Annotated in this window: 111 protein-coding genes, 1 tRNA gene and 2 pseudogenes (1 of these 114 only partly in view); 72 read left to right on the plus strand and 42 right to left on the minus strand. The window is 63.8% G+C overall.

Annotated elements, in window-relative coordinates; all coding sequences use genetic code 11:
- The first annotated feature begins 258 nt into the window (after nt 1–258).
- The 4 genes from J1M87_RS22485 to J1M87_RS22500 all read left to right on the plus strand — a co-directional run bounded on the left by J1M87_RS22485 (nt 259) and on the right by J1M87_RS22500 (nt 3429).
- Complete coding sequence (locus J1M87_RS22485; RefSeq protein WP_206492029.1) at nt 259–747, plus strand: histidine kinase; 489 nt, start codon at nt 259–261, stop codon at nt 745–747.
- A 78-nt stretch (nt 748–825) separates the two neighbouring features.
- Nucleotides 826–1677 carry a DUF4097 family beta strand repeat-containing protein gene (locus J1M87_RS22490; protein WP_206492030.1) on the plus strand — a complete coding sequence of 284 codons (852 nt, stop codon included), beginning with the start codon at nt 826–828 and terminating at the stop codon, nt 1675–1677.
- Between the two features lie 16 nt (nt 1678–1693).
- On the plus strand, nt 1694–2632 hold the full coding sequence (locus J1M87_RS22495) for an ATP-binding cassette domain-containing protein (protein WP_206492031.1): 939 nt from the start codon (nt 1694–1696) through the stop codon (nt 2630–2632).
- Nucleotides 2629–3429, plus strand: a complete 801-nt coding sequence (locus tag J1M87_RS22500) for an ABC transporter permease (protein ID WP_206492032.1) — start codon at nt 2629–2631, stop codon at nt 3427–3429. The genes J1M87_RS22495 and J1M87_RS22500 overlap by 4 nt, the downstream gene beginning before the upstream one ends.
- 331 nt (nt 3430–3760) lie before the next feature.
- On the opposite strand, the gene J1M87_RS22505 is transcribed toward J1M87_RS22500, so the two are convergent.
- Nucleotides 3761–5224 carry a PLP-dependent aminotransferase family protein gene (locus J1M87_RS22505; protein WP_206492033.1) on the minus strand — a complete coding sequence of 488 codons (1464 nt, stop codon included), beginning with the start codon at nt 5222–5224 and terminating at the stop codon, nt 3761–3763.
- 62 nt (nt 5225–5286) lie between these two features.
- Between J1M87_RS22505 and J1M87_RS29105 the strand changes: the two genes are divergently transcribed.
- From J1M87_RS29105 to J1M87_RS22525, 5 genes are all read left to right on the plus strand, one after another.
- A complete protein-coding gene (locus J1M87_RS29105) occupies nt 5287–5412 on the plus strand; it encodes a hypothetical protein (RefSeq protein WP_274611052.1) in 126 nt (41 codons plus the stop codon).
- 73 nt (nt 5413–5485) lie between these two features.
- The gene (locus J1M87_RS22510) at nt 5486–6472 is read left to right on the plus strand and encodes a helix-turn-helix domain-containing protein (RefSeq protein ID WP_206492034.1); all 987 of its coding nucleotides are present in this window, start codon (nt 5486–5488) and stop codon (nt 6470–6472) included.
- A 131-nt stretch (nt 6473–6603) separates the two neighbouring features.
- On the plus strand, nt 6604–8391 hold the full coding sequence (locus J1M87_RS22515; protein ID WP_206492035.1) for an FAD-dependent monooxygenase: 1788 nt from the start codon (nt 6604–6606) through the stop codon (nt 8389–8391).
- Nucleotides 8388–9464: a maleylacetate reductase gene (locus tag J1M87_RS22520; RefSeq protein ID WP_206492036.1), complete on the plus strand. Its 1077-nt coding sequence runs from the start codon at nt 8388–8390 to the stop codon at nt 9462–9464. The genes J1M87_RS22515 and J1M87_RS22520 overlap by 4 nt, the downstream gene beginning before the upstream one ends.
- Before the next feature lie 8 nt (nt 9465–9472).
- A complete protein-coding gene (locus tag J1M87_RS22525; protein WP_206492037.1) occupies nt 9473–10366 on the plus strand; it encodes a dioxygenase in 894 nt (297 codons plus the stop codon).
- A gap of 75 nt (nt 10367–10441) precedes the next feature.
- Here J1M87_RS22525 and J1M87_RS22530 read toward each other — a convergent pair whose 3' ends face one another.
- From J1M87_RS22530 to J1M87_RS22550, 5 genes are read right to left on the minus strand one after another with little or no spacing between them, the layout of a single operon-like run.
- Nucleotides 10442–11065 (minus strand): TetR/AcrR family transcriptional regulator, encoded by a 624-nt coding sequence (locus J1M87_RS22530; protein ID WP_206492038.1) that lies wholly within the window; start codon nt 11063–11065, stop codon nt 10442–10444.
- A gap of 10 nt (nt 11066–11075) precedes the next feature.
- The gene (locus J1M87_RS22535; RefSeq protein WP_206492039.1) at nt 11076–12290 is read right to left on the minus strand and encodes an NAD(P)/FAD-dependent oxidoreductase; all 1215 of its coding nucleotides are present in this window, start codon (nt 12288–12290) and stop codon (nt 11076–11078) included.
- Nucleotides 12287–12460 (minus strand): rubredoxin, encoded by a 174-nt coding sequence (locus tag J1M87_RS22540; protein ID WP_206492040.1) that lies wholly within the window; start codon nt 12458–12460, stop codon nt 12287–12289. The genes J1M87_RS22535 and J1M87_RS22540 overlap by 4 nt, the downstream gene beginning before the upstream one ends.
- The gene (locus J1M87_RS22545; protein ID WP_206492041.1) at nt 12457–12621 is read right to left on the minus strand and encodes a rubredoxin; all 165 of its coding nucleotides are present in this window, start codon (nt 12619–12621) and stop codon (nt 12457–12459) included. Before J1M87_RS22545 ends, J1M87_RS22540 begins: the two co-directional genes overlap by 4 nt.
- Complete coding sequence (locus tag J1M87_RS22550; protein WP_206492042.1) at nt 12621–13844, minus strand: alkane 1-monooxygenase; 1224 nt, start codon at nt 13842–13844, stop codon at nt 12621–12623. The genes J1M87_RS22545 and J1M87_RS22550 overlap by 1 nt, the downstream gene beginning before the upstream one ends.
- A gap of 414 nt (nt 13845–14258) precedes the next feature.
- On the opposite strand from J1M87_RS22550, the gene J1M87_RS22555 reads away from it, so the two are divergent.
- From J1M87_RS22555 to J1M87_RS29330, 5 genes are all read left to right on the plus strand, one after another.
- Nucleotides 14259–15050 (plus strand): GDSL-type esterase/lipase family protein, encoded by a 792-nt coding sequence (locus tag J1M87_RS22555; protein WP_307830906.1) that lies wholly within the window; start codon nt 14259–14261, stop codon nt 15048–15050.
- Between the two features lie 143 nt (nt 15051–15193).
- Nucleotides 15194–15556, plus strand: a complete 363-nt coding sequence (locus tag J1M87_RS22560; RefSeq protein ID WP_206492043.1) for a hypothetical protein — start codon at nt 15194–15196, stop codon at nt 15554–15556.
- A gap of 154 nt (nt 15557–15710) precedes the next feature.
- The gene (locus tag J1M87_RS22565) at nt 15711–16580 is read left to right on the plus strand and encodes a DUF559 domain-containing protein (RefSeq protein ID WP_241257386.1); all 870 of its coding nucleotides are present in this window, start codon (nt 15711–15713) and stop codon (nt 16578–16580) included.
- A 180-nt stretch (nt 16581–16760) separates the two neighbouring features.
- Nucleotides 16761–16979 carry a hypothetical protein gene (locus J1M87_RS22570; protein WP_206492045.1) on the plus strand — a complete coding sequence of 73 codons (219 nt, stop codon included), beginning with the start codon at nt 16761–16763 and terminating at the stop codon, nt 16977–16979.
- A 96-nt stretch (nt 16980–17075) separates the two neighbouring features.
- Entirely contained in the window at nt 17076–18185 is a 1110-nt protein-coding gene (locus tag J1M87_RS29330; protein WP_206492046.1) for a GGDEF domain-containing protein, read from the plus strand.
- Nucleotides 18186–18245: 60 nt separating this feature from the next.
- Here the strand turns inward: J1M87_RS29330 and J1M87_RS22580 are convergent, their stop codons facing one another.
- On the minus strand, nt 18246–18965 hold the full coding sequence (locus J1M87_RS22580) for a hypothetical protein (RefSeq protein ID WP_206492047.1): 720 nt from the start codon (nt 18963–18965) through the stop codon (nt 18246–18248).
- A 40-nt stretch (nt 18966–19005) separates the two neighbouring features.
- A complete protein-coding gene (gene praA / locus J1M87_RS22585; protein WP_206492048.1) occupies nt 19006–19515 on the minus strand; it encodes an alkane oxidation protein activator PraA in 510 nt (169 codons plus the stop codon).
- 438 nt (nt 19516–19953) lie between these two features.
- Between praA and J1M87_RS22590 the strand changes: the two genes are divergently transcribed.
- Complete coding sequence (locus J1M87_RS22590; RefSeq protein WP_206492049.1) at nt 19954–21168, plus strand: DICT sensory domain-containing protein; 1215 nt, start codon at nt 19954–19956, stop codon at nt 21166–21168.
- Nucleotides 21169–21307: 139 nt separating this feature from the next.
- Here J1M87_RS22590 and J1M87_RS28825 read toward each other — a convergent pair.
- The 3 genes and pseudogenes from J1M87_RS28825 to J1M87_RS22605 form a co-directional block, all read right to left on the minus strand.
- Nucleotides 21308–21418, minus strand: a pseudogene (locus J1M87_RS28825) (ANTAR domain-containing protein); the annotation flags it as partial.
- Nucleotides 21419–21653: 235 nt separating this feature from the next.
- Complete coding sequence (locus J1M87_RS22600) at nt 21654–21962, minus strand: WhiB family transcriptional regulator (RefSeq protein ID WP_206492050.1); 309 nt, start codon at nt 21960–21962, stop codon at nt 21654–21656.
- Between the two features lie 117 nt (nt 21963–22079).
- Nucleotides 22080–22853 carry a sulfite exporter TauE/SafE family protein gene (locus J1M87_RS22605; protein ID WP_206492051.1) on the minus strand — a complete coding sequence of 258 codons (774 nt, stop codon included), beginning with the start codon at nt 22851–22853 and terminating at the stop codon, nt 22080–22082.
- Nucleotides 22854–22978: 125 nt separating this feature from the next.
- Between J1M87_RS22605 and J1M87_RS22610 the strand changes: the two genes are divergently transcribed.
- From J1M87_RS22610 to J1M87_RS22620, 3 genes are all read left to right on the plus strand, one after another.
- Complete coding sequence (locus J1M87_RS22610; protein WP_206492052.1) at nt 22979–24358, plus strand: rhodanese-like domain-containing protein; 1380 nt, start codon at nt 22979–22981, stop codon at nt 24356–24358.
- Nucleotides 24359–24627: 269 nt separating this feature from the next.
- The gene (locus J1M87_RS22615; protein WP_206492053.1) at nt 24628–25059 is read left to right on the plus strand and encodes a hypothetical protein; all 432 of its coding nucleotides are present in this window, start codon (nt 24628–24630) and stop codon (nt 25057–25059) included.
- 25 nt (nt 25060–25084) lie between these two features.
- On the plus strand, nt 25085–25585 hold the full coding sequence (locus tag J1M87_RS22620; protein ID WP_206492054.1) for a flavodoxin domain-containing protein: 501 nt from the start codon (nt 25085–25087) through the stop codon (nt 25583–25585).
- Here the strand turns inward: J1M87_RS22620 and J1M87_RS22625 are convergent.
- Nucleotides 25560–25844 carry a hypothetical protein gene (locus J1M87_RS22625; RefSeq protein ID WP_307830917.1) on the minus strand — a complete coding sequence of 95 codons (285 nt, stop codon included), beginning with the start codon at nt 25842–25844 and terminating at the stop codon, nt 25560–25562. The genes J1M87_RS22620 and J1M87_RS22625 overlap by 26 nt on opposite strands.
- A 367-nt stretch (nt 25845–26211) precedes the next feature.
- On the opposite strand from J1M87_RS22625, the gene adhP reads away from it, so the two are divergent.
- The 7 genes from adhP to J1M87_RS22660 all read left to right on the plus strand — a co-directional run bounded on the left by adhP (nt 26212) and on the right by J1M87_RS22660 (nt 33197).
- Nucleotides 26212–27222: an alcohol dehydrogenase AdhP gene (gene adhP / locus J1M87_RS22630; protein WP_206492055.1), complete on the plus strand. Its 1011-nt coding sequence runs from the start codon at nt 26212–26214 to the stop codon at nt 27220–27222.
- On the plus strand, nt 27222–28397 hold the full coding sequence (locus J1M87_RS22635; protein WP_206492056.1) for an NAD(P) transhydrogenase subunit alpha: 1176 nt from the start codon (nt 27222–27224) through the stop codon (nt 28395–28397). The genes adhP and J1M87_RS22635 overlap by 1 nt, the downstream gene beginning before the upstream one ends.
- The gene (locus J1M87_RS22640; protein ID WP_206492057.1) at nt 28394–28705 is read left to right on the plus strand and encodes an NAD(P) transhydrogenase subunit alpha; all 312 of its coding nucleotides are present in this window, start codon (nt 28394–28396) and stop codon (nt 28703–28705) included. The genes J1M87_RS22635 and J1M87_RS22640 overlap by 4 nt, the downstream gene beginning before the upstream one ends.
- A complete protein-coding gene (locus J1M87_RS22645; protein ID WP_206492058.1) occupies nt 28702–30114 on the plus strand; it encodes an NAD(P)(+) transhydrogenase (Re/Si-specific) subunit beta in 1413 nt (470 codons plus the stop codon). The genes J1M87_RS22640 and J1M87_RS22645 overlap by 4 nt, the downstream gene beginning before the upstream one ends.
- A gap of 26 nt (nt 30115–30140) precedes the next feature.
- Nucleotides 30141–31532, plus strand: a complete 1392-nt coding sequence (locus tag J1M87_RS22650; protein ID WP_206492059.1) for an NAD-dependent succinate-semialdehyde dehydrogenase — start codon at nt 30141–30143, stop codon at nt 31530–31532.
- Between the two features lie 117 nt (nt 31533–31649).
- Nucleotides 31650–32447 (plus strand): GAF and ANTAR domain-containing protein, encoded by a 798-nt coding sequence (locus J1M87_RS22655; protein WP_206492238.1) that lies wholly within the window; start codon nt 31650–31652, stop codon nt 32445–32447.
- A gap of 150 nt (nt 32448–32597) precedes the next feature.
- Nucleotides 32598–33197, plus strand: coding sequence for a hypothetical protein (locus J1M87_RS22660; protein WP_206492060.1), 600 nt, complete (start codon nt 32598–32600; stop codon nt 33195–33197).
- A 177-nt stretch (nt 33198–33374) separates the two neighbouring features.
- On the opposite strand, the pseudogene J1M87_RS22665 reads toward J1M87_RS22660, so the two are convergent.
- Together J1M87_RS22665 and J1M87_RS22670 are read right to left on the minus strand one after the other, a co-directional pair.
- Nucleotides 33375–33476, minus strand: a pseudogene (locus J1M87_RS22665) (slipin family protein); the annotation flags it as partial.
- An 83-nt stretch (nt 33477–33559) separates the two neighbouring features.
- On the minus strand, nt 33560–34492 hold the full coding sequence (locus J1M87_RS22670; RefSeq protein ID WP_206492061.1) for a universal stress protein: 933 nt from the start codon (nt 34490–34492) through the stop codon (nt 33560–33562).
- Nucleotides 34493–34686: 194 nt separating this feature from the next.
- Here J1M87_RS22670 and J1M87_RS22675 point away from each other — a divergent pair, with 194 nt between their 5' ends.
- The 4 genes from J1M87_RS22675 (at nt 34687) to J1M87_RS22690 (ending at nt 38875) form a co-directional block, all read left to right on the plus strand.
- On the plus strand, nt 34687–35355 hold the full coding sequence (locus J1M87_RS22675; protein ID WP_206492239.1) for a response regulator transcription factor: 669 nt from the start codon (nt 34687–34689) through the stop codon (nt 35353–35355).
- Nucleotides 35348–37054 carry a GAF domain-containing protein gene (locus J1M87_RS22680; RefSeq protein ID WP_206492062.1) on the plus strand — a complete coding sequence of 569 codons (1707 nt, stop codon included), beginning with the start codon at nt 35348–35350 and terminating at the stop codon, nt 37052–37054. Before J1M87_RS22675 ends, J1M87_RS22680 begins: the two co-directional genes overlap by 8 nt.
- 148 nt (nt 37055–37202) lie before the next feature.
- Nucleotides 37203–38045: a universal stress protein gene (locus J1M87_RS22685; protein WP_206492063.1), complete on the plus strand. Its 843-nt coding sequence runs from the start codon at nt 37203–37205 to the stop codon at nt 38043–38045.
- A complete protein-coding gene (locus tag J1M87_RS22690) occupies nt 38042–38875 on the plus strand; it encodes a universal stress protein (protein ID WP_206492064.1) in 834 nt (277 codons plus the stop codon). Before J1M87_RS22685 ends, J1M87_RS22690 begins: the two co-directional genes overlap by 4 nt.
- A gap of 14 nt (nt 38876–38889) precedes the next feature.
- Here J1M87_RS22690 and J1M87_RS22695 read toward each other — a convergent pair whose 3' ends face one another.
- Nucleotides 38890–41280, minus strand: a complete 2391-nt coding sequence (locus J1M87_RS22695; RefSeq protein WP_206492065.1) for a phosphoketolase — start codon at nt 41278–41280, stop codon at nt 38890–38892.
- Nucleotides 41277–42155: a universal stress protein gene (locus tag J1M87_RS22700; protein WP_206492066.1), complete on the minus strand. Its 879-nt coding sequence runs from the start codon at nt 42153–42155 to the stop codon at nt 41277–41279. The genes J1M87_RS22695 and J1M87_RS22700 overlap by 4 nt, the downstream gene beginning before the upstream one ends.
- A gap of 348 nt (nt 42156–42503) precedes the next feature.
- Between J1M87_RS22700 and J1M87_RS22705 the strand changes: the two genes are divergently transcribed.
- From J1M87_RS22705 to J1M87_RS22720, 4 genes are all read left to right on the plus strand, one after another.
- Nucleotides 42504–43811 (plus strand): NAD(P)/FAD-dependent oxidoreductase, encoded by a 1308-nt coding sequence (locus J1M87_RS22705; protein WP_206492067.1) that lies wholly within the window; start codon nt 42504–42506, stop codon nt 43809–43811.
- Nucleotides 43812–43926: 115 nt separating this feature from the next.
- Nucleotides 43927–45279, plus strand: coding sequence for a hypothetical protein (locus J1M87_RS22710; protein WP_206492068.1), 1353 nt, complete (start codon nt 43927–43929; stop codon nt 45277–45279).
- Nucleotides 45280–45388: 109 nt separating this feature from the next.
- The gene (locus J1M87_RS22715; RefSeq protein ID WP_241257391.1) at nt 45389–46354 is read left to right on the plus strand and encodes an alpha/beta hydrolase family protein; all 966 of its coding nucleotides are present in this window, start codon (nt 45389–45391) and stop codon (nt 46352–46354) included.
- 106 nt (nt 46355–46460) lie between these two features.
- On the plus strand, nt 46461–46757 hold the full coding sequence (locus tag J1M87_RS22720; RefSeq protein WP_206492069.1) for a hypothetical protein: 297 nt from the start codon (nt 46461–46463) through the stop codon (nt 46755–46757).
- 47 nt (nt 46758–46804) lie between these two features.
- Here the strand turns inward: J1M87_RS22720 and J1M87_RS22725 are convergent, their stop codons facing one another.
- Both J1M87_RS22725 and J1M87_RS22730 read right to left on the minus strand, forming a co-directional pair.
- Nucleotides 46805–47395 carry a CsbD family protein gene (locus J1M87_RS22725; protein WP_206492070.1) on the minus strand — a complete coding sequence of 197 codons (591 nt, stop codon included), beginning with the start codon at nt 47393–47395 and terminating at the stop codon, nt 46805–46807.
- A 153-nt stretch (nt 47396–47548) separates the two neighbouring features.
- Complete coding sequence (locus J1M87_RS22730) at nt 47549–48178, minus strand: TetR/AcrR family transcriptional regulator (protein ID WP_206492071.1); 630 nt, start codon at nt 48176–48178, stop codon at nt 47549–47551.
- Between the two features lie 158 nt (nt 48179–48336).
- Here J1M87_RS22730 and J1M87_RS22735 point away from each other — a divergent pair, with 158 nt between their 5' ends.
- The 9 genes from J1M87_RS22735 (at nt 48337) to J1M87_RS22775 (ending at nt 57124) form a co-directional block, all read left to right on the plus strand.
- Nucleotides 48337–49653, plus strand: coding sequence for a lipase family protein (locus tag J1M87_RS22735; protein WP_206492241.1), 1317 nt, complete (start codon nt 48337–48339; stop codon nt 49651–49653).
- A gap of 369 nt (nt 49654–50022) precedes the next feature.
- A complete protein-coding gene (locus J1M87_RS22740; RefSeq protein WP_206492072.1) occupies nt 50023–50844 on the plus strand; it encodes an alpha/beta fold hydrolase in 822 nt (273 codons plus the stop codon).
- Between the two features lie 224 nt (nt 50845–51068).
- Nucleotides 51069–52076, plus strand: a complete 1008-nt coding sequence (locus J1M87_RS22745; protein WP_307830907.1) for an alpha/beta hydrolase — start codon at nt 51069–51071, stop codon at nt 52074–52076.
- Nucleotides 52073–52951, plus strand: a complete 879-nt coding sequence (locus J1M87_RS22750; protein ID WP_206492073.1) for an SDR family NAD(P)-dependent oxidoreductase — start codon at nt 52073–52075, stop codon at nt 52949–52951. Before J1M87_RS22745 ends, J1M87_RS22750 begins: the two co-directional genes overlap by 4 nt.
- Before the next feature lies 1 nt (nt 52952).
- Nucleotides 52953–53873, plus strand: coding sequence for a ferritin-like domain-containing protein (locus tag J1M87_RS22755; protein WP_206492074.1), 921 nt, complete (start codon nt 52953–52955; stop codon nt 53871–53873).
- A complete protein-coding gene (locus J1M87_RS22760) occupies nt 53870–55381 on the plus strand; it encodes an NAD(P)/FAD-dependent oxidoreductase (RefSeq protein WP_206492075.1) in 1512 nt (503 codons plus the stop codon). Before J1M87_RS22755 ends, J1M87_RS22760 begins: the two co-directional genes overlap by 4 nt.
- A gap of 92 nt (nt 55382–55473) precedes the next feature.
- Complete coding sequence (locus J1M87_RS22765; protein ID WP_307830908.1) at nt 55474–56208, plus strand: MerR family transcriptional regulator; 735 nt, start codon at nt 55474–55476, stop codon at nt 56206–56208.
- 79 nt (nt 56209–56287) lie between these two features.
- Nucleotides 56288–56494 carry a hypothetical protein gene (locus tag J1M87_RS22770; protein WP_206492077.1) on the plus strand — a complete coding sequence of 69 codons (207 nt, stop codon included), beginning with the start codon at nt 56288–56290 and terminating at the stop codon, nt 56492–56494.
- A 54-nt stretch (nt 56495–56548) separates the two neighbouring features.
- Nucleotides 56549–57124 carry a YdcF family protein gene (locus tag J1M87_RS22775; RefSeq protein ID WP_307830909.1) on the plus strand — a complete coding sequence of 192 codons (576 nt, stop codon included), beginning with the start codon at nt 56549–56551 and terminating at the stop codon, nt 57122–57124.
- Between the two features lie 6 nt (nt 57125–57130).
- Here J1M87_RS22775 and J1M87_RS22780 read toward each other — a convergent pair whose 3' ends face one another.
- Together J1M87_RS22780 and J1M87_RS22785 are read right to left on the minus strand one after the other, a co-directional pair.
- Complete coding sequence (locus tag J1M87_RS22780; RefSeq protein WP_206492078.1) at nt 57131–57496, minus strand: CrcB family protein; 366 nt, start codon at nt 57494–57496, stop codon at nt 57131–57133.
- A complete protein-coding gene (locus J1M87_RS22785; RefSeq protein WP_206492079.1) occupies nt 57493–57888 on the minus strand; it encodes a CrcB family protein in 396 nt (131 codons plus the stop codon). Before J1M87_RS22785 ends, J1M87_RS22780 begins: the two co-directional genes overlap by 4 nt.
- 204 nt (nt 57889–58092) lie before the next feature.
- Here J1M87_RS22785 and J1M87_RS22790 point away from each other — a divergent pair, with 204 nt between their 5' ends.
- The 3 genes from J1M87_RS22790 to J1M87_RS22800 are packed head-to-tail and all read left to right on the plus strand — an operon-like array spanning nt 58093 to nt 60792.
- On the plus strand, nt 58093–58473 hold the full coding sequence (locus J1M87_RS22790; protein ID WP_307830910.1) for an STAS domain-containing protein: 381 nt from the start codon (nt 58093–58095) through the stop codon (nt 58471–58473).
- Between the two features lie 21 nt (nt 58474–58494).
- On the plus strand, nt 58495–58959 hold the full coding sequence (locus J1M87_RS22795; RefSeq protein WP_206492080.1) for an ATP-binding protein: 465 nt from the start codon (nt 58495–58497) through the stop codon (nt 58957–58959).
- 36 nt (nt 58960–58995) lie between these two features.
- Nucleotides 58996–60792, plus strand: a complete 1797-nt coding sequence (locus J1M87_RS22800) for an ABC transporter ATP-binding protein (protein ID WP_206492081.1) — start codon at nt 58996–58998, stop codon at nt 60790–60792.
- On the opposite strand, the gene J1M87_RS22805 is transcribed toward J1M87_RS22800, so the two are convergent.
- Complete coding sequence (locus J1M87_RS22805) at nt 60789–61166, minus strand: hypothetical protein (protein WP_206492082.1); 378 nt, start codon at nt 61164–61166, stop codon at nt 60789–60791. The genes J1M87_RS22800 and J1M87_RS22805 overlap by 4 nt on opposite strands.
- A 90-nt stretch (nt 61167–61256) precedes the next feature.
- Entirely contained in the window at nt 61257–61766 is a 510-nt protein-coding gene (locus tag J1M87_RS22810; RefSeq protein WP_206492083.1) for a low molecular weight phosphatase family protein, read from the minus strand.
- 175 nt (nt 61767–61941) lie between these two features.
- On the opposite strand from J1M87_RS22810, the gene J1M87_RS22815 reads away from it, so the two are divergent.
- Entirely contained in the window at nt 61942–63297 is a 1356-nt protein-coding gene (locus tag J1M87_RS22815; RefSeq protein ID WP_206492084.1) for an Hsp70 family protein, read from the plus strand.
- A 52-nt stretch (nt 63298–63349) separates the two neighbouring features.
- Here the strand turns inward: J1M87_RS22815 and J1M87_RS22820 are convergent, their stop codons facing one another.
- Nucleotides 63350–64288: an endonuclease/exonuclease/phosphatase family protein gene (locus J1M87_RS22820; RefSeq protein ID WP_206492085.1), complete on the minus strand. Its 939-nt coding sequence runs from the start codon at nt 64286–64288 to the stop codon at nt 63350–63352.
- A 358-nt stretch (nt 64289–64646) separates the two neighbouring features.
- On the opposite strand from J1M87_RS22820, the gene J1M87_RS22825 reads away from it, so the two are divergent.
- Entirely contained in the window at nt 64647–65651 is a 1005-nt protein-coding gene (locus tag J1M87_RS22825) for a DUF1839 family protein (RefSeq protein ID WP_206492086.1), read from the plus strand.
- On the plus strand, nt 65648–68071 hold the full coding sequence (locus J1M87_RS22830) for a glycoside hydrolase family 2 protein (protein ID WP_206492087.1): 2424 nt from the start codon (nt 65648–65650) through the stop codon (nt 68069–68071). Before J1M87_RS22825 ends, J1M87_RS22830 begins: the two co-directional genes overlap by 4 nt.
- A 42-nt stretch (nt 68072–68113) precedes the next feature.
- Here the strand turns inward: J1M87_RS22830 and J1M87_RS22835 are convergent, their stop codons facing one another.
- The 6 genes from J1M87_RS22835 to J1M87_RS22860 all read right to left on the minus strand — a co-directional run bounded on the left by J1M87_RS22835 (nt 68114) and on the right by J1M87_RS22860 (nt 75005).
- Nucleotides 68114–69076 (minus strand): glycosyltransferase family 2 protein, encoded by a 963-nt coding sequence (locus tag J1M87_RS22835; protein ID WP_206492088.1) that lies wholly within the window; start codon nt 69074–69076, stop codon nt 68114–68116.
- Entirely contained in the window at nt 69073–69930 is an 858-nt protein-coding gene (locus tag J1M87_RS22840; RefSeq protein ID WP_206492089.1) for a glycosyltransferase family 2 protein, read from the minus strand. The genes J1M87_RS22835 and J1M87_RS22840 overlap by 4 nt, the downstream gene beginning before the upstream one ends.
- A 213-nt stretch (nt 69931–70143) precedes the next feature.
- Nucleotides 70144–72396: a hypothetical protein gene (locus J1M87_RS22845; protein WP_206492090.1), complete on the minus strand. Its 2253-nt coding sequence runs from the start codon at nt 72394–72396 to the stop codon at nt 70144–70146.
- The gene (locus J1M87_RS22850; RefSeq protein WP_206492091.1) at nt 72377–73684 is read right to left on the minus strand and encodes a glycosyltransferase family 2 protein; all 1308 of its coding nucleotides are present in this window, start codon (nt 73682–73684) and stop codon (nt 72377–72379) included. Before J1M87_RS22850 ends, J1M87_RS22845 begins: the two co-directional genes overlap by 20 nt.
- A 108-nt stretch (nt 73685–73792) precedes the next feature.
- Nucleotides 73793–74425, minus strand: coding sequence for a hypothetical protein (locus J1M87_RS22855; protein WP_241257370.1), 633 nt, complete (start codon nt 74423–74425; stop codon nt 73793–73795).
- 52 nt (nt 74426–74477) lie between these two features.
- Entirely contained in the window at nt 74478–75005 is a 528-nt protein-coding gene (locus J1M87_RS22860; protein WP_206492093.1) for a general stress protein CsbD, read from the minus strand.
- Between the two features lie 92 nt (nt 75006–75097).
- On the opposite strand from J1M87_RS22860, the gene J1M87_RS22865 reads away from it, so the two are divergent.
- Both J1M87_RS22865 and J1M87_RS22870 read left to right on the plus strand, forming a co-directional pair.
- Complete coding sequence (locus tag J1M87_RS22865; protein ID WP_206492094.1) at nt 75098–75907, plus strand: alpha/beta fold hydrolase; 810 nt, start codon at nt 75098–75100, stop codon at nt 75905–75907.
- Nucleotides 75908–75997: 90 nt separating this feature from the next.
- Nucleotides 75998–76258, plus strand: coding sequence for an MbtH family protein (locus J1M87_RS22870; RefSeq protein WP_206492095.1), 261 nt, complete (start codon nt 75998–76000; stop codon nt 76256–76258).
- 8 nt (nt 76259–76266) lie between these two features.
- On the opposite strand, the gene J1M87_RS22875 is transcribed toward J1M87_RS22870, so the two are convergent.
- Nucleotides 76267–77721 (minus strand): threonine/serine exporter ThrE family protein, encoded by a 1455-nt coding sequence (locus tag J1M87_RS22875; protein ID WP_374222416.1) that lies wholly within the window; start codon nt 77719–77721, stop codon nt 76267–76269.
- 101 nt (nt 77722–77822) lie between these two features.
- Between J1M87_RS22875 and J1M87_RS22880 the strand changes: the two genes are divergently transcribed.
- Nucleotides 77823–77894, plus strand: a tRNA-Thr gene (locus J1M87_RS22880).
- A 475-nt stretch (nt 77895–78369) separates the two neighbouring features.
- Nucleotides 78370–78741, plus strand: coding sequence for a hypothetical protein (locus J1M87_RS22885; protein ID WP_206492097.1), 372 nt, complete (start codon nt 78370–78372; stop codon nt 78739–78741).
- Nucleotides 78742–79604: 863 nt separating this feature from the next.
- On the opposite strand, the gene J1M87_RS22890 is transcribed toward J1M87_RS22885, so the two are convergent.
- A complete protein-coding gene (locus J1M87_RS22890; protein WP_206492098.1) occupies nt 79605–80603 on the minus strand; it encodes a DUF368 domain-containing protein in 999 nt (332 codons plus the stop codon).
- Between the two features lie 247 nt (nt 80604–80850).
- A complete protein-coding gene (locus tag J1M87_RS22895; RefSeq protein WP_206492099.1) occupies nt 80851–81390 on the minus strand; it encodes a PadR family transcriptional regulator in 540 nt (179 codons plus the stop codon).
- 63 nt (nt 81391–81453) lie between these two features.
- Here J1M87_RS22895 and J1M87_RS22900 point away from each other — a divergent pair, with 63 nt between their 5' ends.
- Nucleotides 81454–82560: an NADPH:quinone reductase gene (locus J1M87_RS22900; RefSeq protein ID WP_307830911.1), complete on the plus strand. Its 1107-nt coding sequence runs from the start codon at nt 81454–81456 to the stop codon at nt 82558–82560.
- Nucleotides 82561–82618: 58 nt separating this feature from the next.
- Here the strand turns inward: J1M87_RS22900 and J1M87_RS22905 are convergent, their stop codons facing one another.
- Both J1M87_RS22905 and J1M87_RS22910 read right to left on the minus strand, forming a co-directional pair.
- The gene (locus J1M87_RS22905; RefSeq protein ID WP_307830912.1) at nt 82619–83977 is read right to left on the minus strand and encodes an MFS transporter; all 1359 of its coding nucleotides are present in this window, start codon (nt 83975–83977) and stop codon (nt 82619–82621) included.
- Between the two features lie 184 nt (nt 83978–84161).
- Nucleotides 84162–84989, minus strand: coding sequence for an IclR family transcriptional regulator (locus J1M87_RS22910; RefSeq protein ID WP_206492100.1), 828 nt, complete (start codon nt 84987–84989; stop codon nt 84162–84164).
- A gap of 142 nt (nt 84990–85131) precedes the next feature.
- Here J1M87_RS22910 and J1M87_RS22915 point away from each other — a divergent pair, with 142 nt between their 5' ends.
- The 4 genes from J1M87_RS22915 to J1M87_RS22930 are packed head-to-tail and all read left to right on the plus strand — an operon-like array spanning nt 85132 to nt 89680.
- Nucleotides 85132–86721: a bifunctional 3-(3-hydroxy-phenyl)propionate/3-hydroxycinnamic acid hydroxylase gene (locus J1M87_RS22915; RefSeq protein WP_206492101.1), complete on the plus strand. Its 1590-nt coding sequence runs from the start codon at nt 85132–85134 to the stop codon at nt 86719–86721.
- Nucleotides 86722–86763: 42 nt separating this feature from the next.
- The gene (gene tsdA / locus J1M87_RS22920) at nt 86764–87753 is read left to right on the plus strand and encodes a gamma-resorcylate decarboxylase (protein ID WP_206492102.1); all 990 of its coding nucleotides are present in this window, start codon (nt 86764–86766) and stop codon (nt 87751–87753) included.
- The gene (locus J1M87_RS22925; protein WP_206492103.1) at nt 87750–88844 is read left to right on the plus strand and encodes a maleylacetate reductase; all 1095 of its coding nucleotides are present in this window, start codon (nt 87750–87752) and stop codon (nt 88842–88844) included. The genes tsdA and J1M87_RS22925 overlap by 4 nt, the downstream gene beginning before the upstream one ends.
- Nucleotides 88841–89680 (plus strand): intradiol ring-cleavage dioxygenase, encoded by an 840-nt coding sequence (locus J1M87_RS22930; RefSeq protein ID WP_206492104.1) that lies wholly within the window; start codon nt 88841–88843, stop codon nt 89678–89680. The genes J1M87_RS22925 and J1M87_RS22930 overlap by 4 nt, the downstream gene beginning before the upstream one ends.
- A gap of 11 nt (nt 89681–89691) precedes the next feature.
- On the opposite strand, the gene J1M87_RS22935 is transcribed toward J1M87_RS22930, so the two are convergent.
- Both J1M87_RS22935 and mftR read right to left on the minus strand, forming a co-directional pair.
- A complete protein-coding gene (locus J1M87_RS22935; RefSeq protein ID WP_206492105.1) occupies nt 89692–90267 on the minus strand; it encodes a GNAT family N-acetyltransferase in 576 nt (191 codons plus the stop codon).
- Between the two features lie 76 nt (nt 90268–90343).
- On the minus strand, nt 90344–90973 hold the full coding sequence (gene mftR / locus J1M87_RS22940; RefSeq protein WP_206492247.1) for a mycofactocin system transcriptional regulator: 630 nt from the start codon (nt 90971–90973) through the stop codon (nt 90344–90346).
- Between the two features lie 107 nt (nt 90974–91080).
- On the opposite strand from mftR, the gene mftA reads away from it, so the two are divergent.
- The 5 genes from mftA to mftD (J1M87_RS22965) are packed head-to-tail and all read left to right on the plus strand — an operon-like array spanning nt 91081 to nt 95106.
- Nucleotides 91081–91194, plus strand: coding sequence for a mycofactocin precursor MftA (gene mftA, locus J1M87_RS22945; protein WP_128646009.1), 114 nt, complete (start codon nt 91081–91083; stop codon nt 91192–91194).
- Nucleotides 91195–91196: 2 nt separating this feature from the next.
- Nucleotides 91197–91481 (plus strand): mycofactocin biosynthesis chaperone MftB, encoded by a 285-nt coding sequence (mftB, locus tag J1M87_RS22950; RefSeq protein ID WP_206492106.1) that lies wholly within the window; start codon nt 91197–91199, stop codon nt 91479–91481.
- 32 nt (nt 91482–91513) lie between these two features.
- On the plus strand, nt 91514–92749 hold the full coding sequence (mftC, locus tag J1M87_RS22955; protein ID WP_206492107.1) for a mycofactocin radical SAM maturase: 1236 nt from the start codon (nt 91514–91516) through the stop codon (nt 92747–92749).
- Nucleotides 92749–93936, plus strand: a complete 1188-nt coding sequence (gene mftD, locus J1M87_RS22960; protein ID WP_206492108.1) for a pre-mycofactocin synthase MftD — start codon at nt 92749–92751, stop codon at nt 93934–93936. Before mftC ends, mftD (J1M87_RS22960) begins: the two co-directional genes overlap by 1 nt.
- Entirely contained in the window at nt 93937–95106 is a 1170-nt protein-coding gene (gene mftD, locus J1M87_RS22965; RefSeq protein ID WP_206492109.1) for a pre-mycofactocin synthase MftD, read from the plus strand.
- A 46-nt stretch (nt 95107–95152) separates the two neighbouring features.
- Here mftD (J1M87_RS22965) and J1M87_RS22970 read toward each other — a convergent pair whose 3' ends face one another.
- Complete coding sequence (locus J1M87_RS22970; protein WP_206492110.1) at nt 95153–96067, minus strand: aldo/keto reductase; 915 nt, start codon at nt 96065–96067, stop codon at nt 95153–95155.
- 120 nt (nt 96068–96187) lie between these two features.
- Between J1M87_RS22970 and J1M87_RS22975 the strand changes: the two genes are divergently transcribed.
- Complete coding sequence (locus tag J1M87_RS22975) at nt 96188–97327, plus strand: diguanylate cyclase (RefSeq protein WP_206492111.1); 1140 nt, start codon at nt 96188–96190, stop codon at nt 97325–97327.
- Nucleotides 97328–97373: 46 nt separating this feature from the next.
- Here the strand turns inward: J1M87_RS22975 and J1M87_RS22980 are convergent, their stop codons facing one another.
- Nucleotides 97374–98036, minus strand: coding sequence for a GntR family transcriptional regulator (locus J1M87_RS22980; protein ID WP_206492112.1), 663 nt, complete (start codon nt 98034–98036; stop codon nt 97374–97376).
- 149 nt (nt 98037–98185) lie between these two features.
- Here J1M87_RS22980 and J1M87_RS28835 point away from each other — a divergent pair, with 149 nt between their 5' ends.
- From J1M87_RS28835 to J1M87_RS23005, 4 genes are all read left to right on the plus strand, one after another.
- Nucleotides 98186–101011, plus strand: a complete 2826-nt coding sequence (locus tag J1M87_RS28835) for an AMP-binding protein (protein WP_241257371.1) — start codon at nt 98186–98188, stop codon at nt 101009–101011.
- A 28-nt stretch (nt 101012–101039) separates the two neighbouring features.
- The gene (gene madL / locus J1M87_RS22995) at nt 101040–101441 is read left to right on the plus strand and encodes a malonate transporter subunit MadL (protein ID WP_206492113.1); all 402 of its coding nucleotides are present in this window, start codon (nt 101040–101042) and stop codon (nt 101439–101441) included.
- A 1-nt stretch (nt 101442) separates the two neighbouring features.
- A complete protein-coding gene (gene madM, locus J1M87_RS23000; RefSeq protein ID WP_206492114.1) occupies nt 101443–102207 on the plus strand; it encodes a malonate transporter subunit MadM in 765 nt (254 codons plus the stop codon).
- A gap of 61 nt (nt 102208–102268) precedes the next feature.
- On the plus strand, nt 102269–103447 hold the full coding sequence (locus J1M87_RS23005; RefSeq protein ID WP_206492115.1) for an acyl-CoA dehydrogenase family protein: 1179 nt from the start codon (nt 102269–102271) through the stop codon (nt 103445–103447).
- A 58-nt stretch (nt 103448–103505) separates the two neighbouring features.
- Here J1M87_RS23005 and J1M87_RS23010 read toward each other — a convergent pair whose 3' ends face one another.
- The 3 genes from J1M87_RS23010 to J1M87_RS23020 form a co-directional block, all read right to left on the minus strand.
- The gene (locus J1M87_RS23010; RefSeq protein ID WP_206492116.1) at nt 103506–104303 is read right to left on the minus strand and encodes an SDR family NAD(P)-dependent oxidoreductase; all 798 of its coding nucleotides are present in this window, start codon (nt 104301–104303) and stop codon (nt 103506–103508) included.
- A gap of 6 nt (nt 104304–104309) precedes the next feature.
- Nucleotides 104310–107195, minus strand: a complete 2886-nt coding sequence (locus J1M87_RS23015; RefSeq protein WP_206492117.1) for an aminotransferase — start codon at nt 107193–107195, stop codon at nt 104310–104312.
- A 125-nt stretch (nt 107196–107320) separates the two neighbouring features.
- Nucleotides 107321–107932: a TetR/AcrR family transcriptional regulator C-terminal domain-containing protein gene (locus J1M87_RS23020; protein ID WP_206492118.1), complete on the minus strand. Its 612-nt coding sequence runs from the start codon at nt 107930–107932 to the stop codon at nt 107321–107323.
- A gap of 98 nt (nt 107933–108030) precedes the next feature.
- Between J1M87_RS23020 and J1M87_RS23025 the strand changes: the two genes are divergently transcribed.
- From J1M87_RS23025 to J1M87_RS23035, 3 genes are all read left to right on the plus strand, one after another.
- Complete coding sequence (locus J1M87_RS23025) at nt 108031–109506, plus strand: APC family permease (protein WP_206492119.1); 1476 nt, start codon at nt 108031–108033, stop codon at nt 109504–109506.
- 64 nt (nt 109507–109570) lie between these two features.
- Nucleotides 109571–111163, plus strand: coding sequence for an amidohydrolase (locus J1M87_RS23030; RefSeq protein WP_206492120.1), 1593 nt, complete (start codon nt 109571–109573; stop codon nt 111161–111163).
- On the plus strand, nt 111160–111636 hold the full coding sequence (locus J1M87_RS23035; protein ID WP_206492121.1) for a DUF3237 domain-containing protein: 477 nt from the start codon (nt 111160–111162) through the stop codon (nt 111634–111636). The genes J1M87_RS23030 and J1M87_RS23035 overlap by 4 nt, the downstream gene beginning before the upstream one ends.
- 14 nt (nt 111637–111650) lie before the next feature.
- Here J1M87_RS23035 and J1M87_RS23040 read toward each other — a convergent pair whose 3' ends face one another.
- A complete protein-coding gene (locus J1M87_RS23040) occupies nt 111651–112076 on the minus strand; it encodes a MarR family winged helix-turn-helix transcriptional regulator (protein WP_206492122.1) in 426 nt (141 codons plus the stop codon).
- Between the two features lie 100 nt (nt 112077–112176).
- Here J1M87_RS23040 and J1M87_RS23045 point away from each other — a divergent pair, with 100 nt between their 5' ends.
- Nucleotides 112177–113085 (plus strand): SDR family NAD(P)-dependent oxidoreductase, encoded by a 909-nt coding sequence (locus tag J1M87_RS23045; protein ID WP_206492123.1) that lies wholly within the window; start codon nt 112177–112179, stop codon nt 113083–113085.
- Nucleotides 113082–113941 carry the 5' portion of a 4-hydroxyphenyl-beta-ketoacyl-CoA hydrolase gene (gene couO / locus J1M87_RS23050; RefSeq protein WP_206492124.1) on the plus strand. The gene runs 46 nt beyond the window's last position, so the window shows 860 of its 906 coding nt (coding positions 1–860); its start codon is at nt 113082–113084; its stop codon lies beyond the right edge, outside the window. The genes J1M87_RS23045 and couO overlap by 4 nt, the downstream gene beginning before the upstream one ends.

Consider the following 113941-nt stretch of genomic DNA (forward strand, 5'->3'; position numbering starts at 1 on the left):
GAGCCCACCCGGGCACTTCCCAGCGCCCACCCTGCCCTCGCAAACGCGCGCGCGTTTGCGAGGGCAGGGTGGGCGCTGGGAAGTGCCCGGGTGGGAGTTTCTGGCCGCGACTGGTTCCACCAGTCCTCACCACCACCGGAGCGGCGTATCGCGGGGGGTCGTCCAGTCCCTTCGGCCCTGCCGGGGAATTGGCCCTCGTCGACCGTCATGACACCACTGGGGCTTGACGTGACACCACAGTGGTGTCATTGTTGAACCATGGAACTTGGGCAGTACGTCAACGATCTCCAACGTCGGTTGGTCGAGGCCGCAGCGACAGGAGACGAGAACACTCGTGCCGCTGCTGAACGACTCGTCGACGGCATGGATGCGGCGACGCGTCTGGTGATGCTCGACGTGCTGTCGGCCGCGGTCGGTGACATCAACCGCGACCTTGCCCCCGGTTCGGTAGACATCAGGCTGCGTGGACGAGAGATCGAATTCGTCGTAGCTGCACCTGTCTCGGATTCGGAAGACGACGAACAAACCTCTCCCAGCATCGAACTCGACGACACAAGCACATCCCGCACCACTCTTCGGCTACCGGACGCGCTGAAATCGCGAGTGGACGAGGCCGCCGCGACTGACGGTATGTCGGTGAATACCTGGTTGGTGCGTGCCGTCGCCACCGCTCTTCAACCCAAACAGCGTCGTGCTGCTCAACGAACGGTTCGTACCGGCGACAACTTCGCAGGCTGGGCGCGCTGACCGTCCGAACCGCCACAACCTTTCATTGACTCTGCACCGAGCAGGGTTACACAACCATGCCCATACGGAGGTACCGCTATGCCCGAATTCGCTACCCCGACGCCGATCGACCTGGCCATCGATCTACAGGTCGGCAGCATCGAAGTCGTTGCGACAGAACGCACTGACACCGTCGTGACCGTCACACCCACCAATCCGTCCAAAGCTGTCGACCGCAAAGGGGCCGAGAACACAAAGGTCGAGTTCGACGGAGAACGGCTCACCGTCATCGGTCCGAAGGCGCGCATCAGCTTCTTCGGCCCGACGGAGTCCGTCGACGTGAAAGTCGAACTACCACAGGGATCTCGACTCACTGCGGAGGTTGCAGCAGGGAGCCTCCGCACCGTGGGTGATCTCGGTGCCGTGCGAGTCAAGAGTGCGATGGGAGCGGTGGAGGTGGATTCAGCAGAGGATCTGTGGATTCGAGCCGGGCACGGTAACGCGACAGTCGGTACCGCGCTGGGCAACATCGACATCACTGCCGACCACGGCCAGATTCGAGTCGGAACGGTCGTCGGCGCTGCGACGCTCAAGGCATCGCACGGCTCGATCATGGTGCGGCAATCCGGCACTGACCTCGACGCCAAGCTTTCGTACGGCGATCTCGATATCGAGAAGTCACCAGGCGCAGTGAGTGCTAAGACCGCATACGGCAGTATCAATCTCCACGAAGTATCTTGTGGTGCAATCCAAGTCGAGAGCGGATACGGGCAGATCACCGTCGGTGTGCTGCGGGGTGTGCCGGCATGGCTCGACCTGTCCTCGAAGGACGGGCACGTTCGCAACGAACTCGATCCCGAAGGCCCATCCGACGAGACGGAAGAGAGTGTCACGATTCGTGCTCGAACGCGATACGGCGACATTGCCGTCCGGCATGCGCAGCACAGCTGAGAGGCAAGGACCGGACATGAAGACGCCCGCAATCGAGGCCCGTGGTCTGCACAAGTCATATGGCGACAAACGGGTACTGGACGGTGTCGACCTCACCGTCGATGCCGGCACCGTCACCGCACTGCTCGGGTCCAACGGGGCAGGCAAGACCACGACCGTCCATATTCTGTCCACTCTCGTTCGGCCGGAGGGTGGTTCGGCAACAGTCGCAGGCTGCGACGTCGTCGCCGACCCCGGCGGCGTTCGTGCAGCAATCGGTCTCACCGGTCAGTTCTCGGCGGTCGACAACCTCCTGACCGGCGAGGAGAACCTGATGTTGATGGCCAGGCTGCGCCATCTCGGCTCGCGATCCAAGCGGCGGGTGGCTGAGTTGCTCGAACAGTTCGATCTCGTCGAGTCCGGTCGAAAGCCATTGTCCACGTACTCGGGTGGTATGCGACGCAGGCTCGACCTCGCGATGAGTCTCGTCGCCCCACCCCGCGTGATCTTTCTCGACGAGCCGACGACGGGTCTCGACCCACGAAGCCGACGCACCATGTGGGACATCGTCCGATCCCTCGTATCTGACGGCACCACAGTGCTGCTCACCACCCAATACCTCGACGAGGCAGACGAACTCGCAGATCGTGTCGCAGTACTCGACGGCGGCCGGATCGTCGCCGACGGTACCCCGGACGAGCTGAAGCGTCGTATACCTGGCGGCCACATCCGATTGTGCTTCGCCGATGTCGCCGCGCTCGACGAGGCAGCCCGCGCATTCGGCGATGCGGTGCTCGACACTGACGGACTTGCACTGTCGATACCCACCGATGGGAGCGTCCGAACGCTGCAGGCGGTGCTGGATCGACTGGGCTCCGCGGGCGTCGAGGCCGAGGACCTGAGTATCCATACCCCCGACCTCGATGACGTGTTCATGGCTCTGACCGGCCGGACCGACAGCAAGGATGCATCATGACCACAACGATCACCTATACGGTCGGCGACTCGATCACGATGCTCCGCCGAAATCTCCTGCACATCGTGCGGTATCCGGGTCTGACGATGTTCGTCATCGGAGCGCCCGTGGTGTTCCTGATGCTGTTCGTCTTCGTGTTCGGGGGAACGCTCGGCGCAGGGCTTCCCAGTGTGAATCCCGAAGGTGGACGCACAGCGTATCTGCCGTACGTGATGCCCGGCATCCTCGCCATGACGATCGCAGGCACAGCCGGTGGGACGGCGACCACCGTGGCAATGGACATGACCGAAGGCATCACCGCGCGGTTCCGAACGATGGCGATCTCGCGGGCTGCGGTTCTGGCCGGCCACGTGCTCGGCAATACGGTGCAGGCCGTTCTCGGAGTGGTGGTGGTCCTTGCAGTGGGAATCGCTGTGGGCTTTCGACCGAATGCAGGTTTGCTGCAATGGATCTCGGTCGGTCTGATGGTGGTGCTCATTGCGTTCGCAATCAGTTGGCTCGCGGTGGCGATGGGAATGGCGTCGAAATCGGTGGAAACCGCGAGCAACCTGCCAATGCTGTTGCTGCTGTTACCTTTTCTGGGAAGCGGGTTCGTGCCGACCGACACGATGCCGTCGGGACTGCGATGGTTCGCCGAGTACCAACCGTTCACTCCATTCGTCGAAACTCTGCGCGGACTCTTGACGGGGGAGCCGCTGGGTGCGAACCTGCCACTGGCACTTGGCTGGTGCGCGGGGATCACACTGGCGGGATACGTTTGGGCGATGGCGATCTACGAGAAGAAGTCGGTTCGCTGAGAATTACCGATCAGGTGTCGGTGCGATGGGGTGAGCCGGATACTCCCGAAGCACCAGTGAAGTACTCACCGGACCGAAGCGGCCGGGACGGGTGAACGAAACTCCGCAAGACCGGACATCGTGATTCGCCGTCGAGTTGCAACACTCGACTGATCTCGCGAGCATCGTACGCATTCGCAAACGCGCGCGCATTCGTCAGAGGCGCGCAGAATAGACACCGGTGGGGTGGCGAATCCGAACGCACCTGGCAAACGCGCGCGCATTTGCGAGGGGCCGGGGGGATCAGACCACCGGCGGATCAGAACACCGGCGGATCAGACCACCGGGCGGATCAGACCACCGCCGCGGGCCTGTTCGACGCGATCGACGGCGTCGGCGTACCCGCCGAACTCAGGCGAGCAAGGATCTCTACGGCTGAGCTGATTTCAGGCAGTGAACGGGTGAAGGGGATGCGCTGATGATCATCGAACGCATATCCCGTTCCGAACCGCAGCCCGGGTGCCAGCAGCAGGCCACGAGAGTGAGCTTCGGCGACGAGCGCACTGGATCGAATGCCGTCGGGCAGCGAACACCATAGGGACAGGCCACCATCTGGAACCCTGAAGTGCCAGTCCGGCAGGTGATCTCGCATCAGCGCCACGGTGTGATCACGTGTGGCTCTCGACAGGTCGGCGCGCACCCGGCGTACCTCGTCGTACTTGCCCATCAACTCGACCGCAGCCAGCTGATCGAGAATGGAGACCGACAGTTGGCGTCGAGCATAGGTTGCGGCGACGTGCGCCAGCCGACCTGCTTCGGCGCGGACCCAGCCGACTCGCAGTCCGCCCCACACCGTCTTGCTCGTCGACCCGATGGTCACTGTCGCGATGTCCGGAGTGGCCGCGCCGAAGGGTTCGAGGTCGGGTGAGCCGTCGAGGGACAGATCGGCTGCCACCTCGTCGACGATGGTCAAGACCGAGTGGCGATGCATCGTCGCGGACAGCTGCCGGCGAGTGTGCAGAGGCAGCCGCGCACCCGACGGATTGGAGAAATCGGGCATGAAGTAGGCCAGCGTCGGGGCGCTCTGCCGTGCGGCTCGGTCTGCGGCCGCGACGAAACCTTCGGTGTCGTCGGGGTCGACAGGCACCGGGATGCATCGACCACCGAGTGAGTGGGTGAGCTCGACGACACCGGGATACGTCGGGTGCTCGACCAGTACGCGAGCCCCCGGTTCGGTGAACGTCGCCAGCACTGCGTGGATGGCGTCGGTGGCACCGGCGGTGACGAGGATGTTCTCGGCGGTGGTCGGCACACCACGCCCTCGGTAATAGGCGGCGATCGCTTCGCGAAGTTCGAGAAGCCCGAGAGGGGCATAACCGCCCGCGTCGAATCGGCCCCGAACTCGCTCGGCTGCGATCGCGTAAGCGTCGGCCAGCAGAGGGGACGCCGACGGTGACGCGTTGACCAATTCCAGCGTGGCAGCGTCACGATCGCCGGCGAGAGATCCCCATGAGGGCAACGAACCCGTTGGGGAAACGTATGTGCCAGAGCCGCGTTGGGCGCTGATCCATCCGCTGTCGCGAAGATGTCGGTAGGCCGAAGCCACCGTCACCCGGCTGACGTCGAGGCTGATCGACAGTGCCCGTTCGGCGGGCAGTCGCGTCTGAGCTGCTACCTCACCGCTCTCGATCAACCTCCGCAACTCGTCGGCGATCCCGAGATAGAGCGGCCCATCGGACCGGTCACGCAGAGTCGACGGGTCGATACGAGCAGCGAGTTCCGAGGCCGAGATCGAGGTGGTATCCAACGAGTCCATGCAGGCCACTGTTGCACACTGGCCTGCACTATTCACGCTGAATGCAGTCCATTGTTGGGTCCATGATCGCAATTGGAGCTGTATTGGCCTTGTCTTTGGTGGGGGCGGGTTGGACCGTGGTCGCACTGCGCGAGGGCGGGAGAAGCGCGCCGACGGGTCCGCCGCGAAGCCGAGTGCACGCCGACTGAGACATCGCCGCGTTCGAGATAGGCATCGGCGAATTCGAGGCGCAATCGGCGGCGACGGAGGACAATGCAGTCCATGCCCATCGCCGCGTCCGCACGAGCCTCCGCGCGGGCTCCGCTGGCGGCCCCCGTCGAGTTCTCCACCCGAGATCTGCCGCCCGAAGAACGCATCGAGCGCTGGGAGGACCACAACGCGGATGTGCTGCTCGGGCTGCGTTGCCGCATGCTGGAGGTGAAGAAGCTCGATGCCACCGGAACGAATGTGCGGATAGGTTCCGTGGACCTGGCGCGGGTGGTCGGAACAGCGCACGTGGTGGAACGAGACGCGGAGTTGATTCGGCAGCAACCGTCGGACTCGGTCATGATGTATTTCAGCCTCGTCGGCGATGCCTTTTTCTACTCGCAGGACGGCATCCGAGCCGTCGGCCCGGGGCAGGGGCTGCTGCTCGACGCGGACACTCCGTTCATGCGGGGCTTCTCCCACGGCCTCGAGGAGTTGGTGATGAAGATGCCCCGCTCGCTGTTCGGGGACGTGTCGAACGCGGCATCTCTCGTGGGTCCCACAGTGTTCGACTTCTCCTCGACCGGCAACGTGTACGCAGCAGCGCTCGCTCGGCAAATCGGGGGAGCGATAGGTCGAGACGGAGCCCCGCCGGACGAGAGCGCCATCCTCGAACTGGTATCGGTGCTCACCACCGGTGCGCGCACCAACCTGAACGCCGCCCACCGCGCGGCAGCCCGATCGTTCATCGAACCCCGTCTGGCCGACGCGTCGCTGTCAGCAGCGCACATCGCACGCGGGGTCGGAATCAGTGCCCGGCACCTGTCGCGGGCGTTCGCCGACGATGGGGTCAGCGTGCCCCAGTACATCCTCGAACGCCGACTCGAGCAGGCACACGCAATGCTCACTCGACCACTGGGCGCATCGGCAACTGTTGCCGAGGTAGCACTGGCGTGTGGGTTTTCTTCTGCCAGATACTTTTCGAGCGCATTCGTGGCACGGTTCGGTCAGCGCGCATCCGATGTTCGACGCGACGCGGTGATCGGCCGATCAGCAGGGTGACAGTCATGGAATCGGCCATCGCTCATCATTTGCGCCGTACTCGGTGTCATCCATCGATCTCGACGGCTGTGGTGCAGCACACTCGGTAGGTGGGCCCGAGACGAGCGTCGGGCACGACGAAGGGCGATCCCATGCCAGCGTTCGACGATGGTCACAAGGCCACAGAGTTGCCCGATTCCTCGGTGGTGGAAACCGATGTTCTCATCGTCGGTTCGGGTCCGGCGGGTGGATCGGCGGCTCTACTGCTGTCCACTCTGGGAATCCCCAACATCATGATCACCAAGTACCGCTGGACGGCCAACACACCCCGCGCGCACATCACCAACCAGCGAACCATGGAGATATTCCGTGACCTCGGCATCGCCGAGCAGGTGTTGGCCGAGGCGACCCCACACGAACTCATCGGCGACACCGTTTTCTGCACGTCGATCGCAGGCGAGGAGATCGGCCGAATCCGAACGTGGGGAACCGGTGCCGACCGTGAGGCGGACTATCGCCTCGCATCGCCATGCTCGACGGTCGACATCCCGCAGACCTTCCTCGAACCGCTCCTGGTGAAGAACGCGACGATGCGGGGAACCCACGCGCAGTTCTCCACCGAATACCTCTCGCACGTGCAGGACGCCGACGGTGTCGATGTTTCGGTGGTCGATCGGCTCACCGGGCACCACTACACGATTCGCGCCAAGTATCTGGTCGGTGCGGACGGGGCACGGTCTGCAGTTGCCGCGGACATCGACTTGCCGTACCAAGGCGCGATGGACGTCGCCGGGTCGATGAACATCACGTTCAAGGCGGACATCGCCGAGTACGTCGGACATCGACCGTCGGTGCTGTACTGGGTGATTCAGCCCGGATCGAATGTCGGCGGCATCGGTGCCGGATTGGTGCGGATGGTGCGGCCGTGGAACGAATGGCTGGTGGTCTGGGGATTCGACATCGCAGAGCCACCGCCGGTGGTGGACGAGGCGGCCGCCGTCGAGATCGTTCGAAGCCTGCTCGGAATGCCCGAACTGCACGTGGAGATCACCGGAACATCGTTGTGGGGCAACAACGAAATGTACGCCACTGAACTGCAGAAAGGACGGGTGTTCTGTGTGGGCGATGCCATCCACCGACATCCGCCGAGCAACGGTTTGGGTTCCAATACCTCGATCCAGGATTCGTACAATCTGGCGTGGAAGCTCGCCTCGGTGCTGAACGGCCATGCAGGGGAGGCCCTGCTCGATACGTACAGCACCGAGAGGGCCCCGGTAGCGCAGCGCATCGTCGAGCGCGCCGGTCGCTCCAGCCGTGAATTCGCCGGCCTCTTCGATGCCCTCGGAGTCACCGACGCGAAGACAGAGGAGGAGATGATCGAACGGATAAACGAGCGTAAGGCGAACACCCCTGCAGGAGCCGCCAAACGTTCGGCGCTCGCTGCCGCGATGAAGACCAAGCACTACGAATTCAACGCGCATGGAGTCGAATTGGGGCAGTTCTACAGGTCCTCGGCCATCGTGTCGGACGGTGAGCTGCCCGAGCCCGAGCGAGATCGAGACCTGTACTACCAGGTCTCCACCCTGCCCGGATCTCACCTCCCCCACGCGTGGGTGGGCGACCACAGGCACAAGCGTGCGATGCTCGACCTTGCGCCCTACAACCGCTTCACGCTCGTCACCGGCGTGGCCGGATCGGACTGGGCATCGGCCGCGGACAAGGTCGGCCACGAACTGGGTGTGCCGATCGAGACCGTCGTCATCGGACCTGGACGCGAGGTGACCGATCTCTACTTCGACTGGGCGCGGCTACGCGAGGTAACCGAGAGCGGCGCGTTGCTGGTGCGACCGGACAAGCACATCTGTTGGCGTGCAGACGAACTGGTCTCCGGTGCCGAAGATGCTCTCCGCCGCGCCCTGACGGCGGTGCTGGCCCGATGACCGGCGAATTCGTCTACGAAGCCAATCCGATGCGGGTGCGATTCGGTGCGGGTTCGTTGTCGGCTCTGGCGGACGAGCTCGACCACTTCGGACTACGTCGGGTGTTGGTTCTGTGTTCCCCGAGCCAGCAGAACACGGCCGAGCGAGTGGCGGCGCTCCTCGGTGACCGGTGCGTCGGAACGCGATCCGATGCCGTGATGCACGTCCCCGCAGACCTGGCCGCCCGAGCCAGCGCGGAGGCCGTATCGCTCGGGGCCGACGGCTGCGTGACGGTCGGTGGTGGCTCGGCAATCGGCCTCGGCAAAGCCATCGCACTCGAGCATCACCTACCCGTGGTGGCCGTGCCCACCACGTACGCAGGCTCGGAGATGACGCCGGTATGGGGCATGACGCGCGATGGGCACAAGGAAACCGGTCGCGACACAGCAGTATTGCCGCGCAGCGTCATCTACGACCCCGACCTGACGACGGGCCTCCCGGTTGGACTGTCGGTCACCAGCGGCATCAACGCCATCGCACATGCGGTGGAAGCGCTGTACGCACCGGACATCAGCCCGATCATCGCACTGATGGCGGAGGACGGGGTGCGAGCACTCGCGTCGGCGCTCCCGGCGATCGTCCAGGATCCGTCCGATCCGCAGGGGCGCAGTGACGCCCTGCGCGGAGCCTGGCTATGCGGAGCGACGCTCGGTGCCACGACGATGTCCTTGCACCACAAGCTCTGTCATGCACTGGGCGGAACCCTGAATTTGCCGCACGCCCCGACTCATACGGTGGTGCTACCGCATGTTCTGGCCTTCAATCAGTCGCACACGCCGGAGGCGGTGGCTGCGCTGTCGCGGGCGCTCCCCGGCACCGCCGATCCGGCCCGGCGGCTGTGGGACCTGTGCCGCGCCCTCGACGCGCCCCGATCCCTGGCCGAACTGGGCATGCAGGAGAGCGAGATAGATCGGATCGCCGAGGAAGCGACGAACCGCTCCTATGGAAACCCCCGCCCCGTCACCCGCGAGGCGGTCACCGCAATTCTTCGAGCGGCATGGTCCGGCGATCGGCCGACCGAGAGCGAACAGTGAGCGAGAGTATGACCGACGAGATCGTCACCGACACCCAAACGGCCGTGGAAGAACAACTGGTGGACAACGTAGTTCGCTCGTTCGACGACTGCACCGACCCCAGGCTGAAGCAGTTGCTGACGTCACTGGTGCACCATCTGCACGGGTTCATCCGCGATGTGCGACTGACCGAAGCGGAGTGGAACGCCGCGATCGAATTTCTCACCGAGGTAGGTCACATCACCGACGACCGCCGTCAAGAGTTCATCCTGCTGTCCGACGTCCTCGGCGCGTCGATGCAGACCATCAATGTCGCCAACCCGGCCTGTGAGAATGCGACCGAAGCAACGGTGTTCGGTCCGTTCTTCGTCGACGACGCACCGCGCATCGACCTCGGCGGAGATGCGTCGGGAGGCGCATCAGGACAACCCTGTTGGGTGGAGGGAACCGTCCGTGACACCGGGGGCGATCCGGTTCCCGGGGCACGCATCGAGATATGGGAGGCCGATGAAGACGGGTTCTACGACGTCCAGTACGACGATGCGCGTGTCGGCGGTCGAGCACATCTCTACAGCGACGACGATGGACACTACCGATTCTGGGCGTTGACTCCGACGCCGTATCCGATTCCGCACGACGGGCCGGTCGGACGGATACTCACTGCGACCGGTCGATCACCGATGCGCGCCTCACATCTGCACTTCATGGTGACGGCAGAGGGGATGCGAACGTTGGTGACGCACATCTTCGTCAGCGGTGACGAACTGCTGGACAGCGACACCGTGTTCGGGGTCAAGGACTCGTTGATCAAGGAGTTCGTCGAACAGCCCGCAGGCACACCGACGCCGGACGGGCGAGACGTCGGAGACAAGTCCTGGGCCAGAACTGTTTTCGATATCGTGCTCGCACCGGCTGACGTCTGAGGCGTTCGCGGGCCTGACTGTTCACTATCGACGATGCTGCGCGGTTGTTCGCTGATCGAGTGCGATGGTGAACACTCAGGTCCGGCCGGCCGTGATGGAATCGATGAACGGCGTCAGCAGCAGCGACAGATCGTCGGCTGCTGCGGCGATGTCTTCCGGCGGCTCGGGGATATAGCTCAGGGCCAGTCGAACGATCGCCTTGCTGACAACGTCGGCCTGACGCGGGCTTGCGCCCACCCACCCGCGCTGAAATGTCTCGGCCAGACGCTCCCCGGCCCGCTCGATGAGCACCGCACTGTCGGTGGTGATCAGCCGCAGCAGATCCTCAGGAGCATCACCGCTGTGCAGCGACCGCACGAGTGGGTCCAGGCCACTCAACTCGAAGAACGACGAAAAGCCCTGTCGCAGAGCAGCCGGCGGATCGTTCTGGTGTTGGTACAGCGCTGTTTCGCACATCGCGACGAACAGGTCGGTCAGTCGGATGGCGTAGCCCTGAGCGACGCCGCGCCGCGATCCGAACTCGTTGTACAGGCTCTGTCTACTCAGGCCGGCAGCCTTCGCGATGTGGCTCATGGTGACGTTGCGCCAGTTGCGCTCGTGCAACAACTCGCGCAGAGCATCGAGCGCGGTATCGCGCGCAAGGGTGGACGCGGCTTCACGGTATCGACCGGGGGTCGACGTCTGTTCGGCTGCGGGCATGAACACGACTCTATCGAACGACCGCATGAGGCTGATCCAGCCAATCCTGTCCGAGTAGATCTCGATCGATATGGTCTCGGTTCGCGATGCGCGATCTGACCTGGCGGATGTCCTTGGGATAACCCACTCCGATTGCTCCGACGAGCGTGTTCTCGCGCACTGCGCAGGCGGTGAATCGGCGCTCCTCGATGGAACCGCGCACCACGACGAACTCGTCGCTTGCGCTCGTCCACCCCGCGAACTGCAGGTTGATCCCGTGCTGAGTGGACCACCCCCACGGCACATCGAGCGGGCCGACGTCGAGACCGAGAATGGAGCGCGCGGCCCGGGTGGCCTGATCGATGGCTCCGTTCCAGTGCTCGCTCCGGTAGGTCCCGCCGAGGACCGTGTTCGGAACCTCGGCCACGTCACCCGCGGCATAGATGCCTGCCGCCGAGGTCTGCATCGAGGCATCGACCAGGATCCCGGAGCGGGTGTCGAGCCCGAGGTCTGCGGCGAGTTCGGTATTGGGTACCGAACCGGCCGACACCAGCACCGTGCCCGCGCACCAGGCGCGCCCGTCCCGCGCGGTGGCCCGCAGAGTGCCGTCCGTCTGCTTCTCGATCTCGGTCACGGCGACATCGGTGTGTATCTCGATGCCGTTGTCTGCGTGTAGTTCTCGATACATCCGTGACACCGATTGCGGTGCGATCCGGTTCAGTGGAGCCGAGGCTGCCTCCACGACCGTCACCTCGGCTCCGAGTGCTCGGGCCGCTGCTGCTGCCTCGCATCCGATCAGACCTCCACCGATCACCAGGAGTGATCCGGTCCGGAGGATGTCGGCGTGCAGCGGTGCGACATCGGTGGCGCTGCGGAGGGTGAACGCGTGGCCCGAACCCGGCAGGTCCAGCTGCCGAGCCCGAGAACCCGTTGCCAGCAGCAGGGTGTCGAAGGGGACCGAGTCGCCGTCGTCGAGCTGCACGGCCGAGTCGGTGATGGCGGTCGCTGTGACCCCTGCGCGGACCAGAACATCGTCGATTTCCGGGCCGAGCACCACTTGATCGATCGACTTGGTGCCCAGCAACAGCTCCTTGGATACCGCCGGACGACGGTAGGTGGCCCCGCGCTCGTTGCCGATCAGCGTGATGTCGCCAGTGAAGCCCTCGGCTCGCAGTACTTTGGCGGCGGTGTACCCGGTGGCACCGGTGCCGAGGATGACGACGTTGCCGGGTTGGCGAGCATTCACCCGCGTGCTACCTCGACCATCTCGAAGTCTGCTTTCGCGGCACCGCAGTCGGGGCACGACCAGTCGTCGGGAATATCGTCCCACTTCGTGCCGGGCTCGATGCCGTCCTCGGGCCAACCCAGTTCCTCGTCGTACTCGAATCCGCATTGCACGCAACGGTATAGCTTCATTTCTTGCTCCTGAAGTCGATTTTTTCGCGGACACCACAGTCCGGACACGGCCAGTCGTCGGGAACCTCGGACCACGGCGTCCCGGCCGGAAAACCCTCACGGGGAGCGCCATGGGCTTCGTCGTAGACGAACTCGCACACCGGGCACTCGAAGGCGGCCATCACTTCGCTCCGTATGCGGCGAGGATCTTCTCCCGCTTCGACGGCGCGATGTTGACGCGGGTGATGTCTCCGTCGTAGTGATCGAGGACGCGGTGGTCCATCACCCTGCGCCACACCGGCGGGAAGTAGGCGAGCGAGATCATGCTCGCGTAGCCGCTCGGCAGGTTGGGGGCGCCGTCCATGCTGCGAAGCGTCTGATAGCGGCGGGTGGGGTTGGCGTGGTGATCACTGTGTCGCTGAAGGTGATACAGGAAGATGTTGGTCACGATGTGATCGGAGTTCCAGCTGTGCTCGGGAGTGCACCGCTCGTAGCGGCCGTTGTCCTTCTTCTGACGCTGCAGCCCGTAGTGCTCGAGGTAGTTGACCGTCTCCAGCAATGAGAAACCGTAGATAGCCTGAATGACCAAGAACGGCAGCACGATCGGACCGAACACTGCGACGAGTACGGCGTAGAGGACGACGGACATCAGCCATGCGTTGAGCACATCGTTGTGAATGCTCCACGTGCTCTTGCCGAGCCGCTGCATGCGAGTCTTTTCGAGTTCCCAGGACGATCGCAGGCTGCCCCATACGCTGCGGGGGAGGAAGGCCCAGAAGCTCTCACCGAACTTCGAGCTCGCCGGGTCCTCGGGGGTGGCGACGCGAACGTGGTGGCCGCGATTGTGCTCGATGTAGAAGTGTCCGTAGAACGTTTGTGCCAGAGTGATTTTGGACAGCCAGCGTTCGAGCTCGTCTTTCTTGTGGCCGAGTTCGTGGGCGGTGTTGATGCCCACGCCGCCCATGACGCCGATGCTGATGGCCAGGCCGATCTTCGAGATCAGTCCGAGCCCACCATCGATGCCGAGCCACGAGAGGTTGTCGGCCGACCAGAGGTAGCAGGCGAACACCAGGCTCGCCAGCTGGAACGGAATGTAGGCGTACGTGCAGTAGCGGTAGTACTTGTCTTCTTCGAGTGCCTTCATCACCTCGTCGGGCGGGTTGTCGCCGTCGGGACCGAAGAACCTGTCGAGTATCGGGAGCAATCCGTAGACGAGCAGTGCGCCGATCCACCACCAGACCGGGGCAACTGCGTTCCAGCCGATCTGGTTGAAGGCCCACACCAGGCCGGTTGCCATGAACACCGCGGTGGGCGGAATCAAGCCCATCAGCCACAGATATCGCTTTCGGTCGCGCCACTGCTCTACCGGTGCCTGTGCCTGGCCGTCGAGATTCGATGTGGTCATCGTCGCTCCTCGTGTAAGTCCGATCACTATGAAATAGACAATACACGGAATTTGTCATCATGTTGGACAAATTTGCAAATTTGTCCAAACGAGACCGTCATGATCGTTCCCTCAGCGTCACCGCTCGGACAGATGCAGCTACTAGCCTTCCGAGGCGTTGTTTCCGATCACGAACGGCAACGACGGTCGCGGTTCCATCCGTATCCCGTGGGGGGTACTTCAGAACAGGAGTAGTCATGGACGCATTCATCGCCAAGATCATTGCCGAGGTCATCATCCAGTTGATCAGCAGCGGAAGCGCCGACAGCGGTGCCACTGCAGTGAGCGCCATCCTCGGGTCCTGATCCACCGCGGTCTGCGTCGACACCATCGGCGCAGACCGCGTCGGATTGCAACAACGGGCCGGACCACACGGTGCACTCGCCTGAGGGCAAACCCACCGTCGACAACAGAGTCCGGCCGCCACAGATCCCCGATTCGGTTCGTTTCCCGGCAGCTCTCGATCCGCGCCGAGGGGCCATAGGGCAGAATCTCGGCGTGCGCAGAACTCGACTGTGGATCGCCGGGGCGCTGGGACTGGCGCTGACCGCTGCGCTCGTGGCAGGGCCGCTGAAGAAGCCGGCCCTCACCGTCCACAATGCGCGGTGTTTCGGATGGTGTGTCAACAACACTGGCCCGCGATTGGTGGCGCTGGGGGACTCGATGGCCCAGGGCAATTCGCGCGTGGACTGGGGGATTCACGGAAACACCGCGTGGTACTCCTACCTCGTGTGCGGTGACGGTGCACCCGCGTCCGACGGTGCCAACCTCGGAATCAACGGCGCGACGACGACCGAGATCCTTGCCCGCGTCGACGAAGCGTTGGCGGCGAGGCCGGACGTCCTCGTCATCAACGGCGGAACCAACGATCTGGCGCGGTCGGTGCCGCTCGACCGGATCGTCGCCAACCTGCGCACCATCGTCGAACGGGCACACGGCGTCGACACCGTCGTCATTGCCACGGTGCCGTCGTCACGCAGGGTCGGTGCCGACGACCTGAACGACGAAATCCGAGCACTCGCTGCAGAGCGCGGACTGCCGGTAGCAGAATTCGCACCGCTGCTCGGCAGGCCCGGAGCCACCTTCGACGGCGTGCACCCCACAGCAACGACTGCTGCCGAAATGGCTGCCGAGGTGGCGGCAGCGATGGGCGTACCGACTCCGTAGTCCATCGCCGCGCCGATTCCGGGACGACCTGTTAGATTCGCCCGATATGCACCGAATGTCGGGGAGGTATTCGGTGGAATTCAGGGAGACAGAAGCACATGACCACATGTCGTCAAGACGCGTGCCTCGATGTGTCGTCGACGATGACTGTTCAGGAACTCGCCCGAACGGTTGTCGATACCGCCGACGGCAATTTCGGTCGATGGGGCATCGAGTATCTGGGGCCCGATGGCACCCGCCTCTGGTTCGGGGTGCACCGTCGCAGGTTGGGGAGAAAGCGCGAGACGGTGATGCGATTCATTGTCACGGTCGACGCTGATTCTGCTGTCGCGCAAGCACGTTCGCAGATCGAACAGTTCGTCCGCGATCCCGCCTCGGGGTCGATCGTGCCTATCGGTCCGCGACAGCTGCGCGGGTGTGCGGCCTACCGTCTTTATCTGAGCGCACTGCGGGCGGCTGTACTGGAAGCAGATCCGGCCGCGCAGGTGACGATGAAGATCGACTGAAGAACCTCGGTGTTCACGATCGCAACCGGTTCGCGGTATTGCGCCGATCGGATTCGATAGTGAACAACCAGGTCCGCCGAGCCTGTGGATAACGGCGAACTATCCACAGGTTTCGAGAATGGCACTGGCGCAGCAGTTGTCGGTCGTTCACCGTATGTGCGTGGGGGTAACTACAGCGGTCGACCTGATGGCTCGGGGGATGAGCCGCAGCACCATCACTCGTCGAACTGCATCCGGGCACCTGATTCGAGTACTGCCCGGGATCTATGCGACCGAGAAGCCGGACTATCTGGACTTGTGCACAGCGGTGACGCTGTGGAAGCCGAACGCAGTTCTCAGCCATCTGACCGCGGCATGGATATGGGGATTGCTCGCGGTCGAACCGGCTCGCGTCGCTGCGACGGTGACGCCGTCGACCCAGCGCAGTGCCCCGGACTGGGTGAAGATCCATCGACGACGCCTCCCCGCGTCGGATATGTGCCAGGGGCTTGCGGTGGTGACGTTGGCCCAGGTGTTCGTCGACGTCGCGGCGACGCTGACGGGTGAGGAACTGGAGCAGTTCTTCGATACGGCCATCGCCCGGCCCGAGTTGCGGCGTCGCATCGCGTCGAGCTGTGAGAAGTCCCGCGGGATGGCCGGCATGAAAGCAGTGCGCAGGCAACTGCGTCTGTGCTGCCTCGGGACTCGATCCGAACCCGAGCGAGTGGTGGCGAGGGCGATGTCTGCCAGGAACTTCTTCATGGAGATCAACGCGCGAGTGGGGCCCTACTTCGGAGATTTCGTGGACTATCGAGCGCGGGTGATCGTGGAGATAGACGGACGAGAGTTCCACATCTCCGGTCAGGCTTTCGACAACGATCGCCGACGCCAGAACAGGCTGGTCTTGGCGGGGTGGTTGGTGCTGCGCTACTCCGCAGTCCAGGCGATGGGTGATACGCGACGCGTGGTCGAGGAGATCATCGAGGTCGTCAGGCGTCGTCGACGTTCGATCGATGCAATCGGCCGGGCGCTGCCGCGGACGTGAGTGTTCACGATCGCGTCCGGGCCGCGGTATTGCGCCGATCGGATTCGATAATGAACAACCAGATGCGGCACTCGCACATATGTTCGACTCGAGGTAAGGTTGCGGTCGGCGGAGCCGGGAGGGAAGCCTGGCTCCGCCGTTCGATCCCTGTACGGCCCAGGAAGTGGAACCGGTGATCCGATGGACGACGTGCTGCGCAGAGTCGAAGAACTCGAGACCTTGATCGTAGAACTCGAAGAGCTCGATCGCCGACGCGTCGAATTGGGGGATCGGCTCGTCGATCTCGAACATTTCTTCCGGCGATCCGGATGCCCCGAACTGTCCCAGCAAGCTCTCGACGCGTTCGTGGTGACGTACGCCGGCCGAGTGCTGGAGCTCGCGGACGGCATGCGTTCGTAGCTGCCTCCAGCAGTTTGCCACTTTTCGGACCAGGCGGTTTTGCGTGTGGTTCACTGGTTCTTCCGAGTCGAGACACTAGGAAAGCTGCTCGAAACAGTGAACGGTCTTCGCCAGTGGTGGGCACTTCCAGTCGACTACGGATGGAACGTTGCGTACGCGCGATACCAGCGAGCCCTCGACATCACCAGAGTTCTCATCGGAGTCTGCTGCTGGCTGTACGGAATCGCCGCGGCGATCGCTCTGACGATTCCGGGTATCGGAGACAGCAACCTCGGACGCTGGACACTGTGGTTCACACTGGGTACGACAGTGCCGGTGGGTGTGGCCTGGTTCATCGGCGGTTGGCCGAGCTGGCGCATGTCGCTTGCCTTCGTGGTGTACGCCGACGTAGCGCTCGCCGCGGTAGTGCTCACTGTCGACAGCCCGTCCGCAGTTCTGCCCATGGCTGCCCTGTTCACCGTCGTAGGCAGCTACGTCGTGGGATTTCATGGCCCCAAACTCGTCACCGCACACCATGTGTTCGCGCTGGTCACCACGATTGCGCTGTACGTCTCGGCTATGGTGAGCGATCCCGCGCAGGGTCCACGGACCAACCTCTACCTCGTGATGCTGATCCTGGTGATGCTCGCGGCTCCGCTGATCTGTCATTTCTTTCTCATGCTGCTTCGTCGTGACGCCACCGGTGCCTTCTACGATCCCCTCACCGGAATGCGAAATCGCCGGGGATTCGACGCGGCCATCGGTGCCCTCGAGTCCCGGCCGGGCTCCGAGCTGGCGGTGGTCGCTGTGGTGATCGACATCGACAACTTCAAATCGGTGAACGACAGGTACGGCCATGAGCACGGAGACGCGGCCATTCGTCTGACGGCGAGCCGCATTCTCGAAGTCTTTCCGGCACCGGCGATCTCCGTTCGTCTCGGTGGCGAGGAGTTCGCGGTGATCTGCGCTGATGGCCTCGAAACGGTGATGCGACGATCCGAACTGCTGCGCACTCGCCTGTGCGCCAGATCCGACACGGCACCACTGACCGCGTCCTTGGGTGTGGCCGAGGCGGTTGTGGTGACACGCGAGATCCATACCGGCGTCGACGAGGTGCTGGCCTACGCCGACCAGGCGATGTATCAGGCGAAAGGGCTCGGCGGCGATCGCGTCGCACACTACGTGGACGATTCGCGGTCCGGCCGGGACGGCGACACACAACAGTAACGGCGTCGATCGGTTCCGAATCGGAACCGATCGACGCCGTCGTGGGATCGGAACGTACTTCTAGCTCGCCATCTTGGAGGCGATGGCTGCCTGGGTTCCGACGTCGAAGAACGGGTTGGTCAGATGCACGTCGAGGGTGTTGCCCGAGCCTGCGATGATCGCGTTGAGCACCGAGGTGAACGCGCCACAATTCTGGAACGGCGGAATCGTGTAGCTGCCCTTGACGTGTGAATCGGTCTGGTTGTTCTGGATCAGATCGATTGCGTCGAGCGAACCGGTGAGGTTGGCCGTGGTCTCGGCGGTGACGCAATTGGCACCCGAGGGAATCAGATCGAGCGACGCGGAACCAGCCGATCCGGTATCGATGCCCAGCGGCTTCACCGAGTCGATTCGGATCTTGAAGCTCTGCTGTACGTCGAGATCCAGCGTGGGAGCCTCGGCGGGTCCCCCTTGGACGAGGGTGCCGCTCACGGGCGATGCGTCGATGATCGAGATGGTGAACTTCGCCAGCGTTGCGGGTCCGAGCTTGAGATTTGCCGATGCCTGCGGCAAATCGAGTGATCCGGTTACCGTTCCGCCGACCAGGTTGACATCGGTGACCAAGTCTGTGGTGGGGAACACCACGGGCTGGCCGGTCTTGGCGATGACCGTCGTCGTATCTGCCTGGAACGTGATGGGGAGCGTGTCGGCAGCGTTGGCGGGGGCGGCCACCACTGTTGCCAGTGCAACAGACGATGCCAGTGCCGCCATGGTGACGACACTCTTGTTGCGGATTTTCACAGGTTCTCCTTCGATGAAATGTGACTGCGAGCGGAGGGTGTCAGGACAGGGTGAATGCGGGATCGGGCTGAACCGACAGGCTGTTGATCGTGCAATTGCCGGACATCGGCTGGTTGGTGGCCGTCAGCGTGTTGGTCATGTTGTCGAACGATCCGGCGAGGGTGGCAGGCCCGCATTTGTATCCGACGAGGGAGAAGCCCACATTGGAGACCTCGCCGGTGGTGGCGCTGGTCGGGGTGAGGGTCCACGGCAGATTCTGGAGCACCGGCAGGTTGCACAGGCGGTTCGATCCGCTGATCTGGGCGTCGGTGATCGTCGCCGAGGAGCCGTCGGGACTGGTGGATCCGACCAGATTGATCGAGCAGGAGACGGGCACTCCGAACGATGCCGGTGTGCTCACGACAATCGTGCCGGGTGCCGTGAATGCGGTGTCGGCCGGTGAGATCGTGGCGGCACCGGCGTTGGCGGCACCGATCGTCGCTCCCGCGATGGCAAGGGCGGCTACTGCGCTGGCGATGGTGCGAGAGCGGGTCGAGGGGTTGGGCTTCATCGATCGATCCTCCAAGTCCAGGACGACTCCGGATCCCTTCGGCGGCATCCGGCGGCACCGGTGTCCGGCAACCGAGGAGGACGTTAGGTCCACGAAACAGGTGTCGGAAATGGTTCATTTGATCTCTGTGAGAAGTCACAAGCCGGTCGGTATGTTTGTTGTATGCAGTGGTAACGGAATTGGGCGGCGACTCCGAAAGCCCTGAGTATCACCGGCATTCGCCCCGTTTTTCCCGGTCGTTGGATATGCCGCACCGAGCTCGCCGTGCAGCGCTGCGTTATCGAAGCGATATCGAACGTTACCCAAACGAGATAGTTGGGATCGTCTGGGCGACACCTCCGTCGTCGAGCATCGTGTGAAAGCAGGAGCTGAAAACAGGTTTGAATACCGAACTGCACCCGTATGACGGAGTGGGCTCTTACATGACAGACTCGAAGGGTGACGTTTGCACTGTCAGAAGCAGGATCCACAGTCGACACGGACACGGGAGAATTGACGGTGCATCCGCATTTCGCCCCGGTCTGCCGACTGGACAACGGTGCGCTCGCCGCGATCGAGGTTCAATTACGCGGGCCCGCTGACGGTCCGCTTGCCAGCGCCGAGGCGCTCAAGCGTGCCGCCAGAGCAATGGACGCCAAACGGGAACTCGACGTTCTCGCCTGGGGAGTGGCTCGGATCAACACCTCGTTCTCGTTGCCGATGCTCGTTTCCATGGATGTGGAATCACTCGCCGCCATAGACGAGGTGACCGAAGAACAGTTGCGCCGCGACATCGTCGTGGTCACCGAAGCGGCACTGGTGGACAGTCCGGCTCGCACGCTCGCCGCAATCGAGAAAGCGCGGCTCGAAGGCAAAGTGATCGCGGTCGACGAGGTGGGCCGCCGGCCGCAATCGTTGACCCTGTTACCGCTCATCGAACCGGACGTGATCATTTTCGCCGCATCGATGGTGGCCGCTCGTCCGGACCTGACGACTGCGCGGACCTCCCATGCCGTTTCGGCTCAGGTGGAACGAACGGGCGCTGTGGTCGTGGCAAGCGGAGTCGACACTCCGTTGCATCGCATCCGGGCCTTGAGTCTCGGGGCAACGTACGGGGTGGGCGAGCTGTACCCCGCCTCGCCCTCGGCCGACGAGCTGCCGACCGACGCTGCCGAGGCGATGCCTCCGTTCCCCACCTGGAGCACCCCGTCCGTTTCTGCCGAATCGCCCTGTGCGATCGCGTTCGGCGGTAGGACGCCCATACGCAGCACCAAGCGACTGCTGGTTGCGATGAGCACGTCACTCGAGATGCAGGCGGCCGCATCGGGTCCGGAAACGTTGATACTCGGTACTTTTCAGAGGTCGGAACATTTCACCGAGACCACTCGCGCCCGCTGGGTGTCGACGGCCGACCAGATATCGTATGCAGGCGTCTACGGCGTGGGGATGGGATACGTACAGGACGGGGGCGTAGTGCATGCGCCCCTCGATCCGACGGATCCACTCGTCGAGGAGTGGAACGTGGTGGTTCTCGGACCGCATTTCTGCGGAGTGCTCGCCGCCATCGATCTGCACCGTGGTGAAGTGGACGCAGAGCGCGAGTTCGACTACGTGATGTCCTACGACCGAGCGACCGTAGTACGTTGTGCGCGTGCGATCCTGGCTCGGTTCTGACGAGCGCGAGGCAGCGGAATGATCGTGATGTTTCGGGCAGACAACGAAGGGCATACCGCACCAAGGTGATGCCGCAGTCCGGACTGCCCCATTGCTCAGGCCCCGCACGTTGAAACCACAGCGTGCGGGGCCGTTGTCTCTAACGGATGTTGCCCACCGAGGCCTGATCCACGAAGTCCTGAGCGACATCCCTCAGCTTGCGGTTGCTGTGCTGTGACACCTCGACGAGTCGAGCGAACGCAGCGTCGGCGTCGGCGTCGAATCGCCATCAGCATCCCTTTTGCCTGTTCTATCGGCGCTCGCTGGCTCAGCACCGATACAACATCGTCCGAAGTCTCGGAGTTCTGCGCACCGCCTGTACTCATGCGCTCTATTGTTCCGTGCGCCTTCGCGGCCTGGGCGGACACGGCGACGACCCGCCGATTCGGCGTCGAACAGAGCCGTTGTCGTGATCGGCTATGTAGCGATCTGTTGCCTGACGGTTATCAAGCAGCGGGATTCGACAGCGGGCGACCGATGAGGAACTCGAGTGTTCGGTACGCATCCGTGCGTCGGCCATTGCTCGCGTTGTCGTGGTACGCAGCACCGGCGACGACGACACCCACCGGAATTCGCCCGGACTCGATATCGCGGGCAGTCTGCTCGGCACAGTTGCGCAACACCGGGCAGTCGGCGCACAAGCGCCATGCCCGTTCGGCTCGCTTGCGTCCGTGCCGAGGAAGCTGTTGCGAGTCGTAGGCATCCATGTCGTCGATGCACGCACCCTTGAGGCGCCAGACCTGGTCATCTGTCATCGTCGTGATCCGTTTCGCGTCGTGCCGATCGTTGCACGACCTCTGTTCCCCGTTGCGCAGAACTCGAAACACCCAAATGTGCTGCGCCGCGCCAGGGGTGCCGCAGCCGTACCTGAGTCAGTTCAAGAGCAGGGCGTCGATGATGACGTACCCGGCCACTGCGAACACCAGGTATGCGAACAGGCGTTGCAGTCGGGCTGTGTCGAGTCGCGTCCCGAAGTGTGCGGCCAAGAGGGAGCCGAGGATTGCGGTACCGGCAAACGCGAGGGTGATCGACCAGTCGATGCTCGTACCACTCAGATGCGAGAAGAGGCCTGCGACGGAGTTGGCGACGATGATGACCAATGAGGTACCTACCGCGACCGACATTTCTATGCCGAGCATCAGGACCAGCACCGGAATGATGAGGAAGCCGCCGCCCACGCCGAACAGTCCGGTCATGAACCCGACGGCCAGCCCCGCCGGAATCGAGCGAGGTGCGCAGTGTCTCCAGTTGATTCCCGAAGTCGATGTCTTGCAGGCTGTTCCGAGGTCGCCCTTCTCGGCGAGCATCCGAGCTCCCGCGGCGATCATCACTGCTGCGAATCCGAGCAGCAGTATGCGCTCCGGCAACAACCGGCCGATGGCGCTGCCGGCGAACGTTGCAGGAATACCGGTCGCAGCGAATACGGCCGCCAGTCGCCATTCGACGCGGTGGGCTCGCAGTTTCGGTATCACTCCCACGGCCGAGGCTGCGCCGACGACGATCAGTGAGACGGGGATAGCTTCCTCCATACCCAATCCCAGTCCGAACACCAACACCGGAACCGCGAGGATGGATCCGCCTCCGCCGAGTAGGCCGAGCAGAACTCCGATCACTGCACCGAATCCCAGTGCCAGCATCAAGGTCATCGTCCGCTCCAATCCGTTGCCTCGATCATATACCCCAGGGGGTACTTGACATACCCTATGGGGTATTGCACACTGTGTTTACCACCGCGCGACACTCGCCCGGCGACTCTCGAACGGAGGAACCCGTGATCCTCGAGCAGTACTACCTCGAATGCCTGTCTCATGCCTCGTATCTGATCGGAGATCAGAGCACCGGACGCGCGATAGTCGTCGACCCGCGTCGCGACATCGCCGAATATCTCGACGACGCGGTGAAGCACGGTCTCACGATCGAAGGCGTCATCAACACTCACTTTCATGCCGACTTCGTTTCGGGACACCTCGAATTGGTCGACGCAACCGGTGCCTGGATCGGCTTCGGTGAGGCTGCCGAGACCGACTATCCCATCAGGCGGCTGCGCGACGGTGAGCGTCTGTCTCTCGGCGAGGTCGAACTCGAGATCTTGTCCACGCCAGGTCACACGTGGGAGTCGATCTCGGTGCTGGTTCGTGAGCACCCCGGGGCCACACCCGCTGCCGTCCTCACTGGCGACTCCCTCTTCATCGGCGATGTCGGGCGACCCGATCTCGTCAACCTCGGAGAGGGATCCACCACCGACCTCGCCAGGGCAATGTATCGCACAGTGCACAACACATTGTTGGAACTGCCGGATCAGGTGATCGTCATGCCTGCTCACGGGGCCGGCTCGTCATGCGGAAAGAACCTGTCCACCGAGCTGACGTCCACCATCGGCGAGCAGCGAGCGACCAACCCCTCGGTACAGCCGATGAGTGAGGACGCCTTCGTTGCACTGGTCACCGAGGGCCAACCGGCGGCACCGTCGTACTTTTCCGCCGACGCGGCGATGAACAAGCAGGTTCATCCACTGCTCTCGCCGACCCGCACGATCCCGGCTTTGACGCCGGACGATGTCGGTGGGGAGCTGGCCGCCGGAACCAGGGTCCTCGACGCGCGCAGTGTGGACGACTTCGCGGCCGGCCACCTTCGTGGGTCGGTCAATGTGGGATTCGACGGTCGCTTCGCCGAGACCGGCGGCATGGTCGCGGAGATCGGCGGACGCATCGTCCTCATTGCATACCCGGGCGAGGAACAGGAGGCCGCACTTCGTTTGGCCAGGGTTGGATCGGACAATGTGATCGGCTATCTCACAGTGGACCGGGACGGACAGTTCCCCGAGGGGCTGACCGCGCTGGTCGATGCAGCAACCCGCACCACCGTCGAGCAACTCGATGCACTGCTCGCCGCAGACGAGGTGACGCTGGTCGACATTCGCAACCCCGGTGAACGCGAATTCGGCACCATACCTGGTGCGATCGCGATCCCGCTGGCGCAGTTGCGGACTCGGCTCGACGACGTTCCGACCGGGAGACCGGTGGTGGTGCATTGCGCCGGCGGGTGGCGTTCGAGCGTGGCTGCCTCGCTGCTGCGTGCACAGGGGTTCGAGAACGTGTCGGACTTGGTGGGCGGATACAACGCCTGGGCCGACGCACACGTCTCGGCCTGATAGTTCATTCGACCCGTAGAGGAGAAAATCATGTGTTACCCCGTTACCTGCCAGAAGTGCCACAAGACCGGGTGGGGCGGCTGCGGTGAACATATCGACGCGGTCATGTCGTCGGTGGCCGTATCCGACCGTTGTTCGTGCCGCGCAGAAGCGGCACCGCTTCGCCAGGAGCACCGAGCTGTGCAGTCGTTCTTGCGCCGCTGAATCACCCTGCACAGCGGGGACCTTGTGCTCTAGTTCGCTCGTGGCACCTCGGCCAAGCTGGACCGATGATCCCTACAACGCAAGTGCTCACCGTGCCGAATCGGCGATGGCCATGGCTCGGCGCGGTGTGCGCTGGCGTGTCGATCAACGCATTCGGCGGCGCGATCGGTTTGGCTTCGGGTGCGATCGATCTCGGTGCCGATGCGCAGGCACGACTACCGATGTCGAGTGGTGGACTCGCTGGACTCGCATTGGTTCTGGTGGTCGGTGTGCCGATGGGGATGGCGGCGGCGTCAGCTTTCGCAGGGGGAGGGAAGTCCGGCCCCCTCGCCCACATGGCTGGGGTGCTGCTCGTCGCGTGGGTGGCAATTCAGCCCGCCGTGATAGGCGAAACAAGTTGGTTGCAAGCATTTTTCGGTGTAATCGGTGTCTTCGTCGCTCTCCGCGGGTGGCGCATGACCGTGCTCGCGAATCGCCTCGAGCCTTGCAACGCATGATGTGCGACGTGGATTGGGCGAACCCATGAACATTCTGGTGTCCACGGCCGGACGCCACGGCGCGACGGAGTCGCTCGCGCAGGAGATGACGAGGGTATTTCAGCACGGGGGTGCCGAGGTCGACATGCGTTCTCCGGACTCCGTCATCGATGTCAGCCGATACGACGCACTGGTCATCGGCAGCGCCGTCTACTCCGATCGCTGGCTTCCAGCCGTCAACGATTTGGTCGCCAGGGTCTCCACGTGGGCTCACCCACCCGTGTGGTTGTTCTCTTGTGGCCCCCTGCACTCGAGCGACAGACCCGTCAACGACACCTCCGACGCCGCGCACGCGGTGTCGGCATTGAATGCCACCTCACACCGAACGTTTCCAGGAAAGCTGGATGCAGAACGGCTTTCGGTAGGGGAACGTCAGATATTCGCCGCCTCCGGCGCAATCGCCGGAGACTTCAGAGACTGGGTCCTCGTGTGCAACTGGGCGCGAGAGATACTCGCTCGTCTCACAGCCGAGAGACCTGGCTGGTAACCGATTTCGGTACCGACAACGCCGATCCGGCGCCGGGACGATGCGCCGATGGGCAGACGTGCGTGTGTATTTCCGCCGCCAACTGCTCCACCGATTCGATCAAGACAGTATTCGCCTCGATCATGTCCTGCAGCAGCGCAGTATTCGAAAGTGTATGTACAGCAACCTCGCTACTCACCGAATCTGCGCGCTTCGCCGATATCAGCAGTATCGCTCCCTGAAGCCCGGCGATCAGTGACAGGAACAGATTGAGCAGGATGAACGGGTACGGGTCGAACCCATCCCGTTCCGAACGTAATCGGCCGTTCGCTCACCGGTGGTCAGCGCGTCACCGGTTCGGACACCCGGATGTCTTCTCCACAGGTTCATCGCGGGCCGGACGTCGACAGGCATTGTGCAGCAGAGTCCATGGAAACGAGTGTGTTTCACGTCGCTGTGGTGCGCCAGGGACGAAAGACCTCGATCTGCAGAGCCGGTGCCTCCCGGCTCTGCATCGTCTGAGATCCGTCCCGGCCGGGTGGTGACTTCCGGCCCTACATGTCGATCGAGGAAGCGTCCACCATCGACAGTGTGCATTGCTCGACGGTCGAGAACGGCATTGGTTCGAAAGTTGGAGGAAACCCGCGATGAAAGCTGCTGTTGTCACCGAGTTCGGAAAGCCACTGGTCGTCAAGGACATCCCGGTTCCGACACCTGCGCCCCATCAGGTGCTCGTGAAGATGGAGACGTGCGGGGTCTGCCATACCGATATCCATGCGGCACAGGGTGACTGGCCGGCAAAGCCGACAGTGCCCTTCGTGCCGGGCCATGAAGGTATCGGCACCATCGAGGCTGTCGGGTCGCAGGTATCGAAGGAACGAATCGGAGAGCGAGTGGCCATCGCATGGCTCGGTTCGGCCTGTGGTGAATGCGATTACTGCATTTCCGGTTGGGAAACGCTGTGCTTGAAGCAGCAGAACAGCGGCTATTCGATCGACGGAGCGTACGCCGAATACGCTGTGGCAGATGCAGGTTACGTAGTTCGCGTGCCCGAGGGTGTCACCTCCTTCGATGCGGCGCCACTGACCTGCGCAGGATTGACGACCTACAAGGCCGTCAAAATCGGCGGGGTTACGCCGACGCAACGCGTTGCCATCTTCGGTATCGGCGGACTCGGCCACATGGCCGTGCAGTACGCCAAGATCGCGGGCGGATTCGTCACCGCAGTCGATATCGAGGACGAAAAACTCGAGCTTGCACGTGAACTCGGTGCCGACCACATCGTCAATTCGTCGACCACCGACCCGGTGGAAGCCATCCACGCGCTCGGTGGTGCCGATGTGGCGATCGTCTTGGCCGTCAACCCCACGGTTTTCGATCAGGCATTCAAATCATTGCGCCGCGGAGGCCGGCTGGTCTGCGTCTCGATGCCCGCACACGGCGTGTTTCCGGTACCGATCTTCGATACCGTCGTCGGCGGTATTTCGGTCCTGGGCTCCATTGTCGGCACCCGAGAAGATCTTCGTGAAGTCTTTGCGCTGCATGCGGCCGGGCGAACAACCGTCTCGGCCGTCTCCCGCAAGCTCGATGAGGTCAACGAGTGTTTCGCAGACCTGATGGCCGGACGGGTCACGGCCCGACAGGTCTTCGAGTTCTGATGGCCGAATTATCCTTCACAGTAGGTGCATTGACGGAGTGCTTCCCCGGTGAACAACGAGTCAGCGTTACCCCGAAGTCGATCACCAGGCTGGCCACTCACGGTGTGAAGGTTCTGGTCGAAGCCGGTGCCGGTGCCGGTGCGTTCATCTCCGACGACGAGTTCGCGGCATCGGGAGCCGAGGTGTGCTCGCGCCAGCGAATCATCGCCGACGCGGCAGTGATCACCTGCATCCGGCCACCATCACCGGAGGTACTTGCTGCCATGCATTCCGGGCAGTTTCTGGTCGGCATGCTGCACACCACATCCGACAAGTCCCTGGCGAAGACCTTGAACACACGGTCGATCGTCGGAATCGATCTCGCCCTGCTGCCCAGGACGATGAGCAACGCGCAATCGATGGACGCGATGACTTCGCAGGACAGCGTCGCGGGCTACAAGGCAGTCATCGTGGCAGCCGGACTGTTCGGGCGGTATCTGCCGATGATGATCACCGCGGCCGGAACGTCCCGGCCGACCACTCTCGTCGTCCTCGGAGCCGGTGTGGCGGGCCTGCAGGCGATTGCCACTGCCCGTCGGCTGGGCGCAGACGTCACCGGATACGACATCCGGCCCGAATGTCGCTCGGAAATCGAGTCCCTCGGTGCCAGGTTCCTCGAACTCGCAGGCGACATCTCGAGCACCACCTCCGACGGCTACGCGCGCTCGCTGACCACAGAAGAACAGGACGCACAACAGAAGGCCATGGACACCGCGCTGGACGCATTCGACATCGTGATCACCACGGCCAGAGTCCCGGGGCATCGTCCTCCGACTCTCGTCACGACCGCTGCGATCGACGGTATGCGGCCGGGATCGGTCGTGCTGGACATGGCGGCCAGCAGCCTCGGCGGAAACGTCGAGGGCTCGGTGCCGGACACCACCACTCACACCGCCCACGGCGTCAGCATCATCGGGGCCGGCAATCTTGCGGCCACGGTGTCCTCCGCCGCCTCGGATGCATACGCACGCAATATCGCCGACGTGATTGCACACTTCGTTCGCGATGACCAGCTGGACATCGATCCCGATGATCCGATCGACGCGGCGATCGTCGTCGGCCGGGGACACGCCGACCGGCCCCAGAAGAATTCAGCGCAGCAGACGCCTGCGATGGCGAACGGAATTGCATCGTGAACAGCGATCTCGTCACCGCCATCACCGTATTCGTGCTGGCAGTCCTGGTCGGTGCCGAAGTGATCAGCAAGGTGCCCGCCACCCTGCACACACCACTCATGTCCGGTGCCAACGCAATCCACGGCGTAGTGCTCATCGGCGTCATCCTCATCGCGGGCCGGGTGGACAGTCCGATCGGACTCGTGCTCATGGCATTCGCCGCAATGCTCGCGTCGATCAACGTAGTGGGCGGATACATCGTGACCGACCGGATGCTCGCCATGTTCCACCACGACGCCGCGGTTCATCATGAACGGAGCTCGAAATGACGACAACCGACACGGGTGTGCGGTCGCTGCTGTATCTGGCCTGCGCCGTGGCCTTCGTGGTGGGGCTGCACCTGATGAACTCACCTCGCACGGCCAGACGCGGCAACGCGATCTCCGCATTCGGCATGGGTGCGGCCGTGGTGATCGCCGGAGTACACGCAGCCGAAGCCGGGTTCGAGTGGACCGCGGCCCTGGTGGTACTGATCATCGCGGTCGCAACCGGCGCGCTCATCGGGGCGCTCACCGGTAGGCGGGTGAAGATGACCGCGATGCCGCAGCTGGTCAGCGCGTTCAACATGGTCGGGGGCGGGGCAGCGGCCCTGATCGCCGTCGACGAGACGCTCCGGGCGAGCGCGAACGCCGCAATCAGCGCGGCTTTACCCACGGCGCTGGGAATCCTGATCGGATCGGTGACGGTGACCGGCTCGCTCATCGCCGCCGGAAAGCTACAAGGCTTCGTGTCCGGCAACCCGATTCGACTCCCGGCGCACCGGATGCTGGAGGCAACTGCGGTGGCGGTCGCACTCCTCGCGGTGATCTGGTCGGTACGCACTCCTGACGGCATGGCACCGCTTGCAGTCCTCGTCGTGTCGGCGCTGTCGGTCGGATTGCTCGTAGTTCTGCCCATCGGCGGCGCGGACATGCCCGTGGTGATCTCGCTACTCAACGCCTGCACCGGAATTGCGGTAGCAATGGCAGGATTCGCACTGGGAAGCACCATCATGATCGTCGCTGGAGCCCTGGTCGGTTCTGCCGGAACGATACTGAGCGTGCTGATGGGTAAGGCGATGAACCGCTCGATCGCCTCCATCGTCATCGGTGGATTCGGGGTCGGCGGGGAGGCGAGTGCCGAAAAGGGTGACGCCGCTGGGACGCCGGCGCGCGAAACCACCGCCGACGACGTCGCGATTCAACTCGCGTACGCCCACAAGGTGATGATCGTTCCCGGGTACGGACTTGCAGCGGCTCGCGCTCAGCGAGAGTGCGCCGATCTCGGCAACCTGTTGGCCGAGCGAGGTATCGACGTCGGCTACGCCATTCACCCGGTCGCCGGCCGGATGCCCGGGCAGATGAACGTTCTTCTCGCCGAGGCGAACGTGCCCTACGAACAACTACACGACCTCGATGGCAGCAATCCCGAGTTCCCGCTTGCGGATGTCGCATTGGTGGTCGGAGCGAACGACGTCACCAACCCCGCTGCCCGCAGACCCGGCAATGCAGTGTCCGGGATGCCGATTCTCGACGTGGACAAGGCCAAAAGCGTCGTGGTACTGAAGCGGTCGATGGGCCACGGGTACGCAGGAATCGACAACGAGCTGTTCACCGAACCCAATACCACCATGCTGTTCGGAGATGCCAAAACCTCTCTGCAGCAGCTTCTCTCGGCAATCAAAACCCTCGTCGCCTGACGCGGGAACTATGACAGGAGCATTCCATGTCCTATGCATCGACCAATCCGTTCACCAATCAGACGGTGGCCACCTTCAGCGACATCACCGACCACGAGTTGGACAACGTGGTGGTGACCGCACAATCGACGTTTCTCTCGTGGAAGGACACGTCCTTCGACGAACGAGCACGGATCATGCACCGTGCCGCGGTTCTGCTCCGCGACAACGCAGCCGAGTACGCCCGCCTCCTCACCCTCGAGATGGGCAAGCTGTACGCCGAAAGCCTGGGCGAGGTAGAGCTGTCCGCCTCCATCCTCGAGTACTACGCAGACAACGCCGAGGCCTTCCTCGCCCCGCAGGTCCTGCCGTCGAAGCCGGGGGAGACCGGCCGCGCCGTAGTGCACAGTGAGCCGCTGGGGATACTTCTCGGCATTCAGCCGTGGAACTTTCCGTACTACCAGCTGGCCCGCGTTGCCGGCCCGAACCTGATGGCCGGCAATGTCGTCATCGTCAAACACGCCTCCATCGTTCCTCAGTCGGCAGCCGCGTTCGAGAAGCTCTTCCTCGACGCCGGTGCACCGAAGGGGTTGTACTCCAACATCTATGCAACCAAGGAACAGCTCTCCTCGATGATCGACGATCCGCGCATCCGTGGGGTGGCGCTCACCGGAAGCGAACAGGCTGGCGCCATCGTCGCGGCGCGGGCGGGCAAGAACCTGAAGAAGTCGACCATGGAACTCGGCGGCACCGATGCATTGATCGTCCTGGCCGATGCCGACATGGACAAGACAGTCGCGTGGGCTCTGTGGGGCCGGATGAACAACGGCGGCCAATGCTGCGTGGCGTCGAAGCGAATCATCGTCGAAGAGAGCATTGCCGACGAATTCACCGGCAAATTCCTCGACGCTATGGCCGGCCTTGCCGCTGGCGATCCGCTACTCGTCACCACGACGTTACCGCCGATGTCCTCGCAGGCAGCTGCCGACGGGCTGCGGTCACAGGTCAAAACAGCACGTGAACACGGTGCGATCGTCACCGAGGTGGGCCCCGCGGTCCCGTCCTCGGGAGCGTTCGTACAACCCACCGTGATCACACAGATCTCGGCCGACAACCCGGTCTACGACATGGAGTTCTTCGGGCCGGTGGCGTTGATCTTCCGCGCGACCGATGCCGATGATGCCGTTCGGATAGCCAACGACTCCAGCTACGGGCTCGGCGGATCGATCTTCACCTCCGATATCCCACGTGGTGAAGCGCTCGCTCAGAAGATCGACACCGGAATGGTGTTCGTCAACCATCCCACCTGGACGCGAGCCGATCTGCCGTTCGGTGGCGTCAAGAAGTCCGGATACGGCCACGAGTTGTCCTCGGCCGGAATCCAGGAATTCGTCAACAAGAAGCTGATCAACACCGTTCCCATCGACGCTCCGGCCTGAGAGCCGGGCCGGTCCGGGTCACCGTAGGTACTTCCTCGCGCTTCGATACGCCGTAGGGTTCGGGGTGGGCAGGTATGCGCTCGACCAGTGCGTGCGCCCACAGTGAATCGAGTGGCGATGAATGCAGAGCACACCGGTGATCCGGACGTGTCGACCCCGGTCCTCCCTGGTTCGGGGCAACCCGGCACCGACGAGTTCGACGACGACTTCCGAGCCAGCCTGGCCGGCCTCGGCCGACTGGCCATGAGCACAATGTCCCTGCCGGAAACCCTTTCTCACATCGCAGAATTCGCAGTTCGGGCAATTCCGGGTGCAGACGGTGCCGGGTTGACGCTGCTGCATCCGGACCTGGACGCGACCATTGTGGCCAGCGCAGATTTCGTCGGTGTGGTCGACGACATTCAGTACGGCCTGGGGCAGGGTCCGTGCATCACCGCGGCAGCGGAGGGAATCACAGTACGGTCCGGTTCGCTGGGCACCGATTCTCAGTGGCCCGAGTTCGGTCCTCGAGTGAGCCGACTGGGTGTGCACAGCGTGTTGTCGCTGCCGTTGATGACGAAGTCGAGCGTGTTGGGTGCCATGAACGTCTACGCGCATCGACCGGATGCCTTCGACGACAGGGCGGCCGAACTGGGCGAACTCTTTGCGGTACCCGCGGCGATCTCGGTACAGAACGCACGTGCACTCGACAGCGCGGTGCAACTGACAGCGCAGCTCGAGAAGGCATTGGGCAGCCGTGCAGTGATCGACCAGGCCATCGGGATACTGATCAGTAGAACTGGCTGCAGCGAGGTCGAGGGATACGGGAAGCTTCGATCCATCAGTCAGAGCGAGCACAAGAAGATGGCTGCGGTTGCTCAGTCCATGGTCGCCGAGGCGATGAAGGCAGCGCGCTCGCGACGCCGGCGCACATAGACCGAACAAAAGCGCGTAGCGTATTCGGTGCGGGTGCATCTGGGCCGCGGAGTCCGACGCAGGCCTCGCACCTGCACCGGACGGTGGAATCCCACCGTGGCAGGATTTACGCAAGTACCGAACAGGCGGTCGGGCCGCTCGGGATTCTCGATGAAACTGCAGCCTCGTCTGCTCGCCGATCTGGCACGTTTGACCACAGCACTGGACAGCTCCACGGTCGACCTCGCACAACTGGTCGACAGGCTGTCCTCCGATATCGACGCGGCCGTATCGGCCGTGGTCTCGATTTCTCTCACCGTGATCGTCGATGGTGAGTACTTCGAGGTTTCTGCGTCTACGGGATGCAGCGCCGAGCACTCGCCGGCGTCATCGCTCAGGCTCACCCTGGCCGATCCTCATCGCACCGGTATCGGGAAGTATCTGCTCATCCTGTCCGGCACAGCAGGCGCTCTCGTCGACTTCGCGGCCGATGTCAGCTACTCGCTCGGGCTCGACGGCGATGCAGCCGTTCTCGACGAACACCTGCCCATTGCAGGCGAGTCGGGACAGATCGAGCACGGCAGCCACGCTCTCGCCGGTGTGAGCGAGGTCAATCAGGCGATCGGAGTGCTCATCGCGGGCGGGCGCAGTGCGGCCGAAGGCCGCGCCGAACTCCACCGGTTGGCGGCGCAAACAGGAAGGCCGACAGCCGAAGTCGCCCGGCGTACTTTGCGCGACGCTCGAGGTTGGTTTCCCCCGCGGGCACCGTGATGGACATCCGGCACGGGGTCAGCGGAATCGATGCGTAATGACGCTGCGCGGCAACTGCAGCGGGCTGGGATACGCCACCAGAACCCTGTTCCCGTCCGGATCGCACCCGTCCACATAGCTGATCTCTTCGGCAGTATGGATGTAGGTGGCCGGATAGTGCTGACGTAGCCGCGCCCCGTTGTCGCGGGTGATGATCCCCTGAGATTGAATGGGTCTGGTGATGATTTGAAGTGAGACACGGTGTAGCACGTCGACCATCGGGATGAGTAGCTCATGGCCACAGCGTGCAGCGACCAGTGCCGTCGATGTAGAGCATTAGTACTCTGGCATGTCGGCGAACGGCAGCTCGTACTCGAGTCGGATCACGTGACGTCCGGGTTCGATGTTCCGGTAGTCCGCACGAGACGGCGGCCGAGCGACGGGACGACCGTGACCGGACACGATGCGCGCGCGAGTACCGATCGGCTGGTCGAACCGAGCATCATTCCGGCGAATCCGCCGCGTCCGTGACTACCGATGACCGCCAGTTGAGCGCCCTGCGCGTGATCGAGAAGCGCATGTAAGGGTCGGTCCTTGACCACCACGTGTCGCACCGACACCGTGGGATACCGTCGAGTATTCGGCTCGAGCAGTCGCGCCAGCTGATCTGCGGCAGCAGGACGGTTCGTCGGCCATTCCAGTCCTCGAATCGGGAACCCGACCGAAAGATCCGCGTCGGACCACGAGTGCACCGCAGTCAATGGTGCCGACCGAACGTAGGCCTCTTCGAAAGCCAGTGCAACCGCGGCAGCGCTCGCTTTGGTTCCGTCCACTCCCACGACCACCGGACGAGACTCGTGATCGAGACCTTTGCCTGTCCAGCCGCGCACTACCGTGACCGGGCATCGGGCATGGCTGGTGACGGCGAAGCCGATGGACCCGAGTGATCGTTGCTCGGTGCCGCCCAGGCCCCGGGTCGCGATGACGATCATGCGGGAGGCGGCCGACAACTCCAGCAGCGTGGACACTGCCGAATTGTCGGACGACACGGTGTCGATGGTGATCGCACCCGATCTCGCGCTGTCTCGGGCCGCGAGCGTTCCTGCTTCTTCCAGGATTCTGCTTATCTCCGATCTCGATTGCTGTACAACGGGTTCGGGCAGAATGCCTACCCCCGTCAGGGCTTTCGGAAGTGAAATTGCCGAGACGACAACTAGATCGGACCGGTGTAGTCGTGCGTCGAGCGCTGCCCAGCGCACGGCGTCCAGAGCTGAAGCTGATCCGTCGACTCCGACGACGGTCGGCAGTGATCCCATCGAGTGACCTCCTCCGGTCGGGTGTTCGAGTTACATCAGAGCCCACCGACGTACTCGGGCGCGGCAGGCGAACAACACCGGAACAGAGGACTTTCGTCGCCGGTTTCGGTGACAAAAGGTCAGGTTGCCTGCGCCCGCGACCCGTAGGCTCGTAGTAGAGGCGCCCAGCGTGGACGCAGGTGAGGGGTGTCGCAATGGTGACGGTGTTCTTGGTGGACGATCACGAGATCGTGCGTCGTGGCCTGATCGACCTCATCGATTCCGATCCTGATCTCGAGGTCATCGGCGAGGCAGGCAGTTGTGCGCACGCGCTGGCCCGAATCCCGGCGCTGCAGCCGGACGTTGCGGTGCTCGATGTGCGACTGCCCGACGGCAACGGCATCGAACTGTGCCGCGAACTTCTCGATCGTCTACCCGACCTCAAGACCATGATGCTGACCTCCTTCACCGAGGACCAGGCCATGCTCGACGCGATCCTCGCGGGCGCGAGTGGCTATGTCGTCAAGGACATCACCGGGATGGAACTCACCCGCGCGATCAAAGAGGTGGGGTCGGGTAGGTCACTGCTCGACAATCGCGCTGCCGCTGCGCTGATGGACAAACTGCGGGCCGGGACGGCGAGTCCGGGACCGATCGATCACCTGACCGGTCAGGAACGCACGCTTCTGGATCTGCTGGGGGAGGGCCTGACCAACAGGCAGATCGCCGCCAGGATGTTCCTGGCAGAGAAGACGGTGAAGAACTACGTCTCTCGGCTGCTGGCCAAGCTGGGGATGGAACGTCGCACACAAGCTGCGGTCTATGCGTCGAAGCTCGGCGGAATCACGCCGCCGACCGGTCGATCGGATTCTCGCGATGGATGATCGGCATCGCGAGATCGCATCGTCGCTGCCGCAATTGCGACTTGGCGAGCTGCTGGCCGAGGTTCAGGACCGAATAAGCCGGATAGCCGACGCCCGAGTCCAAGCTGACGGACTGCTCGAGGCGATGCTCGTCATTACCTCGGGTCTGGATCTGGAGGTGACACTGCGGTCGATCGTGGAATCGGCGGTCAAGCTGGTCGATGCTCGATACGGTGCGCTCGGTGTACGGGGTGAGGGGCACGGTCTGAGTGCGTTCATCAACTACGGCATGGACGAGGACGCTCGCGTGGCGATCGGCCCGCTGCCCACCGGCCGCGGGGTACTCGGACTACTGATCGATCAGCCGAGAGTCTTACGCCTCGAGGACCTGACGGCGCACTCGGAGTCGGTAGGTTTTCCGCCGAACCATCCACCGATGAAAACCTTTCTCGGCGTGCCGATTCGGGTTCGTGACGAGGTCTTCGGGAATCTGTACCTCACCGAGAAGAAGGACGGGAACCAGTTCACCGAGGACGACGAGGTCGTGACTATGGCGCTGGCGTCGGCGGCAGGCATCGCCATCGAGAACTCGCGACTGTACGAGGACTCCCGTGTACGTCAGGCGTGGATGGAAGCGACGCGTGACATCGGAACCGAACTCCTTTCCGGGACCGATGTCGACGACGTGATGCAGATGGTGTCGCGAAAGGCGCTGCACCTGACCGGTTCCGATGCCGCGTTCATCGCAGTTCCCGAGGACGCCGATCAACGCTTCGAGGATGTGACGCAACTTGTCGTCACCGTCGGTGAGGGCCTCGGGTCCGGTCCGATGGTGGGGGCGGCCATTCCGATCGTGGGGTCCAGTTCGGGGAAGGCGTTTCGCACTCGGACCGCACTGCGCAAGGAACAACTCGAATACGAGGCCAAGGAATTGGGCACGGGATTCGGGCCCGCGCTGATTTCCCCCTTCAGGGTCGCCGAGGGTGCCAGCGGTGTCTTGGTGGTACTGCGCAGGGACAGCCGCGAGCCGTTCGACGACTCCGAGCTCGCGCTCGTCTCCAGCTTCGCCGATCACGCCGCACTGGTGATGCAGACCGCCGATTCCAACCGTCGGATGCAGGAGCTCGAGGTGTTGTCCGACCGGGACCGCATCGCTCGCGACCTGCACGACCACGTCATTCAACGAATCTTCGCTGCTGGTTTGGCTCTACAGAGCACCCTGCAACGCACCGAGTCCCCGGACCTTCGGCAGCGGCTGAGTCGAACGATCGACGACCTGCAGGACACGGTGCAGGACATCCGGACGACCATCTTCGACCTGCAGAGCACGTCACACTCGGCCACGCGATTGCGTCAACGCATCAACGGTGCGGTACTCGAACTGACCGAGAACGTTCCCATCCGTGCTGTGGTGCGAATGTTCGGGCCGTTGTCGGTCATCGACACCAAGCTCGCCGATCATGCCGTCGCAGTCGTACGCGAGACGGTGAGCAATGTGGTGCATCACGCGGAGGCCGACACCGTGACCGTGACCTTGTCGGTCGGCGATGACCTCGACATCGTGGTGTCGGACAACGGAATCGGTATGCCAGAGGACACCACCTCGAGTGGCCTGTCCAATCTCAGCGCTCGTGCTGCCGAATGCAGTGGGGTGATGGTGGTCGGTCCTGGATCCTCCGGAAGCGGCACGGATGTGACCTGGTCGGTTCCGCTGCCCTGACGGGTGCAGCCGTTCGTCACCTGTTTCGGTGACCTCCGACCGCTGCGCCGACCGAGGTTGTGCTCGTAGCGTTCTCGATGACGGTGCAGGGCCGACGGCGAATCTCGCCGACGGCCGGCACCCCCGTCGCACCATCGAGAGGAATCCGATGACCATCTCACACACCACCGGCCCCGTAGTGGTCGGAATCGACGGATCGACTGCGGCACTCGATGCAGTCCGCTTCGCCGTGCGCGAGGCGCGAGGGCGCGGAACGTCACTGCGACTGGTACACGTGATCGAACCTCACCTGCAGCGCGAAACCGTCTACGGCGCGCCCGATGTGGACGGTGACTACGCCCGCACTGTATTGGACCAGGCGACGACTGTGGCCGAGGCGGCCAATCCCGCCGTCATTGTGGAAGCCGTTGTTCTGCATGGTCACCCGGCGAACGTGATGCTGTCCGAGGCGGCCTCGGCCTGCCTTACCGTGTTGGGCACCACCACCGAGAACTCTCTGGCTGCATGGGTTCTCGGATCCATTGTTCACACGGTCGTCGAATCCTCGGCTCACCCCGTCGCGATCGTCCGTACTTTCGACTCCGATCGGGGAGGCACGGTGGTTGCCGCACTGGGAGATGCCGAGGTATCGGCGACAGACGTCGTCGTGGAACAGGCATTCCGCGAGGCAGAGATGCGAGGGGCGAGCGTTCTTGCCGTACACACCCAGGCCGTATCGTCGATTCTCGCGTCAGCGCTGAGCGTCCCGCCGGATGGACTACACCCCGAATCGGCCATGGACGTTCGGCTCGAACCGTTCGGAGCGAACTACCCGGACATCCGCGTGGCATCGGTCTATGCAGAGGCAGATGCGGGATCGGAACTGGTCGCGGTGTCCCATACAGCGCAACTCATGGTGGTCGGTCACGAGCGTGATCGAGTGCCCGGACCGACATTGACTGCACTACTGCGTCACTCCGAGTGCCCCGTTCTCGTGGTGTCGCACGCATGAGTAGCAACGGTGCGGCCGCAATCGTCGTCGGCGTCGACGGCTCCAGTTCGTCTCTCGACGCGGCCGGTTGGGCCGCACGGGCAGCCGAGCTCCGTGGCGCAGCGTTGAAGCTGGTGTCGGCGTACCAGGTCAAAGCTCTCTACACCAGCTTTGTGACGCTTCCAGCCCACATCGGTTCGCAGGAGCGCGCTGCAGCCGACAAGATTCTCGCGGGGGCCTCGCTTGTCGCCAGACGGTCGGTGCTGGCACCCGACGGGTTGTCGATCAGTGTCGATGCCCTCGTGGGGCCGACGATCCAAGCCATGATCGATCAGTCCTCGGACGCATCGATGATCGTGGTGGGCACCCGCGGCAACGGGGAATACTTTGCCGAGGTACTCGGCTCGGTGAGCACAGCGATTTCCGCGCAAGCACACTGTCCGGTGGCTATCGTGCCGCGAAGTGTCGCGATCGAATCCGGACGGAGCACGGTGGTGGTGGGAGTCGACGCATCGACCGGCAACCAGAGGTCGATCCAGTTGGCGTTCGAGGAGGCCTCGCTGCAGGGCACCGGTCTCGTTGCCGTGCATGTTTCGTCGGAGACCTCGACCGGCCGGAGCGTTCTGGCCGAGTGTCTCGCGGGATGGGGCGAGAAGTATCCACAGGTGGCTGTGACGCGAACAGTACTGCACGGCAACGTGGTCGAGAATATTGTCGAACTTTCCCAACGAGCACGGGCGGTCGTGATCGGTAGCGGCGGTCGACGCAGTGGGATCAGCGACCGACTGCTGGGCTCCACCGTCAGGTCGCTGGCCCACCGCGTCGACTGTCCGTTGATCATCGCGCGCTGATAGCTTCCGATCGGCTACGACCACCTCCATCCGCGAATCTCGGGGAGATCCTCGAAATGTTCGCGGATGTAGGCGTCGTGCCGGATCAGTTGGTCGTGGCAGAACTGTCGAAGTTGCTGCTCACCCTCTGGTGCGAGGTTCGCTCGGTCCAGAGCCTCGACGGCCAGGTGGTAGCGACTGATCTTATTGAGGACGACCATGTCGAACGGTGTTGTCGTGGTGCCCTGTTCGATGAATCCGCGAACGTGGAATCGCTGGGCGTTCGGACGGCCGTGCAACAACTGATGCACGGCTCGCGGGTAGCCGTGGAACGCGAACACCACATCGATTGCATCGGTGAACAGCTCGACGAACTGCTCTTCGGAGAACCCGTGCGGGTGATCGACAACGGGAAGCAGCGCCATCAGGTCGATGACATTGACGACGCGAACCCGTAGCCCGGGTGTCCAAGTGCGGAGCAGGTCTGCGGCCGCGAGGGTCTCCTCGGTCGGCACGTCGCCTGCGCAGGCCAGCACGATCTCGGGACCGTCTGTGGCATCGGTGTTCTCGGTACCGGCCCACTCCCACCGGGAGGCGCCGGCAGCGGCATGCGCGCGCGCCTGCGGCAACGTCAGATACTGAGGATGGCTCTGCTTGTCGACCACCAGTACGTTGACGTGTCCGCGGCTGCGGAAGCAGTGGTCGGCAATGGCAAGGAGGGTGTTCGAGTCCGGCGGGAGCCAGACGCGCACCACGTCGGGGGCCAACGGGATCACCGCGTCGATGAGTCCTGGACCCTGATGACTGAACCCGTTGTGGTCGTTGCGCCAGCACGTGCTGGTGAGCAGCACGTTCAGCGAGGCCACCGGTGCCCGCCAGGCAAGTGTGTTCGCGTGCTGCAGCCACTTGGTGTGCTGGATCAACATCGACACACTCACCATGGCAAAGGCCTCGTAGCTTGCGAACAGGCCGTGGCGGCCCGACAGCAGATACGCCTCGAGCCAGCCCTCGCAGAGATGCTCGCTCAGCACTTCCATGACTCGGCCGTCGGCGGCGAGGTTGTCGTCGAACTCGGTTGTCGGCAGCTGCCAGCATCGATCGGTGGCCTCGAACACGGCCTGCAGTCGGTTGCTGGCCGTCTCGTCCGGGCAGAACAGGCGGAAGCTCCCGCCGCCGTGCGGCCTCGAATTGTCGAGGTAGATATCGCGCATCATCTCCCCGAGCACGGTGGTCGTCTCGTGGGAGGTGCGGCCGGGTGAGTCGATTGTGAGCGCGTAGTTCTCCAGATCGCGAATGATCAAGGGCTGCAACAGGACGCCACCATTGGCATGCGGAGTGGCGCCGAGCCGTTCGTCTCCCGATGGAGTGAGTTCGCGAATGGCCTGCTCCGGGGCGCCGTTCTCGTCGAACAGTGACCGTGGATCGTAGGAGAGCAGCCATCGCTCGAGCTGGGCCAGGTGGGCCGGGTTCTCCCGGACGCCGGAGAGCGGAACCTGGTGTGCCCAATGCGTTCCCTCGATCAGCCTACCGTCGACCTCGTGCGGTCCGGTCCAGCCCTTTGGAGTACGCAGAACGATCGCGGGCCATTCGATGCCGTGATGTGATTCGTTGCTTCGGGCCGCATGTTGAATTCTCCGGATCGCGTCGTGGGCGCGGGTGAGAGCGGATTCCAACGCCGGGAACACCTCTCGTGGATCGTCGCCTTCGACGAAGATCGGGGCCCAGCCCTGACCACCGAGATAGTCGGCAATTGCCTGGTCGGTGCTACGGCCGAGCACCGTCGGGCCGGAGATCTTGGCGTCGTTGAGATGCAGGATGGGCAACACTGCACCGTCACGGATCGGATTGAGAAAGGCCGGGATCTTCCACGAACCCGAGAGGGGACCGGTTTCGGCCTCACCGTCACCGACGACACAGGCGACCACCAGATCGGGGTTGTCGAATGCCGCACCCGCAGCGTGGATCAGTGCGTATCCGAGCTCGCCGCCCTCATGGATACTGCCAGGAGTCTGAACGCTGACATGGCTCGGAATTCCTCCAGGAGTGGAAAATTGACGACACAGACGCAGGACACCGTCGCTGTCGAGGGGGATGCCCGGATAGATCTCGCTGTACGTGCCTTCGAGGTAGGTGTTCGCGACGAGCGCCGGACCACCGTGGCCCGGACCGGTGACATACAGCCACTCCGAATGAGTTCGGCGGATCAGCCGATTGAGCACCGTGTAGATCATCGACAACCCGGGACTGGTACCCCAATGCCCGAGCAGTCGTGGCTTGATGTGCTTCGCTTCGAGGGGGCGACGTAGCAATACGTTGTCCTGCAGGTAGATCTGCGCCACCGTCAGATAGTTCGCGGCAGACCAATACCGCAGATCGGCGTCCAGTTCTTCCGAGCTGTACTCGGTGTCTGTCGACGGAGTGCTCATCGTTCGGTGGGAACGACAACGACGGGTACGTCGACCGAATGAACAACCGCACGAGCGGTCGACCCCAGAAGCAACGACGCGAAACCGCCCCGGCCCCGACTGCCCACCACGACCATCTGAGCCATCTCGGATGCGTGCAGCAGTTCTCGCACCGGTCTGTCCTGAACCACTACTCGTCGGATCACCACATCGGGGTAGTCGACCGACCAGCCGGCCAGACTCTCGGCCAACGAAGTGCGCTCGGCGAAGTCGGAATTCGCCCAGGGGCCGTCGTCGTCGCGCGTCAAAACACTGCCCAACTCCAGGTCGCTCCACGCGTGCACGGCGACGAGGTCGGCTCCTCGCAACGATGCCTCTCGCATCGCGAACCCGATGGCCGGTTGGCTACCGGCCGTGCAGTCCACGCCGACGACGATCGGTCCGTCGGCGACGCCACCGTTCTTGATCACTGCAACAGGGCATTTCGCGTGCGCCAGAACGGCGCTACCAACAGATCCCATCAGGCCGCCGGTGAATTCGCCGAGTCCCCTCGAACCCAGGACGATCATGGCGGGAAGCGGAGAGAGATGGCTGAGAACGTCGGCAGCCGAACCGTGGTGCAGAGACGTGTCGAGGGAGATTCGATGCACCCCCGCGGTCTCGTGGACCAGGTCGACAGCCTCGGTCAGCACCCTCTTGGCGTCGACGTCCGGGTCGGTGAACGCGCCGATTCGCAGTCCGATGGCGTCGCTGTAGTTTCCCGGCTCGAACAGGGTGGACGTCGCGAGTTCCAGTGGAGCGCCGCGTCGGATCGCCTCTCGCGTCGCCCAACGAACTGCGTCGCGGGCAGGGGCAGATCCGTCGACGCCGACGACGATGCGGGATGAGGCGACCATGAAGGAATTCCTGTCCTTTGACTGTCGTGTGCAGATGCACCGCCAGGTTCGCCCGGATCCGACCATCCACGGTAGAGGCGGAAGTCCCTCGACTCGGGGCGGAAGTCCTGCATTACCCCTTGGGGTATCAATTCTAGCGTCGGTCGCACGGTTCCAACTCTGATGCGCTGGAGATGGCGCGCAACATCGTCACCAGTCAGCAACAGAGATCGAGACAATGCAGCAACTGCTCGGCTGACGCGTTCTCGGGATCGTGACGTGGACCGGATCTCCCCGTGGGCGAACTCGAGTAGGGTGGCACTCGCGGGGAAATCAACCGCGCGAGTCGTTCCGAGGGAGAGCGTTCTGATGACACGTACACGGGTTGTTGTGCTTGGAGGTGGATTCGGCGGGCTGCACGCTGCGCGTCGCCTGCGCTCGGTGGATGTCGATGTCACAGTGCTCGAGCGCGGCACCTCTCATGTCTTCCAGCCACTGCTGTACCAATGCGCCACCGGTCTGGTATCCGAGGGCTCGATCGCCAGCCCGTTGCGACATCTGCTGCGGAAACAGAAGAACGTACATGTGGCACTGGGCGAAGCGACGTCGGTGAAAGTCACCGACAACGGTGGAGTGGTGACGGCAAGTCGGTTCGACGGTTCGACGTTCGAGCTGCCCTACGACTACCTCGTCGTCGCTGTCGGTATGCAGCAGGCCTATCACGGCCACGACGAATACGTGCAGTGGGCCCCGGGAATGAAGACTCTCGACGATGCGCTGGCGATCAGGCGAAAGTTGATCGCTGCCTTCGAGATCGCCGAATCTCTCCCCACGCCGGAGGAGCGTCGCCCGTGGCTCACCTTCGCCGTGGCGGGTGGTGGTCCGACCGGCGTCGAATTGGCAGGACAGATAAGGGAACTCGCCACGCGAGCGCTGGCGAGAGAGTTCGATTCGATACACCCGTCGGAAGCTCGCGTGCTGCTGTTCCACGGCGGCGACCGCGTGCTCGAATCGTTCCCGGATTCGCTGACCGACAAGGCGCAGCGCACCCTCGATTCAGTGGGTGTCGAAACGCACCTCGGCGTCCACGTCACCGATGTCACCGGCACCGACGTCGAGGTGACGGCGAAGGCCGAACCGAAAACCGTCACGCGCTACGACACTCGCACCGTGCTGTGGACCGCAGGCGTCGAGGCCGTCCCATTCGTGAAACAACTCGCCGATGCCATGGGCGTCGAACAGGATCACTCGGGACGCATTGCGGTGCAACCGGATCTGTCGATCCCGGGGCACCGACACGTATTCGTCGTCGGAGACATCATGTCGCTGAACAAGCTCCCCGGGGTCGCGGAGGTGGCGATGCAGGGCGGTAAAGCAGCGGGCGCGGCGATCGCAGCCGATCTGTCCGGTTCTGCACGTTCGGATTTCAAATACCGCGATCTCGGTTCCGCGGCCTACATCGCTCGCGGACACGCGCTGGTGCAAGCCGGGCCGCTGAAGATGTCGGGTTTTCCCGGGTGGGTGTCGTGGGGCGTCATTCACATCGCGTTCCTGTCCGGCAACCGCAACCGCATCGGAACGCTGATCAACTGGGCGGCCACCCTGGCCACCGGAACCCGACGCGAACGTGCGATCACCTACGGCGATCCGGAATCTGCTCGTAGGCCGTACAACTGAGCGCACCCCACGGTTCACTACCGTCGCTGATCTGGGGGAATCCGCGACCGGGCGTCGATAATGAACAACCAGGTCCGGATCAGCCGATGCCCGGGACCGTCTCTAGGGTGATCACGTGATTGGTGTCGATCGGTACGGGCCGGTGGTCGCCGCGGTGAGCGGTGGATTCGTCGCCGGATACTCGATTCGGGAATCGCTCGGATCCGATTCGTTCGTCGCGGAATCCAGTGGGGTCTGGTTCAGGGCATTCGTCACCGCCCAATGGGCAGGGACGATCGCCGTCATCTCAGCTGTGATCGTGCTGGCCCTCGTGCATTCTCGACGCACGCCGGTGCCGGCTGCAGTGGCCGCCGTGCTCGGATCGGTGATCGTCGCGTTGCCGTCGTTCGTACCGATCTCGTCGACCCAAGCGGTCACCACCAATGCCATCGGTGCCGGTGTGCTGGTGGGCGTCTGCGGGCACATCGCGGCCGGTCGCCGAATCCCATCGGCCGCGCTCGCGGTGGGACTGCTGGGTTCGATGCTGTTCTACGGCGCGATCTCTGCGCTGCGACCACCGCGGATCGGGCGGTGGATGGTGAACCTGAATCCGATGTACGTCGAATCCCCGGTTCCCCTCGTGCTCCTCGTCGTGACCGCCGTGATCGTGGTGGTGACGGCGCTCCGGGCACCCGCAGCTCGGTTCGAGTCCTCGGATGCAGTGGTTGCCTTCCTGCTCGCGTTCGTCTATCTGGTCGTCTACACCTACCTCGGCAACACGACGTCGACGGCATGGATGTGGACCTTCGCCGTGGTGATCGCGGTCGTACTCACGTACGGCGGCGCGCTCGTTCTCGATGGTCGTGACGGCCGGTACCTCGTGCTGGGGTTGGTGATCGCCGCATCGGGGGTGAACTACCTCTGGTGGTCCGATGCGTCGTGGTGGGTGCTGATCGGTGCCGCGTCACTGTTCGTGACTGCAGTAGGGGTGGGGTTGCGAAAAGACCTGTCCACCGCAGCGCTGGTGGTGCTGGCGCTGGTGACGGCCACCGGTCTGATCCGGGTGGGGGGGGAACTCGGTCAACATGGTTGGGACCGTTGCCTATTGCACCGTGTTTCCCATCGCCCTCGGCGTGGCCGTCGGGTCGATGCAGCCCACGCGCGCGGTGGCCTCGACCCTCGCCCCGCTCGTTCCGTTCGCGCTGACGCTGTTCTCGGTCTCCGCTCCGGTACCTTCACGGGAATTCGGCTGGACGGACGGGCTGCCCGAGGACTATCGCCCACCGATAGTCTCGCTCGCGTCGCCGCTGCCCGTCGGAGTCGTGGTTGCAGTGATAGCGGTGGTGGCGGCCTGCATCTTCGCCACGCGGAGCGCACATCGGGAGCGTCACGATCGGATGTCGGATTCTTCCGGTCCATGACTCCCCGGTCGGTTGCTCGAGGTAACGTCACCTCATCTTCGGTCGATGTAGGAACTCGACCGGTGTAACTCGACGAAAAGGTGAAACAGCGTGCCACGATCTCGACGACACGGCTTCCGGCGAATCGGTTCGGCTACGGCCGTCGCCCTCGCAGTGGCGATTCTTCCGACCACGCTGATGACGCCCGTCGCGTCTGCAGACGAGCTGCCGGCCACGACGGCACAGTCGAGCAACGGATCTCGGATCGAGTCGGTGAACACCATCGACGACAAGCAGGTTCAGCTCCAGGTGTACTCCGCGTCGATGGATCGCACCATCCCCGTCACGGTGCAGCGGCCGGCCGATGAGAGCGTCGCACGTCCGGTGTTGTACTTGCTCAACGGTGCAGGTGGCGGTGAGGACTCGGCATCGTGGCAGTCGCAGACCGACGCCGAGGCATTCTTCGCCGACAAGAACGCGTACATCGTGACCCCGCAAAAGGGAAAGTGGTCTTACTACACCGACTGGCTGAAGGTCGATCCGAAGCTCGGTAACAACAAGTGGAGCACCTTCCTCGGTGAAGAGCTGCCCCCGCTCATCGATGCCCAGTTCGACACCAACGGTCGCCAGTCGCTCGCGGCACTGTCCATGACGGGTACCTCGGTTCTCAACATCGCGATCAAGTACCCGGGCAAGTTCACCGGCGTTGCGGCCTACAGCGGTTGTGCTCAGACCTCGGACCCGATCGGGCAGCAGTTCGTCAAGCTCGTCGTCGAGACGTACGGCGGCGGCAACGTCGAGAACATGTGGGGACCGCTCGACGGTCCGGTGTGGCGTGAGAACGACCCACTGCTCAACGCCGAGAAGCTCCGTGGAACCCAGATCTACATGAGTACCGGTAGCGGTCTGCCCGGCGCACCGAACGACACTTTCGCCAATCCGCGCCTGAACGACAACCCGGCGACGCTCGCGAACCAGGTCATCGTCGGTGGTGGCATCGAGGTGGCGACGAACTTCTGCACCTCGAACCTCGCCAAGCGGCTCGACCAGCTGGGTATCCCGGCGACGGTGGACTTCCGGCCGATCGGCAACCACTCGTGGGGCTACTGGCAGGACGACCTGCACAAGTCCTGGCCGTTCCTGGCGAACTCGCTCGGTCTCTGACACTGGCACCGCACGACACCGGCCCCTCGTACAGCAACTGTACGAGGGGCCGGTGTCGTTGTGTCGGGGTGTGGATCGACCCCACAATCGAACGTATGATCGAACGATGGCACGGCGCGCGCACCCTCGACCGGCCTCTGCCGTGCGCCCGTTCAAATTGCTTCGACCGCCGCTGAAGGTGTGGATCGACCTCACCATCCTCTACCCGCTACCGCCGCATCATGCGTCGAAATTCAATCCCGAGGGATTCGATGTGCGACGGGTGGTGCCGGGCGATCTGGTCGAATGGTCGATCACCGTCGACGGCGACTGGCTGGGCCGCGTCACCTACGAGTTGATGTCACACGACCGCAGCGAAACCGTCACCCATTGGGTTCCCAGCCGGGCACTCAAGCCGCTGTAGAGACCACAAAGCCCCGCCTCGAACGAGGCGGGGCTTCGTGATCACCTTCAGAAGCTGTGCTTGCGTGCCTTCTTGGCGAGCTTGCGGGTGGTGCGCTTCGACGGCACGAACAGGTGGGCGGCGCTGCGACGACGGTTGCGTCGACGAATCAGCACGAACGCGACTGCACCGGCAACGGCTGCGACAGCTGCGATGACGGGGGTGCCGACCTTCGCGGCGTCGGCCACGTCCTGGGTGTCGATGTTGCGAACCTTGGCCTTGACGTCGTCGGCGACGGCGGAGGCCTTGTCTGCTGCCTTGTCGGCCACCTGGGAGGCCTTCTCCTTCACCTCGTCGGCATCGACGTTCTGAAGCTTGTCCTGGACGGTGGCCTTGACGTCGTCTGCCACGTCGGCGGCCTTGTCTGCTGCATCGGAGGCTGCGTGCTTGGCGTCCTCGGCGGCGCCGGCCGCGGAATCGGCAACGTTCTCGGCGACGTCGGATACCTTGTCGGCGGCTTGGTGGGTGTTGGCCTTGGCCTGGTCGCCTGCACCTTCGGCGCGGAGGCTGTCGTTGCCGGTGGCCTCGCCTGCCTTCTCCTTCGCGGTCCCGGCCACTTCTTCTGCCTTGTGCTGAGCCTTGTCGATGAAGTCGGCCATGGTGGTTACCTCTTTCGTGTGGGACGTCGTGTAGACGTCTGGATCTGGAGGCGTCAGGGACAACGCCGATAAGTATGAGTCGAAATCACCGCTCCGAAACATACGTCCGAAAGGCGTGTTCCGGGTCACTATTTTCGGGCGCGGGCTCGACGATCAATCCGTGACCACTGCGAGCGCGGCCTTGGTCAGCTCGACCAGGGTGTCCACATACGGGGTGAATGTGGCAACGGGCGAGTCCGAGAGCGCCCACTCCTGCGCAAAGATGTTGGCGGCACCGATGATCGCGAGCACTGTCAGCCGATAATCTCGGCCCGGCAGCTCTCCGCGGGCGGCTGCGGCTTCTGCGAGCGCACTGAACATGTCGACGATCACCTCCCGCTGGTGGATCCGCCACAGCTCGATATCGGTACTGACGCCGACGACCTCGACGTAGCAGACCCGGGCAGTTGCCCGGGTGCGGCAGGTGACGCCGAGATACGCACGTATGGCAGCCTCGATCGACGTCGACGCCGATCCCTGGCCGTCGTCGGTCAGGGCCACCCGCGCGGCGCGCTCGCCCTCCTCGTTCATGGTGGTGACGATCTTCTTCAACAGCTCTGGGCGGCTTCCTATCTCGCGATAGAAGTGTCGAGTGGAGACATTCGATTCCGAGCACAGCATGCCGATCGTCGTCGCGGCGTATCCGTGCGTGCCGAAGAGAGCCATCGCAGTGTCCATCAGGCGGACGAGGCGTTCGGAGGCTCGTTCCTGTGGGGATCTGCCTGCGTACTTCCGGTCGGGCATGTTGTCGAGCGTACTGACTGCACTCGCCGGCGTTGGGGGATGTCACCAAAGTGAAATTTTCTCTTGTCAGTTCGGTGTGGCGCAGCTTACAGTCGACTCGTTGCGAGCCCCACGGGTAGAGACCGAGACGAACGACAAGGACGCAGATGCGCCGAACCATGCACACGGCAACCACTCTCGCGGCTGTGGCTGCTGTCTTCATCGGCAGCGCCGGCATCGCAGCGGCGAATCCCGGCTTTCCGCCGTCGTTTCCGCTCGATCAAAACCAACTGCCGCAACTGCCGACCGAACCGCAGATCTACGACCTGCTGCCGATTCCGGTACCCGACCAGGACCCGTGGTACGACGACCCGGCCAATATCGAGACCTACGCGCCCGGCCAGATCGTGCGATCGCGCGAGGTTCAGACCCGGCTACTGGGGATTCCGTTTCCGGTCTACACGCGGCAGCTGCTGTATCGCAGCACCGACGTACACGGCGGTCCGATCGTGACGGCCACATCGGTCCTCGTCCCCGGGATTCCGTGGGTCGGCGGACCACGCCCGGTGGTGTCGTACCAGGAGGCGATCGATGCCACGGACTCTTCGTGCAATCCCTCGCACACTCTGCAGGTCGGCACGATGAAAGAATCGGCACTACTGGCAGGCTGGCTGGCCCAGGGATTCGCGATCAACATGCCTGACTTCGACGGAAAGTTCAACACCTTCAACACGTTCGACGAAGGGAACATGGTTCTCGACAGCCTGCGGGCAGTCAAGAACGACGCCTCGCTCGGGCTGACCGAGTCGCGATTCGCCTTGTACGGGTACTCAGGTGGCGGCTCGGCATCGATCCGCGCAGCCGAGCTGCGTCGGTCCTACGCGCCCGATCTGGAATTGGTCGGCACTGCCTTCGGTGGCACGCCGGCCGATCTCACCGAAATAGCCGACTACGCACTGTATCCGCGCCCTGGCGTCACCGGGGTCTCGTCGTTCCTGATGTGGCTCGGGCTCGCTGCGCTCTCGCGTGAGTACCCCGAGGAGTTCGACACCACCGAACTCCTCACCACGGAAGGGCAGCAGATCGTGCAGGACTTGCAGAGCAGATGCGTCTACACCGCCGCCGTGACCGGGATGTACCGGCCGATGAGCGAGTATTTCCAGCCTGGAAAATCGCTCGAGACCCAACCCGGAATCATGAAGGTGCTTGCCGACAACAGCTTGGGTCGGGCGATTCCGGACAGCCCGCTGCTGTGGTGGCACGGTATGTGGGACGAGTTGGTTCCCCCGTCGGGAGTGCTTCCCACCGTCCAGAAATACTGGGACGCTGGTGCCGATCTTCGCTTCTACACCACCGCGCCCGAGCACATCACAGCGTTGAGCGTGAGCTATGCGCCTGCCCTGGCATGGATCTCGGCGGTGCTGCGTGGACTTCCGCCCGGCCCAAGGTTCAAGGCCGACTTCGCACCCCTGCCCGCGGAGTTCCCAGGAGGTTGATGCCGAGTTCGTGCGCGACTAGCGCATGGTCGTCCCTCTGGAGCCAGGGTTCGTGGGTCTCGAGGTGTAGGCCTTCGACAGTGAACGTCGGTGGAAGTCCAGCCCCGAGCCTCTCGACGTCAGGAGAACGAGGGCGATGACTCCGGCGAGCCCGACCACCGCGGGAGTCATCGGCGACCTGTTCTCGGTGCGGTGTCGATGCATTCGACGTCGGGTGTGCAGTTCATGATGTGGTCCTGTCCTCGGTGTGAAATGAACAGTTCCATTGACATAGCCATTCGTCAATGGCACATTGTGTGATGTAGGTCGCGATCTGCTTCCCGGCGCGGCGGATGTGCGCACCGCGTTGACGAGAAAGAATGGAACACAATGACTTTCGAGATCGACGGTTCCACACTCGCGTACACCGTCCGCGGTGAAGGTCCGACCTTGGTGCTGATCCACGGGATTGTGCATCGACAACACGCCTGGGACAGCGTCGTCGAGGCGCTGGCGCGTCACCGGCGAGTAGTGACGGTGGACCTACCCGGACACGGCGACTCACCCGAACTGCCCACCGAAGAGTTCGACCTGGGCCCGTGGATCGTGGCCGAGTTGGAGCGATTTCTCGAGCACGTCTGCGTGGACGGAGAGAAGCCGCATGTCGCTGGAAATTCGCTGGGTGGATACTTCGCGCTCGAGCTCGCCGCCCGCGGATCGGTGGCCTCGGCCACCGCACTCTCGCCGGCCGGCTTCTTTCGCGGACACTGGGATCAGGTGCGGGCGCTGCTGGTATTCCGTGTGCTACGGGCACTGTCTCGAGTGATCCGTCCGATCGCACCGGCGATGATGCGTTCGGTCGTGGGTCGTACGATCGCCAATGGAGTCTTCTACGCCAAGCCATGGCGAGTTCCCGCAGCGACGGCCACCGTCGACGCGCTCAGTATCGCCACCAACCGTGCGATCGACGCGGCCGGTAACGCAGTGCCGCGCTTCAGCATTCCGGTCGACGAGGACGTACCTGTCACCGTCGCGTGGGGCCGTCGAGACCTCGTTCTGCCGGTGTATCAGGCCCCGCTCGTGCGGAGGGTCTTTCCGCAGGCCCAGGTGACGACATACCCCGGGCTCGGGCACGTCCCGATGTCGGATGATCCGGAGTTGGTGGCCTCGATCCTGTTGAGGGGATCGCGAACCGTCACACCGTCGGTGTGAGTGCAGCGAACGTCGGCGGTCTCGCACGCACTCACGCTCGACCAGTTGAGGGCTCGGAAACACGCGCCGTCGGTCGGTGATCGCGGCGCGGCATCGCCGCATTCGGGCGTGCGGGCAGACTCTTCTGTACGTGGTCCGTCCCGAGGTCGACCCGATCAGCAACCGAATTAGCCATTGCTGAATAGGCCATTGACAAATGGTGAATATGGGGTGAAGGTGATCAGGTGACCTCGACCACCCGCACCGACCACCTGCCGTACGGTGCACGCGGCGAAGGCTCCCCGCGAACCCGGCTGGCCGCCTTGATGACTCGGCTGACTCTGCGGCCGATCACCAACCTGCTGCCGATGTCCCGGTGCGGCATCGAGCTCTCCAGACGCCTCGTCGCCACCTCGATGAACCTGCTCGGTCCGGTTCCGAAGGGGACCAACGTCGACCTCGTGGCCGACGGGTCGGTTCGCGGCGAGTGGGTGCGTGCGCCCGGCTCGACCGAAGGGCCGCGCGTGATTCTCTACATCCACGGCAGTGCATACGTCATCTGTTCTGCACGGACCCATCGTGGCCTGACCGCACGACTGTCGTCCTCGACCGGCCTGCCGGTATTCACGGTGGACTATCGGCTGGCCCCGGAACACCCCTTTCCTGCTGCAGCCGACGACCTGGAGGCCGCGTACCGCTGGCTACTGGGTCAGGGGTACGACGCAGCGAACATCGTCATCGCAGGAGACTCGGCAGGCGGCCACCTGGCTGCCGACCTGATCATCGAGAACGACCGAACCGGGACGCCGCAGCCGGGAGCGATGCTGCTGTTCTCGCCGCTGATCGATCTCGGCTTCGAACTCTCGGCGAGGATCGAGCGCACGCGCAAAGACCCGATGATCTCGGCGAAGGCAGCGCGAGCACTCGTGGCGCTGTACACCGACGGCCAGGACGCGAGCCTCCCGCGCCTGCGACTCGATCTCGCGGGGGTGCGCGATCTGCCATCCACGCTGATCCAGGTGGGAGGCGCCGAGATGCTGCGGGGCGACGCGCGGCACCTGCACGACATGATCGGCGCGGCAGGCGGGCACAGCGAACTCGAAATCTGGCCCGATCAGATGCACGTGTTCCAAGCTCTCCCGAGGTTGATCCCCGAGGCTGCCCGCGCACTCGAGCACGCGGCCGAGTTCATCCCCCGTGCCCTCGACAACCAAGTAGTGCAACATGATTCGAAGGAACAGGTACGTCGATGAGAAGCAGGACAAGAAGACCCTCCTACGATTCGAGAGCAGTGGTGACCGGCGCAGGCAGCGGCATCGGCCGGGCCTTCGCTCTCGAGCTTGCTCGACGAGGAGGAGACGTCATGTGCGCCGACATCTCGTTGCCGCGAGCGCAGGAGACGGTAGCGATGGTGAACGCCCTCGGCGGCGCCGGATACGCCGTCGAGTGCGACGTGTCGCTACGCGAGAGCGTCGAGGAGTTGGCGCTGCGTGCCGGCATCGAATTCGACGGCCCAGTCACCGTGCTCATCAACAATGCGGGAGTCGGAATCGGCGGAAAGCCCGTCGGAGACATCGGTTTCGAGGATTGGAACTGGGCGCTGGGAATCAACCTGTGGGGCGTGATCCACGGGTGCGAGGTGTTCACGCCTGCGCTTCGGGCGGCCGGTAAGGGCGGAATCATCAACGTCGCCTCCGCGGCAGGTTTCGCCGCCGCGCCGCTGATGGGCCCGTACAACGTCGGCAAGGCCGCGGTGATGTCGCTCTCGGAGACGATGGCGGCGGAATTGTCGGGTACCGGTGTGCGGGTATCGGTTCTGTGCCCCACATTCGTCAAGACCAACGTTGCCGTCGACGGCCGGATCACGTCGAGTGCGTCACGGCTGGCCGAGTTCGCGATGCGCTGGACCGGACGCTCGCCGGACAAGATCGCGGCCCGAACACTCGATGCCTTCGACAAGGGTCGGCTCTACGTCGTTCCCCAGTTCGACGCCAAGGCCGTCTGGAGATTCAAGAGACTGCTGCCGGCGGAGTACGTGCGTTCTCTCGGATTGCTCAATCGTGTGATGCCCGCCGAACCCGAGCAGGCGAAGAACGAATCACTCACCTCGACAACCGCAGGAGCCTGACATGGCAATGGATTTCGAAGACATGTTGACCAAGATCAAGGACCGTCAGTGGGCGTTGGCGGACATCGATTGGGACGGCCCCGGTGCGGAGACCATCAGCCCGGAACTGCACGCCAAGCTCAAGCCATTCATGTCCGACCTGATGTGGATCGAGAACGTGGGGGCCCGGGGCTTCGCGGCCATGGCGCTCAAGGCCCCGAACGAGACGCTGGCAGAGATCTACCGTTACTTCCATGCCGAAGAGCAGAAGCACGCCAATGCCGAGCTCGCGCTCATGCGGCGTTGGGGCATGCTCGACGGTGACGAGATGCCCGAGCCGAACATCAACGTCAAGCTCGTCATCGACTGGCTCGACAAACATTCCGACGGACTGTCGTTGTCCGTACTGGGAACCGTCATCCCGATGCTCGAGGTCGCATTGGACGGCGCGCTCGTGAAGTTCATCATGGACGAAATCGAAGACCCGGTATGTCAGGCCGTGTTCAAGAAGATCAACTCCGACGAATCCCGGCACCTCGCCGTGGATTTCGCCGTGATCGAACTGCTCGGACATTCCCGGATGCGCAAGATACTGGTCGATACGGTCGGTGCATGGATGAACCCGGCTCTCATCGTCGGCACACTGCGATACATTCCGCTGCTCAACAAGATGCGCGACAACATCGTCGAGATGGGTGTCGACGAAGAGCGGCTCTACACAGCGATGAAGAGATTCCGACGCGTGGGAGAGCGCAGCCCCGAGGCGCTACGGGTGCCGATGTATCGAATCGTGCAGTGGCACGGCAGCATCGTGATCAACCGGAAGCACCCCTACCATCTTCTCGCAGACGGCCTGGTGAAGCTCACACGCCGATACCCGAGCAGGACCCTCAATTCCGAACCCACGTGGGCCAAGGAACTGACCTACGAGCCCGTCGCATGAGCGAGTTCGATGTGCTTGAAAAGGTACTCGACGTTGCGATCGTCGGTGCAGGATTCGCCGGAATCGGTACCGCTATCCGACTGCGCAACAGTGGAATCGAGAACTTCGTCCTCCTCGAACGCGGAAGCGCAGTCGGCGGAACCTGGCGCGACAACACGTACCCGGGTGCAGCCTGCGACATCCCGTCCAGGTTGTACTCGTACAGTTTCGCTCCCAATCCGAACTGGTCGCACACCTACTCCGGAAGCGCCGAGATTCTCGACTACATCCACACGATGGTGGACGAGTTCGACATCGAATCGCGTATTCGTTTCGGACACAACGTAGTCGATATCATCTGGAACGAGGCATCCGGGCATTGGCACCTGAGCATCGACGGGCACGCCGACGTTCGAGCACGCACGGTGGTGATGGCGTCGGGCCCGCTGGCCAATGCCAGCCTGCCGAACATTCGCGGCATCGACACCTACGAGGGCCACAAGATCCACAGTGCGAGATGGGATCACGGCTTCGACTTCGAGGGCAAGAAGATCGCGGTGGTCGGTACCGGGGCGAGCGCAGTGCAGATCGTTCCCGAACTGGTGAAGATCGCCGACACGGTGAAGGTGTTCCAACGCACTCCAGGGTGGACCCTTCCCAGGGTGAATCGAAAGACGCAGGCCGGCACCAAGCGTCGATACGCGCAGTATCCGCAGACACAAGCTTTGGCACGCTCGCTGTGGTTCTGGGGCCATGAGTCCGTTGCCCTCGGAGTCGTCTGGAAGACCCCGTTGACCCGGATCGTAGAACTGGTCGGTCGCGCGCATCTGCGCCGTCAGGTCCGTGATCCGTGGCTGCGGCGTCAACTGACCCCACGATTCCGAGCCGGCTGCAAGCGCCTACTGATGACCAGCGACTATTACCCAGCCCTGCAGAAGCCGAACTGCACGCTGGTGACATGGCCGATCGCGACGCTCTCACCCAAGGGGATTCGGACCGTGGAAGGCGTCGAGCATCAGTTCGACGCCATCGTCTTCGCCACCGGATTCGACGTCTCCAATACCGGGACACCCATTCCGATCACCGGGCGCGACGGCCGAGTGCTGGCCGATGAGTGGAACACAGGAGCCAAGGCGTACAAGAGCATTGCGGTCTCCGGCTACCCGAACATGTACTTCACCTTCGGGCCGAACTCCGGGCCGGGACACAGCTCTGCACTGGTGTACATGGAGGCTCAGATCGACTACATCGTCGAGGCGATCTCCATGGTGCTCGACGAGAATCTGCACAGCGCCGACGTTCGTCAGGACGTTCAGGATGCCTACAACGAGGACCTGCAGCGCAGACTGGCCAAAACGACCTGGAATTCGGGTTGCAGCAGTTGGTATCTCACCGAGGACGGCTTCAACGCCACCATGTTTCCCGGTTTCGCCACCCAGTACGTCGGTCAACTCAGGGCCGTCGAGCGAGATGATTACGTCACCGTGCCCGGACGCGTCGGGTCGGCGCGGGTGGCCGCCCACAGCTGACATCCGCGAAAGACGCGCAGATCCCGACCCCCGCTCCCGGCGTGTGCTCGACGTATCCTATGGGTCGACGCACGGCGGAGGTAGGGAGCTCGGTGGAGTATCGAATCGACGACTTGGCTCGAGAGGCCAACACGACCACTCGCAATGTGCGTGCGTACCAGGAACGCGGACTGCTTCCGCCGCCCACTCTTCGCGGACGAGTAGGCATCTACGACGACGATCACCTGACTCGGCTCAAAGTGATCGACTCGCTACTCCAACGAGGATTCACCTCCGCGCACATCGCAGATTTCCTCTCGGGCTGGGAGCAAGGCAAGGACCTCGGCGAGATCCTGGGCCTCCAGGAAATCGTGACCCGCAAATGGTCGTCGGAAGAGACCACGATCATCCCCCTCGAACTGGTCGCGCAATTTCTCGGCGAGGACAACGACGACGTCGTTGCGCGGCTGACCGAAGCGAAGCTGATCAGGATCGAGGGCGAACAATGCGAGATCCTCGACCCCACTCTGCTCGAGGTGTTCGTCGATCTGAGCCAGTACGGCTTCACTTTGGAGCAGTTGCTCGATCAGCACGAGCAGACGGCGTCGACGATGAATGCCATCGCCGAGTCGATGGTGCGGAGCGTGACCGACCATCTGGTGGCGCAACACGGACCGGGCTGGCTCCCGAAATCGGGGGAGGTTGCTCAGACAACCGAGATGTTCGAGAAGATGCGCAGCCTGGCGATGAAGTCGGCCCAGGCGGAACTGGCCCGTGCCCTCGACCGGGTCCAGGAACAAGCGCTGGGTGACTATCTGTCGCAGACGCTGGCCAGGCAGAACGAGTGATTCCGGTTTGAAGAGTGCGGCAATCGGACACACTCGGTTATCGACAGCCGACCGGCGGCTGATTGCTGAAGGGGGCAACATGAGGTTCGTAACGTTGATCGTTCTCGTCTGGCTGATCATCGGCGCTTTCGCGTCGTATCAGCGCGGAGACTTCGAGAGCGGCCCCGAGAACTGCGCAGGCGCGGGCACCATCGCCCTGACCGTCGTCGCAGGACCGCTCAACTACTTCGGCGTCAACCCGGAGGTCAAGGACTGCAACGTCACCATTCCGCAGCCCAGCCAGTGAGTGATCCGAGTCTCTGACCGCGCAGCCGCGGCGCACCTTCCCTAACCTGGTGAGGTGTTCCGCGGACGCCTGTTGCTGATTCTCGCTTTCGCGATCCCGGTTGTCATGGTGTCGGTGGTCGGAATCGGTGGATACATTGCGTTCACCAAAGCGCGTATCGATCCGTTGACCACCGCGGACGCGATCGTGGTGCTCGGCGGTGAACACGACGGGCGCGAGGCGTACGGCATCTCGCTCGCACGACAGGGAGTGGCGAAGACGGTAGTGCTCTCCGATCCGTACAGATCCGGGGACCCGACCATGAAGAAGTACTGCGCCGCGTCCACCTCGCAGTACGAGGTGCTGTGCATCCCACCGGTCCCGTCGACGACGCGAGGTGAAGCGATCTTCACCCAGGATCTCGCCCGAGAACGCGGCTGGAACCACGTGATCGTCGTGACGTGGCGTTACCACCTACCGCGCGCCAGGTTCATCTTCGATCAGTGCTTCGACGGCACAGTCACCATGCGTCCGACGCCGCGCGCCTACGATTTCTCGCTGGTCGAGTGGGAATTCACCTACCTCTACCAGATCGCCGGATTCGTCAAAGCCGGCATTCAGGGACCATGCGACGACTCGGTGAACGACTGAACGGCGCTAGAAGATCTTGTGATACAACGTCACGCCTGACTTCCAGGCCAGGAAGCCGAACATCACCGCAGCGATACCGCCCACCACATTTGCCGTGAAAAACAGTGCAGCGCTGCGGTACCGGCGATCTCGCCCGAGTCGAAGCGTGACCAATGCCACCGCCCCCATCGGAGCAACCGACGCCAGAAAGCCGACCCCGACCACCGAACGAACAGCCTCGGGTGGATCGATCGCGAACACCAGCCCCAAAGCCGCACATGCCATCAGATTGAGCGCAGACAACCGGCGCCGAGATCTGATGGCGAACGAGAACACGAACTGCGCGAGCGCAGCCAGACCACCGCCCGCTGCCACCAGTGCGATGGTCGTCATCGACTACGTGGCCGGGTGATAGCAGCGCCGAGTGCCATCGCGATCAATGCCGTGACCGGAGTTCCGAGCAGATACATCACCGAATTCCACGCACCTCGATGCGTCACCGCTTGAAACGCGTACAAGCTGAAGGTGGTGAATCCGCACGCCAGCCCGAACAACCCCGCACGGGCCGCAGGCGCAGGACGTCCCGACAAATACCCGAGCGCAGCGCCGATGACGAGACAGCCGAACACGTTGACACCGAAGGTGCTCATCAGCAACCACCTCGGCGTCGACCGCCACGTCCAGATCTCGTACCGCAATGCAGCACCGACTGCGCCGCCGACGGTCACCGCCACACAATCGACGACCGAACGACGACGGTCCGCGCGCTGCAGTCCCTCGATCACCGCAGCGAGCCTAGTACGAGTGAGGCGAGTCGGCCGGGTGACGCCGGGGTGCCAGTGGTGCCGGGCCCGGGGGGAGTCGATGTCACGTCGAGTGGACTTTTCGGGGGTCGATGTCACATCCAGTGGACTTTTCGGGGGTCGATGTCACATCGAGTGGACTTCGGTGGCGCTGGTCGCCGAGTGGGGTCGAGGTAAAGTCACCGTGTGACTGCGGACGACATGGGCCTCGGGCCCCAGCACTTCGATGTAATGGTGGAATGGCGCGACCGGGATGTGGTTCTGGCCGTATCCGGTGAACTGGATCTGGCAACGGCTCCCGATCTGACGGAGTCGGTGGCTCTGGTGCTGGAGAAGTCGCCGACGGCCGTGGTGATCGATCTCAGCGATGTGGGATTTCTCGCCTCCGCCGGCATGTCCTTGTTGGCGTCGACGCATCAGAATGTGGGCAGCGACGTCGGGTTTGCGGTGGTCGCGGACGGTCCGGCGACTGGTCGCCCGCTCTCTCTCGTCGGACTGGACGAGGTGTTCGGAATCTATGCAACGGTCGAGGAAGCATTTGCTGCACTTCATGTGGGTAGATCTTGAACTTTTGGGTAGACGGGACTCATGATGGCGACTCTGTACGGAGGTGACGATTCACATCCCGACAGTTCGATCTCGACGGCAGGCACACGAATGGAAGAACTTCTGTTCCTCGATGAGCCAGCCGACGCGGATCGAGCGTCGGAGCTTCGTCGTGAGCTCGGCGAGTGGTTGGATCGGATGGGGGTGGACCCGAACCGTGCTTACGACGTGGTGTTGGCGACGTACGAGGCCATAGCCAACAGCGTCGAGCACGCGTACAGAGACCACTCCGATCGTGGCACTCTCGACATTCGCGTCCTGTGTGAGGCCGAGGGGCGGATCGAGGTGAGGGTGACCGATCGCGGAGACTGGGCAGTGCACAACTCCGATCCCAACCGCGGACGCGGCGTACCGCTGATGCGCGCACTGGCCGACAGTGCTGCAGTCACCTCGGATCAGAACGGCACGAACGTCCACATGATCTGGGACGGGGCCGCGAGCACCTGATCCGTCCGGCACGCTCGCTCGTGCACACTGGATCATATGGTCGACGTGCAGATCGCTACGGCGGAGAAGAAGAAGATCACTCTCCCCAACCTTCGTGTGCTGTGGCAGTTCGTTCGACCGCATCGCAGAACCCTCGTACTCGGGATGGCGCTCGGACTCGTCGGAACCGGCGCAGCTCTGGCTACGCCGATGGTCGCCAAGGGGGTGCTCGACGGTCTCGGCAGCGATGCATCGTTGGTTCAGCCGATCTTGTTGCTGGTGAGTTTGTTGGTCATCGGCTCGCTGGTGCTGTATCTGCAGTGGATCTTGCTGGGGGTGTTGGCCGAGCGGATCGTCCTGGATGCCCGCAAGTCCATCGTGCGCAAGTATTTCGGGGCGACGGTGGGCAGTCTCGGCACCAGACCTACCGGTGAGCTCGTCACCAGGGTCACCTCCGACACCGTATTGCTTCGCGAGGCGGCATCGAATGCCTTGGTGTCGATCGTGAACAGCGTCGTCGGCCTCGTCGGTGCGCTGATTCTGATGGCTGTTCTCGATGTGGTTCTGCTCGGTGCGATCGCGTCGGCGATCATCGTGATCGCTGTGATGTTCTCGCGCCTCATGCCGCCGATTGCCGTGGCGCAGCGGCAATCTCAAGAAGCAGTGGGTCGGCTGGGCGGAATTCTGGACGGGACTCTGCGTGCCATCCGCACCGTCAAATCCAGCAGGGCCGAGGCGCGCGAGTCCGAACGCGTCATCTCCGAAGCGCGTACGTCCGCACAGCACAGTGTGCGAGCTGTGAAGATCTCGGCGCTGGCCTGGACCTTCGCGGGCGGCGGAGTGCAATTGGCGATCATCGGCATACTCGGGCTCGGCGGCTATCGAGTCAGCACCGGCGCGCTCGCGGTGTCGAGCTTGATCGCGTTCTTGCTCTACGCGTTTCAAGTGATGGGCCCGGTTCAGGAACTGGCGACGAACATCACCGCGCTCCAAGCGGGCATGGCCGCCGCAGCCCGTATTCGCCAGATCGACGACTTGGTGACCGAGGTGGGCCAGGAGGGGACCGTGCGGTCGGCGAGAGCCACAGCGCCCGCACCTGCGCTCGAATTTCGCAGCGTCACAGCGAGATACGCACCAGGTAAGGAGCCTGCCGTGCGCGGTATCGATCTCGAGGTGCCGGCGCGGGGTCACACTGCGATCGTCGGACCGTCCGGTGCAGGCAAGACGAGTGTGTTCTCGTTGATCCTGCGCTTTCTGACGCCGGAGAGCGGTGAGATCCGGCTCGGGGGAACTCCGTACGATGAGCTGACCATCGACGAGGTCCGAGCCCGCCTGTCCTACGTGGAGCAGGAGACACCGGTGATTCCCGGCTCGATTCGGGAGAATCTGCTCTTCACACACCCCGAGGCCAGTGAATCCGATATCTGGGCGGCACTGGAGTCGGTGCACCTGGACTCGACCATCCGCGCACTGGACGAAGGCTTGGACACCGATCTGATCGGGTCCACCGTCTCCGGTGGCCAGCGGCAACGAATTGCGTTGGCCCGCGCCATTGTTCGGCGTCCTGAGATTCTTCTGCTGGACGAGGCGACAGCTCAGGTCGACGGGCGGACCGAGGCGGCCATTCACGAGGTGATTCGAGCAATCGCGTCCGAGTCGGCTGTCGTCACCATCGCGCATCGATTGTCGACCGTGCTCGACGCCGACACGATCCTCGTGATGGAGGACGGAGTCGTTCGAGCCCGTGGCACCCACGACGAGCTGATGATCACCGACTCGTTGTATCGAGAACTGGTGGCCGCGTTGCGAATCGGCGACAACACCGCGCTGCCGACACCGACCGTGGGTAACTAGTTCTCGGAATCGGACTCCGTGGTGGTGGTGTCCTCGTCCGAGGTCTCCTTCGATGTGGTGGTCGTCCGGTCGGGCTTGGTCGTGCGGCGGGGGCTACGCGTCGTCGTTGTCGTGTCGGACGGGTCCGCCGTGGTCGTCGTCGGGCGAGGGGTGGTCGGTTCTGCCACCTGCCAGGTAGGCGATGGGGGCACGATGACGATCGTCGAGCTGGGGGTCGCCTGTACCGAACTCAGATTGTCCGATCTCAGAGCGGGCGGGCGAACCACCTGGCTCGAGTCGTCGAACGCCCCTCCCAGGGCGCCGATGGTCAACCCGACGGCAACGGCCACTCCAGCACTTGCCACAGCTGCCAACGCGATCACCTTGTCGCGCATGCCCAGACCCTAACGCCGTGGCCGAACCCGGATGGTCGGCAATGATGCGAGAACGTTACCTCAGCGGACGAGGTGACGAGAGGTGGGCGCTCACTCGGGCGACAACCGCAGGACGGCAGGGAGCGCGTCGGCGATCATCTCCCCGGCCAGCTCGTACTCCGACGCCTCGCGGCGGTAGGGATCGCCGATGTCGAGAGTGTCGACATGATGGACCGCTCGGGCGTCGGCGAGAGAGGTCACCGATTGCGCGCCTGATGCCGTGATCAGACCGGCTGCCTCGAGCAACGTGAACGTGCGACGCATCTGTCGCGGTGCGAGCGCCAGAACGGCGTCGCGATGTGCCGCGGTCATCGTCAACACCAGGTCGGCGTCGGCGGCGATGGTCGGCGTGAGGCGTCGGGCAGCGAAGCCGTCCGGATCGCCGCCGAGCTGTGTCAGCACCAGGGCGGCCGTCGGGTCCATCGCGTGCCCGGACAAGCCCTGGGTCCCCGCACTGCTCGAGGTCAGCTCGAACCCGCCCTCTTCAGCAAAAGCAACAGCCAACCGCTCGGCCGTCGGGGAGCGGCAGATGTTCCCGGTGCAGACGAACAGAACGCGCATGCGGTCACTGTAGTGCTCCGGACGGGACATCAGCAGGCCACGCGAGCGCCACCGTTGCCACTACTGCAGCTCGGCAGGAGGACGCGCTACAGTGAGCCATTGCGAGGGAATCGAGACTGGTTCGTGACATCGAGTCTCGGCGTGTAGTCACGGGGAAATCGACCGAAGGCAGGTAATGACCGAAGTTCTCGGTGTGTCGGTGGGGGCCAGTGCGGTACGCATGGCTCGCCCCGACGTGCGCCCTCAGAATTCGGGTCGCATGGGTTTCCATCACGACACCGTCGACGCCTACTGGGATCGAGCAGAGGAGCTGGCCGCCGAATCGATCGGGGTGGTGCTCTCGCAGCCGGGCGAAGGAGGCCCCGTCCAGGCGACCGGTGTGGCCTATCGCGATCAGCAGCAGTTCGGCGAGATCCAGCAGGCGATGGCCAGTCAACGGCTCTACAACTACCGACTGGTTCCCGAGGCTCGCGCAGCGTTGCAATACCTCGAGTCCTCGGGCGAGCTCGGGCATTTCGGCACCATCGGAATCTATGATCTCGGCAGCTCCGGGTTGACGATCAGCGTCATCGACCGCGGCACCGGGCAGGTTCTGCTCGCCGAGCGCACCATCGACATCAGCGGTGACGACTTCGACCGACTCATCTCGGACAATCAGCTCGCCAAGCAGGGTGTGGACATCGCAGGCGATCAGGAGCTGAGCGAGTTCACCGCGCGGTGCCGCGTGGCCAAGGAACAGCTCTCGACCAGTGGCGCTGTGTGCCTGCCGGGTGACGGCGGAGTCATCCTGATCTCACGTGAGGCGTTCGAGTCGCTGGTGACCGTTCCGATCGAGTATTCGGCGCGGTTGGTCCGCGACGTCATCAGCCGCTCACCCAAGCACGTGGACGCCCTTGTTCTCATCGGCGGCGGGGCGCGCATCCCATTGGTGGAGTCGATCCTGGATGCGTGGATCGACCTCCCGGTCATCACCCCGGCCGAGCCGGAATCGGTGGCTGCCCGCGGTGCGGCACTGCTGGCGACTCCGGTGGTCGACGCACCGCGTCGAGCTGCCCCGGTGCCGAGTGCCCGGGAGTCCGAGGCAGCACCCGCTTCGTTGGCCGGGGCTCCGGATTGGTTGAGTCCCGAACCCGGGGGCGACCGGCCCGCCGACTCCAAGCGCAAGGTCCGAGGTGCGGTCCTCGTCGCCGGTGGTCTGGTGGCCATCGCTGCGCTCGGCCTGTCACTGGGCTACGGCGGCAGTGCGACGGAACCGACCAGCGCGCCCGCGGAGACATCCGTTCCGATCACCGCGGTACCCACCACGCCGAGGACGACCGTGCCGCCCACCAGCGCGCCGCCGTCGACAACAACGGTGCCCCCGACGACCGAGGCTGCGCAGGCCCCGGCCCGTACCTACTCCGAGCCCGAGTACGTGCCGCCACCGGCTCCTCCGCCTGCTCCGGCACCGCTGATTCCCGGCCTTCCGCAGATTCAGCTGCCACAGATCGAGTTGCCGCCGCCGCCGGTTTTCGAGTTGCCGCGCTTCTGAATCGCGCGCACGGCCCTGCGGTTCAGGGCTGTGCGGTTCAGGGCTGTGCGGTTCACGGCAGCTGGATCTCGGCGAGAACGGCCAGATGGTCACTGTCCGGAATCGCCAGCGGCCGAACCGACCGGGCACGAACGTCGTCGCTCGTCACGAGGTGATCGAGGCGCGCGAGCGGCCGCTCCGACGGGAACGTGCGGAACAGGCCCGCGCCGGCCGCTTCTGCCGCGTCGGAGAACGGGGAGGACGCCAACTCGCGGAACTGACGGTGGTCCTCGGTGGCGTTGAAATCGCCGGCGACGAGCACGGTGCCCTGATAGGTCTCCATGATCGACCGCATCCTGGCCAGATCGGCATCCCATTCGGCGGTGTGGCGCGGCGTGGCGGGCGACATCGCGTGGAACGAGACGAGAGTCAGATCATGTCCTTCGAATGTGGTCTGCGCCTGGACCGGCACGAACCCGAAGTTGTCGAGGCGGGTGCCCTCGGTCAGGGGGGTACGGCTCCACAGCCCGGTGCCGTCGGCCACCGGAAGCGCCGCGGTGAAGGAGTACGGGAGCAGGTCGCCGATGCCCGCAGCCTGCAGGTCGGTCACTTCCTCCGGGGTCAACTCCTGTACTGCGAGGACGTCCACGTCGTTGTCCCGTACCGCGGCAACGATGGAGGTGGCATCTGCCTCACCGTGAGCGGCGTTGATGGTGAGTACCGACATGTCGGGTCCGGAGTTGTCCGGCCCGTCCGCCAGAAACATCGGAACCTGAACGCCGACGACTGCGATGGTGAGCACGAGTGCTACTGCTGCCCCGATACGTGAACGGGCCGCCGCGAACAGGAGCACGGCAGCAAGCGAAAGTACCCCGAGATAGGGGGCAGCGACGACCAGAGCAACAAAAGTAATTTCTGTCACTCCTACTTGCCGAACGGTGAACATCCCGGTCGCAACGACCACGAGCATCCAGCCGATCACCAGCGCTGCGCTGCGGAAAAAACGGCGCATCGTTTTCGTACCTCCTGTTGTGTGCGCGAGTTGGGCAAAGATGTGTCGGGTGTTGTCTACACTCGGCATGTGCCCAGCTCAGAGCCCTTGTGTAAGTGCCGCCATGAACAGGCTGCGCACCGGCATTATCGGCGTGGAACCAACTGTTCGTTGTGTGACTGCCCCCGTTATCGGGGTCCGATACCGCTGCTGTCGAGGTGGTTGTTCAGGAGGTAGTTCGCCTGTGTAAAAACAATCTTACAGCTCGATTCGGTGCGAAGAACAAACCGATTCGTTAGCATTGAGGTAGTAGATACAGGCAATACGGACAAACATGGCTCGGGGGCCGTCCGACAATCGATCCGGCAAGAGAGGTTTCATGTCGAACGATGTAGTGCTGGACAGGCTCGGAACCAGCTCGAGGGTTCTCGAACTCGACCCCATCGACTACCGGCCGCACCCGATTCACAATCACGATCGCATCTGGACCGAAACCAACTGCTACGTCGATCTGTGGATCGAACTGCTGCATTCCCTGGGTGCAGACCCCACTCCAGCGCTCGCCTTCGTTTTGAGTGCAGGATGTGACGGTCGTCAATGGGACTTCGTCAAGATCATGCCCGAGGATCTCCGCACTCTCTACGGCATCGGTGTTGCCGAGATGAACGTATGGCGACCCGTGCTCGAGCACGTCCTGGAAGGCATGGAGGACGGTGTTCACGTCACGGTCGAGGTCGACGGGTTCTGGCTGCCCGACACCGCAGGTACCAGCTATCGAAACCAGCACACCAAGACCACCATCGTGCCGAACCTCGTCGACCGCGAGGACAGGGTGCTGGGCTACTTCCACAACCGCGGCTACTTCGAGCTCACCGGAGCCGACTTCGACGGGGTGTTCAACCTCGCTCCCGAACCGCACGCCGAGGTGTTGCTGCCCTACATCGAGCAGATCCGAGTGGACGCCGCGGTACTCGACGCCGGATTCGGTGACCGAGACCTCGATGTCGCTCGCGCCCACCTGGCCCGTCGGGCACCGGGAAATCCGGTGGACGTATTGGCCCGAAGGATCGTCGCCGACATTCCTCTCGTGCAGGCCGCTGGGCCCGACGCCTTCCACCTGTGGTCGTTCGGTCTGCTTCGTCAGTTCGGGGCCACTGCGGAACTTGCTGCCAACTACGTCGAGTACCTCGAAGGCCGCGGTGTGACGGGTGCGGCCGAGGCCGCTGGGCGGTTCCGCGAGTCCGCCTCGGGAGCCAAGGCCGTGCAATTCAGAATGGCGCGCGCGGCTCGGGGCCGGGATGTGGTGCTCGACGAGCCGCTGATCGAGATGAGCAAGAACTGGATGGCGGCGATGGATCTCGTTGCGGGTGCCTTGGACGCGTGATCGATCTTCTTGCCGGCGTTCGGTGGCAGCTGGCCCGGACCGACGCCGGTTCCATCGTCGACCCCGGTGATCTACCGGCCGATCTCGACTGGATCGACGCCGTCGTGCCGGGCACCGTGGCGAGCGCACTCGACGATGCGCTCCCCGAGGTGAACCCGGACGATCACGACTGGTGGTTCGTCGCCGAGGTCTCCACGGCCGGCCATCTCGGTGCATGCGTTCGGTTCGATGGCATCGCCACCCGTGCCCAGATATGGATCGACGGTGTGCACCGAAGAACGGTGACGTCGATGTTCGTTCCCGAGACGATCGATCTGACGGGCTGCGGGCCCACCGTGCGCATCGCCGTACATATCGAATCGATTGCCGCGCGGCTGAAATCTCGACGCCCGAGGGGTCGGTGGCGGTCGTCGTTGATCGCTTCTCAGGGGCTTCGGCACGAGCGCACCACCATGCTGGGGCGAGCTCCCGTGTACGGCCCGCTGCCGGTGCCGGTCGGACTGTGGCGGCCGGTGACGATGACGGCGACACCCGAGATTCGACGCCGGGAACTATCGACGGTGATGAACGGAACCGACGGCATCGTGGTACTGCGCGCCGAGCTCGAGTCCCCGGGCGTAGCTCGAATCCTGATCTCCGACACCATGTCCGAAATTCACACGGTCGACCTCGGTTCCGTCGAACGCATCGACTCGGTTCTGACACTGCCGGACGTGGAACTCTGGTGGCCGCACACGCACGGCCTGCCGCGAACGTACCGGGTCGACCTCGAGCTCGACGGCACGGTCCATCCCATGGGGGTTGTCGGATTCCGCACGGTGGAGCTGGACCGCACCGCAGGCGGTGCGCAACTGGTGGTCAACGGTCGAGAGGTCTTCTGCCGCGGTGGAACCTGGACCCCGCTGGACCCCGTGCGGTTGTGGTCGCCGGAGGCGGACCTGCGGAACGCACTCGAGCAGCTCCGGTCGGCAGGACTGAACATGGTGCGGGTGGTGGGCACCCTGGTCTACGAGCAGCCCGAATTCTGGTCACTGTGCGCAGAACTGGGCATCATGGTGTGGCAGGATCTCATGTTCGGCACCATCGACCCACCCACCGACGAGGACTTCACGGCATCGGTCACCCGTGAGCTCGACGCGCTCGCCGACACCGTTGCCGCCAACCCCTCCCTGATGGTCCTCAGTGGCGGAAGCGAGACACAGCAGCAACCGACGATGCTCGGGCTCACCGCCGACGGACAGCATATGTCGTTGCTGGAGAACCTCGTTCCCGAATTTCTCGCCGATCGTCTGCCGACCGTGGCATTTGTGACATCGAGCCCGTCCAGTGTCGAGGGCGAACTGCACACCCATGTGGGTGACGGCATCGCCCACTACTTCGGCGTCGGCGGCTATCTCCGGCCGCTCTCCGATATCCGCACTGCCGGTGTACGTTTCGCGGCCGAGTGCCTTGCCTTCGCCGTGCCCCCGGAGCGAGCTTCGGTGGAGAGCTTCTTCGGATCCGCGGCGGTCGCCGGCCACCACCCTGACTGGAAAGCTGCCGTTCCCCGCGATCGCGGATCGTCCTGGGACTTCGAAGATGTGCGAGATCACTACGTGCGCACGATCTTCGGCGTCGACCCACACTCCATCCGCCGAGACGACGTGGAGCTGTACCTCGACTACGGCAGGGCCGCAACGGTCGAAGCGTTCACCGAAGCATTCGGCCATTGGCGTCGAGCATCCTCGGGGTGCGGCGGAGCCCTCGTACTGAGTCTGCGCGACACGGTGCCCGGTGCCGGCTGGGGCATCATCGACACCGCTGGAGTGCCCAAGGCGCCCTTCTACGCCCTGGCGAGGGCAAGCTCCCCCGTGGCACTGCTGCTGTCCGACAACGGCCTCGACGGATACGCAGTGGAACTGGTCAACGACGGACCGCCGCTCTCGGGCACGCTCCGGGTGGTGTTGCACGCTGCTCGGGGAAGTCAGGAGTTCGAGCAGGCAGTGAGCATCGAGGCGAACGCATCGCTCGAGTTGACGGTGGACTCGGTGGTCGGCACGTTCACCGACGCGAACCATGCTTATCGCTTCGGTCGACGGACCTACTCCGCCATCACCGTGCTGTTCCTCGACGGCAGTGGCATCGAGGTGACGCGAACCACCGCTCTCGTCGGTACGCAGAGTCGTCAGAACACCGTAGGTCTGACTGCCGAGGTCGTGGAGACAGACTCGGCTACATGGGAATTGACGTTATGTTCGGAGTGGGCAGCGCAGTACGTCTGTGTCGATATCGACGGGTTCGAGGCATCGGACTCGTGGTTCCACCTGGCGCCGAACGAACCTCGTACGGTGACTCTGGCCGGTAACGGTGCGAGTGCGCCGCGCGGGCATGTGCGCGCGCTCAACTCCGTGGAGCGGGCCTCGGTAGCACCGAAGTCGTGAACGGAACTTCGTAGTGGGCTACGAAGTTCCGTTCACGTGCCGCTAGCGGCTCGTACTGAGTTTGCCTCGCGCATAGCCGATTCCGGCCGCGCCGACACTGGCCACCACGGCCATCGCACCCAACGCCCGCGCCGGATTCCCCCGCGCCGCGGCGCTGGTCTCTCGACCGACTGCGCGGGGCAGGATCTTGGCGGTGTAGGCGCGTTCGGAGGACAGTGCGTCCTCGGCCCCGATCAACCGCGCGATCGCTGCCTTGGAGACACCCTCGGCGTAGCTGCGCGTGATGAGGTAGCGCGGACGAGTGCGGTCTGCACTGACGGTGTGGTCGACGACGATGGAGGGATCGAAGACGATCTGTGCCTCGGGATGCGTCTGACGCAGGCGGATGCACAGTTCGGTCTCCTCGCAACCGAGTGGCACCCTCCCGATTCGACCGATGCCGGAAACGAACCCACCGAGAGCGACGACGGGATCACGGCGGAACGACATGTTCGCGCCCATGAGATTGCGGACCTGAGCGGTTTCCGTGGGCTGCCCGCGGTAGGTGCACCCGACGACCCAATCGAGTTCGCCGGGTTCACCCACTACCTCGGCCGGTAAGAAGGCCGGACGTTTGTCCGGCCATACCGGGTATGCAGAGCCCCCAACGGCGTACACGGCATCGTCCGAGTAATGGGACAGGATGGCTCCCAGCCACCCTGTGCTGCGCGGTGACGCATCGTCGTCGAGGAAGACGACGATGTCACCGGAGGCAAGATCGAGCGAGGTATTGCGCGCACCGGACAGGCCGCGAGGGTGGCTGTTCTCCACCACGGCGACCGTCTCGTGCAGCGGCAGGAACTCCTCGCGTGCTCGTTCTGCCAGCTGGTCATTGTGGTCGATGACGATGATCAGTTCGTCGGCTGGTACGGCCTGATCCAGCACCGCCCGCACGGCGGCCCCGAGTTCGGGCCACCGAGCCAATGTGTAAGCGCAAATGACTACCGACGACGTCGGCAGACTCACGCCGTCCTCTCGCGAAGTTCGATGACCTCGTTGTACGACTCGAGTTCCTCGAATTCGAGATCCATGTCGGTACGAGCGTCGATCGACTCACGGAGCGGGCGAGCGATGGACTTGCGCTTGATCCGGCCGGCCCGCATACGCTCGGTCATCAGAGTGCGGAGCACCCGGAAGCCGTCGGAGAAGGTACGCAGGTTGCTCTGACCGTAGATGCGGGCCAACTCGACGCTGGGCACCTCTTCGATGTGAACGGAGGCCTCGGCGAAGCGGCAGTTGATGATCGTCTCGATCTCGAAACCGTCGCCCCAGAGCATCGTGCCTTCGGCACCCGGCTGATCGACGGCAGGAAGATCGAGGACCGGCACCAGATCGCGCCAGAAGGCGTTGTAGCCGTAGCAGAGATCGGAGAAGCGGGTTCCGAACAAGGTGTTGGCGACGAGGTGAAGTCCGCCGTTGCCTGCGCGACGCAGCGGGGTGATGTCATGGCTGCCGCCACCTTCGCAGAACCGGCTGCCCTTGGCGAAGTCTGCACCGGCGGTCAACGCGTCGACGAACCGCGGGATCTCGGCGGCGTCGGCCGATCCGTCGGCGTCGAACATCACGATGATGTCGCCGGTAGCGGCCTCGAAGCCGCAGGCGAGCGCATTGCCCTTGCCTTTGCGGGTCTGCTTGATGATGCGGATGTCACCGCGAATCTCGCGAGCGGCGTCGATGGTGCCGTCGACCGATCCGCCGTCGACGAGAACGAGCTCGTAGTCGTGGGAGAGCAGTGGGAGGACGTGGCGAAGGTTCGCGGCCTCGTTGAGCGTCGGGATGACGACACTGACGCGGGGATTCTTACGATTCAACATATCCATTCCACATGGGTCGAGTGCGATGGGCAGATGTCTCCGAACTCCGTGAATCGACCCCCGCTGCATCCACAGACAGTGCGCCTACGCTCGTTTTGGAGCCTAAGAACCTGTTTCCTTTGACTGAAAGCAAGCTTAAAAGAAGCTGCTGGTTTGTCAAGCTGCAAATAAACCGGCGCAGAGATTGTTTGGAGATCTATCTCATAGTTTGTTGAACAATCAACGGGATCGGTACTGGTAGACGATGGTGTCGGGGTCGTGGTAGCGAAGAGACCACGCCGGACTGGTGGCGAGCCATTGCCGAAACCGGTTGACGGCATCGTCGGGAACGAACCCGTAGTAGTGCATCGCCTGCAGTGACTGACGGGTCAGCACCATGAAGGTCGGCGTACCGCTGATCGAGGCGTTGTAGTCGATCTCACCGAGCTTCTCGGGCGTCGGAAAGCCCTCCATGTACTCGGGCCCGAGCGCGTAGAGCGGAACGTCCCAGTACTGGTTCGCCTCGGTCAGGCGACCGTAGTCGGAGGTCGAGCGCGCGGGGTAGCCGGAGGAGTAGAGCATCGTGACCGAGGTTCCCGACGGCGACTGCGCTGCTGCCGCCCGGGCATCGTCGATCTGGCTTCGATGCTCGAGCACGATCGGCCACAGCCCGAAATACGCCTGTAGGCCGAGCACAGCCGAGCCGAGCGCTCCGGCCGTGGCCACTGCGACCGACGTCCTGGCGGTGACCCTGGCAGCCCGCGAGGACCGAACCTGGGAAGGCTCACGGTCGAACAAGGTCAGGAACAGCGGCGTGATCAACAGGACGCAGCCCGGAATCGCATAGAGGTAGACGCGGAAGATCGCCTCGCCGCCGTAGCTCTGCCCGGCGAGCAGCATGATCGACCCGAACGCCATCACCATCGGTGCCCAGAACGTCTTCTTCGTGCGCCAGGCGTAGATCGCCGAGACGAATGCCAACGCGAAGACACCGCCGGACAGCGCCCGGCAGACCAGCGAGGTGATCTGCTTGCCGAGCACTCCCTCTTCCTGAACGTTGCTCGCGGCGTTCTGCACCGGGTCGAACCCTTGAAAGAGCCCGTACGGTGCCACGATCGGCAATCGGGGGTACAGGTACCCCAGCAAGATGATGCCGAGTGGGATCATCAGCCACCACGGTTTGGCTCGTCGGGTCACCAGCAATACACCGGTGACCGCCATCAACCAGTACGGAGTCAGCTGATGGGTAGGTACGAGCGCAGCGAACGGAACGATCGACACGTAGGCAGCGGCCCGGGTCAGGGGTGAGGACATCAGGAGCGCCAGGAATCCGACGGCGAGCAGCATCGCCCACGCCTGCGGCGAGTAGTAGTCCTGGCCGACCCAGTTGATGACCTCGGCGAGCATGGCCGCGGTGATCGCTGCACGCTTGGTGAACTTCATCACCCGTGCCAGTCCGTAGATGGACGCTCCCAGCACCACGTGGACCATCGGCGCGAACACGTGTGCCAGGGACAGCGTGTCGTATCCGGTGACGTGCTGGAACCACGCCGAGACCAGGAAGAAGCTGGGCCACTCGCTGTAGATGTCGACGCCACTCGGAGCCAGCTTGTGCAGGTCCAGGATGTACTCGGTGACCGCGACGTGCTTGTACGTCCAGTCGTAGATCGGGGCGGAGGTGACGAGGGTGACCGTGAACCGCTGCACCACGATGGCCAGACCGATCGCCACCACCATGGTGCGCAGCTGATGCCGTCGCAGAGCGATCAGAAATGCCGCGATGATCAGGACCATGCACAGCACGAGACCGGGGCCGGTTCCGGCAGTCAGCAACCCGAACTGCGAGTACGTCGCCCGCTCCAGGCCGGGCAGCATCGGCAACCACAGGAAGAACGCCAGCGCCAGAACGAGCCCGGCAACGTTGTGCCGCAGGGTGCGCCGATCGGTCAGCACGAACCTGATCGACGCCAGAGTGGCCTTTCGAGAGGCCGGCGATACGACCTCGCGGGTGCGTGCGATCCACCCTTCCCGGTCGGGAAGGCCGTGCTTGCGGTACCACAGCACCGAGGACGCGATCAGCGCAAGACACAGCAACAATGTCCACATCCGAGGCGACCAGCGGTATCCCCACATCGCCACCGACACCATCAGTGTCACCACCGAGATGCTCAGAATCGGCAGTGCAGCCGGAACCGCAGTGCGGGGTATGCGAACCCACGACAGAATCGCGGCACCCGGCCCGAAGAAGAGCAGAACAGCGAGCAGCACGACGCGGACGAGCGTCGGAAGCGCGATCATCGACGCGAGACCGGACAAGGCCGCCAGAACGCTGATATCGGAGTAGCGCAACCGACTGCCCGCGCGTCGTCGGGTACCGGCGGCGAAGTCCGTTGTGCCGACAGGCCATCGCGCGGTCCAGTGCGACGGGAAGAACAGGGCGCGCCGCAGATCCGTGATGGATCGGAGGCTGGAATCAGTCGAGAACCGGTTCACGGCTCACCCCCGCCAGTGGAGTCCGCTTGCGACCTTCGCGCCTGCTGCGCCGCATCGCGCCCGGGCCTTTGGCGATGGACAACAATTCCATCCTGCCGATCCCGTCGGGCAGATCGGCGGCGAGATCATCCGGGGGTGAGGCGACCTTGCTCATCTTGGCCGACAAGCGAATTGCGCTCCCGAGGCGGCGGGCGGCCACGCTGGCAGCGAGCATCGCCGATCTGCGGTTGGTAGCGACGGTGTAGAGCCAGGCGCCGAGACCGAGACCGTACCCGCGCGCCTGAATCGCCAAGGCCTCGGAGTCGGCACGGTGGCGATGCCACACGATTGCAGCGGGCTCGTACACCAATCTGTCTCCGGCCATCAGAACCCGGAAGAACATGTCGAGGTCCTCACCACCGTTCGTCGGGGATCCGACACCCAAGGCCTCGTCGAATCCACCCAGATCGAACATTCTCTCGCGATCGACCGCGAAATTGGCTCCGGTTCCGTACATCCCGACCTGAAACGGAAACAGGGGTACATCGGCAGGGGGATTGTTCAGGTCGTACACACGCGGTGTCACCGAACTGGCCCACCCGACGCGACGGTCGAAATACGCCTGCGCCTGAGTTCTGATCTCCCCGCTCGGCACGATGCCGGACACACACGCGACCCCATCCGCGCGCCGGAAGCCACGCGCGATGCTCTGTAGCCATTTCGGATCCACTGCGACGTCGTCGTCGGTGAACGCGACGATGGTGTGCCGCGCCGCGCGCAATCCCGTGTTCCTCGCCCTCGACAGACCGGCCAGCGGCTCCGAGACCACGCGAATGCGCTTGTCCCCCAAGTCTCGGACGTACCGTTGCGTGGCATCGGTAGGCGAAGCGTTGTCGACGACGACCACTTCGAAATCGGGATAGTCCAGCGCGGACACCGATGCGAGAGCGCCTGCGAGATGGTCGACCCGGTCGCGGGTGCAGATCACCACGGAGATCGGTGGCAGCGTCCGCTCGGAAACGGACGGAGCCTGGGGCATCTGCACCTGCGAGAGCGACATCGTTGCCGCGCGGACATCCGCCGTGGCCACTGCACCGTCGACGATGCGCAGTTCGACGAAACCGAGCGGATCCAGTCCACGTCGGATCAACAAACGGGCCCGGTGGTAGCCCTCGGAATCGTCGAGGTCGAGGGACGCCGGAAGGTCCTGGTCGAGGTCGATGTCACCGATCCACACGGCACCGTCCCAATCGGGAGATTCGAGTCTGGGGAGTGCGGGAGGTAACACGGCCCGAGCCGGCCCCCACATCGCCTGAACCCACCCACACCTGAACAACCCCGAAAACGCAATCCAGCCCCGCACCGAGAACACGGTGCGGGGCCGGAAGAGGTAGTGCGAAAGCCGGATTCGAGTGAGTCAGTCCTTGTTCTTCTCCGCAAGGAACAGCTTCTCGATTCGTTCCGCTTCGTCTTTCTTGCTCTCGGCCTCTTCGGAACGCTCTGCAGCTGTGGCCAGTTCGGATTCGGCGGGCGCGGCGGCTCGCTTCTCCTGCTTGTCTACCTGAGCCTGCTGAGTCTTCTTCCGCTCCTCGGCTGCTTTCGCGGTAGCAGCAGCCTGCTCGTCGGCCTTCTTCTTCGTCGCGGCGGCTTCCTGTTCGGCTTCCTCGGCGGCTTCACGCTTGCGCTGCTCAGCCTCTTGGCGTGCATCGCGCGCAGCCTCCTGAGCGGCGGCATCGGCGGCGCGGCGATCCTTCTCGGCGGTCTCGCGCGCTGCTTTCAGCTCGTCGTCGGCCGCGGCCTTCTGTGCACGAGCCTCTGCGTCCAACCGTGCGGCCTCGGCGCGGTTCTCCGTGCTGTCGACGAGTGTCTCGCCGCGATCGGCGAGGCTCTTGTCTCCCAACAAGTTTCCGACGGCACGGTCCAGGGACCCCAGTGTGTGCTCGTACACCAGGCGGGCCGGCGCTTCGGCTTTCATCTTCTCGACAACGTTTGTCTCGATGAGTTGCAACGGAATTCGAGCGATCTTGTACTGAACTCGAAGAATGGTCATTGGTAGGTCCATAACACTCATGTAGCGAAACTCCTGGTTCAGCGGTGGTGGGTCAAGCCTGATTGCGAAGCTCTTCGGCCTTCTTGCGGTCGGCCTCGGCCTGCCGAAGTGCTTCCTGGTGTTTCTGCGCGGCCACCATTTCGTCGGAGTCCGCTGCAGCGTGCTCGACGCGCCGCTCCTCCTCGGCTTCGATCTGTTCGGCCGTCGCGTCGACCTCCGCGGCTGCGCGTTCCTGCGCCACAGTCTCTCGCTTGTTCTGCTCGGCGGCGACCACCTGGGTCTGCCGCACGCGATCCGCATTGGCCTCGGTGACGGAAGCGTTCTCCTCTGCGGCCTCCCGGCGGCTCTCGGCCGAAGTGCGGACCTCGGCCAGTTCCTCGGCGGCTTCGGTGGCCTGCGCTTCGGCGACCCGTTCGGTGGCCTGGGCTTCCTTGCGCTCACGGGCCTGAGCGGCCTGGAGTTGACCCTCGGCTGTCAACGAGTCGTTGCCGGTCACCGCGCCCACGACCTCTTTGGCCTTGCCCTTGATTCCGTCGAGCAATCCCTTGCGTGCTTCGCCAGATACGTTCTCGTCATTCATGTAACTGCAGGTACCCACTGGTCGTTCGAGTAACCCCTGACCGACACCGAACGATACGATCGCCGACGAACGTATCAGCAGTGAGGAGATCTATGCCAATCGCCAAGATCAACGGCATCGACATCAACTACCAGGTCAAAGGCAGCGGAGACCTGGTTGTTCTCGTCATGGGCACCGGCAGCCCCGGTCGCGTGTGGGAACTGCACCAGGTGCCGGCTCTCACAGCAGCGGGCTACCGGGTGTGCACGTTCGACAACCGCGGAATCGCACCGTCGTCGGAAAGCACTCACGGCATCACGATGGAAGACATGGTCGCCGACACGGCGGGCCTGATCGAACTCGTCCGAAACGGTGACGAGAAGGCATTCGTCGTGGGAACGTCGATGGGCGCGCGAGTCGCGCAGGAGCTTGCCCTCAGCAGACCAGATCTGGTGCGTAAGGCGGTCTTCCTGGCCGGTCATGCACGGGTGGACGAGTTCCAGAAGACTCTCGCGCACGGTGAACGAGCGCTGTACGACAAGCGCGTCGAGCTCCCGGGCACGTACTCGGCTGCCGTGACGGCAGTGATGAACCTGTCGCCGGCTACGTTGCGTGATGCCCGAGGGGCGCGCGATTGGCTCGATCTGTTCGAATTCTCGTCGTCGTCGCCATCTGCCGGGGTACGCGCTCAGCTGGGCATGGAGGACGATTTCGACCGAACATCCGCCTACCGCAGCGTCACGGTGCCGTGTATGTCCGTAGGATTCGCCGACGATCGGATGATCCCCGCATACCTCGGCAAGGAGCTGGCGGACGCCATTCCGGGTGCCCGCTACGTCGAGATCGCCGATGCCGGGCATTATGGGTATCTCGAGCGTCCAGAGGCCGTCAATGCAGAGTTGCTCGACTTCTTGAAGGCCTGACGGCACCGCGGCCTGGGCCGCGTTGCTAGGGTCGTGTGGCACCTCACGGTGCAGACTTACCAATCAAACGTTCGCGACGAGTGAGGCGAGATGAGTACCAACCCGTTCGATGACGAAGACGGACGCTTCTTCGTGCTGGTCAACGACGAAGACCAGCATTCGCTGTGGCCGACGTTCTCCGAGGTCCCTCAGGGATGGCGGGTCGTCTTCGGTGAAGACACCCGCGCCGCCTGCTTGGAGTATGTCGAGAAGAACTGGACCGACATGCGTCCGCGCAGCCTGCGTGAGGCCATGGAGGCCGACGCCGCTGCACGCGCTTCTGCTGAGGGAACACCCAGCGCCGACGCGTAGCCCGCGTTCTACGACGCACTCGAACCGCGCCGCCGACGAACCGTCGGCCGGCGCGGTTCTTCTTTGCGGCGAAGCGTCGGGCGCAGTAGTTCCTCGGTGCGCGCGAGAATGCGCGGGCGGCGGAGCGTACGGGCACCCCATTCACCCAAGGTCACTCCGGCGGCCAGGCCGCAGCTGACGCCGAACGCCGCGAACAGTGAGCTGATGCCGAGTAGTAGCTGATCGTTGAGGATCGCGTACAGACCGCGATACAGCGCCAGACCCGGCAGCAGTGGCGTGATGCCTGCGACCGCGACGATCAAGGGCGGAATGAGGGCACGACGAGCCAACAGACCGCCCGCGAAGCCGACCACGGTCGCGGCGATGGCCGAGGCGATGATCGGCCCGACGTTGATGGTCTGCGCCAGCAGGTACACCAGAGAGCCGGCGAATCCGCCGACGAATGCGGCCGTCAACGCACGCCGCTCGGCGTAGCAGGCCAAGGCATAGAACAGCGACGCCGCTGCGCCTGCCAGCACCTTCGTGGGCACCTCCAGGAGGTCAGGTGGTGCCAGGTTGCTGATCTGAGGTAGGTCGCTGCCGATCAACGACGCCAGGCGCAGCGATGTCGCGACACCGGCGATGATGCCGCCGGTCATCATCAACACCTCGAAGAACCTCGCCGACGCCGTGATCGGGGCGCCGGTGATCGCGTCCTGCACCGAACCGACCAGCGAGAGTCCCGACAACAGCACAACCACGCCGGCAGCAATGACCATCGACGGGGAGATGTTGATGTTGAGTTGATCTTGAAAGTTGTACAGCGTGATCGCCGGAGTTGCCGCCACGAAACCGCCGACAACTTGCTGAAAGAAGAACGGTAGGCCGGCACGGTTGAGTATCCGACCGATACGGTCGATGACCATCGTGGTCAGGAAGCTCACCACGGCCACCAGGAGTCCACCCCCGAGCAGTATGCCGACGGAGGCGGCCATGCCGGACCATGCGAACGTCGCGATCCACCGGTTGTAGGGGTGCGGAGCTTTGGTGATCTCATCGAGCCGCTCCAGCGCCGCACTCGGTGCAACCATCTTGACGCGTACGGCACGAATGAGACGGTCCACCTCGGCCAGCCGCGTGAAGTCCATCGACCGGTAATGCACGATGCGCATCGTCGAGGCCGGAGGACGCGTCGGACCGCGGTGCGCGCTGAGGGTGATCGAGTTGTACGTGACGTCCACATCGCACCGCGCAAGACCGTACGTGGCGGCGATGAACTGCACCTGCGTCGCTGTATCCACCGCCGACGTGCCCGAAGCCAACAACACCTCACCGACACGAACCGCGAGATCCAGCACCTCGGCCACCGACGCATCGTCGGTCAGATCGATAGGACGAAGAGGTGACGGTGCCGCTGTCGGGGTATCGATGGTGGCCCGGCGCTCGCCGGTGAGACGGCTCAGCGAAGCCGTCAGGTCTTGCAGGAAGGTCATGACCGTCTTTACACGTAGCTGGGGTGATCCACCGACAAGGTACCTGTTGACACTGAGCCTCCGGTGAACGGATACGATGGTCTCGCTTCACTGCCTCCTTAGCTCAGCGGTAGAGCACTCGCCTTGTAAGCGAGCGGTCAACGGTTCAATCCCGTTAGGGGGCTCTTCCGGACGGCTCCGACCAGTGACAATGGCTGGAGCCGTCTTTTTTGGCCCGTCGCGGCCGTTTGTTTCTTGCGCGAGCCTGGTTCGTCCACCTGGGGTTATGCGTCACTGGTGACCTGGGGATTTGCCGGTTCGGCGGCTCGATCTGGCGTTCGATGTCACAGAATGTCACAACTCGTCGCTAACTCAGCGGTGAGCGTTTGTGCGGATGCAGGCGGATGCGTACGGACTTCGCAGCAGGCACGGGCTGGATTGCGGTGTCGGAATGAGTATCGGTTCTGTAGGCCTGAAGCCTGCGTATCCGATACTCAAAGGAGATTGCCGTGACTTCGGGCGATGTTCGACGCCGTCAGGCCGGGGTGTCTTCCGAGTTCGCTCGACTCCGGTGCGGATGGTGCTCGTAGCGACGGCGGCCGATGTCTACGCGCACCCGCGCGCCGAGCTTGTGCGGCTGACGGACCTTTGCTGCATCGGGTGGCGACGGGCTTCTTCGCGGCCGTGCCAGACGACCGGGTCGGGACCGAGTGGATGCCGGGTGTGGAGGCTGCGGCGGTCGGTGTCGCGGTTGCTGCCTATGGCCGCGATGATGCGGTGGTGATGGGTGTCAGCGCGGCCCGGTTGCATGGTGTTGTTCCGCGGGCGTTGGCGAATGCTGTGGTGGCTGTGCCGACCCGGCACGATCCGATTCGGTTGGCGGATCGACAGGCGGTGGGTCGGTTCGTCGTGCGCTACACGGCCCGTCTGGATGCAGAGCCGATCGATACCGAGTTGGGCTTCGGCGGCTTTCTTTGCCAGATTGTGAAGTCAGGTGTCGGTAGCAAGCTTGACTTCGACAAACTGTGCTGAGTCTCGGGCCTTGTCCTTGGATGTGGCACGTAGCACTTCGGAGATGCACTGATGCAGCAGACATTTCGTGACTACAGCGTGAAAGGTCCGTTGGCTCGGAATAGTGGCGCGACCCGAAGTGAGTACATCAACGCGTTTGCCTTGATGCCTGCGGTCGGGCTGGGGTTTCTCGCTGCGGAGATTGTTGTGAACTCGGGGGTCGACGGCCGTGGACTTCGCAGTAGGTTGCGCGGCCGGTGCGGTCACGGGCCTTCTATATCTGTACGTCGCCTACAAAGTCGTGCAGCGCGGTAAGTCATGATTGTCCATCTCGACAACGGTGTTTCAGTGACGCCGTCTCCGACGGATTGGCAACGGCAGATTGTTTGAGCGGTGACGGGACCTGTTGTCACCGCCCAAAGCTATGAGGTGTCTCTGCGCACTCATGCGATTCTGACGCCATTCGTGACTATCTCACGTGGTCCAGTAGGTGATATAAAGTGCGAATAAAACGACGAAGATTATCAGACCACCGCCCGCCATGGCCAGTGTCCGCGCGTTGGTAATTTTGAATACTCCCTCGCCCGCTGGGATTGCGCTATGTTCGGTGATTGTGAAAGTAACCCCGAGCAGAATGAGAAACTGAAAAACCTATGCCCACCAGGGCAAGTCGAGCTTTGCCATCGTCAAGGCGGAACCCAAAGTAATGGCCAACGACACTATTGCTGCATAAACGCCTGACGGTAGGGTTAAACCCAACGGAGTCCGGACTGTCTTCATATCTTCCACCCCTTATTTTGGTCGATGCTCGAGGAATGTGTGCGTTGCTCAGCACGCTGCTGCTGTAATCCCGGCACCAACCGCTACGCCGCCTGTCGTTTCGGTCAGGGCGTACGCGTGGTTGCCAGTCGCCGCTGCGCGACGGCGACCACAGCGACGACCGCAACTCCGATGGCGAACAAAGCCAGGGCAGCGGGCCATTCGTTGCCGATGGCCAGAAGCTCTCTGTTCTCGCCCTGCCACGGCCACAGTGCGCGCAAAGATCCCAACAGCAGGCCGGCAGCGGCGACCATCGCCAGATCGTGGTAGTTCGCCAGCAACCACTCGAGCACTCGAACGAAGCTGACCAATCCCGCCAAGGCGCCCAGGGCGAACACGGCCAGGTATGTCAGGTTTCGCTCGTCGACGGCCGTGAGCGTCGGCGCATACAGGCCGATGACCAGAAGAAAGAACGACCCTGATACGCCTGGAAGCACGAGCGCACAAATTGCGATCGTCGCGGCGAAGAACACCAGAATCAACGACGGGTTCGACGCCTCGGCCCCGGGTAACGACGTGAGAACGATGACCCCGACAGCGAGAGCGACGAACAGTGCCACGGCAGACAGTCGGGACCGGGCGGTGGGGAAAGCGCCAGGAGTGAGCTCCATGAAGGGGATCGCCACCGACATCGCGATCATGCCCATGAACAGCGCTTTGGAATAGACGGGTTGATCCGTGACGAAATCCGCCATGATCCCCGCCACCGAGAACACCATCAGCAGCATGCCGACGCCGACCGCGAGGAGCAGCCACCAATCGACCTGACGGACCTCGGCGCGCACGTCGGACCGCGTCACCACGGCCTTGGGGATGTCCGTCAGATGCTTCGCCGACGCGATGGCCCTGGTGTAGATGCCGGTGACCAGTGCGACCGTGCCTCCGGAGACACCGGGAACCGTTTCGGCCAGACCGATCAGACCGCCGCGAACGACGTTGGCTGCCAATTCCGTCGCCGGCGGACGCCCCCTGGGAATGTCATCGAGTCCGGGTCGCTGATCCAGCCCGGGTCGATTCTGCTCGTCGTCCCCATGGTTGGAGGGCGTCTGGCGGTTCGTCGTCATGTCCGAATCGTCCCAAACGCGTCCAGACCACCTGACACCGGCTCGGCAAGCTCCGTCTGCCGGCCCGTGCATCGGGCAGCATTCACCGTGCCTCACCAGCCGCAGACGTCGAACCTGTGCACGGTGCGTCGGAATCATCGCCGCACAGTTCGTTCATCACACGACACACTCGAGGAATTCCAGATACTCGCTTCGGCGATTCCCCGAGATGCAGCACGTAGGCAAGGCCGGGGGATGCGAACACACATCAGGGCTTCGAACGCCCGCCGTCTTCCGCGGCGTCGAGTACGGACCTGAGCCAGGCTCGTTCTGCGCGACTCGTCTTGCGCGCGAACAGCAGTAGTCCACGCCGATAGACGTCGGTGACATCCTCCGCCTTCACGGCCCGGTCCTCGTCGTAGAAGAAGCTGGCTGGTTCTTCCAGGAAGTGGAGCCTCCGACGCAGTACCGCGTGTTGCTCCTCCACCGAGGGCACGAGTGACAGGAAGGTCAGCACCACGACGAAGCGCGAAAAGTCCGAGACGTCGTTGTGCTGGGGATCGCGCAGACGAGCCGTCAGCTCGTCGCGTCCTGCGTCGGTGATGGTGAGTACGTAGCGAGCCGGTCCCGCACCGGGTTCGGAGCGGCGCTCGAGTAGACCGCTTCGATCCAGCCGTTTGATTGCGGGATACAGAGTTCCGTCGCTCACTGGTTTGGCGTAGCCGGTCAGCTGAGTTACTCGCCGTTTGAGTTCGTATCCGTGCAAGGGGCCTTCGGACAGAAACCCGAGAATTGCCAGTTCCAACATGTGCCCAGTCTGTCAGGTGTATCTCGATTCGATGTGTACCTCGAATCGAGGTAGTAGGGTGAGGTGACCGACGAACCAGGACTCACCTTCTTCACAAGGGACTTCCATGACAACCTTCGATCTCGAACGCACCACGCCGACTCCCGTGAATGGACCGAGGGGCGACGCAGACGCTTCGGGTACATCACGATGATCGCCGCGTGGTACGACTCGCAAGGGGAGGCTCGGGACGTTCTCCGTTTCGGAGATATGCCCACACCCGACCCGGGACCTGGCGAGGTTCGTGTGCGCTTGTCGTTGTCCTCGGTCAACCCGGGTGACACCAAGAAGCGGCGAGGGTGGCTCGGCTCGACGATGCCGTATCCGCGGGTGGTGCCCCACAGCGACGGAGCCGGGTACATCGACGCGGTGGGGGAGGGCATCGAGCGAACGCGCGTGGGCGAGCACGTGTGGGTGTTCGGCGCGCAGTCCTATCGTGCGCTCGGCACTGCCGCGCAATTCACCGTCGTGCCGGCCTGGCAGGCGATCGGTCTGCCGGATTCGGTGGAGCCTGAACTCGCTGCCTGTCTCGGAATTCCGGGCATCACGGCGCACCGGGCAGTGTTCGGTGACGGTGCGGTCGCCGGGAAGACGGTCGTGGTCCACGGCGTGTTGGGCGGCGTTGGCTCACTGGCTGCGCAGTTGGCTCGGTGGAACGGGGCGAGAGTGATCGGAACTGTTCGCACCGAGGCGGACGCGGGTCTTGCCCGTGCCCACGGCACCGACAACGTCGTGGTGTTGAGCGATGACGAAGCAGTGACGCATGTGCGGGAGCTCGCCGGAGGTGGCGTCGACCGCATTGTCGAAGTGTCGTTTTCCGACAACATAAACTTCGATGCAGCAATTGCCAAGAACGGCACAGTGATTGCCGCCTACGGAACCCGCGAGGGCCATCCGAAACTGCCGTTCTGGCCAATGTTGTTCGACAACATCACCGTTCGTCTACTGGGCAGCGACGATTTCTCACAGGAGGTGAAGTCGGCCGCAGCTGTGGACTTGACCGAGGCTGCTTCCATCGGTGCGCTGTCCATCGCCGTCGGCGACCCGATGCCTCTGGATCGCGTCGCCGACGCTCATGACCGTGTCGACGCGGGTACTCGGACACGCGTGCTGCTGCAGATCCCCGAGTAGTCGGCCGCGATGGGTCGAGAAGCCTCAGGAATCTGCAGCAGTTCGGTGCCGGATCCGGTCAGGGCCGACGAGTGGGATCCGCGGCCGCGTCGGTAAGCGGTCGATCGTCGATGGAGTTCGGCAGCGGCTGCCGGCTTCGAGGCCGCGGAACGGCTACGGCAACGATCGCTCCGGCGAGTCCGACGATCGCGAAGCTGTAGAAGTTCCAGTCGACGCCGCTGGCGCGATCGAGAACGAATGCTCCGAGGGTCGGGCCGGCGATGGCCCCGAGGCGTCCTACCGACAGGGCCCAGGCCAGTGCACTGCTGCGGTTTTCGGGATCGTAGACGGAGAGGATGAAGGCATTGGCCAGGATCTGAGAGCCGATGAACCCGAAACCGCTGACGAACATCAATACGAACATCACCGGGGTGGGCGGGGAGAGACTCATCAGCACCAGGCTCACGGTGCCGGTCAGGAACGCTGCCACTACCACGATGCGTGGTCCGAATCTGTCGGCTACGGGCCCGGCTGCGATGACTCCGACGAACACGCCGAGCCACATTGCGGCAGTCTGCATCAATGCGGAGCCGAGTGAGTATCCGGCAGCCTGCATGATCGAGGGCAGCCAGGCGCTGATGCCGAAGACGAGCAGCAGTCCGCAGAACGACATCACCCAGGCGAGGATCGTGGTGGGGGCGAGGCGACGCGTCAGCAGCGGGCCGAGGCCGAGGAACCGTCCGGCGGATGTGTTCGTCACCATCGGTTCGTGGGCGAGTCCGTAGAGGTTCTCGACCTGCTTCGCGTCGGCGTCGCGGCCGGTGAGGCGCAAGTGGAACGGGCTCTCGGGCAACCGGAACATCAACGGCAGAGCAATGAGCGGCAGGATGACCCCGACGAGGTACAGCCAGTGGTAGGAGACCTCGGGGAGTAGTGCGGCCCCGAGGAGCGGAGCGGCGAGTGCGCCGATTGCGTATCCGCTCATCATCAGTCCGATGTGCCTGGCGCGACGCCCTGGTTCGCTGAGGTCTGCAACATAGGCGTTCAGGGTGGGCAGGACGACGCCGAGACCGAGGCCGACGACCAACCGTCCGAGCCCGAATATCTCACCGGTTGTTGCGATTGTGGACAGCAGCATGCCGAAGGTGAAGATGACGATCGATCCGAGTAGCAGCTTGCGGGGTCCGAATCGGTGCATCACGGCTCCGGCGAAGGCTGCTCCGACGAGCATGCCGACGCCGACGAGGGAGCCGATGGTTCCGGCCGATGCCCTGTCGATGCCCAGTGACGGCGTCTGCAGTAGGACGGGAACAGTGGCTCCGTAGATCGCGAGATCGAAACCTTCGAGGGTGGCGACGAGCCAGGTCACGTACAGCATTCTTCGGGTGGCGCGGGGCAGGCTGCGCCCCTGTGTGTTCGGTGTTGTCGAGCTACTCACGTGTATCTCCTGTCGAGGCAAAGTCGTTGGTGCGCAGCTGATGCCGACCTGCGGCGTCGATCGGCGCGGCGCGTGCTGCGCGGTCGGCTCGACGCCCGTATGGCGCAGATCACAGTTCAACATAAGGAAATGAGTTGCGCAATAGTGAATCCGAAATTGCTTCGGCAAGCCAGGGGATGACGCCTCAGGCGGGCCGCTCGTTCGCTGCCCTCGAGCTGCCGAAACCCTCGGATATCGCCTCGGTGGCGCGCAACAACTCCTCGGTGGCCGTGGCGATCACCTCGTCGGTGCCGATCTTCGCCGGAATCGCCACTGCTACCACCAGTGGAATGGACTGGCCTGCAGGAAATACCGGGGCTGCTATCGACATCACCCCTGGAATCACCTCGCCGGAAATCCTCGCGACACCCTGTGTCCGAACGCGCGAGCGGAGCGCCGCCACCTCGTTCTCGCCGGGTGCGGCGGCACCCATGGACTCGAGCTCGTCGCGCAGGAACGGCGCGATCATGGTCTCGGGCAGATGTGCGAGGTAGACGTGGCCGATGGCAGAGGTCAGCAGTGGCATCGTCGACCCAACGCGGATGGTGATCGGCAGCGCGTGTGCGCCGTAATCCCATCGGACCAGGACCGGACCGTGGTCTCCCCAGACGGCCAGGTTGATCGAATGGCCGGTGCGATCACGCAGGGTCGGTAGGTGCTCCGAGGCGACGCTGACGTCATCCATTCGGCGCAGGGATTCGATGCCGAGCCGCCGCATTGCCGGCCCGAAGTCGTACAAGCCCGATCGGCCCGACTGCACGATCAGCCCGGCCCGTCCGAGGCTGACCAGGTAACGGTGGACTTTGCTCGCTGCCATGCCCGAGGCGTTCGCAATCTGGGTCAGGCTCATCGGCCCGAGGCCTCGCTCCAGCGCTTCGATCACGGCCATCGCGAGTTCGACCGACTGAATGCCCTGGCGAGCGCCCGGGCGATCGGAAGCATCTACGGAATCGGAGTCTGGGGTATCGGTCACGGATCCACCCTAGGCACTTGCGGCCGTTTCAACTCCGTCACCGTAGATTCACCAATATGCATTGACTTCACTAATAATGAACTCTAACGTGTGGTTGCAATCACATTCGACGACGGAACGTCACAGCGAGAGGAGCAGCACCATGTCTGCTTTCGAACCAACGCAGTCCAGCAGCGACACGACGGCCGATGTCGTAGTCGTCGGCTGCGGTCCAACCGGCATGGTGCTGGCCGCCCTTCTCGGACGTCAGGGACGCAGCGTGGTGGTCCTGGAGCGCTACAGCGGTCTCTACAACCTGCCGCGAGCGGCAGCGTTCGACGACGAAACGATGCGCACCTTCCAGAAGCTCGGTATCGCGGAGAAGATGCTGCCGGGCGTCAACGTCCAGCGCGGCTATATCTGGGTCAATGCCCAGGACGAGGTTCTGCTCGACATCGAATACGACAACCCGGGTCGCAGTGGGTGGCCGTCGCAGTACATGATGCACCAACCGCACGTCGAGACAGTGCTCGACGAGTTGCTGACCTCCCTGCCGACTGTCGAGGTACGGCGCGGTCACACCGTGACCGGGATCGAACAATCCGCTTCGAGGACAACCGTTCTCGCCACCGACGCCGAGGGGCGGACCGTCCGCGTCGACACCGAGTTCGTCGTCGGCTGCGACGGCGGCAACGGAATCGTCAGGGAGGTCATCGGCGGGGATCTCGACGACTACGGATTCTTCGAGAACTGGCTGGTGTGCGACTTCGAATTGACTCGCGACGTTCCGACCCTTCCCACGTTCCGTCAGGTCTGCGACCCCGCCGAGCCGATCGCGATCGTGAACATCGGACCGCGCCACCACCGGTTCTCGTTCCGCCTCGACAGCGGCGCGCAACGAGACGAGGTGGTGCAGCAGGACAGAGTGTGGTCCCGCCTGTCGGCATACCTGACCCCCGAGGACGCCGAGCTCGTCCGCGTCGCGAACTACACGTTCCGATCGTGCATCTCCTCGAAGTGGCGCGCAGGCAACATCTTTCTGGCCGGCGACGCTGCACATCAGATGCCGCCCTTTCTCGCACAGGGCATGGTCTCCGGTATCCGAGATGCCCGAAACCTGGCGTGGAAGCTCGACATGGTGCTCTCCGGGCATCCTGACGCGCTCCTGGAGAGCTACCAAGCCGAACGAGAACCGCACGTACGATTCATCACCGAGAAAGCGATCGAACTGGGCCGCGTCCAGACGATGCGAGATCCCGTCCTCGCCGCCGAACGTGACGCGCGAATGATTGCCGCTCGCAAAGCCAACCAGAAGCCGGACAAGCTGCAGTACCCGGCACTGTCCGGCGGTGTGATCGCCAACAGCGGCGACATCTTTCCCCAGGGATTGGTCTCGACGCCGTCCCGCACGGCATTGTTCGACGAGGTCGCCGGAACCGGATGGCTGGTGGTATCGGACGGAACCGCTCCGCTGCAGGCCATTTCGGTCGAGGAGCGGAAACGGTTCGCAGAGATGGGCGGCAAGGAGATCGTCTTCGGACTGTCCTCGATGTTCGACGGTGCGCCGACCTCCGACACCGGTGGTGTGTACACCCGTTGGTTCGACGCACAGAAATGCGTCGCAGCAATCGTGCGGCCCGACGGCTACCTCTACGGAATCGCCCACACCGGCGGCGAACTGGCCGCGTTGATGTCCGGCCTCATGGAGGCGATTGCACCGGCCGAGTCAGCGCTGTTGGCCACGTCCGCCTGACACCACACTTTCGTACCGACCGACACCACCCGAGGAGAGACCATGCAGGGCAAGATCGCACTGGAAGAACACTTCGCCATCCCCGAGACCCTCCAGGACTCGGCGGGATTCGTACCCGGCACCTACTGGGACGAGCTGCAGAAGCGGTTGCTCGACATTCAGGATGTCCGATTGAAGTTGATGGACGACAACGGGATCGAAACCATGATCCTGTCCCTCAACGCTCCTGCTGTGCAAGCGATCCCAGAACACAAGCGCGCCATCGACATTGCTCGCCGCGCCAACGACGTGCTCGCCGAGGAAATCGCCAAGCGTCCGGACCGATTCCGCGGCTTCGCTGCCCTTCCACTGCAGGATCCCGACGCAGCCGCCGAGGAACTGCGACGCTGTGTCACCGAACTCGGATTCGTCGGTGCACTCGTCAACGGGTTCTCGCAGAGCGAGTTCGTGGACGACGGAAACACTCCGCTGTACTACGACCTGCCGCAATACCGTTCCTTCTGGGCCGAGGTGGAACGGCTCGACGTGCCGTTCTATCTCCACCCGCGCAACCCGCTCGAGCAGGACGCACGCATCTATCAGGGCCACCCGTGGCTGCTGGGACCGACCTGGGCGTTCGCCCAGGAAACCGCGGTGCATGCCCTGCGACTGATGGCCTCCGGTCTGTTCGACGAGCATCCCGGTCTGAACATCGTGGTCGGCCACATGGGGGAGGGAATCCCGGCCATGCTGTGGCGAATCGACAACCGAAACGCATGGGTGGACGTGCCTGCGACCTACCCGGCGAAACGTCGCATGGTCGACTACTTCACCGAGAACTTTCACATCACCACCTCGGGCAACTTTCGCACCCAAACGCTGATCGATGCTCTTCTCGAACTCGGATCCGAGCGCGTGATGTTCTCCACCGACTGGCCTTTCGAGAACGTCGACCACGCGGCGAACTGGTTCGACTCGGCCAGCATCTCCGAAGCCGACCGACTCAAGATCGGGCGCAGCAACGCCGCGGCACTGTTCAAGCTCGACCGATGATCCGGGAAACGGCCGTATCGCCGTTCGTTCACAGTGGGTCACCCGCACGCGTGGTCTTCGGGCGGGGCAGCGTCAAGACGGTGTCCGATGAGATCGACAGGCTCGGATGCAGCCGGGCGGTCGTGCTGTCCACCCCACATCAGCGCGACGACGCCATGCGTCTACTCGGCAGCCTCGGCGCGCTCGGTGTCGGCGTGGTGGCCCTGGCCGAGATGCACACCCCGACCTCGGTGACCGCTCGCGCCCTGATCGAGGTGGAAAGCCTCGACGCGGACTGCGTCGTCGCGATCGGCGGCGGCTCGACGACGGGGCTGGGCAAGGCACTTGCGGCAAGAACCGGACTGCCGCAGATCGTCGTGCCCACCACCTACGCGGGTTCGGAGGTGACACCGGTTCTCGGCGAAACCGACAGCGGTGTCAAGACCACGCGGCGCGGACCGGAGATTCTCCCCGAAACCGTGGTCTACGACCCCGATCTCACCGATTCGATGCCGATCGACCTGACCATCGCCAGCGGCCTCAACGCCATGGCGCACGCTGCCGAAGCTACCTACGCTCGCGACGGCAGCCCCATCTACACGCTGATGGCGGTCGAGGGTCTGAGGGTGCTGCGCGATTGCCTGCCCGCGTTGATCGAGGTTCCCGAAGATCAGGACGCGCGCGACGGAGCCCTGTACGGCGCCTGGCTGTGCGGCACGGTCCTCGGTGGTGTGGGAATGTCGGTGCACCACAAGCTGTGTCACACCCTCGGCGGCGCACTGGATCTGCCGCACGCGCAGACCCACGCCATCATGCTGCCCCACACCATCGGCTACGTCGAAGAATCCGTCCCGGATGCACTCACCGATGTCGCGGCGCTGTTCGGTGGTTCGGCGGGCGCGGGACTGTACGACTTCGCCGTCGACATCGGAGCACCACTGCGGCTGGCGGACCTGGGAGTGACCGCCGACCAGCTGGATCTGGTCGCGGATCAGGCGGTCGCCTCGCCGTACTGGTCGCCGCGCCCACTGGACCGAGACTCCATCCGCGGCGTCCTGCGAGATGCCCACGAGGGCATCCGCCCGAACACGAGGAGTGGATCACGCGCATGAAGTACTTCACCGAACAGGCGTCGGTAGACATCGTCAACGAACGCATGGGTGTGCCCGCGGACGACCGAGCGTCCGTCGTCATGAGCAGCCTCGTTCGGCACCTGCACGAGTTCGTCGAAGACGTCGGGCTCACCGAAGCCGAATGGGATCTCGCCATCGACTTCCTCACCAGGACAGGTCAGATCAGCGGGCCCGAACGGCAGGAATTCATACTGCTCTCCGATGTTCTCGGCGTCTCCATGCTCGTCGACGCCATCAACCACCGTCGCCCCGAAAGTGCCACCGAAAGCACGGTATTCGGGCCGTTCCACGTCGAGAATGCGCCGATCCGCGAGATGGGTGAGAACATCAGTCTCGACGGAAAAGGCGAGCCGTGCCTGTTCGAGGGGCGCGTGAGCAGTACCGACGGCGCACCGATCGCAGGTGCAGTTGTCGACGTGTGGTCGGACAACGAAGACGGCTACTACGACGTCCAGCAACCCGACATCCAACCCCGCTGGAACAACCGGGGCCGTTTCATCACCGGAGCAGACGGCAAATACAGCTTCCTCGGCATCAAACCCACCTCGTATCCGATCCCCGACGACGGCCCCGTCGGGCAGATGCTCACCCGGCTCGGGCGACACCCGTACCGGCCGGCGCACATGCACTTCCTCGTCTCGGCCGACGGCTACGAACGGCTGGTGACACACACCTTCGTCGACGGCGACGAATACCTCGAATCCGACGCCGTGTTCGGGGTCAAGGAATCGCTCATCGCAACCTACGACAAACGCGACGTGGGCGCCCAGACCATCTGGACTTCCGAATACGATTTCGTTCTCGCGCCGTCCTGAGCCCCGATAGGTCAGTGGCGCAGGTCTTTTCGCATGACGACCCTCGGGAAACCACCGGACACCGACGTCGTCGGCGCTGCGAACTCGAAGCCCCCCGATTCGAACAACCCGCGAGTGCCCACATAGGCCATCGTGAGGTCGACCTTGTGGCCCTCGTTGTCCACCGGATATCCCTCCACCGCCGGGGCTCCGTGGTCGGCAGCGAACCGAACGGCACCGTCGAGCAAGGCATGTGCGATGCCGCGTTTTCGGTGCCCGGCTCTGACCCGGAAGCACCAGATCGTCCAGACGGGCAGATCGTCGACATGCGGAATCTTGTTCGACCGCGCGAACGGCAACTCCGAGCGTGGTGCCACCGCCGCCCACCCGACCACCTCGTCCCCGTCGTAGGCCAGGACTCCCGGCGCCACTGCGCGACGGGTCAGTTTCTCGACATAGGCGGCGCGTTCGGGGCCGACCAGTGCTCTGTGGGTAGCGGAATCGAGTCGATGACTCAGGCACCAGCACACGGACGAGGTCGGATTCTTCGGGCCGAGGATCGCGCGAACATCCGCGAACGACGTTGCAGCCCGCACCGAAAAGCTCACCGGCCGATCATACCGAGCTTCGATCGAGAATTCCGGTCCTACGCTGCTGCTCCGCGGGCGCGGCGAGGAGCGCGAGTCACGGTAGGTGTGCCGGATCGGATGAGCCGGGGGCGCGTAGGCCAACGAACAGTGTTCGGGTGCCCTCGGACAGCAATTGTGCGAGGTCGAGAGCCTCGTCGGTGAGCCACTGTTCGTATGCCGAGATGGCCACCCCGAGGACCATCCAGCCGACGGTCCGCGGAAAGTGGTCCGTGGGCTCGGATTCGGTTCGCGCGGCGACGTATTCTGCGATGACGGCTCGCCAGCCCTCGTACATCAGCATCGAATAGCTCTGCAGTGCGGGATTTCCCAGAATCAACGACATCCGTTGTCGGTGTACGGCGGCTTCCTCGACCGGAAAGGTGTTGAACTGCAGCAAGGCCGAACGTAGTCCGTCGGCGAGCTCGATGTCCTCGGGCAAGCCGGCCAGATGAGTTCTCAGCGCTGCGAGTTGAGTGTCGAAGTCGCCCCAGGGGACCGCATTCTTGGAGGGGAAGTAGCGGAAGAACGTGCGCCGGGCGATACCCGCTGCGTCGGCGATGTCGTCGACGCTGGTCTCCTCGAAGCCTTTGGATGCGAACAGTTCGATTCCGAGATCGCTCAGTTCGCCCAGCGTGGTGGACGGGCGGCGACCTGCCCGAGTGGACGGTTTCGCGGTCTTCGCCATCATTGTCCTTCCAACTTCTAGTTTTCTGCACTCAGTGCCATTATGGTGGGTGATTCAAGCCACTGTCGATCGCGAGTGTGGTCCCCATCAATTCCAGGAGGTTACAGATGTCCAAGAACAACGAGAATGCTGTGGTCAGCACGGCTGTCGTGGAGTCCGATCTGGTCGAGGAGTCGTTGGTCGAGGAAGTGTCCATCGACGGCATGTGCGGCGTGTACTGATCATGACTGCTGCAGTGCAGGACGCACTCGATGTGGATGTGCCGTGGGTATTGCATCCGCAGGTGGCGCTGCGTCCCGAGTCGTTCGGGGCGCTGCTGTACCACTTCGGCACGCGCAAGCTGTCGTTTCTGAAGAACCGCACGATCGTGGCGATCATCGAATCCCTGCCCGATCACCGCGATATGCGCTCGGCCATCGCGGCAGCGGGTATCGATGAATCCGCGTCGGCTCCGTACGTGAAAGCGCTGGCGACGCTGGCCGAGTCGAACATGATCACTCGCTCGTAATGCCCTGACTACTGCAGAACAGGACCGCCCTCATGACTTCCACCCTCGAAAGACCAGCTCCGGTAGGAAAACTGGTCGATCAATTCGAACTCGGTCTCGACGCCCCGATCTGTTTGACCTGGGAGTTGACCTACGCCTGCAATCTCTCCTGTGTGCACTGCCTGTCGTCGTCGGGTCGCCGTGATCCGCGTGAATTGTCGACCGAGCAGTGCAAGTCGATCATCGACGAGTTGCAGAAGATGCAGGTGTTCTACGTCAACATCGGCGGCGGTGAGCCGACGGTGCGATCGGATTTCTGGGAACTCGTCGATTACGCCACTGCGCATCAGGTGGGGGTGAAGTTCTCCACCAACGGCGTCAAGATCGACAAGAAGGTGGCGGCGCGGCTGGCGGCGTCGGACTACGTGGATGTGCAGATCTCCATCGATGGCGCGACCGCGGAGGTCAACGACGCGGTCCGTGGTCCGGGGTCGTTCGACATGGCATGCCGGGCGTTGGAGAACTTGAAGGAGGCCGGGTTCCGGGATGCGAAGATCTCCGTAGTCGTCACCCGCCACAATGTCGGTCAGCTCGACGATTTCAAGGCGTTGGCCGACAAATACGCGGCGACGCTTCGGATCACGCGTCTTCGGCCGTCGGGACGCGGCGCAGACGTGTGGGATGATCTGCATCCCACGGCGGGTCAGCAGCGTGAGCTCTACAACTGGCTCGTCGCGAACGGCGAGGGCGTATTGACGGGGGATTCGTTCTTCCACCTGTCGGCATTCGGGGACGCGTTGCCGGGTCTGAATCTGTGCGGTGCCGGGCGTGTGGTGTGTTTGATCGATCCGATCGGTGATGTGTACGCCTGCCCGTTCGCCATCCACGAGAACTTCCTTGCCGGCAACATCGTCCGTGACGCGAAGGACGGCATGGGCGGGTTCCAATCCGTATGGCAGACATCGGACTTGTTCCAGGAGCTGCGCTCACCACAGACCTCGGGTGCGTGCACCAAGTGTGCGCATTTCGACGCCTGCCGTGGTGGGTGCATGGCGGCGAAGTTCTTCACCGGACTTCCCATGGACGGTCCCGATCCCGAATGCGTCATCGGTAACGGTGAAGCGGCGTTGGCGGCGGCGGGAGAGATCCCCAAGTCCAGTGTCGATCATTCCCGTACCGGTCAGCGCAAGACACCCCGAAAGTCGGTGCCGCTCACGTTGTTGATGCGTCCCCCGGCGAAGATCTGCGACGAGAATCCGCTCGCAGGAATGGAACAGGAAACACAGTAATGGCCAAGAGTGAGTGGTTCGAGACCGTTGCCGAAGCGCAGCGGCGCGCGAAGAAACGGCTACCGAAGTCGGTATACGCCGCGCTGGTGGCGGGGTCCGAACGTGGGTTGACGATCGACGACAACATGGCGGCGTTCGGTGAACTCGGTTTCGCCCCGCACGTGGCGGGGCTGTCGGACAAGCGCGATCTGTCGACAACGGTGATGGGACAGCCGCTGTCGTTCCCGGTGATGATTTCTCCTACCGGCGTACAGGCCGTCCACCCGGACGGTGAGGTCGCGGTCGCGAGAGCTGCTGCAGCGCGGGGTATTCCGATCGGATTGTCCTCGTTCGCGAGCAAGTCCGTCGAGGAGGTCGCTGCGGCCAACCCGCAGACGTTCTTCCAGATGTACTGGGTGGGTTCACGTGAGGTCTTGTTGCAGCGGATGGAACGCGCCCGCGCCGCGGGTGCCGTCGGGCTGATCATGACCCTCGATTGGTCGTTCTCCAACGGACGTGATTGGGGCAGCCCGTCGATCCCGGAGAAGATGGACCTCAAAGCGATGGTCCAGTTCGCACCGGAGGGCATCACCCGGCCGAAGTGGTTGTGGGAGTTCGCCAAGACCGGCAAGATCCCTGACCTGACGACCCCGAACCTGACCCCGCCCACCGGCGGCCCTGCGCCGACGTTCTTCGGGGCGTACGGCGAATGGATGGGCACCCCGTTGCCGACGTGGGAGGACGTCGCCTGGCTCCGGGAGCAGTGGGGCGGACCGTTCATGCTCAAGGGAGTGATGCGGGTCGACGACGCGAAACGTGCCGTCGATGCCGGATGTACGGCGATCTCGGTGTCCAATCACGGTGGTAACAATCTCGACGGCACGCCGGCTCCTATCCGGGCGTTGCCTGCCATCGCAGACGCCGTCGGAGATCAGATCGAGATCACCCTCGACGGCGGAATCCGCCGCGGCAGCGACGTGGTGAAAGCGCTCGCGTTGGGTGCGCGCGCGGTGTTGATCGGTCGGGCGTACCTGTGGGGTCTGTCGGCGAACGGCCAGGCCGGGGTGGAGAACGTGCTCGACATTCTGCGCGGCGGAGTCGACTCGGCCGTTCTGGGGCTCGGGCATACCTCGGTCCACGATCTCTCACCCTCGGATGTGGTGATGGCGGACGGGTTCGAGCGGCGACTCGGCGTCCTCACAGCCTGAATGTTCACCGAGTCGGCGTGGTTCGAGACCGTTGCGCACGCGCAGCGGCGTGCACAGAAGCGGCTTCCGCGTTCGGTGTATGCAGCTCTGGTGGCCGGGTCGGAACGCGGAATCACTCTCGGTGACAATATTGCTGCGTTCGGTGAGCTCGGTATGGCTCCGCACGTGGCGGGACTGTCGAACGAGCGTGAACTGTCGACCACGCTGATGGGGCAACCGCTGTCGTTCCCGGTGATGATCTCCCCGACGGGTGTGCAGGCGGTGCACCCTGACGGGGAGGTCGCCGTCGCCAGAGCCGCTGCGGCCCGAGGGATCTCGATGGGGTTGTCGCTGTTCGCGAGCAAGCCCATCGAGGACGTCGTCGCGGCGAACTCGCAGACGTTCTTCCAATTGCACTGGGCCGGGTCGCGGGAGTTGTTGCTGCACATGCTCGATCGCGCACGCCGAGCGGGAGCGGTCGGATTGATACTGACGATGGACTGGTCGTTCTCCGAGGGCCGCGACTGGGGCAGCCCGGTGATACCCGAGCGGGTCGACCTACCGGCGATGATGCGATTGGCACCGGAGGTGTTGGCGCGGCCGCGGTGGCTCGCTCGGTGGGCCCGCTCGCGTTCGTATCCGGATCTGACTGCTCCGAACCTTGCTCCGCCCGGCAAGCCCGCACAGACATTCTTCGCCGCGTACCGGGAGTGGAAATCGACACCGCTGCCGTCGTGGGAGGACATCGCGTGGCTCCGTGAGCAGTGGGACGGGCCGTTCATGCTCAAAGGTATTTCGCGGGTCGACGACGCGCGGCGGGCCGTCGACGCCGGTGCCACCGCGGTGTCGGTGTCCAATCACGGCGGCAACAATCTCGACGGTTCCCGTGCGTCGATTCGCGTGCTGCCCTCGATCGTCGAGGCGGTCGGTGATCAGGTCGAGATCACTCTCGACGGCGGAATTCGGCGGGGTAGTGATGTGGCGAAGGCGTTGGCGCTCGGTGCGCGGGCGGTGTTGATCGGGCGGGCGTATCTGTGGGGGCTGGCGGCGAACGGGCAGACCGGCGTGGAGAACGTGCTCGACATCCTGCGTGGGGGCCTGGACTCGACGGTGCTGGGACTCGGGCACTCGACGGTGCACACGCTCGGACCGTCCGATGTCGTCATCTCGCCCGGGTTCGCGCGGGCTTGATCGCCCCGCCCCGTCGCGTCCGTCGACGACCAGAACCGAACGGATCTCAGGTCCAGGCCAGTGCGGACCGGTTCTCCCAATAGTGGTCCGGGGATTCGGCAAGGTCGGCCTCGATAGCGGTGATCAGCTCGGGATCGACGGTCGGTGCTGCGAGGTTCTGCTCGAGTTGCGCTTCGGTGGCTGCTCCGGACAGGACGACATCGGCCCAGGGTTGGGCGAGTGCGATCGCCAGCGCGAGTGCGTCGCGGCCGATCTCGGCCGCGTCGGCGATCCGGGCCAGTTCGGACTGCTCGGCGACGAGTCGTCCGTTGGCCATGGCTTCTTTGACGACGACGAACCAGCCGGCGTCGTGTGCGAGCGCCAGTGCCGGCCCGACGGACGGCTCGAGGGGGTTCCATGTCGACTGCACCGAGCTGAACACCTCGATCTCGAGCGCTGCCTGCACCACATCGGCTTGGCGTGGACCGCTGGTGCTGATGCCGATTCGGGTGCCGCCCTCGGCCAGTGCACGTAGATCGTCGAGCAATGCGGTGTCGTGGAGAGCCGGACTGTCCGGGGTGACGCTGTGGATCAGGTAATGATCGGGTTCGCCGCCGAGTTCGCGCAGAGTCTGGGGCCACTGTTCGGCCAACCGCGCAACCGAGTGTTCTTTGACCTCGTGCACCGGTGCACCTTGTTGGAAATCGGCCACGTAGGCATATCCCCATTTGGAGCCGATCACCAGTTGCTCCCGCCGACCGGGGTGTCGGGACAACCAGCTGCCGAGGAACCGTTCGGCCGACCCGTAGGACCGCGCGGCATCGATATGTCGAATTCCGCGTTCCCATGCGGTATCGAGGACTGCGTGGCACAGCTGTTCCAGGGCGGCCGGTTCGAATCGGCCGTCCACAGCCTCCGAGTGGCCGATCGTCAGATATTCGGGGCGTCCGAGGGCAGCGAGTCCGAGGCCGAGTTGTGTCATGGCGTCCATACTTTCGTGGCATTCGAGGTGGACACAAGCCGGCCATCGGCAGAGGAACCTTGATAGGCTGGCACTTCGTCGGGATACGAACTGATGCTCGCCAACTGCCAGTGGATGTGCATGCCCTCTCCGAGAGGCACCGACGTGATCACTCGAGCCGGCAAGCCGAATACGCCCGATCTTCACGACCTCATCGCGGGGACAGGGACCGCTACGACACTTCGGTTCAGCATCGGATTCGGATCGCTGAATTTCGCCTTCATCGCACTGTGGGTCGCCCTCGACACCGCGGTGGGACCCACGTCGCAACCCATGCGCATCGCAGTCGGCGTAGCTGCCGCGTCGGCAGCTGTCGCCGCCGGACTGTGGGCCTGCACCGACAAGATGCTCAATGCCTTACCTCGTAACGCATTCGGCGTGTTCGGTGAGATCGGCACCGGACTGGTGATCCTGTGCGTACCGGATGCGCAGGTTGCCCTGGTGGGGTGCTCGCTGTTCGCCGTTCTGGGAGCGCAGTTCACCCTCCTCATGGGAACACGATGGTTGGTGTTGCATCTCGGCGTAGCGGCCGCGGTCATCGGAACCATGGCCGTGCGGTCAGCACAACAGGGCTCGATGTCGGTCACTTCGACACTTCTGGCGACCTATGTTCTGTTGGTCGCAGCTGTCCTGACTCCCTGGGCGGCCCGCATCACCTGGTCACGTCTTCTGGTGTACGCGGCGAAATCGTTGACCGACCCACTGACCGGTCTGCTGAACCGTTCAGGTCTCGAGCATCGACTGCACCGGCTGACCGATCCCGCGATGAGCTCCGGTCTTGGGCACTGCGCGATCGTCGTGCTCGACATCGACAACTTCAAATCGATCAACGACGCCCATGGCCACGACGTCGGCGATCTCGTGATCCGTGAGGTCGCCGAGATGCTCGACGACTTCGCCCGCAGACACAGCGCGCATGCCGCCAGAATCGGGGGCGAGGAATTCGCACTGCTGATGCCGAAGAAAGCGCAGATCTGCCTGCACGAGGTCGGGGCCGCCTTTCCGCTGTCGACTCGGGGTAGGCGGGGGCCTCGGGCAACGCTGAGCGCTGGGATCGTGCGCCTCCCGCTGGTGCACGCCAATCCGAACGCCTCTTTTGCAACAGCGCTGAGGTCGGCCGATCAACTGATGTACATCGCAAAACGATCCGGGGGAGCAGTCGCGGTGACCGAGGACGACCGACCGGACGCCGGTGCCGAGGAACTACAGGACCGGCACTAGGGAGGACGAGCGTTGCGTCCGCCCTCGCGAGGTTCGATGCGTGGCCTCAGCTCGCCGAGAGCTGATTCCATATCCGCACCAGGTTGCTGAACTCCTTCACCTGAACCAAGACGTGGTCGCGTGCGGCTGTTTCGGCTGCGGCGGCGTCACCGCGGGAGATGGCGTCGGCGATTGTTCGGTGCTCTGCCATCGAGCGACGCATCCTGTCGGGCACCCGTAGCTGTAATCGCCGGTACGGCTGCAGAATTCGCTTCAATGCGAATGCCTGTTGTCTGAGGTAGTCGTTTCCGCACGATTCGTTGATGATGCCGTGGAAACGCGCGTTGGCGTAGTAGTACGCATCCGCATCGCCACTGAGCGCGTGTTCCTCGCATTCGACCAGTGCCAGCTCGAGGTCCGTCAGGGCCTCGCGACCGATGCGGCCGGCGGCGAGCCGCGCCGCCATACCTTCCAACTCGGCCATGACCTCGAAGCGTTCGGCCACTTCCGAGATACCCAACTCGGTGACGTAGGTGCCCTGTTTCGGGCGGATCTGCACCAGGCCGGAGCGTTCGAGAGCTTGCAGGGCCTCCCGAATCGGGGTGCGTGAGCAGCCGAACTCCTTCTCCAGCTGGGCGGGATCCAGGCGTTCGCCGGGTCGATAGTGACCGTCGACGACGGCGTTCTCCAGCGCGTCGCGCACTCGCGCAGACTCGGGAACTCGAATCATGTGTGCCTCCTCGGCAAAGTTTATCCGATTCCAGGGGTGGTGCAGCTCACATTTATCCGCTATGGTCCTTGTTATATATATCACGCAGAACCTTGTATATGGTTCGACTCACCCTCCCGGTGACGCAGGTACGACCGAAAGGACACGACATGGGATGCGAGGACGGCCGATCGCTCAACAGGCTGCTTGCCGCGTGTGAACTCCTGATCGGTGACGTGGGCGAGGCATCCATCCGTGCAGTCGCCACCGGTGCGCTCAGCGCGTATACCGAACTCGACGATCACGACAAGTTGAGATTCTTCGAGCACATCACCTCCGCGTACGGCGTCGACGCCGACAGAGTTCGGTCCGCGTTCCACCAATGGGACAACGCCGGCGACACCCCGTCCGCCGCCGACGAGGACATGATCGAACTGTTCAGCGCGGTCGAACCCGCGCGCCAGCAGTTGCTTCGCCGGATCAACCACGCGCCCGGTGCAACACTCGCCCTGGTCGAGATGCGCGCGGACTTGCGCAGGCTGATGCCCGGCCACCCCGGCCTGCGGGCCCTCGATCACGACTTCCATCACCTGTTGACCTCGTGGTTCAACCGCGGGTTCCTTCAGATGGCGGAGGTCACCTGGGATTCCCCGCCCGAGTTGCACCGGTATCTGCTGCACTACGAAACGGTCCATCCCATGGCGAGCGAAAGCGAGTTGCGCAGACGGTTACAGCCCGCCGATCGTCGTGTCTACGCGTTCTTCCATCCGGCGACCGGAGATGTACCGCTGATCTTCGTCGAGGTCGCCCTGGTTCGCGGCGTACCGAGCCGCATCGGTCCGCTGCTGGAACCGGGCGAGGAGCTCGATCCGACGGCCGCGGACACGGCCGCGCTGTACTCGATCAACAATGCGCTCGACGGGTTGGCAGGCGTGTCGTTCGGGAGCTTGTTGATCAAGCAGGTCATCGAGCAAGTGAGTCAGCAGCTGCCTCATTTGCGTGAATTCGTCACGCTGTCACCGATTCCCGGATTTCGATGCTGGCTCGATGCCAAGGCAGCCGGTGATGCCGAGTTACGTTCGCTCGTCGATCAGCTCGACGGCATCGAGGATCCGGCGCAGCTCGGCGAGCACCGCATCGAGGAGCTTCGCAGTGCACTGTTCCCGGCCCTGTTGGCCTACCTGACCGTCGAGCGCCGAGCCGACGGCTGCCCGGTGGACGCCGTTGCTCGCTTCCATCTGGGAAACGGGGCCACCGCCTGGAGGCTGAACTGGCCGGCGAATCCCTCTGACGAAGCGTGGCGGCAGTCCTACGGGGCGATGGTCAACTACCAGTACGAACCGGAGCAGCTCGAACAAAGGCACGAGGACTTCGTGCGCAGGCGCAGGGTCGCAGTGAGCGGGCCGCTGTCCGAGCTTGCCACCGCGCTGCCCGGCGCATCCGACCCGAGATCATCCGCAGAGAAAGGAACACCGATGGCGCAGCCCACCACCATCTACCGCCTGTTCGCAGAGCAGGTTCGTATCCGACAGGACGCACCGCTCTTCGAGCTGCCGGACGGACGTGAGATCAGCTACCGCGACACGGCTGACATCGTGCACAAGATCGCTGCCCGCCTGATCGCGGACGGCGTGTCGCCCGGAGATCGAGTGGCGATGCAGGTGTCGAAATCGCCTGAGGCCGTGGCGCTCTACCTGGCCACGCTGCAGATCGGTGGTGTCTTCCTGCCGCTCAACACCGCCTACACCGGTGCCGAGATGCGTTACTTCATCGGCGATGCCGAACCTCGTGTCCTGGTCTGTTCGCCCGAGCGGGAGGCCGAATACGCCGAGTACCGAAGCAATGTGGTCATCGAGACCCTCGGCGACAGCGCCGACGGCACCCTCCTGAGCGGCGATGGCGCGCACGAGGACGTCTACGACGCCATCTCCGCCGATCCCGCGGCGATCCTCTACACCTCGGGAACCACCGGGCGTTCCAAGGGCGCGGTACTCACCCACGGCAACCTCGCCTCCAATTGCGAGGCGTTGCTCGACGCCTGGCAGTTCACCGCCGACGACAAGCTGATTCACGCGCTGCCGATCTTTCACATCCACGGCCTGTTCGTTGCGGCGAACATGACGCTCGCGGCCGGTGCCTCCATGCATTTCCTACCCAAATTCGACGCCGAGGCGATCATCGATCTGCTCCCGACATCGACTGTGTTGATGGGCGTGCCGACCTTCTACACACGGCTGGCCAAGAGCGAGCGCGTCACCCCGGAACTCTGTTCCTCGATGCGCCTGTTCGTTTCGGGTTCCGCCCCGCTGCTGGCCAGCGATCACGAGGCATTCTCCGCTCGCACCGGCCACGCGATCCTCGAACGCTACGGAATGACCGAAACCGGCATGAACACCACCAACCCGTACGACGGTGGCCCACGCAAGCCGGGAACCGTCGGTAAGGCTCTTCCCGGCAGTGAGATTCGGGTGGTTCACCGGGAGACGGGAGACCCGGTGGCCGACGGGGAAGTGGGCATCGTGGAGGTACGCGGGCCCAATGTGTTCTCCGGCTACTGGCGGATGCCGGAGAAGACGGCCTCGGAATTTCGTGCGGACGGCTTCTTCATCACCGGCGACCTGGGCATGATCGACGACGACGGCTACCTGTGCATCGTCGGACGTGACAAGGATCTGGTGATCTCCGGGGGATACAACATCTATCCCAAGGAGATCGAGGAACTGCTCGACGAACACCCCATGGTGCTCGAATCGGCCGTCATCGGTGTTCCGCACCCGGAGTTCGGCGAAACCGTTGTGGCCGTGGTTGTTCCCAGTCCTGGTGCGGAACCGCAGGGACCCGAGTTGCTGGACTTCATCGCCGGCGATCTCGCGCGATTCAAACAGCCACGCGCCGTGCGCGTCGTGCAGGCCCTGCCCCGAAACGTCATGGGCAAGGTGCAGAAGGCCGAACTCCGTAAGCAATACGCCGATCTTTTCGACGGTATAGACGCATGAATTCCCTTGTCGACCTAAGGAGTACGTGATGGTTCTGTATGGAGTGGCAGCGTTGGCGCTCTGCATGCTGTCCGGCACGATCGTCGGTGAACTGCTGGGGCTGGCCCTCGGTATCGACGCCAATGTCGGTGGAGTCGGCTTCGCGATGATCATGCTGATCTTCGTCACCGACTGGTTGCGAAAGAAAGACAAGTTCCCCAAGGCGACCGAACAGGGCGTGCTCTTCTGGAGCGCGATGTACATCCCGATCGTGATCGCGATGGCATCGATCCAGAACGTCGCCACAGCAATCACCGGTGGCCCGATGGCCATTCTGGCGGGACTGGGTGCCCTGGTCGCCGGGGCCGCACTGGTTCCGGTACTGGCGAGAATCGGAGAACCGTCCGAGCCTCTGCCGCCGATGACCGAAGAAGAAAAGCAGGAGGCCTGATATGGAAACCCTGAGCTCGGTACTGGAGAAGAACGATCTTCTGGTGGCCTTCGTGGTGGTCGGCGCGCTGATGCTGGTGTCGGGATGGCTGTCGAAGAACCTGACCCGCGGCAGACTGCACGCTTCTGCCATTGCCATCATCTTCGGTCTTGCCCTCGCCTACTGGGGCGGCGTGACCACCGGAGGCACGCACGGCCTGGCGGACTTCGCCGTCCTCTCGGGGCTGGCGCTCATGGGCGGATCGATGCTTCGCGACTTCGCAATCGTGTCGACGGCATTCGGAGTCGATCTCAAGGAGATCAAGCGATCCGGGTTGACGGGTGCGTTGTCGATCGTGCTCGGTGTGCTGGTGTCCTTCGTCGTGGGCGCGGCCATCGCCGCGGCGTTCGGCTACCGGGACGCGGAATCCCTGGTGACCATCGGGGCCGGTGCGGCGACCTACATCGTGGGTCCGGTGACCGGAACCGCGGTGGGCGCGAGCTCGGAGGTGATCGCGCTGTCCGTGGCCGCGGGATTGGTGAAGTCGGTCGTGGTCATGGTCGGCACTCCGCTGATCGCCAAGGTGATCGGCCTGAACAACCCGAAATCGGCGATGGCCTACGGCGGGTTGATGGGAACCACCTCCGGGGTGGCTGGTGGGTTGGCGGCCACCGACAAGCGACTGGTTCCCTACGGCGCGATGACTGCGACGTTCTACACCGGAGTCGGCTGCCTGCTCGGCCCCTCGCTGTTCTACGTGGTGACACGAGCCATCGTCGGCGGCTGAGTCGGCCGGGCCCGCGAGGCGATGGTTGCCTGTTCGTCCTGCGCCGCCGATAGTGTGAGGCATGGACATGCTCAACCCCGATGTACCCGAGGACGTCTTCGCCGATGTGAGAACGCAGGTCTCGCAGTTCGTCCGGTCGAGGGTGGTGCCACGAGAACTCGAGATCATGAACACCGACTCGATACCCGAGGACCTCAGGAGGCAGTCCGCCGAGATGGGTCTGTTCGGCTACGCGATCCCCCAGGAATGGGGTGGGCTGGGGCTGAACCTGATTCAAGATGTCGAGATCGCCATGGAACTCGGGTACACCACTTTGTCGCTGAGGTCGATGTTCGGTACCAACAACGGGATCGCGGGCCAGGTGCTCGTCGGATACGGAACCGAGGAGCAGAAGGCTCGATGGTTACCGGGGATGGCCGCGGGCGAGATAGTGGCGTCGTTCGCACTGACCGAGGACGGGGCCGGTTCCAACCCGGCCGGTCTGAGGACGACTGCGAGGGTCGACGGGTCTGGCTGGGTCGTCAACGGCAGCAAGCGATACATCACCAACGCCCCGGTTGCCGATCTGTTCGTCCTGTTCGCCAAGCTGGACCCGAAACCCGAGGGCAGCAACGGTATTGCAGTGTTTCTGATCCCGGCCGATTCGGTGGGGGTCGAGGTCGGCGGCAAGGACGCCAAAATGGGTCAGCAGGGGTCCATGACGGCCGACGTGACGTTCACCGACGTACGGGTCGAGGCCGATGCGTTGGTCGGTGGCAACGCAGATGTCGGGTATCGGTCGGCGATGACCTCGCTGGCGCGGGGACGAATACACATTGCGGCCCTGTCCGTCGGGCAGGCGCAGCGGGCACTCGACGAATCGGTCTCCCATGCCGCCGTCGCCACACAGGGCGGGGAGCTCATCGGGGGCTTCCAGCTCGTTCAAGCGATGATCGCCGACCAACAGACCGGGGTGATGGCCGGGCGGGCCATGGTGCGCGAGGCCGCGCGTGCGTGGGTCGAGGAGACCGACCGCAGGATCGCGCCCTCTGCCGCGAAACTGTTCTGCACCGAGATGGTGGGCAAGGTCGCCGATTTGGCGGTTCAAATCCACGGTGGCGCAGGGTATATGCGTGAGGTACCCGTCGAGCGAATCTACCGGGATGTGAGGTTGCTGCGTCTGTACGAAGGCACGAGCGAAATTCAACGGTTGATCGTCGGCGGCGGGTTGATTCGTGCCGAACAAAAACGCACTCGGTAGCAGCCCGCACCGTCACGAACCGTGACCTGGACGGTCTCGCAGCACAGCCGACACGTCATCAGTACGCCGACGCGGCCCGATATCCCCGTTCTTCGGCCACCGAGTTACCACCGTCGACGACGAAGACCTGGCCGGTGATGTACGACGCAGACTCGGAGGCGAGAAACGCCACGAGTGCGGCAACCTCCTCGGGCCGACCCGAACGGCCCAACGGGGTGGCCGCTCCCATCGCGTTCTCGTGCTCGGTTGCCGAACCCGTTGCGATCCAACCGGGTGCGACGATGTTCGCGGTGATACCGCGATGGGCATTGTCGATCGCGACCGAGCGGGTCAGCCCGACGAGGGCCGCCTTGGCCGCGTGGTAGGCGGCCTCTCCTCGGTAGGCCATCGCCGATCCCGATATCGAGCCGATGTTCACGATCCGCCCGAATCCCTGCTGCGCCATGGGTGCCAGAGCCGCACGGGTGACGAAGAAGTTCGTGTCGAGGTTCCGGGAGATTCCTGCGTGCCATTGCTCGTCGGATGTGAGCTCTGCCGGTGCCTGCTCCTCGCTGCTCGTGGTGGACGTCATGCCCGCGTTGTTGACGAGGACATCGATTCGGCCGAATTGCTCCACGACGGAGTGCACGAGGCGTTCGGCACTGGCCGAATCGGCGAGATCACCGACGAAACCCGCCACTTCTGCACCGGCGGATGCCAACTCGGCAACGCGATCATCGATGCGGCGAGATGTCGCCGCGATCAGCACCGAATGCGTGGGTACCAGGGCCCGGGCACAGGCGAATCCGATTCCTGTGGCACTGCCTGCTCCCGTCACGAGGGCAATGCGTGGGGTGCCGGGCGAGGTGCTCGTCACGCGCGGTCACCAGCCCGTGGTGAGGACGCGATCGAGGCAGTCGACGAAGTAGTCGACCGAGTCCTGCGAAATGCACAGCGGCGGCTTGATCTTCAGTACGTTCTGGAAGTCGCCGGTCGGCTGCATGACCACACCCAGCTCGAGCAGGCGGTTGCAGATGGCGGCCGTCTCCTCGGTCGCGGGCTCGATGGTGGCCCGATCCCGGACGAACTCGAGCCCGAGATAGAAGCCGGACCCGTGGACAGCACCGACGATCGGATGTCGTTCGGCGAGCTCGAGCAGGCGTGATCTGAGGTGCCCGCCGACTGTTCTTGCATTTTCCTGCAGTCCCTCGTGCTCGATGACGTCGAGGACGGCGAGGCCGATGGCCGAGGACACCGGTGAGCCGCCGGTCGACGAGAAGAAGTAGCCACCTGTGCGGTACCGGTCGGCGATATCCCGTCGCGTGATGACGACGCCGATCGGCTGCCCGCTGCCCACGGATTTCGCGACGGCCACGACATCGGGAACTGCCTTCTGCTGTTCGAAGCCCCAGAACCATTCACCCAGTCGGCCGTACCCGACCTGCACCTCGTCGGAGATCGCGATGCCGCCGTGCCTGCGCACTGCGGCGTACACCTGCTGGAGGTAGCCGTCGGGTAGCGCGACGCCGCCGGCATTGCCGAAGTAGGACTCGCAGATGAAGCCGGCCGGAAGTGTTCCTGCAGCCGCGAGGTCGTCGATGAACTGCACTGCCTCTGGGGCGTACCGGCCGGCATCCGATCCGCGGTGGACCCCGCGATAGCCATTCGCCGCAGCTACGGTGTGCACCCAATGGGGTCGTGTGGCAAGGGCATTGGGGTTGTCTGCAATCGAGGTCGAGACGGCGTCGCTGGCGAAGGTCCAGCCGTGATACGCCTCCCTCATCGCCACCATGTCCGTGCGTCCGGTCGCGGCCATCGCAATGCGGATGGCCAGATCGGTTGCCTCCGAACCGGAGTTGACGAAGAACACCGTATCGAGTTCCTCGGGCAGTGTTGCCGTGATCCGTTCCGCGAAGTCGGAGATCGCGCGGTAGTGGAAGCGTGAGTTGGTATTGAGCAGTCGCATCTGCCTGGCTGCGGCGTCGACCACTCTGGGATGGGCATGCCCGACCGAGCTGACATTGTTGACCATGTCGAGATAGACCCGACCGTCGGTGTCGGCCAGGAACTCGCGCCAACCACGCTCGATGCGTGGCGGGTGGGCGTAGTAGTGCTCCTGTACCTCGGCCAGCACTCGGTCGCGGCGTTCGAGGGTGTCGTCGTCGGTATCGTCTGCCGTCGGAGCAAGCCCGATCACCGGTGCCGGATCACCAGCCAGGATGTGCCAGCCTTCGGCGTACGGCCGGCCGAGCAACGGTGGAACAGCGCCGGAATCGGCACGGGTGAACTGGATCTCGACAGCAGAGCGGGCGGGGAGTACCGGGCGTTCGGAATCCCAGCCGATTGGGCCGGTGATGTGGACGACCCCCGCGTCCACCGAGATGGTGATGCCATCGTCGACATAGGCGATCTGCGCGCTCGCAGGGACGTCCAAGGCGGTGTCGTGGGCGAGCCACACGGTCAGGGCGGTGGGTACGGTGGCAGGTGATGCGGGGGTGCGGAAGGGTGCTCCGGTCAACCGCGCGGACCAGGCGGGTGCGACTGCTGCGGATGCTCCGCTGTTCAGTGCCGCCAGCGCAGCATCGTCGAGCGCGTCCGGGCGTAGCCACTGTCCTTCGTCGTTGAGTTCGGACACGGTTCCGGCGTCGAGGACCACGGCCTCGGCCACGCCTGCGAGCAGGGGAGCGTCGTTCCAGATCGGTCGTGGTCGGGGCGCGAAACCCAGTGCCCGACGGATGGTTTCGGTCATCACCGCCAACGGGACCGAGGCTGCCTGTTCGAGAATCTTGAATTCACGCTTGAGCGCAGCATCTGCGTACGAGTTCCCGGCGTCGAGTCGAACCTGCTGGCGGCCACTGAGTACCAGAACCACGCCGCGCAGGGCAACCAACGGCCAGAGCGCTTCCACCTCGTCTTCGCTGAGCGGACGAGCCGAGTGGAATGCCCGGATGGCAGGGAGGGCGTCGACCGGGGTGGCGCCGTCGTGGTGGAGCAGCGAGGACACCGTGACCGCGATTTCTCCGACGGCCCAGGACTCGGCGACATCACCGAAGTCGATGACGGCGTCCGGCAGGGCCCCGGGTGTCGCGGGGGCGATGACGTTGTCGTCGGTGATGTCGAAATGGCCGATCTGAACGGGCAGTGTCGACGAGACCGAGTGCAACTGTCGGCATGCCGATTCGGTGACGTCCGCGGCGAATCGGCTGACCTCGGCGTCAGGTTCATCGGGCAGAAGTGTCGCGATGACGCGCTCGGCGTGACGTAGGTTCCATTGCAGGACACGGCTCGACGCGGGGTGAGCGATATCGGCGAGAGCGAGGCTGACCTGCGCGGCGAGTTCGCCCATCCGCTCCACCGTGGCCGGGGACAGGTAGTTCGATCCCATCAGGGTCGACCCGGTCATGAATTGAATGATTCGGCCGTGGATAGGTCCCTGCGAGGTCTGCCACCATGCCGACATCGGGCCCCGGGGTCCCTCGACCACCTGCGGGGTACGCAGTCCCGGCCGGTGTTCGGCGACGGTCGAGGCGGCGAGGTCCTGTAGCTCGATCTCCGCTTCGCTGAAGACGGGATTGCTGAGCTTGAGAACACCTATCGGAGTGGAGTTCTCGTCGTGGACCACAAAGTTCTGGTCCTGTTGACTTCCCAGTTCGACGACGGTGGCCGGCAGGCCGAACGTCTCGAGAAGCAGTCGCTGCACCTCGTCGATCTCGAGGGTGGGCGTCGGGAGTTCGGGGCAATCGAAGAAGTCGAAAACGGTGTCGGACATGGGTGTTTCTCCGTTCGTCGTCGGACACACTGACGCTTCCGACCATGATGTGCGTGAGGTTGCTGTTCGGGTGGTGACAGAATTTCGGTGCGGACGGAACTTCGGTACGGACGGATTCCGGTATGTCAGGGGCTGCCGAGGCGGTGCCGAAATCCGGTCAGCAAGGCCGTGAGCCCCGCCTCGAAGGCGGCGTCGGCGGGGTGCGCACCGCTCTCGCTTGCCTCCACCGCGGCCGACAGTGCAGGGTGCAGCTGCGGATCGGGTGCGTTGATGTTGCCCCCGCTCGCCAAGTCGAGTGCGGATCCCAGGACGAAGCTGTCGAACGCGACGATGATCGGCAAGATCTCCGGCCACGGAAAGCCTGCGGAGTGGAGTCCGTCCGCGATGCGGTCGTACTCCGCCAGCGACTCCTTGTCGCGGATGAGCGCAGTTGCGAATAGTCGAATGGATCCGGCGTGACGTGCGAAAGCGGCACGATACGACCAGGCCAACTTGCGCAGGGCCTCGTCCCACGGGACCTGCCCGAATGCCGAGTTGTCGATCGCCCGAGCGATCCGCGCTCGCATGAGATCGACGACCTCGTCGCGACCGGCAACATGGTGATACAGCGAGGACGGGTGTACGCCCAGCTTCGCGGCGAGCTGGGTGACGGTGAAATCGCCTGTGGCGTCGGATATCCGGAGGGCCTCTTCGACGATGCGATCGACGTCGAGTAACGCTGTTCGTGGTCTTGCCACATTCCACCAATTTCTCTCTACGACTATCCAAGTTGGTCTCTGTGGTCTACATTACAGCAAAACCAAAACAGTTTTGGTTAATCGGACGGGAGCCCGCCATGACAACCCCCCATCAATCAGGGCAGCCGAGTGCCCTCGATCGCGCCAGTCTCCACTCGCGCGACATCGTGTTCTTCGTCGTCGCCGCGGCGGCACCACTCACCGTCATGGTGGCGGTGGCCCCGATCGCCCTGCTCGTCGGTGGGGTCGGCGCTCCTGCCGGCTACCTGGCCGCAGGCCTGATCAACATGGTCTTCGCCATCGGATTCACCAAGATGGCGAAGCATGTGCACAACAACGGTGCGTTCTACTCCTACATCCGCAAAGGCCTGGGCAAAGTGGCCGGTCTCGGCAGCGCCATGGTCGCCGTGGTGTGCTACAGCCTGCTTCAACTGAGCATCTACGGACTGTTCGGTGCCGTGACCGAAGCAACGGTGAAGGACTTCCTCGGTATCGACCTCCCCTGGTGGTTGTGGGGGTTGGTCGCAGCGGCGATCGTCGCTGTTCTCGGCTACCGGTCGGTTCGGATCGGAGCCAAGGTTCTCGGAGTGCTGCTCGTGCTGGAGGTGCTCGTCCTGGTGGTGTTGGCTGTCGGCGTCATCGCGAAAGGCGGGGCAACCGGTCTCACCCTCGAGCCGTTCTATCCGGAGAACGTCTTCACCGGATCGATGGGTGCAGTGCTGGCCGTGTCCTTCGCTGCGTTCATCGGGTTCGAGGCGACAGCGCTGTTCCGAAACGAGGCCGTGCGGCCGGACCGGACGGTTCCCCGCGCAACCTACACGGCGGTGATCTTCCTGGCGATCTTCTACTCCTTCATCGTCTGGGTGGCGGTCATGGCGTTCGGTACCGGCAAGGCGGTCGAGACGGCCGCGGAGGATCCGGCCGAGTACTTCTTCACCGCGATGGACATCTACGTCGGAAGTGCCGCAACCGATGCGATGCGGATACTCATCGTCTCGAGCGGTCTCGCTGCATTGTTGGCCCTGCACAACGCGATCACGCGCTACGGATACGCATTGGGCCGCGAACGAATCGTTCCGGAACGACTGAGCTCGGTGCACAGCAAGCATTTGTCTCCGCACGTCGCCAGTGTCACGCAGACGGTGATCGCCGTTGTGGCCGTGCTGTGCTTCGCGATCTCCGGCGTCGAGCCGATTCTGCAGATGACCGCGTGGACTGCCAGTACCGGAACCGTGGGAATTCTTGCGCTGCAATGGCTGACCTCGCTGTCGATCGCGGTCTTCTTCCTCAAGGGCAGAGACGCCGTGCGAGATCGAGGTGCTGCGGCGGCGGGCATCGCCGCGTTCGTCCTGTTCGGTCTCGCCCTCTACCTGGTGATCAGCAAGATCGAAATAGCCACCCTGACAGACAATCCCGTCGTCAACACCATCGCCATCGGTGGTCCCTTCCTGGTGTTCGTCTTCGGTGTCCTTCTCGCGCTGTGGATTCGCAACCGTCGCCCGGAGGTATACGAGGGATTGGGCAGCACCGATGTCGATTCCGAACTCGCCGCCGCCCCACAGCCCGTCGAGTAGACGCTCACGCAAGTCAGGGGGCCGATCCCACTTTCTCGGCCGATTACGCACAAGGAGTTTCACCATGGCTGACGCCACCCTCGCCCTGATCAACGGGCACGTACTCACTCAGGTGGACCACGCGCCCACCGCGGAGGCGGTAGCGGTCCGCGGGGACCGTGTCCTGGCCCTCGGCACGACCGCGGAGATCCTCGACATCAGCGGCAGCGACACGAGAATCGTCGATCTCGCAGGCGGCACCCTGACCCCGGGTTGGGTGGACGCGCACACCCACGTCGTTCAAGGTGCGCTGATGTCGCTCGGGGTGGACATGAACGGGTGTGAGACTCTCGACGACGTTCGCCGTGCGCTCGACGGGGCGACGCCGGTGGACGGTTGGATACGCGGATGGGGCCTCGATCACAACGTGTTCGAGGGCAAGGCACCGACGTTCGACGCGATCTCCGAGTCGATCACCGAGCCTGTCCTGATCCGGTTCTACGACGCCCATTCGTCACTGGCCAATCGGGCGGCGCTGGAGGCCGCCGGTGTGAGCGGCCGAGAAGTCTTCGAGCACGGCGTTGCCCGGGTGGTAGTCGACAGTGCCGGAAGACCCACCGGTCACCTCCTGGAGGAGGCGGCCATCCACCTGGTGGAAAGCGTGGCACCGGCACCGAACCCGGTCATGGCGAAGGCCTTGCTGCGCGAGGTGACCGAGAAGATGGCCTCGGTCGGGTTGACCGGAGTTCATGTGATGGACGACTTGCCGGGAACGGTCGAGATGATCCGGGCACTCGACGAGGACGAGTCGGGGTTGCGGTTCTGGGTGTACGGCTGGGTTCAGCCGGATCACCCCGCGGAGCGGGTGGACGAACTGGCAGCGTTGGTCGACGGTCCCGGCGGCGTGCGATGGCGATACGCAGGTGCGAAGCTGTTCATGGACGGAACCGTCGAGGGCGGCACGGCATGGTTGTGTCATCCGGATGTATACGGCGAAAGCACCCACCCGTCGTGGACCGATCCGGAACGCTACGCGAACGCCGTGCGTGAGCTCAGCTCTCGCGGAGTGACGACGGCAACCCATGCGATCGGCGATGCTGCTGTCCACCACTGTGTCCGGACGCTCGCCGCTCTGGGGGACGGGGTTCGGCACCGCCTCGAACACCTGGAGACGGTCTGCCCCGAGGACCTGATCTCGATTGCCGCTGCGGTCGACATCGCCACCTCCATGCAACCGACGCACTGCACCAGGTACACCCGCGCCGACGAGGCCGACGACTGGTCGCGGCGCATGGGTCGTGATCGTATCGACCGCGCTTGGCCGGTAGCCGAGCTTCGGGATCTCGGTGTCACGGTGGCCCTCGGATCCGACTGGCCCGTAGCGGATTTCGACCCACGAATCGTGATGGCCGATGCCCAGCTGCGCCGCCCGGCCGATCGTCGGTCCGATCCGCCTCGCCAACCGCGGCAGGCGATTTCGGCACGGCAGGCCCTCGACGGGTACACCACCCACCCCGCCGCGGCCGCCGGTCTCACCGACGGCACCGGAACCATAGTCGTCGGTGGGCCCGCGGATTTCACGGCGATAGACGGTGACCTGTCCGGACCTGCCGAGCGGCTGCCGGAGCTACCGATCATCGCCACTGTCGTCGCAGGCGAAGTGGTGTACGAACGGTGACGGTGGCTCCCGTCGATCTGCCGCAGCCGGAACTCGAGTTCGTCTTCGAGGTCAGAGTCAGCGTTGCCGACGAGTTGCGCATCGGTCGAAGTGCGGAGGAAGTGCTGCACTTCGTCGCGATCACAGGCGGTACGGTCGCGGGCCCGAGGCTGACGGGCGAGGTGCTTGCCCATGGTGGCGACTGGTTCGTCGAGCGCGGAGACACGGTTCAACTCGATGCCCGGTACGTGCTGCGCGCCGATGACGGATCATTGATCGACGTTCGGAATCGGGGCTACTATCGCGCCGATTCCAGTGTCGAATCTCGTTTGGATGCAGGTGAAGTGGTGGACGAGCGTGACTACTACTACCGCACGGCTCCGGTGTTCCAAACCGATTCGGAGCAGTTTCGATGGTTGGCCGACAATCAGTTCCTCGGGATGGCCCGCAACGAGGGCGGCCAGATCTGTATTCGGTTCTTCTGGTTGCGTTGATCGCAGGTTCCGGCTCAGCCGACGATGGCTTTCAAGGCCCGTCGTAGCGCCGAAACATCCTCGTTGCCGAGGGCAGCGAGGATGTCGGCGTTGCTCGACGCGAGCGCGCGCTGAGCGTCCACGCACGTCGCGCGCCCGGTCTCGGTGGCGTGGATTCGCTTGTGTCTGCGGTCCTCGGGGTCGACGCGCCGGGTGATCAGGCTGCGGGTTTCGAGTTCGTCGACCAGCGCGACGATCTGGCTGGGATCGAGACCCAGATTCTCGGCGATCTGTCGCTGTCCGAGTCCGCCCGAGTGCTCGCAGGCGAGTGCGAGTACCGAGTACGAGCGCACGCGCAGCTCGAACGGTACGAGGGCGGACTTGGCCGCGGCTGCCATTGCAGAGCCTGCGCGGCTGAGCAGAAACCCGATGTCGTCGGACAACGGTGCGATGTCGGTCATGGTGCTCCTCGGATAGACGGCAAAGCCTATCAAAACTAAATCATTGACAATCTCAATCATTGATGATTCTCTGGCACTACACCACGAGAAGGAGACGGCTATGAAGCTCGACAACAAGGTGGCAGTGGTCACCGGCAGTGGCCAGGGCCTCGGTCTGGCCTACGCACAGGACCTCGCTCGCCACGGCGCGGCCGTCGTGATCAACGATGTGAATCACACGATCGCCGATGCAGCCGTCTCCTCCATCGTCGAGGCCGGCGGCACAGCAGTGGCCGTCGTGGCACCGGTCGGCAGCACCGAGACCGCCCAGAAATTGGTTGCCGGCGCGCTCGAAGCATTCGGTCGCCTCGACATCATGGTCACCAACGCCGGGATTCTGCGCGACAAAGTGCTGTGGAAGATGACCGACGAGGACTTCGACACCGTCGTGAACGTCCATCTGCGTGGCACCTTCACCTGTGCCCGCGAGGCGGCTGTTCAGTTCCGCGCGCAGGGCGATGGCGGTCGGATCGTCTGTATCGGCTCGCCCGCGGGCCAGCGCGGAAACTTCGGCCAGACCAACTATTCCGGTGCCAAAGCAGGCATCGTCGGCATGGTGCGCACCTGGGCCATGGAACTCGAGCGCGCAGGCATCACCGTGAACGCGGTGTGCCCGGTCGCTGCGACCGCGATGACCGAGAGCGTCCCGTTCCTGCAGCCCTACATCGAAGCGATGCGCAACGGAGAACCGCTGCCGCCGTTCGCACGTCGCGAACTCGGATTCGGCACGCCGGCCGATGCCGCAGGAATCGTGTCGTTCCTCGCCAGCGATGCGGCCGCGGAGGTCACCGGGCAGGCGTTCGCCATCGGCGGCGACCGACTGGCGCTGTGGACCCATCCGGACATGATCGCCACCGGTTACCGCGACGGCGGCTGGTCGGCCGAGAGCATCGCTCAGGCCTGGGGTTCCACGTTTTCCGACAGCCTCGAGTCGGTCGGCGAGAACCTGCCGGTGGAGCCGGCACGATGAGCTCGAAGTACGAGTGCAACATCGACGTCGATGCCATCGTCGCACTCGATGTGCACACTCACGTCGAGATCGACGGCTGTGGGCATCGGTCGCTCGACGACGAATTGATGGCAGCGTCGGAGAAGTACTTCAAGTCCGGTGAAGAACGCACCCCCGGAATCGACGCGATCGCCGACTACTACCGGGCGAGAAACATGGCTGCGGTGGTGTTCACCGTCGACGCCGGTGCGGCGTCGGGGCATACGCCGAACTCGGTCGAGGAGATCGCCGAAGGAGCAGCACGCCACAACGACGTGCTGATTCCGTTCGGTTCGGTCGACCCGTGGCAGGGAAAGGTCGCGGTGCGGCGAGTGCACCGGCTCGTCGAGGAGTTCGGTGTCCGCGGGTTCAAATTCCACCCGAGCATGCAGGGCTTCGAACCCAACGACCGTCGCTTCTATCCCATCTACGAAGCCATCACCGAAGCCGGAGTGCCCGCACTGTTCCATACCGGCCAAACCGGTATCGGTGCAGGACTTCCTGGTGGGCACGGCATCAAGCTTCGGTACTCGGATCCGATGTTGCTCGACGACGTCGCTGCAGACTTCCCCGATCTGACGGTGATCATGGCCCACCCGGCCGTGCCGTGGGTCGACGCGCAGATCTCGATCGCGACACACAAGTCGAACGTGTACATGGATCTGTCGGGGTGGGCACCGAAGTACTTTCCGCCGCAGCTTGTTCGGGCCGCGAACTCGATGCTGAAGCGAAAAGTGCTGTTCGGCTCGGATTTTCCCGTACTGACGCCGGATCGGTGGATGAAGGATTTCGCCGAGCTCGACCTGAAGGACCAGGTACGCCCTCTCGTGATGAAGAC

Source organism: Rhodococcus sp. KRD162, from assembly GCF_017168335.1.
Classification (GTDB): domain Bacteria; phylum Actinomycetota; class Actinomycetes; order Mycobacteriales; family Mycobacteriaceae; genus Rhodococcoides.

Bases quoted from the DNA above. Each gene is read 5' to 3' on its own strand.
- J1M87_RS22735 (WP_206492241.1), top strand. From the start codon at position 48,337: ATGCACACGGCAACCACTCTCGCGGCTGTGGCTGCTGTCTTCATCGGC.
- J1M87_RS22530 (WP_206492038.1), bottom strand. From the start codon at position 11,065: ATGCCCGCAGCCGAACAGACGTCGACCCCCGGTCGATACCGTGAAGCC.
- madL (WP_206492113.1), top strand. From the start codon at position 101,040: ATGGTTCTGTATGGAGTGGCAGCGTTGGCGCTCTGCATGCTGTCCGGC.
- J1M87_RS22540 (WP_206492040.1), bottom strand. From the start codon at position 12,460: ATGAAGCTATACCGTTGCGTGCAATGCGGATTCGAGTACGACGAGGAA.
- mftR (WP_206492247.1), bottom strand. From the start codon at position 90,973: ATGGCGAAGACCGCGAAACCGTCCACTCGGGCAGGTCGCCGCCCGTCC.
- tsdA (WP_206492102.1), top strand. From the start codon at position 86,764: ATGCAGGGCAAGATCGCACTGGAAGAACACTTCGCCATCCCCGAGACC.
- J1M87_RS22605 (WP_206492051.1), bottom strand. From the start codon at position 22,853: ATGACCTTGATGCTGGCACTGGGATTCGGTGCAGTGATCGGAGTTCTG.
- mftD (WP_206492108.1), top strand. From the start codon at position 92,749: ATGGCCAAGAGTGAGTGGTTCGAGACCGTTGCCGAAGCGCAGCGGCGC.
- J1M87_RS22690 (WP_206492064.1), top strand. From the start codon at position 38,042: ATGAGTAGCAACGGTGCGGCCGCAATCGTCGTCGGCGTCGACGGCTCC.
- J1M87_RS22800 (WP_206492081.1), top strand. From the start codon at position 58,996: ATGGTCGACGTGCAGATCGCTACGGCGGAGAAGAAGAAGATCACTCTC.
- J1M87_RS22815 (WP_206492084.1), top strand. From the start codon at position 61,942: ATGACCGAAGTTCTCGGTGTGTCGGTGGGGGCCAGTGCGGTACGCATG.
- J1M87_RS22980 (WP_206492112.1), bottom strand. From the start codon at position 98,036: ATGATTCGAGTTCCCGAGTCTGCGCGAGTGCGCGACGCGCTGGAGAAC.
- J1M87_RS22560 (WP_206492043.1), top strand. From the start codon at position 15,194: ATGACTGTTCAGGAACTCGCCCGAACGGTTGTCGATACCGCCGACGGC.
- J1M87_RS22915 (WP_206492101.1), top strand. From the start codon at position 85,132: ATGTCTGCTTTCGAACCAACGCAGTCCAGCAGCGACACGACGGCCGAT.
- mftC (WP_206492107.1), top strand. From the start codon at position 91,514: ATGACTTCCACCCTCGAAAGACCAGCTCCGGTAGGAAAACTGGTCGAT.
- J1M87_RS22505 (WP_206492033.1), bottom strand. From the start codon at position 5,224: ATGGACTCGTTGGATACCACCTCGATCTCGGCCTCGGAACTCGCTGCT.
- J1M87_RS22700 (WP_206492066.1), bottom strand. From the start codon at position 42,155: ATGGTCGCCTCATCCCGCATCGTCGTCGGCGTCGACGGATCTGCCCCT.
- J1M87_RS22660 (WP_206492060.1), top strand. From the start codon at position 32,598: ATGAAACTGCAGCCTCGTCTGCTCGCCGATCTGGCACGTTTGACCACA.
- J1M87_RS22860 (WP_206492093.1), bottom strand. From the start codon at position 75,005: ATGAATGACGAGAACGTATCTGGCGAAGCACGCAAGGGATTGCTCGAC.
- J1M87_RS22840 (WP_206492089.1), bottom strand. From the start codon at position 69,930: ATGGATATGTTGAATCGTAAGAATCCCCGCGTCAGTGTCGTCATCCCG.
- J1M87_RS22930 (WP_206492104.1), top strand. From the start codon at position 88,841: ATGAAGTACTTCACCGAACAGGCGTCGGTAGACATCGTCAACGAACGC.
- J1M87_RS28835 (WP_241257371.1), top strand. From the start codon at position 98,186: ATGGGATGCGAGGACGGCCGATCGCTCAACAGGCTGCTTGCCGCGTGT.
- J1M87_RS22855 (WP_241257370.1), bottom strand. From the start codon at position 74,425: ATGACCATTCTTCGAGTTCAGTACAAGATCGCTCGAATTCCGTTGCAA.
- J1M87_RS22635 (WP_206492056.1), top strand. From the start codon at position 27,222: ATGGCCGAATTATCCTTCACAGTAGGTGCATTGACGGAGTGCTTCCCC.
- J1M87_RS22675 (WP_206492239.1), top strand. From the start codon at position 34,687: ATGGTGACGGTGTTCTTGGTGGACGATCACGAGATCGTGCGTCGTGGC.
- J1M87_RS22770 (WP_206492077.1), top strand. From the start codon at position 56,288: ATGAGGTTCGTAACGTTGATCGTTCTCGTCTGGCTGATCATCGGCGCT.
- J1M87_RS23025 (WP_206492119.1), top strand. From the start codon at position 108,031: ATGACAACCCCCCATCAATCAGGGCAGCCGAGTGCCCTCGATCGCGCC.
- J1M87_RS22485 (WP_206492029.1), top strand. From the start codon at position 259: ATGGAACTTGGGCAGTACGTCAACGATCTCCAACGTCGGTTGGTCGAG.
- J1M87_RS22545 (WP_206492041.1), bottom strand. From the start codon at position 12,621: ATGGCCGCCTTCGAGTGCCCGGTGTGCGAGTTCGTCTACGACGAAGCC.
- J1M87_RS22780 (WP_206492078.1), bottom strand. From the start codon at position 57,496: ATGACGACCATCGCACTGGTGGCAGCGGGCGGTGGTCTGGCTGCGCTC.
- J1M87_RS22490 (WP_206492030.1), top strand. From the start codon at position 826: ATGCCCGAATTCGCTACCCCGACGCCGATCGACCTGGCCATCGATCTA.
- J1M87_RS22515 (WP_206492035.1), top strand. From the start codon at position 6,604: ATGCCAGCGTTCGACGATGGTCACAAGGCCACAGAGTTGCCCGATTCC.
- J1M87_RS22715 (WP_241257391.1), top strand. From the start codon at position 45,389: ATGACGCCCGTCGCGTCTGCAGACGAGCTGCCGGCCACGACGGCACAG.
- J1M87_RS22695 (WP_206492065.1), bottom strand. From the start codon at position 41,280: ATGAGCACTCCGTCGACAGACACCGAGTACAGCTCGGAAGAACTGGAC.
- J1M87_RS22645 (WP_206492058.1), top strand. From the start codon at position 28,702: ATGACGACAACCGACACGGGTGTGCGGTCGCTGCTGTATCTGGCCTGC.
- J1M87_RS22890 (WP_206492098.1), bottom strand. From the start codon at position 80,603: ATGACGACGAACCGCCAGACGCCCTCCAACCATGGGGACGACGAGCAG.
- J1M87_RS22820 (WP_206492085.1), bottom strand. From the start codon at position 64,288: ATGCGCCGTTTTTTCCGCAGCGCAGCGCTGGTGATCGGCTGGATGCTC.
- J1M87_RS22600 (WP_206492050.1), bottom strand. From the start codon at position 21,962: ATGACAGATGACCAGGTCTGGCGCCTCAAGGGTGCGTGCATCGACGAC.
- J1M87_RS22520 (WP_206492036.1), top strand. From the start codon at position 8,388: ATGACCGGCGAATTCGTCTACGAAGCCAATCCGATGCGGGTGCGATTC.
- madM (WP_206492114.1), top strand. From the start codon at position 101,443: ATGGAAACCCTGAGCTCGGTACTGGAGAAGAACGATCTTCTGGTGGCC.
- adhP (WP_206492055.1), top strand. From the start codon at position 26,212: ATGAAAGCTGCTGTTGTCACCGAGTTCGGAAAGCCACTGGTCGTCAAG.
- J1M87_RS22570 (WP_206492045.1), top strand. From the start codon at position 16,761: ATGGACGACGTGCTGCGCAGAGTCGAAGAACTCGAGACCTTGATCGTA.
- J1M87_RS22510 (WP_206492034.1), top strand. From the start codon at position 5,486: ATGCCCATCGCCGCGTCCGCACGAGCCTCCGCGCGGGCTCCGCTGGCG.
- J1M87_RS22865 (WP_206492094.1), top strand. From the start codon at position 75,098: ATGCCAATCGCCAAGATCAACGGCATCGACATCAACTACCAGGTCAAA.
- J1M87_RS22565 (WP_241257386.1), top strand. From the start codon at position 15,711: ATGTGCGTGGGGGTAACTACAGCGGTCGACCTGATGGCTCGGGGGATG.
- J1M87_RS22680 (WP_206492062.1), top strand. From the start codon at position 35,348: ATGGATGATCGGCATCGCGAGATCGCATCGTCGCTGCCGCAATTGCGA.
- J1M87_RS22850 (WP_206492091.1), bottom strand. From the start codon at position 73,684: ATGTGGGGGCCGGCTCGGGCCGTGTTACCTCCCGCACTCCCCAGACTC.
- J1M87_RS22500 (WP_206492032.1), top strand. From the start codon at position 2,629: ATGACCACAACGATCACCTATACGGTCGGCGACTCGATCACGATGCTC.
- J1M87_RS23040 (WP_206492122.1), bottom strand. From the start codon at position 112,076: ATGACCGACATCGCACCGTTGTCCGACGACATCGGGTTTCTGCTCAGC.
- mftA (WP_128646009.1), top strand. From the start codon at position 91,081: ATGTCCAAGAACAACGAGAATGCTGTGGTCAGCACGGCTGTCGTGGAG.
- mftB (WP_206492106.1), top strand. From the start codon at position 91,197: ATGACTGCTGCAGTGCAGGACGCACTCGATGTGGATGTGCCGTGGGTA.
- J1M87_RS22615 (WP_206492053.1), top strand. From the start codon at position 24,628: ATGATCCCTACAACGCAAGTGCTCACCGTGCCGAATCGGCGATGGCCA.
- mftD (WP_206492109.1), top strand. From the start codon at position 93,937: ATGTTCACCGAGTCGGCGTGGTTCGAGACCGTTGCGCACGCGCAGCGG.
- J1M87_RS22525 (WP_206492037.1), top strand. From the start codon at position 9,473: ATGACCGACGAGATCGTCACCGACACCCAAACGGCCGTGGAAGAACAA.
- J1M87_RS22810 (WP_206492083.1), bottom strand. From the start codon at position 61,766: ATGCGCGTTCTGTTCGTCTGCACCGGGAACATCTGCCGCTCCCCGACG.
- praA (WP_206492048.1), bottom strand. From the start codon at position 19,515: ATGAAGCCCAACCCCTCGACCCGCTCTCGCACCATCGCCAGCGCAGTA.
- J1M87_RS22655 (WP_206492238.1), top strand. From the start codon at position 31,650: ATGAATGCAGAGCACACCGGTGATCCGGACGTGTCGACCCCGGTCCTC.
- J1M87_RS22895 (WP_206492099.1), bottom strand. From the start codon at position 81,390: ATGTTGGAACTGGCAATTCTCGGGTTTCTGTCCGAAGGCCCCTTGCAC.
- J1M87_RS22925 (WP_206492103.1), top strand. From the start codon at position 87,750: ATGATCCGGGAAACGGCCGTATCGCCGTTCGTTCACAGTGGGTCACCC.
- J1M87_RS29105 (WP_274611052.1), top strand. From the start codon at position 5,287: ATGATCGCAATTGGAGCTGTATTGGCCTTGTCTTTGGTGGGGGCGGGT.
- J1M87_RS23030 (WP_206492120.1), top strand. From the start codon at position 109,571: ATGGCTGACGCCACCCTCGCCCTGATCAACGGGCACGTACTCACTCAG.
- J1M87_RS22725 (WP_206492070.1), bottom strand. From the start codon at position 47,395: ATGGCCGACTTCATCGACAAGGCTCAGCACAAGGCAGAAGAAGTGGCC.
- J1M87_RS22730 (WP_206492071.1), bottom strand. From the start codon at position 48,178: ATGCCCGACCGGAAGTACGCAGGCAGATCCCCACAGGAACGAGCCTCC.
- J1M87_RS22870 (WP_206492095.1), top strand. From the start codon at position 75,998: ATGAGTACCAACCCGTTCGATGACGAAGACGGACGCTTCTTCGTGCTG.
- J1M87_RS22750 (WP_206492073.1), top strand. From the start codon at position 52,073: ATGAGAAGCAGGACAAGAAGACCCTCCTACGATTCGAGAGCAGTGGTG.
- J1M87_RS22670 (WP_206492061.1), bottom strand. From the start codon at position 34,492: ATGGGATCACTGCCGACCGTCGTCGGAGTCGACGGATCAGCTTCAGCT.
- J1M87_RS22755 (WP_206492074.1), top strand. From the start codon at position 52,953: ATGGCAATGGATTTCGAAGACATGTTGACCAAGATCAAGGACCGTCAG.
- J1M87_RS23005 (WP_206492115.1), top strand. From the start codon at position 102,269: ATGGACATGCTCAACCCCGATGTACCCGAGGACGTCTTCGCCGATGTG.
- J1M87_RS23015 (WP_206492117.1), bottom strand. From the start codon at position 107,195: ATGTCCGACACCGTTTTCGACTTCTTCGATTGCCCCGAACTCCCGACG.
- J1M87_RS22975 (WP_206492111.1), top strand. From the start codon at position 96,188: ATGCCCTCTCCGAGAGGCACCGACGTGATCACTCGAGCCGGCAAGCCG.
- J1M87_RS22760 (WP_206492075.1), top strand. From the start codon at position 53,870: ATGAGCGAGTTCGATGTGCTTGAAAAGGTACTCGACGTTGCGATCGTC.
- J1M87_RS22825 (WP_206492086.1), top strand. From the start codon at position 64,647: ATGTCGAACGATGTAGTGCTGGACAGGCTCGGAACCAGCTCGAGGGTT.
- J1M87_RS22495 (WP_206492031.1), top strand. From the start codon at position 1,694: ATGAAGACGCCCGCAATCGAGGCCCGTGGTCTGCACAAGTCATATGGC.
- J1M87_RS22740 (WP_206492072.1), top strand. From the start codon at position 50,023: ATGACTTTCGAGATCGACGGTTCCACACTCGCGTACACCGTCCGCGGT.
- J1M87_RS23045 (WP_206492123.1), top strand. From the start codon at position 112,177: ATGAAGCTCGACAACAAGGTGGCAGTGGTCACCGGCAGTGGCCAGGGC.
- J1M87_RS22795 (WP_206492080.1), top strand. From the start codon at position 58,495: ATGATGGCGACTCTGTACGGAGGTGACGATTCACATCCCGACAGTTCG.
- J1M87_RS22720 (WP_206492069.1), top strand. From the start codon at position 46,461: ATGGCACGGCGCGCGCACCCTCGACCGGCCTCTGCCGTGCGCCCGTTC.
- J1M87_RS22805 (WP_206492082.1), bottom strand. From the start codon at position 61,166: ATGCGCGACAAGGTGATCGCGTTGGCAGCTGTGGCAAGTGCTGGAGTG.
- J1M87_RS22620 (WP_206492054.1), top strand. From the start codon at position 25,085: ATGAACATTCTGGTGTCCACGGCCGGACGCCACGGCGCGACGGAGTCG.
- J1M87_RS22705 (WP_206492067.1), top strand. From the start codon at position 42,504: ATGACACGTACACGGGTTGTTGTGCTTGGAGGTGGATTCGGCGGGCTG.
- J1M87_RS22650 (WP_206492059.1), top strand. From the start codon at position 30,141: ATGTCCTATGCATCGACCAATCCGTTCACCAATCAGACGGTGGCCACC.
- J1M87_RS22970 (WP_206492110.1), bottom strand. From the start codon at position 96,067: ATGACACAACTCGGCCTCGGACTCGCTGCCCTCGGACGCCCCGAATAT.
- J1M87_RS22685 (WP_206492063.1), top strand. From the start codon at position 37,203: ATGACCATCTCACACACCACCGGCCCCGTAGTGGTCGGAATCGACGGA.
- J1M87_RS22550 (WP_206492042.1), bottom strand. From the start codon at position 13,844: ATGACCACATCGAATCTCGACGGCCAGGCACAGGCACCGGTAGAGCAG.